The 82,347-nt window shown below is 35.6% G+C and carries 82 protein-coding genes and 3 pseudogenes; 11 read left to right on the top strand and 74 right to left on the bottom strand.

Annotation, left to right across the window (positions count from 1 at the left end):
* From HMPREF1140_RS00410 to HMPREF1140_RS00340, 16 genes and pseudogenes are all read right to left on the bottom strand, one after another.
* Positions 1-236 (bottom strand): annotated as a pseudogene (locus tag HMPREF1140_RS00410) (hypothetical protein); the annotation flags it as partial.
* Between the two features lie 18 nt (positions 237-254).
* Complete coding sequence (locus HMPREF1140_RS00405) at positions 255-719, bottom strand: hypothetical protein (RefSeq protein WP_009662115.1); 465 nt, start codon at positions 717-719, stop codon at positions 255-257.
* Between the two features lie 156 nt (positions 720-875).
* Positions 876-1,418 carry a hypothetical protein gene (locus HMPREF1140_RS00400; protein ID WP_009661915.1) on the bottom strand — a complete coding sequence of 181 codons (543 nt, stop codon included), beginning with the start codon at positions 1,416-1,418 and terminating at the stop codon, positions 876-878.
* Positions 1,402-2,151 (bottom strand): hypothetical protein, encoded by a 750-nt coding sequence (locus HMPREF1140_RS00395; protein ID WP_009661931.1) that lies wholly within the window; start codon positions 2,149-2,151, stop codon positions 1,402-1,404. Before HMPREF1140_RS00395 ends, HMPREF1140_RS00400 begins: the two co-directional genes overlap by 17 nt.
* Positions 2,152-2,226: 75 nt before the next feature.
* Positions 2,227-2,358: a hypothetical protein gene (locus tag HMPREF1140_RS13815; protein ID WP_009661925.1), complete on the bottom strand. Its 132-nt coding sequence runs from the start codon at positions 2,356-2,358 to the stop codon at positions 2,227-2,229.
* Positions 2,348-3,094 carry a hypothetical protein gene (locus HMPREF1140_RS00390; protein WP_009661934.1) on the bottom strand — a complete coding sequence of 249 codons (747 nt, stop codon included), beginning with the start codon at positions 3,092-3,094 and terminating at the stop codon, positions 2,348-2,350. Before HMPREF1140_RS00390 ends, HMPREF1140_RS13815 begins: the two co-directional genes overlap by 11 nt.
* A gap of 95 nt (positions 3,095-3,189) precedes the next feature.
* Complete coding sequence (locus HMPREF1140_RS00385) at positions 3,190-3,702, bottom strand: hypothetical protein (RefSeq protein ID WP_009661912.1); 513 nt, start codon at positions 3,700-3,702, stop codon at positions 3,190-3,192.
* A gap of 94 nt (positions 3,703-3,796) precedes the next feature.
* On the bottom strand, positions 3,797-5,266 hold the full coding sequence (locus HMPREF1140_RS00380; RefSeq protein ID WP_009661940.1) for a Y-family DNA polymerase: 1,470 nt from the start codon (positions 5,264-5,266) through the stop codon (positions 3,797-3,799).
* Positions 5,267-5,268: 2 nt separating this feature from the next.
* Complete coding sequence (locus tag HMPREF1140_RS00375; protein WP_009661937.1) at positions 5,269-5,811, bottom strand: prolyl-tRNA synthetase associated domain-containing protein; 543 nt, start codon at positions 5,809-5,811, stop codon at positions 5,269-5,271.
* 15 nt (positions 5,812-5,826) lie between these two features.
* Positions 5,827-6,570 (bottom strand): peroxide stress protein YaaA, encoded by a 744-nt coding sequence (yaaA, locus tag HMPREF1140_RS00370; protein WP_009661901.1) that lies wholly within the window; start codon positions 6,568-6,570, stop codon positions 5,827-5,829.
* Positions 6,567-7,022, bottom strand: coding sequence for a thioredoxin-dependent thiol peroxidase (gene bcp, locus HMPREF1140_RS00365; RefSeq protein WP_007595709.1), 456 nt, complete (start codon positions 7,020-7,022; stop codon positions 6,567-6,569). The genes yaaA and bcp overlap by 4 nt, the downstream gene beginning before the upstream one ends.
* Before the next feature lie 12 nt (positions 7,023-7,034).
* Positions 7,035-8,501, bottom strand: coding sequence for a xylulokinase (xylB, locus tag HMPREF1140_RS00360; protein WP_009661953.1), 1,467 nt, complete (start codon positions 8,499-8,501; stop codon positions 7,035-7,037).
* Positions 8,502-8,612: 111 nt separating this feature from the next.
* The gene (locus HMPREF1140_RS00355) at positions 8,613-9,053 is read right to left on the bottom strand and encodes a threonine/serine exporter family protein (protein ID WP_035619558.1); all 441 of its coding nucleotides are present in this window, start codon (positions 9,051-9,053) and stop codon (positions 8,613-8,615) included.
* A gap of 7 nt (positions 9,054-9,060) precedes the next feature.
* Positions 9,061-9,834, bottom strand: a complete 774-nt coding sequence (locus tag HMPREF1140_RS00350) for a threonine/serine ThrE exporter family protein (protein ID WP_009661926.1) — start codon at positions 9,832-9,834, stop codon at positions 9,061-9,063.
* Between the two features lie 24 nt (positions 9,835-9,858).
* Entirely contained in the window at positions 9,859-11,826 is a 1,968-nt protein-coding gene (uvrB, locus tag HMPREF1140_RS00345; protein ID WP_035619578.1) for an excinuclease ABC subunit UvrB, read from the bottom strand.
* Positions 11,827-11,959: 133 nt separating this feature from the next.
* On the bottom strand, positions 11,960-12,886 hold the full coding sequence (locus HMPREF1140_RS00340; RefSeq protein ID WP_009661959.1) for a LysR family transcriptional regulator: 927 nt from the start codon (positions 12,884-12,886) through the stop codon (positions 11,960-11,962).
* A gap of 206 nt (positions 12,887-13,092) precedes the next feature.
* On the opposite strand from HMPREF1140_RS00340, the gene HMPREF1140_RS00335 reads away from it, so the two are divergent.
* Both HMPREF1140_RS00335 and HMPREF1140_RS00330 read left to right on the top strand, forming a co-directional pair.
* Positions 13,093-14,373, top strand: a complete 1,281-nt coding sequence (locus HMPREF1140_RS00335) for an L-cysteine desulfidase family protein (RefSeq protein WP_009661955.1) — start codon at positions 13,093-13,095, stop codon at positions 14,371-14,373.
* An 18-nt stretch (positions 14,374-14,391) separates the two neighbouring features.
* On the top strand, positions 14,392-15,618 hold the full coding sequence (locus HMPREF1140_RS00330; RefSeq protein ID WP_009661949.1) for a dicarboxylate/amino acid:cation symporter: 1,227 nt from the start codon (positions 14,392-14,394) through the stop codon (positions 15,616-15,618).
* A gap of 32 nt (positions 15,619-15,650) precedes the next feature.
* Here HMPREF1140_RS00330 and HMPREF1140_RS00325 read toward each other — a convergent pair whose 3' ends face one another.
* The 17 genes from HMPREF1140_RS00325 to HMPREF1140_RS00245 all read right to left on the bottom strand — a co-directional run bounded on the left by HMPREF1140_RS00325 (position 15,651) and on the right by HMPREF1140_RS00245 (position 31,097).
* Positions 15,651-16,511 carry a DMT family transporter gene (locus HMPREF1140_RS00325; protein WP_009661944.1) on the bottom strand — a complete coding sequence of 287 codons (861 nt, stop codon included), beginning with the start codon at positions 16,509-16,511 and terminating at the stop codon, positions 15,651-15,653.
* On the bottom strand, positions 16,504-17,904 hold the full coding sequence (locus tag HMPREF1140_RS00320; protein ID WP_009661898.1) for an MATE family efflux transporter: 1,401 nt from the start codon (positions 17,902-17,904) through the stop codon (positions 16,504-16,506). Before HMPREF1140_RS00320 ends, HMPREF1140_RS00325 begins: the two co-directional genes overlap by 8 nt.
* 19 nt (positions 17,905-17,923) lie before the next feature.
* Complete coding sequence (locus HMPREF1140_RS00315) at positions 17,924-18,649, bottom strand: phosphatase (RefSeq protein WP_009661904.1); 726 nt, start codon at positions 18,647-18,649, stop codon at positions 17,924-17,926.
* Position 18,650: 1 nt separating this feature from the next.
* Positions 18,651-18,875 (bottom strand): hypothetical protein, encoded by a 225-nt coding sequence (locus tag HMPREF1140_RS00310; protein ID WP_009661964.1) that lies wholly within the window; start codon positions 18,873-18,875, stop codon positions 18,651-18,653.
* A 79-nt stretch (positions 18,876-18,954) separates the two neighbouring features.
* Entirely contained in the window at positions 18,955-19,899 is a 945-nt protein-coding gene (gene tsf / locus HMPREF1140_RS00305; RefSeq protein WP_009661928.1) for a translation elongation factor Ts, read from the bottom strand.
* Positions 19,900-19,990: 91 nt separating this feature from the next.
* Positions 19,991-20,767 carry a 30S ribosomal protein S2 gene (gene rpsB / locus HMPREF1140_RS00300; RefSeq protein ID WP_007595680.1) on the bottom strand — a complete coding sequence of 259 codons (777 nt, stop codon included), beginning with the start codon at positions 20,765-20,767 and terminating at the stop codon, positions 19,991-19,993.
* 88 nt (positions 20,768-20,855) lie between these two features.
* Positions 20,856-21,485 carry a rhomboid family intramembrane serine protease gene (locus HMPREF1140_RS00295; protein ID WP_009661962.1) on the bottom strand — a complete coding sequence of 210 codons (630 nt, stop codon included), beginning with the start codon at positions 21,483-21,485 and terminating at the stop codon, positions 20,856-20,858.
* Positions 21,485-21,895: an HIT family protein gene (locus tag HMPREF1140_RS00290; RefSeq protein ID WP_009661952.1), complete on the bottom strand. Its 411-nt coding sequence runs from the start codon at positions 21,893-21,895 to the stop codon at positions 21,485-21,487. Before HMPREF1140_RS00290 ends, HMPREF1140_RS00295 begins: the two co-directional genes overlap by 1 nt.
* A gap of 12 nt (positions 21,896-21,907) precedes the next feature.
* Positions 21,908-23,254, bottom strand: coding sequence for an N-acetylmuramoyl-L-alanine amidase family protein (locus HMPREF1140_RS00285; RefSeq protein WP_009661917.1), 1,347 nt, complete (start codon positions 23,252-23,254; stop codon positions 21,908-21,910).
* A gap of 171 nt (positions 23,255-23,425) precedes the next feature.
* Positions 23,426-23,695 (bottom strand): 30S ribosomal protein S18, encoded by a 270-nt coding sequence (gene rpsR / locus HMPREF1140_RS00280; RefSeq protein ID WP_007595675.1) that lies wholly within the window; start codon positions 23,693-23,695, stop codon positions 23,426-23,428.
* Positions 23,696-23,722: 27 nt separating this feature from the next.
* Positions 23,723-24,169, bottom strand: coding sequence for a single-stranded DNA-binding protein (locus tag HMPREF1140_RS00275; protein ID WP_007595674.1), 447 nt, complete (start codon positions 24,167-24,169; stop codon positions 23,723-23,725).
* Between the two features lie 23 nt (positions 24,170-24,192).
* On the bottom strand, positions 24,193-24,480 hold the full coding sequence (rpsF, locus tag HMPREF1140_RS00270) for a 30S ribosomal protein S6 (RefSeq protein WP_009661951.1): 288 nt from the start codon (positions 24,478-24,480) through the stop codon (positions 24,193-24,195).
* A 111-nt stretch (positions 24,481-24,591) separates the two neighbouring features.
* A complete protein-coding gene (locus HMPREF1140_RS00265; protein ID WP_009661966.1) occupies positions 24,592-25,386 on the bottom strand; it encodes a response regulator transcription factor in 795 nt (264 codons plus the stop codon).
* A 3-nt stretch (positions 25,387-25,389) separates the two neighbouring features.
* A complete protein-coding gene (locus tag HMPREF1140_RS00260; RefSeq protein WP_009661919.1) occupies positions 25,390-27,093 on the bottom strand; it encodes a sensor histidine kinase in 1,704 nt (567 codons plus the stop codon).
* Between the two features lie 34 nt (positions 27,094-27,127).
* On the bottom strand, positions 27,128-28,783 hold the full coding sequence (locus tag HMPREF1140_RS00255) for an ABC transporter permease (protein WP_009661903.1): 1,656 nt from the start codon (positions 28,781-28,783) through the stop codon (positions 27,128-27,130).
* Complete coding sequence (locus HMPREF1140_RS00250; RefSeq protein WP_009661958.1) at positions 28,773-29,894, bottom strand: ABC transporter ATP-binding protein; 1,122 nt, start codon at positions 29,892-29,894, stop codon at positions 28,773-28,775. The genes HMPREF1140_RS00255 and HMPREF1140_RS00250 overlap by 11 nt, the downstream gene beginning before the upstream one ends.
* Before the next feature lie 135 nt (positions 29,895-30,029).
* Positions 30,030-31,097 carry an extracellular solute-binding protein gene (locus HMPREF1140_RS00245; RefSeq protein ID WP_009661900.1) on the bottom strand — a complete coding sequence of 356 codons (1,068 nt, stop codon included), beginning with the start codon at positions 31,095-31,097 and terminating at the stop codon, positions 30,030-30,032.
* Between the two features lie 199 nt (positions 31,098-31,296).
* Between HMPREF1140_RS00245 and HMPREF1140_RS00240 the strand changes: the two genes are divergently transcribed.
* Positions 31,297-32,481, top strand: a complete 1,185-nt coding sequence (locus HMPREF1140_RS00240; protein ID WP_009661908.1) for an AAA family ATPase — start codon at positions 31,297-31,299, stop codon at positions 32,479-32,481.
* On the top strand, positions 32,482-33,147 hold the full coding sequence (locus HMPREF1140_RS00235; protein ID WP_009661927.1) for an RloB family protein: 666 nt from the start codon (positions 32,482-32,484) through the stop codon (positions 33,145-33,147). It abuts the gene before it with no gap.
* Positions 33,148-33,210: 63 nt separating this feature from the next.
* On the opposite strand, the gene prfB is transcribed toward HMPREF1140_RS00235, so the two are convergent.
* The 4 genes from prfB to HMPREF1140_RS00215 form a co-directional block, all read right to left on the bottom strand.
* A protein-coding gene (gene prfB, locus HMPREF1140_RS00230) for a peptide chain release factor 2 (RefSeq protein WP_156789887.1) occupies positions 33,211-34,345 on the bottom strand; the annotation gives its coding sequence in 2 pieces (ribosomal slippage) (positions 33,211-34,269 and positions 34,271-34,345; 1,134 coding nt in all).
* An 82-nt stretch (positions 34,346-34,427) separates the two neighbouring features.
* Positions 34,428-36,239 carry an ATP-dependent zinc metalloprotease FtsH gene (ftsH, locus tag HMPREF1140_RS00225; protein WP_009661910.1) on the bottom strand — a complete coding sequence of 604 codons (1,812 nt, stop codon included), beginning with the start codon at positions 36,237-36,239 and terminating at the stop codon, positions 34,428-34,430.
* 150 nt (positions 36,240-36,389) lie between these two features.
* A complete protein-coding gene (locus tag HMPREF1140_RS00220) occupies positions 36,390-38,672 on the bottom strand; it encodes a sensor histidine kinase (RefSeq protein ID WP_035619571.1) in 2,283 nt (760 codons plus the stop codon).
* A 1-nt stretch (position 38,673) separates the two neighbouring features.
* Positions 38,674-39,369 carry a response regulator transcription factor gene (locus HMPREF1140_RS00215; protein WP_007595650.1) on the bottom strand — a complete coding sequence of 232 codons (696 nt, stop codon included), beginning with the start codon at positions 39,367-39,369 and terminating at the stop codon, positions 38,674-38,676.
* 171 nt (positions 39,370-39,540) lie between these two features.
* On the opposite strand from HMPREF1140_RS00215, the gene tadA reads away from it, so the two are divergent.
* Complete coding sequence (gene tadA / locus HMPREF1140_RS00210; RefSeq protein ID WP_009661969.1) at positions 39,541-40,008, top strand: tRNA adenosine(34) deaminase TadA; 468 nt, start codon at positions 39,541-39,543, stop codon at positions 40,006-40,008.
* A gap of 46 nt (positions 40,009-40,054) precedes the next feature.
* On the opposite strand, the gene HMPREF1140_RS00205 is transcribed toward tadA, so the two are convergent.
* The gene (locus tag HMPREF1140_RS00205; protein ID WP_009661932.1) at positions 40,055-40,552 is read right to left on the bottom strand and encodes a hypothetical protein; all 498 of its coding nucleotides are present in this window, start codon (positions 40,550-40,552) and stop codon (positions 40,055-40,057) included.
* A 322-nt stretch (positions 40,553-40,874) separates the two neighbouring features.
* On the opposite strand from HMPREF1140_RS00205, the gene HMPREF1140_RS00200 reads away from it, so the two are divergent.
* The 6 genes from HMPREF1140_RS00200 to HMPREF1140_RS00175 all read left to right on the top strand — a co-directional run bounded on the left by HMPREF1140_RS00200 (position 40,875) and on the right by HMPREF1140_RS00175 (position 47,879).
* Positions 40,875-41,537, top strand: coding sequence for a helix-turn-helix transcriptional regulator (locus HMPREF1140_RS00200; RefSeq protein WP_009661929.1), 663 nt, complete (start codon positions 40,875-40,877; stop codon positions 41,535-41,537).
* Positions 41,538-41,576: 39 nt separating this feature from the next.
* Positions 41,577-42,770 carry a diaminopropionate ammonia-lyase gene (dpaL, locus tag HMPREF1140_RS00195; protein WP_007595645.1) on the top strand — a complete coding sequence of 398 codons (1,194 nt, stop codon included), beginning with the start codon at positions 41,577-41,579 and terminating at the stop codon, positions 42,768-42,770.
* Between the two features lie 31 nt (positions 42,771-42,801).
* Complete coding sequence (locus tag HMPREF1140_RS00190) at positions 42,802-44,130, top strand: YgeY family selenium metabolism-linked hydrolase (protein ID WP_009661896.1); 1,329 nt, start codon at positions 42,802-42,804, stop codon at positions 44,128-44,130.
* A gap of 119 nt (positions 44,131-44,249) precedes the next feature.
* On the top strand, positions 44,250-45,449 hold the full coding sequence (gene ygeW, locus HMPREF1140_RS00185) for a knotted carbamoyltransferase YgeW (RefSeq protein WP_009661963.1): 1,200 nt from the start codon (positions 44,250-44,252) through the stop codon (positions 45,447-45,449).
* Between the two features lie 125 nt (positions 45,450-45,574).
* Positions 45,575-46,516: a carbamate kinase gene (gene arcC / locus HMPREF1140_RS00180; protein ID WP_009661894.1), complete on the top strand. Its 942-nt coding sequence runs from the start codon at positions 45,575-45,577 to the stop codon at positions 46,514-46,516.
* A 16-nt stretch (positions 46,517-46,532) separates the two neighbouring features.
* Positions 46,533-47,879, top strand: coding sequence for a uracil-xanthine permease family protein (locus tag HMPREF1140_RS00175; protein WP_009661967.1), 1,347 nt, complete (start codon positions 46,533-46,535; stop codon positions 47,877-47,879).
* Between the two features lie 147 nt (positions 47,880-48,026).
* Here HMPREF1140_RS00175 and HMPREF1140_RS00170 read toward each other — a convergent pair whose 3' ends face one another.
* From HMPREF1140_RS00170 to HMPREF1140_RS13460, 36 genes and pseudogenes are all read right to left on the bottom strand, one after another.
* On the bottom strand, positions 48,027-48,596 hold the full coding sequence (locus HMPREF1140_RS00170) for a hypothetical protein (protein ID WP_009661954.1): 570 nt from the start codon (positions 48,594-48,596) through the stop codon (positions 48,027-48,029).
* 14 nt (positions 48,597-48,610) lie between these two features.
* Positions 48,611-49,906, bottom strand: coding sequence for a hypothetical protein (locus HMPREF1140_RS00165; RefSeq protein ID WP_009661899.1), 1,296 nt, complete (start codon positions 49,904-49,906; stop codon positions 48,611-48,613).
* Positions 49,907-49,935: 29 nt separating this feature from the next.
* Positions 49,936-50,469 (bottom strand): hypothetical protein, encoded by a 534-nt coding sequence (locus HMPREF1140_RS00160; protein ID WP_009661939.1) that lies wholly within the window; start codon positions 50,467-50,469, stop codon positions 49,936-49,938.
* Complete coding sequence (locus HMPREF1140_RS00155; protein ID WP_242822848.1) at positions 50,466-50,888, bottom strand: hypothetical protein; 423 nt, start codon at positions 50,886-50,888, stop codon at positions 50,466-50,468. The genes HMPREF1140_RS00160 and HMPREF1140_RS00155 overlap by 4 nt, the downstream gene beginning before the upstream one ends.
* Before the next feature lie 248 nt (positions 50,889-51,136).
* A complete protein-coding gene (locus HMPREF1140_RS00150; protein WP_009661943.1) occupies positions 51,137-51,808 on the bottom strand; it encodes a hypothetical protein in 672 nt (223 codons plus the stop codon).
* Between the two features lie 7 nt (positions 51,809-51,815).
* On the bottom strand, positions 51,816-52,484 hold the full coding sequence (locus HMPREF1140_RS00145; protein WP_009661938.1) for a hypothetical protein: 669 nt from the start codon (positions 52,482-52,484) through the stop codon (positions 51,816-51,818).
* 7 nt (positions 52,485-52,491) lie between these two features.
* Positions 52,492-54,531 (bottom strand): DUF4280 domain-containing protein, encoded by a 2,040-nt coding sequence (locus tag HMPREF1140_RS00140; RefSeq protein ID WP_009661945.1) that lies wholly within the window; start codon positions 54,529-54,531, stop codon positions 52,492-52,494.
* Positions 54,532-54,565: 34 nt separating this feature from the next.
* Positions 54,566-55,924 (bottom strand): contractile injection system protein, VgrG/Pvc8 family, encoded by a 1,359-nt coding sequence (locus HMPREF1140_RS00135; RefSeq protein WP_009661935.1) that lies wholly within the window; start codon positions 55,922-55,924, stop codon positions 54,566-54,568.
* 61 nt (positions 55,925-55,985) lie between these two features.
* A complete protein-coding gene (locus HMPREF1140_RS00130) occupies positions 55,986-56,975 on the bottom strand; it encodes a YARHG domain-containing protein (RefSeq protein ID WP_009661947.1) in 990 nt (329 codons plus the stop codon).
* Positions 56,976-56,986: 11 nt separating this feature from the next.
* Positions 56,987-57,991: a YARHG domain-containing protein gene (locus HMPREF1140_RS00125; protein WP_009661950.1), complete on the bottom strand. Its 1,005-nt coding sequence runs from the start codon at positions 57,989-57,991 to the stop codon at positions 56,987-56,989.
* Complete coding sequence (locus HMPREF1140_RS13035) at positions 57,981-59,468, bottom strand: CHAP domain-containing protein (protein ID WP_009661930.1); 1,488 nt, start codon at positions 59,466-59,468, stop codon at positions 57,981-57,983. The genes HMPREF1140_RS00125 and HMPREF1140_RS13035 overlap by 11 nt, the downstream gene beginning before the upstream one ends.
* Before the next feature lie 83 nt (positions 59,469-59,551).
* Positions 59,552-60,559: a hypothetical protein gene (locus HMPREF1140_RS00115; protein WP_009661923.1), complete on the bottom strand. Its 1,008-nt coding sequence runs from the start codon at positions 60,557-60,559 to the stop codon at positions 59,552-59,554.
* Positions 60,560-60,578: 19 nt separating this feature from the next.
* A complete protein-coding gene (locus HMPREF1140_RS00110) occupies positions 60,579-61,355 on the bottom strand; it encodes a hypothetical protein (protein ID WP_009661913.1) in 777 nt (258 codons plus the stop codon).
* Between the two features lie 19 nt (positions 61,356-61,374).
* Positions 61,375-63,978, bottom strand: a complete 2,604-nt coding sequence (locus HMPREF1140_RS00105) for a molecular chaperone (RefSeq protein WP_009661897.1) — start codon at positions 63,976-63,978, stop codon at positions 61,375-61,377.
* 41 nt (positions 63,979-64,019) lie between these two features.
* Positions 64,020-64,712, bottom strand: coding sequence for a hypothetical protein (locus HMPREF1140_RS00100; RefSeq protein ID WP_009661960.1), 693 nt, complete (start codon positions 64,710-64,712; stop codon positions 64,020-64,022).
* Positions 64,713-64,783: 71 nt separating this feature from the next.
* Positions 64,784-66,067 (bottom strand): hypothetical protein, encoded by a 1,284-nt coding sequence (locus HMPREF1140_RS00095; RefSeq protein WP_009661911.1) that lies wholly within the window; start codon positions 66,065-66,067, stop codon positions 64,784-64,786.
* Between the two features lie 22 nt (positions 66,068-66,089).
* Positions 66,090-67,928: a serine/threonine protein phosphatase gene (locus HMPREF1140_RS00090; RefSeq protein WP_009661942.1), complete on the bottom strand. Its 1,839-nt coding sequence runs from the start codon at positions 67,926-67,928 to the stop codon at positions 66,090-66,092.
* A 9-nt stretch (positions 67,929-67,937) separates the two neighbouring features.
* Complete coding sequence (locus HMPREF1140_RS00085; RefSeq protein WP_009661933.1) at positions 67,938-68,753, bottom strand: hypothetical protein; 816 nt, start codon at positions 68,751-68,753, stop codon at positions 67,938-67,940.
* A gap of 29 nt (positions 68,754-68,782) precedes the next feature.
* A complete protein-coding gene (locus tag HMPREF1140_RS00080; protein WP_035619548.1) occupies positions 68,783-69,274 on the bottom strand; it encodes an FHA domain-containing protein in 492 nt (163 codons plus the stop codon).
* 5 nt (positions 69,275-69,279) lie between these two features.
* Entirely contained in the window at positions 69,280-69,807 is a 528-nt protein-coding gene (locus HMPREF1140_RS00075; protein ID WP_009661922.1) for an FHA domain-containing protein, read from the bottom strand.
* Positions 69,808-69,971: 164 nt separating this feature from the next.
* The gene (locus HMPREF1140_RS00070; protein WP_007595585.1) at positions 69,972-70,400 is read right to left on the bottom strand and encodes a hypothetical protein; all 429 of its coding nucleotides are present in this window, start codon (positions 70,398-70,400) and stop codon (positions 69,972-69,974) included.
* Between the two features lie 19 nt (positions 70,401-70,419).
* Positions 70,420-70,845 (bottom strand): hypothetical protein, encoded by a 426-nt coding sequence (locus HMPREF1140_RS00065; protein WP_007595584.1) that lies wholly within the window; start codon positions 70,843-70,845, stop codon positions 70,420-70,422.
* A 101-nt stretch (positions 70,846-70,946) separates the two neighbouring features.
* Positions 70,947-73,118 carry a hypothetical protein gene (locus tag HMPREF1140_RS00060; RefSeq protein WP_009661946.1) on the bottom strand — a complete coding sequence of 724 codons (2,172 nt, stop codon included), beginning with the start codon at positions 73,116-73,118 and terminating at the stop codon, positions 70,947-70,949.
* A gap of 481 nt (positions 73,119-73,599) precedes the next feature.
* Positions 73,600-73,926 (bottom strand): annotated as a pseudogene (locus HMPREF1140_RS00055) (hypothetical protein); the annotation flags it as partial.
* Positions 73,927-73,936: 10 nt separating this feature from the next.
* Entirely contained in the window at positions 73,937-74,608 is a 672-nt protein-coding gene (locus tag HMPREF1140_RS00050; RefSeq protein WP_009661914.1) for a hypothetical protein, read from the bottom strand.
* 10 nt (positions 74,609-74,618) lie between these two features.
* A complete protein-coding gene (locus HMPREF1140_RS00045; protein WP_035619542.1) occupies positions 74,619-75,290 on the bottom strand; it encodes a hypothetical protein in 672 nt (223 codons plus the stop codon).
* Between the two features lie 10 nt (positions 75,291-75,300).
* Positions 75,301-75,972, bottom strand: a complete 672-nt coding sequence (locus HMPREF1140_RS00040; protein WP_009661921.1) for a hypothetical protein — start codon at positions 75,970-75,972, stop codon at positions 75,301-75,303.
* 10 nt (positions 75,973-75,982) lie between these two features.
* A complete protein-coding gene (locus HMPREF1140_RS00035; protein WP_009661895.1) occupies positions 75,983-78,040 on the bottom strand; it encodes a DUF4280 domain-containing protein in 2,058 nt (685 codons plus the stop codon).
* Positions 78,041-78,074: 34 nt separating this feature from the next.
* Positions 78,075-78,584, bottom strand: a complete 510-nt coding sequence (locus HMPREF1140_RS00030) for a hypothetical protein (protein WP_009661965.1) — start codon at positions 78,582-78,584, stop codon at positions 78,075-78,077.
* A 98-nt stretch (positions 78,585-78,682) separates the two neighbouring features.
* The gene (locus tag HMPREF1140_RS00025) at positions 78,683-79,207 is read right to left on the bottom strand and encodes a hypothetical protein (RefSeq protein WP_009661936.1); all 525 of its coding nucleotides are present in this window, start codon (positions 79,205-79,207) and stop codon (positions 78,683-78,685) included.
* Positions 79,208-79,225: 18 nt separating this feature from the next.
* Positions 79,226-79,351, bottom strand: coding sequence for a hypothetical protein (locus HMPREF1140_RS13875; protein WP_009661920.1), 126 nt, complete (start codon positions 79,349-79,351; stop codon positions 79,226-79,228).
* A pseudogene (locus HMPREF1140_RS13980) lies at positions 79,324-79,398 on the bottom strand (hypothetical protein); the annotation flags it as partial. The pseudogene HMPREF1140_RS13980 and the gene HMPREF1140_RS13875, both read right to left, overlap by 28 nt.
* Before the next feature lie 83 nt (positions 79,399-79,481).
* Positions 79,482-80,156 (bottom strand): hypothetical protein, encoded by a 675-nt coding sequence (locus HMPREF1140_RS00020; RefSeq protein ID WP_009661957.1) that lies wholly within the window; start codon positions 80,154-80,156, stop codon positions 79,482-79,484.
* Between the two features lie 10 nt (positions 80,157-80,166).
* A complete protein-coding gene (locus HMPREF1140_RS00015) occupies positions 80,167-80,838 on the bottom strand; it encodes a hypothetical protein (RefSeq protein WP_009661924.1) in 672 nt (223 codons plus the stop codon).
* Positions 80,839-81,025: 187 nt separating this feature from the next.
* The gene (locus HMPREF1140_RS00010) at positions 81,026-81,700 is read right to left on the bottom strand and encodes a hypothetical protein (RefSeq protein WP_009661961.1); all 675 of its coding nucleotides are present in this window, start codon (positions 81,698-81,700) and stop codon (positions 81,026-81,028) included.
* 49 nt (positions 81,701-81,749) lie between these two features.
* Positions 81,750-82,347, bottom strand: a 598-nt coding sequence (locus tag HMPREF1140_RS13460; protein ID WP_035619535.1) for a hypothetical protein, incomplete at its 5' end; no start/stop codon positions are given.

Raw genomic sequence — 82,347 nt, 5'->3', positions numbered from 1 at the left:
TTTGGATGTACATATATACTATTATCAACTATATACTCACCTTCAAACTTCTCTCCATATTTTTTCTGCATGTAATATTCTACTGCATTCATATAATCTTGCCTTGTAAGCATCAAAATCCTTACTCCTCTTTTTACAAGTATATCCCTGAGGAATACAAGTCCAACTATAAAAACTATTATCAGTAAAATACCCCTTATTGCCTCTTCATTTTGGCTTAGTCTTCTCTTTTTCAACATTTGATTTTTTAACCTCTACTCGATAGAAACTTCTGCTTCAGGAAACATAGCTTCAATGTTTTCATTTATCTTCAAATGATATAAATGTAAATTCTCTAAATGTGCCAATTTTTTTATTATATATATATTATCAAGCACATGCTCATCCTCATAAATACTCTTATCTCCATCATACGCACTTGTGTAACTAAACCATACAGTTTTAGTATTCTTAAAATACTTTATATCTTCAATATTTTTTACTTTATATTCTCTAAAGTTTATTGATACAAACTGAACCTTTTCAAGATCTTTTTTCCAAATTATTCCATCTAATGCCTTTTCTCTTCTATCTACCATTGACACTTTAGATGATATTAAAGTATCTCTTACCGCCCTTTCAAACTCTCTATCTTTAAAAAAGACTATTTGGTTCATAATGTATATACAAATTACCGACATCACAACAATAGCAATTTGTATTCTTCTTTTTTTCATCATATCCCATACCTCCGGCAAATATTTCAAACTTAACACCTTTAGAAAAATTTGTATTAAAATTCTCAATACACGCTTTTGTCATTTCAATTTCCCCGGTATCTACTTTGTAACTTGGATAAATTCTGTATTCACATATATACAAATATCCGTATATATTTACTCTATAACTACCCTCGCATTAGGAAACATTTTCTTTATATTTTCTATAGCTTCATCATCTAACTTTAAGTGATATAATTGCAAGTCATCCAAGTATTTTAAATCTTTTATCTTGTATAAATTATCAAGCACATGCTCGTCATCATATATACTCTTATCTCCGTCATATGCACTTGAATAAGCCAAATGTATTGATTCAACATTCTTAAAATATATCAAGTCGCTTATGTCTCTTATATGATATTCTCGGAAGTTTATATATATTTTTCCTACACATTCAAGATTGCTCTTCCAAATAATACCTTCTAGTGGCTTATGTCTTTTATCTTCATCTGTAGTATACATCCAGTAATTAACCTTGGTTTCTCTTACCAATCTTTCAAACTCCGGGTCATGGAAAAAAGCTATTTTATTTACAGTATATAATGCAAATACGATAATAATTATTATGGTTATACAAATTATCTTCTTATATTGTAGGATATCATATAATGCTTTTTCCTGTAAGTCATCTTCTGTTGGTCTATTCTTGATTGGCATAATCCTCACGTCCTTTCAATATATCTATATCTATAAATCTTTTTTCCACATTATCATATACTGCAACTATCCTGTAGAAGAAGCTTCGTTTATTATTTATCATGTCAATATACTTCTCTTGAAATTTTTTTAAATCCGAATCCGTAATATATGTTGCTAATATTACATTACTCTCAAGTTTATTATCTATAAAAATTTGACATATGCTTTTAAATTCTGTGTCTATATATTCTATACTATTATTTGTAAATATATTTACATTGTAATCTCCCTTACTCGCATATATTCTCATATCTGTATCTTTGCTCCAGCTGTCATCCAATGCAAACCCATGTGGCTCTATATACACTTTACACTCTCCGTATATAGGTTTTACCAGCTCATATATATACTTCTCAAGTTCTTCTTTCTTTAAGTATCCTACATAATTATCATGAAAATATGTCATCCCTCCCTCACTCTCAAAGTCCACTACTACATGCCACTCCGGTTTTGACTTTGGATGTACATACACGCTATCTTCATATACATATTCTCCTTCAAACTTCTCTCCATATTTTTTCTGCATGTAATATTCTGCTGCATTTATATAGTCTAACTCTGTTAACATAGTAATGCTTACTCCCCTTTTTACCAGTATATCTCTAAGGAATACCAGTCCCACTATAAATGCTATTATTATAAGAATACCTCTTATTGCTTCTTCATTTTGACTTAATCTTCTCTTTTTCATCCTATTCCTTTAAATAAAAATTCCTCTGTGTTCATATATTGTAATAAACCATATAATCAAAAAATCTGTATATATTTACTCTATAACTATCCTTGCCTTTGGAAACATTTTCTTTATATTTTCTACATCTTCATTGCCTAACCTTAAGTGATATAATTGCAATGCCTTTTCCTGTAAGTCTTTATCTGTAGGTCTATCACTTGCCATAATCCTTGTCTCCTTCCAATATACGCATATCGTCAAAACCTGTTTTGTACGCCTTATCATAAAAGCTGGAAATTCTATAGTAAAACTTTAATTTATTAAACGTATAGTCTATTATTTCTTCTTCAAACTTATCAAAATCTTTTTTCGTGATATATGTTACCAGTAATCTGTTGGTCTGCAAGTCTTTATCTACAAATATATTACATGACTTTTCAAAATCTTCTTCTCTGTTTTCAACATTTTTATTTGTAAATATAAATGTAATATAGTCACTATTACTTACATATGTCATCAAGTCTGTATCTCTATTAAAGCTATCATCCAGTGAAAAACCATACGGTTGAGTATACACTTTACAATCCCCATATATCGGTTTTACCAGCTCATAGATATACTTCTCAAGTTCTTCTTTCTTTAGATATCCTACATAATTATCACTAAAGTGAGTTAATCCATTTTTACTATAAACTTCTACTACTGCGTGCCACTCAGGTTTTGCCTTAGGATGCACATATATACTACCTTCCAGTATGTAGTCCCCTTCAAACTTCTCCCCATATTTTTGCTGCATATAATATTCTACTGCATTCATATAATCTTGCCTTGTCAGCATCAAAATCCTCACTCCCCTTTTTGCCAGTATATCTCTAAGGAATACCAGTCCCACTATAAATACTATTATTATCAGAATACCTCTTATTGCTTCTTCATTCTGGCTTATTTTTCTCTTTTCCATCCTATCTCTCCAATCAAAAAGTCCACACAATTATATCCTGACAAAGTAATACTTTAACTTATCAGTAACATAAATGCGTGGGCTGTATAAATTTTCTATTCTTCTTTAATAAATCCGTAGTAAGATGCGGTCTTCATATTTGCAATATCAAGTACAGTTTCATCTTTCAAAAGAAATCCCATGTAGGGTATCATGTTCGGTTTAGATATCTGTTCCTTACCCTCTAACATAAATGTCGTATTCTTTGTATAAATGCATATAAAATCTTCAACCGTATATTGATCCGATCTGTTTATAACGTCTATCAACTCATCCTTGGTCACACCATATGAGGAAAGCTTCTTTTCAATAAAATCCATTGCTTTCTCACCTCTGTACAATTTATATGTTCCGCCATAATAATTGTCATCGGTAACCCCCTTCTCCTGATACCAGAAAAAGCTGTGGTCCTCATTGAACACCCAATATGATCCGTCATCATATGAAATCCATGATGTTTTTGTCAGAACATCCGGCTCGTTATTTTCGGCCTTGTCTGAACTAAAACATCCGCTAAGTAGAAATACCGCAAGTAACATTGTCACAAAAATTGTCTTAAGTTTTCTCATAAGATATCTCCTTATTTGATTTTAACGAACTGAAGCAAATAAACTGTTATCTACAGTATATATCATTTTCGATATTTTTCAATGTATTTCCACTTTATTCCCTATGTCCGCCTATTTGCCTGTTTCTGTCAAGTGCAGTTCCCTCTTCTTTGAGATTAAGCCCTTTAAATATGGCATTGTTTCCGAATTTTCTTTTTACTTTAAGTACGGCTTTCATTCTGCTGCTTTCTTTTTCTTCCGAAATGCTGTTTGCTTCCAAGAGATTTCCCGTACAGCCTGCGCTGCTTTTATGACTTATCTCACTCGCAACTATGGTTATCCTTCTAAACAGCAATATGGGATTTGCAAGTTTCTCAAATAGCTCCTCACTTTTCTTGCAGATCTCTTTTGTGGAATTGGTATATGATAAAAGATTTATCGAGCCATGTGCTCCCTCAGGTACGCTCCTTCCGTAAAAGTCTTTTGTAATATTCCCGGTATAATTTTTTGCTGTTTTCGGATCTGCCAAGCTGTCTATATCGTATCCTATACTTAAAGTTATCTGCCTTGTGGCGGTATCTTTTTCCAGCAATGAAAATGAGAGTCTTTCCGCCATCTCTATAACAATCGTTCTTACCTCTTCATAGCTGTATGCTCTAAGCAATACCTGACCTTCGCTTATACTTTTCTTCTCCGGTGTATATGCTTTTATATCTTTGATATCCGTATTGTCAATTCCCCAGGCATGTTCTATCAAAAAGCTTGCATTTTTTCCAAACAGCTTATATAAAAGATTCATTCCCTCATTGGCACGATTCTTTTTTAAGCTCTCCCTTGCAATATCTCCCATTGTATACATTCCGTACTTTGCAAGGTTCTTGCTGTAACCTCTTCCTATTCTCCAAAAATCGGTAATAGGTGTATGACTCCAAAGCTTTTCTCTGTAGGATTTGACACTCAGCTCTCCTATTCTTGCTCCATGCTCATTAGGCTCGGCTCTTTTTGCCATGATATCCATAGCTATTTTTGCCAGATACATATTTTCACCTATACCGGCACTTGCCGTTATTCCTGTGGTATCAAGGACATCTTTTACCATTTTTTCCACAAAACCTGTTGCATCATCGCCTGCATATCCCGTAATATCTATAAAGACCTCATCCACCGAATATACATAGATATCCTCAGGTGAGACATACTTTAGATATACACTGATTATTCTTGCGCTGTACTCCATATATTTTTTCATTCTCGGTACAGCCACCACCAAATCAACTTCCAGCTTTACATTTTTTTTGAGTTCTTCAAGAGAATATGACTTTCCTTCAGCCTTTCCTACAAGTTTTTCTCTTCTGTTATTTACTTCCTGCAGTCTTTTTATTACTTCAAAAAGTCTTGGCCTTCCCGGTATTCCAAAGGTCTTAAGTGCGGGACTTACCGCAAGGCAGATAGTCTTTGAGGTTCTGCTCTCATCAGCCACCACCAGATTTATATCCAAGGGGTCCAATTTTCTTTCTCTGCACTCTACCGAGGCGTAGAAGGATTTTAAGTCTATTGCCGCAAATATCATTTTTTTATTATTCATTTTCAATTATCTATTATTTTAGCTTCTTTTCCCAATGCAGGTATTATCTTATTTAAAAAATCTTCAGTGCTTATCTTCAGTGTTGATGTATTCTCACATGGATGACATCTGATAAAATCCGCCTGTATTACATCTTTGTCTATTACAAGTTCCACTCTGTTGTCTTTGTCATTTAAAAGTCCGAGTACACTTACAGATCCCGGTGTTACATCCAAAAATTCCTTCAAATAGTTTTCTTTTGCAAAGGAGAGTCGGGACATATCCAGTTTCTTTGAGATATCTTTTGTAACATATTTCTTATCTCCGGGCATCATAAAGAGGAAAAACTTTGTTTCCTGCCTGTTGCAAAGAACTATATTTTTGCATATCTTAACTCCAAGCGTACCCTCTATCTCCTTGCACTTTTCCATATCTGAAGCTTCATCATGGTCAACCACCTCATATTCCACTCCCAAGCCGTCCAAAAAATCATAACATCTTTTTTCTTTGTCCTGTCTGTTTTCTATATCAACAGGTCTTCCCTTATAGGGTTTTGAAATATACATAATAACCTTCCGAAATTACTCTAATATAAATACATATTTTTTCTCATTTGAAAGCTCTTTATCAAATTTGAATCCGAGTCTGTCAAACTTTTTTATCTCATCTTCATTTTGGATATTTCCGGATGCAAGGAAGTTTACCATCTCACCTCTTGCCATCTTTGCCATGGTGGCTTTTTGTACTACCTTACCGTCTTTTTTCTCGGCAAACACACATGTGATGAATTTATTTTCTTTTGAAAGATAGCTTTCTATAGTTTTTGAATATTCTTTTGAGGCAAGATTTATTACCACTTCTCCGGTTTCAAAAATCCTTTTATATATTTTATCTCCCCAAAATTCATACAGATTTTTGTGCTCTCCTATTTCCATCTTTGCCTGCATCTCAAGTCTGTACGGACTTACGCCGTCAAATGCTCTAAGTATTCCGAAAAATCCCGAAAGTATATATAAATTCTCTTTTATATACTCTATTGCAGAGGTTTCCATTACATTTACCGCCATATACTGATACTGTATACCTTGATAAGAAAATATTGCAGGGGTAAGACTCCCCTGCAAATTCATGTTTTTAAATCTGTCAAAATTTTCATTTGCAATCTTTTCATTGCATTTCCAGATCTCTTTCAGCTCTTCGTAAGATCTTTGTCTTATCTCTTCTAAAAGGATCTTGCTCTTATCAATATATGTAGGTACACTGCTGCCGATATAACAGTCTGTATTTTCTATCATTGTCTTGGCAGGTGATACTACTGTTTTCATTCCAAAATCTCCAACATCTCAGCCGGATTCTTGGCAGCTTTTACCTTATCCATAGCCTCTATGATAACTCCCTTTTCGTCTATAAGATATGTGGTTCTTACCACTCCCATAGATACTTTTCCATAGAGTTTTTTCTCATGCCATACATCATAAGCCTGTATCACGTCAAGCTCAGGATTTGAAAGCAGTGTAAAAGGTAATGAATACTTATCTTTGAATTTCTTATGTGATGCTACACTGTCTTTACTGATGCCTACAACCTCTACTCCTTTTTCCGTAAACTGCGGATACAACTCTCCGAAGCCGCAAGCCTGCGCACTGCATCCCGGAGTATTATCCTTTGGATAAAAGTATAATATAAGTTTCTTACCTTCATAATCTGAAAGGTTTCTGACGGTTCCGTTCTCATCCGGAAGTGAAAACTCCGGTGCTTTTGTTCCTATCTGTAACATAAATTTCCCTCCTTATAAAATCTCTTTAAATATACCTTTAAGTGCCGGATATATCTTTCTAAACTTTTGGTACTTTTTTTCGTATTTTACCACGAGTTCCGGTTCCGGTTGTATTCTTTCTTTTATTTTTATTATGGACTTTGTAGCCGCTTCAACACTTTCGTATTCATTGCAGCCTACCGCCGCAAGTATGGCAGCTCCAAATCCCGGACCTTCTTCGCTGACAGGTACTTCCACTTCTACATTCATGATATTTGCCACCAGCTTTTTCCAAAGTGCACTCTTTGCGCCTCCGCCGCATATCATGGTCTTCTTTATCTCTATGCCGAGGCTTCTTGCCACTTCCAGAGAATCTCTGAGTCCAAAGGTAACACCCTCCAATATTGCAAGTGTCATATCTTCTCTTCTTGTGTCCATACTCATTCCGATAAATGTACCTCTTGCAGCCGGATCATTGTGAGGTGAGCGCTCTCCCATAAGATATGGTAAAAAGAACACCTTATTTTCTCCAAGATTATCTATATTTTCCTGTTCTTTTGAAAAATCCTTTGTCTTTAAAATATCTTCCATCCACCATTTATTACATGAAGCCGCACTGAGCATACATCCCATAAGGTGGTATTTTCCATCCGAATGATCAAATGAATGAAGCGCATTATACTTATCAACTCCGAAGTTTTGACTGGATATAAATATGGTTCCTGAAGTTCCCAAAGAAATATTGCAGGCTCCTTCTCCCACAGTACCTGTTCCTATGGCTGCAGCCGCATTATCTCCGGCTCCGGCTATTATTTTTATATCTTCATTAAGTCCGAGTTCTTTTGCAAGTTCAGGTTTTATATTTCCTACCACCTCAAAGCTCTCGAAAAGTTTTGGAAGCATATTTTCTGAAATACCGCATATTTCAATCATTTCGGATGACCATTTTTTATTTTTCACATCCAAAAGCAGCATACCGGAAGCATCCGAATAGTCTGTAGCAAAGCTTCCGCTAAGCATATAGCTGATATAATCCTTCGGAAGCATTATTTTTGAAATTTTTGCAAAAATCTCAGGCTCATTATTCTTCACCCAAAGTATCTTAGGTGCGGTAAATCCTGCAAATGCGATATTTGCAGTGAGCTTGGAGAGTTTTTCCTTCCCGATAACATTGTTTAAATAGTCGGTTTCCTCAGTACTTCTGCCGTCATTCCAGAGTATTGCAGGCCTTAATACTTTGTCATCCTTATCAAGGATAACCAGTCCATGCATCTGTCCTCCGAAACTGATACCGCCTATCTTATCGTCTAAGCCTGCAGCTATCTCCTTTAAGCCTTCTTTTACCGCTATAAACCAGTCTTCGGGCTTTTGCTCACTCCATCCGGAATGCGGAAAGTATAGAGGATACTCCTTTGATACAGACTTTACAAGTTCACCCTTACTGTTCATCATTACAAGCTTCAGGGCTGAGGTTCCCAAATCAACACCAATATAATACATACACGTCTCCATAAATTAAAAGTTTATTCTACTATCTATTACATTAAGATTCTACTCTTACCTTGTCAATTGTATTCTTGCTCTTTTTACTGATAAAGTTGCTATCCTGTTTTATATCTGTTTTGATTTTTTAAATCTTTTCGGTAAATGCAACTTAAATACCGAATCCACAAAGAATATGGCAAGGGCTATGGAGCCCGCAATTTTTAATGCTTCGTTCATATAAGTACTCAAGTATGTCGACTCTCTTATAAAGGCGTAAGCACATCTGTATATTGAGCCTCCGGGCACTATCGGCAATATTCCCGGTATAAGGAAATTACTTACCGGTGCTTTTAAAACTCTGGCAAGTATATGTGACATTGTTGCAATACAAAGTGCTGAAACAAGGGCGGCAATCTCCACCCTACTTGCTACCATCTCCATCAAAAGATATACAGCCCAGCCAACCATTCCGGTCATTCCTGCCTGTACCATGTATTTTTTCGGCAGCTCTATCATAATACAAAAAGCCACCACTGCAATAAATGCACCAATTATCTTAAACAACATATCCGCCTCACAAAATCACATATGCAAGTGCCACACCTACGGCAACCGCAAAAGCTACAACTCCGGTTTCAAGCATTCTGCTGACACCTGCGGTATAATCACCGTTTAGAGTATCTCTCATCGCTGTGGTAAAAATAACTCCGGGTACTATCGGCATTATTCCGCCTATTATTACCAGATCTATATTCATATTTGCAAATACAAATCTTTGAAATCCCACCGCTGTCAAAGCCATGGACAGTGTGGAGATCATATTCAGGAAAAATGAGTTAAACCCGAATGGAACCAGCGCCCACTGTGTAATTGCCATTGCAAGTCCGGCAACTCCCGCCACCATGCAGTCGGTAAAATCTCCGCCAAGCATCATGGTGAAAAAAAGTGCCACTCCTACAAAGGAAAGTCCGTATAAAACACCTGTAAACTGTCTTACATCCCTTATCTTTTTTATTTCTGAATACGCCTCATATATATCCATTTTCCCTGCACTCAAGGCTCTTGATACATTGTTTATCAGATATATTCTGTTGATATTTGTAGTTCTTTCAGGTACTCTTTTTGACATAGTAATAAGCCCTTCATCACTGTCCAAAGTCAAGGTAATACCTGTTGCCAGAACAAATGCAGTATGCGATTCACATTTTGAATAGTCAAGTATCCTGTTCATCGTATCTTCCACTCTGCTGATCTCCGCTCCGGCTATGAGCATAGTCTCACCTGCAAGCATGGCTGTCTCCGCAACCACTCTTTCCAGGCTTTTTGACACATTCTTTTTGTCTGCCACTTCCTCTTCTCCAATTTATTATTTTTATAAGTTTGCTCTGAGCTCACTTATCTTATCTCGCAAAAGTGCCGCATTTTCAAAATCCAGCTCCGCAGCGGCTCTAAACATTTTCTTTTCAAGCTCTTTTATAAGCTTGTTTATCTCCGCTTTATCCATGGATTCCACATCCTTATCAATAGTTGATACACTCTCGGCAGCCTTTGATATCGCTATCAGATCTCTTACCGCCTTCTTTATTGTGGTAGGTGTGATACCATGTTCTTTATTGTAGGCTTCCTGTATGCCTCTTCTTCTGTAGGTCTCATCTATTGTCGCCTTCATCGAATCCGTCATATTATCGGCATACATTATTACATGTCCGTCCGCATTTCTTGCAGCTCTTCCTATGGTCTGAATAAGTGAGGTCTCACTTCTTAAAAATCCCTCTTTATCCGCATCAAGTATTGCCACCAAAGTAATCTCCGGTATATCAAGTCCCTCACGCAAAAGATTGATACCTACAAGTACGTCAAACTTATCAAGTCTCATGTCTCTGATAATCTCCGCTCTCTCTAAAGTATCAATATCTGAATGCAGGTATCTTACTCTGATACCGACTTCCTTCATATATTCGGTAAGATCCTCCGCCATTCTCTTTGTGAGAGTAGTGATAAGTATCTTGTTCTTTTTTTCTATTTCTTTGTTTACTTCGGAAATCAAATCATCTATCTGACCTTCTACAGGTCTTACGCTTATAGGCGGATCCAAAAGTCCTGTAGGTCTTATGATCTGCTCCGTTCTAAACATTTCATGCTCTTTTTCATATACACTTGGTGTAGCGGATACAAAAAGCATTTGATCTATCTTTGATTCAAACTCTGAAAACTCCAAAGGTCTGTTATCAAGTGCCGAAGGCAGTCTGAAACCGTAGTTTACCAGGGTGGTCTTTCTGGATCTGTCACCTGCATACATTCCTCTAACCTGCGGAATGGTAATATGAGACTCGTCTACTATTATAAGAAATTCATCCTTAAAATAATCTATCAATGTATAGGGCGGTTCACCGGGTGCCGAACCGGTAAGATGTCTTGAGTAGTTTTCTATCCCCGAGCAAAATCCGGTCTCTCTCATCATCTCCACATCAAAATGAGTTCGTTCATCTATTCTTTGAGCTTCTATAAGCTTATCCTCCGATTTGAAGAACTTTACTCTCTCTTCACACTCTTCCAAAATATTTTGTGTGGCAATCATCATCTTTTCAGGTGCCACTACATAGTGAGATGCCGGGAAGATGACCGCATGTGAAAGTTCGGCTAAGATATTTCCTGTAAGTGTATCTATCTCAAGTATTCTGTCCACCTCATCACCGAAGAACTCAAATCTTAATGCTGTGGATGTGGATGCCGCCGGAAATACTTCAAGCACATCTCCACGTACACGAAAAGTACCACGATGAAAGTCCATATCATTTCTGTCATACTGCATATCTATCAGCTTTCTTATGACATCATCTCTGTCTCTTTCCATTCCCGGTCTTAAGGATACCACCATCTCCTGATAGTCTATGGGGCTACCAAGTCCGTATATACATGACACTGAAGCCACTATTATCACATCTTTTCTTTCTGAAAGTGATGCTGTGGCGGAGTGTCTGAGTTTATCTATCTCGTCATTTATTGCAGAGTCTTTTTCAATATATGTGTCTGTGGAAGGCACATATGCCTCAGGTTGATAATAATCATAATAAGAAACAAAATATTCTACCGCATTTTCAGGAAAGAACTCTTTAAACTCTCCATAAAGCTGGGCTGCCAATGTCTTATTATGTGCTATTATAAGTGTAGGCTTTTGCAATTTTTGAATAACATTTGCCATGGTAAATGTCTTACCGGAACCTGTCGCACCGAGTAAGGTTTGAAACTGGTTTCCCTCTTTAAATCCTTTTACCAGTGCCTCTATTGCTTGAGGCTGATCTCCTGTAGGCAAAAACTCTGAATGTAATTTAAATTCCATTATTTTAACCTTTCTGTCTGTCGGCAACTGCCAACCTACAAAAATTATAGCATGTGACAATACAAAAGTACAGTTAAAAGAACATTTGTTCGAAATATTTTAAACTGATTTTATAACACAAATACATGATAAATCAGTCTTGCGGATTGCTTACCTGTAGTATTCCGGCCTGCTTTTCCAACATATTTATAAAACTTTCCATTTGTCTGTTCACGAACTTATCTTTCTTATGAAGTACCTGATAATTCACCTTTATATGAAAATCCTTTATCGGCAATACCGCCAATGTGTTATCTCTCAGTTTCGGCTCAATCAGAAATCTCGGTAACACCGAATACCCCATATTGTTGCATAAAAGTTTGATAATCAAATTGGTATTCTGTGATTCAATGCTTGGCTTTATGCTAAGACCGAGCTCTGAGAGTTTACTCTCAAGAATATATCTGTAGCTTGCATTTTTCTCAGTAAGTATACAGGGATATTCCAAAATCTCGGAGAGCTCTATTTCATTTTTGTATGCCAAGGGGTGATTTCTTGAAGCACAAAATACAACTTCGGTTTCTATCTGCACATCTGCAACAAAATCCCTTGAAACACTCGGTTTGTCAAGCAGGAGCATTATATCTATATTATTGTGTTTTATCCCTTCAAAAAGCTCCGACGGAGTACATACCCTTACTTCAACATTTACATTCGGATTTTTCTCATAAAACTCCGCCAAAACCTGTGGAAATAATGTGTCGCAAATAGAATCTATAGTTCCTATTCGAAGTTCTCCTGTCAGCATATCATCAGTTCTGATAAGTGACTCTTTTGCCTCTTCATTGAGCATAAGTATCTTCTCGGCATATGGATAAAACTGTTTTCCATGGTCGGTAAGCCGCACCTGTTTGCCGAGTCTGTCAAAAAGTCTCATCCCAAGGTCAAACTCCAACTGTTGTATCTGTATCGATACCGCCGCCGGTGAATACCCAAGCATTATTGAGGCTTTGTAAAAACTCCCCGATTCCGCTATTTTTACAAAGGTATTCAACTTTTTTAAATCTAAAAAATTTTCCATAACTTCCCCTTTATATGGTTGGTAAATGTTTTTGTAGTCCCACAGAATATTAAATACATTTAACTAATTATATTTATTTTTTTTAAATTATATATTTAATTTTTTAAGATTTACAATTTAAACATAGACCTACTATACTATATATATATAATATTTACCATAATAATATTTAATAAAACAGGCTGTTTGGGGGTGTGTTCAGTTTAATGAAAAAGGATGATATCAGGTACAGGACTTATGTCCGGATATTAAAAGATGAGCTTGTACCGGCTATGGGATGTACGGAACCTATAGCATTGGCTTATGCGGCGGCAAAGGCAAGGGAAGTACTTGGCAAATTGCCGAAAAAAGTGCTTGTTGAAGCCAGCGGAAGTATAATAAAAAATGTAAAGAGCGTGATTGTTCCGAATACAGGGCATCTGAAAGGTATACCTGCTGCGATAGCTGCCGGTATAGTTGCAGGCGATGCAAACAGAAAACTTGAAGTTATTTCCGATGTGGATGATAACAAGAAATGTGAAATTGCCGATTTTATGAACAATATTAAAATCGATGTAATTCCGCTTGATATCGGTTATGTATTTGATCTTATCATTACGCTTTTTGTTGGTGATGAGTATGTAAAGATTCGTATTACAAATCAACATACAAATATAGTGCTTATCGAGAAAAATAATGAGATAATTTTTGAATCCGAGATTGAGAACAATGCCGTATCGGGAAGCGCCGATAAAGATCTGCTGACTATGGACGGTATATGGGACTTTATAAACTCGTTGGATGTTTCCGATGTAAAGGATATCTTGGACAGGCAGATATTTTATAATACTTCAATATCTGAAGAAGGTCTTTTAGGAAATTACGGTGCAAACATAGGCTCCGTGCTGCTTGATACCTATGGCAATGATATTAAGGTAAGGGCAAAGGCAAAAGCCGCCGCAGGTTCAGATGCCAGAATGAACGGCTGTGAGCTTCCCGTTGTTATAAATTCCGGAAGCGGTAATCAAGGCATAACCTGTTCTATTCCCGTTATCGAATATGCCAAGGAATTGAAGGCTTCAAAAGAAAAGCTATATCGTGCACTGGCACTTTCAAATCTTACTTCCATACATCAAAAACATGGCATAGGTACACTGTCAGCCTACTGTGGTGCCGTAAGTGCAGGTGCAGGTGCAGGCGCAGGTATCGCCTATCTTACGGAAGGCAGTCTTGAAGCTGTGGAGCATACCGTTGTAAACACTTTGGCTATAGTATCGGGTATTATGTGTGACGGTGCAAAGGCATCCTGTGCGGCTAAGATAGCCTCTTCAGTAGATGCGGCTATTATGGGACTGAGCATGTATAAAGACGGTCAGGCCTTCCATGGCGGTGACGGTATTGTAATGAACAATATTGAGGAAACTATCAAGGGAATTTCAAAGATAGGTAAGGACGGAATGCGTGAAACAAATAATGAAATTATAAAACTTATGGTGGAAAGCCATTAAAATTAGGAGGATTTTGATATGAAAAAGAACGGTATTTTAAACAGCCTTCCTTTCAGGCTATTGCTTGCACTTGTTATAGGTATTGTTGTGGGACTTTTCCTAAACAAAAATGATACAAGTGCCGTTTCTGTAGCACTGCTTAATATAATTGTGACTGTTAAGTACATTGTCGGGCAATTTATAGGATTTTGTATTCCGCTTATTATTATAGGTTTTATTGCCCCGTCTATTACAAGGCTTGGCAGCAATGCGTCAAGAATACTTATAGTTGCTCTTATAATAGCCTATGTTTCTTCAATCGGTGCGGCATTCTTTGCCACCGCCTCAGGCTTTATAATACTGCCACATATGAGTATTACGCCTGAAGTTGAGGGCCTTAAAGAATTACCGGAACTTGTGTTTCAGCTTTCAATACCGGCTATAATGCCTGTTATGAGTGCTCTTTTCTTCTCAATCATGGTTGGCCTTGCGGCTGCATGGAACAGAAGTGAACTTATTACCGGTATTTTGGAAGAATTCCAAAAGGTTGTACTCAGCATAGTAACAAAATTTGTTATTCCTGTACTTCCTGTTCTTATCGGTACTACTTTTGCAACTCTCGCATATGAGGGAAGTATTACAAAACAATTGCCTGTGTTCCTTGTTATTATCATTATGGTAATGATAGGTCACTATATATGGTTGGCACTTCTTTATCTTATCGCAGGGGCTTATGCAGGTGCAAATCCTTTGGATATAATAAGAAACTACGGACCTGCATACATGACTGCGGTAGGTACCATGTCAAGTGCCGCTACACTTTCAGTTGCTCTGGAATGTGCCAAGAAATCAAAACCGCCTCTTCGTGATGATATGGTAAATTTCGGTATTCCGCTGTTTGCAAATATCCACCTTTGCGGCTCTGTTATGACTGAGACATTCTTTGTTATGGTAGTTTCAAAAATGCTTTACGGGGAATTCCCTTCTCCTGCAAAGATGATTTTATTCTGCCTTCTTCTTGGTGTGTTTGCAATAGGTGCACCGGGAGTTCCGGGAGGTACAGTAATGGCTTCCCTGGGTCTTATAACCGGAGTTCTTATGTTTGACGAGACTGGAACCGCTCTCATGCTTACCATTTTTGCCCTACAAGATTCATTTGGTACAGCTTGTAATGTAACCGGAGATGGTGCCTTGACACTTATACTTACCGGATATGCAAAAAAACATAAGATTGAACCGCAAAATCTTGGTAACATACTGGAGTAAACAAAAAAGTCCCTGAAATGGGACTTTTTTGTTTACTCACTTTTATTATTGTATATCCATTTTACTACAGCCATTGATATTATTATTATATATCCTATCACGCTGAATCTGTCGGGTATTTGCTGCATAAATACAAATCCGAGTAATGCCGAATATATGACCTGTGTATAATCATATATCGCTATTTCCTTTGCAGGTGCATAGCTGTAAGCCTTTGTAATGCATATCTGCCCTATCATGGCACCGCATCCTGCAAGTACAAGCATTGTAAGCTGTATAAGGCTTGGACTTACATAGTTCATAGCTATAAACGGTATTCCTGCGATAGTTGAAAAGCATGAAAAGAAAAATACTATAAACATTCCGTTTACACCGTTTCCTGTAAGTTTTCTCACAAGAGTATAGGCAATTCCCGCCATCATTCCTCCTGTAATTCCTATAAGGGCCGGAAAGAATGTAAAGCCGACTCCAGGCTTTGCTACAAATATCATTCCGATAAAGGCTATAACAGTGGCAATGATATCAACCGCTCCGGCCTTTTCCTTCAGTATCAAGAAGCCTGCCAAAATGGCAAAGAAGGGACTCATTTTATTTAAAATTGTGGCATCGGCTATATTCATATGGTCTATAGCATAAAAATTACATATAATACCTGCCATACCGCAAGCCGACCTTAGAACAAGTATACCAAGATTCTTGCCGCTTACAGACTTGGATCCTCCACTCTTCATAAGCATAAAGAATGCAACAAATGCTGCAATTAAATTTCTAAAAAATGCTTTTTCAAATGTAGGCAGATCTCCTGCCAGTCGTACAAAGAGCCCCATTAGTGCAAATCCGAATGCGGCTCCGAGTATATACAATATTCCGATCTTTTTATTGTAATTATTCATATTGAAATTCTTCTCTTGTCTGTTTTTCTCCAAATATCTTACCAAGTTTTTTAAGACAATATAAAAATCCCGGTATAAGGAAGATATCCGCTATAACCCACGCAAGTGGTGAACCCATACATGCCGCAACAAAACCGAAGTACTTAACTCCTGCAAATCCTACTATACCTCTTGCAAACATCTCACATACACCCGAAAGTATTGCAAACATAGGAAATCCCATTCCCTGAATTGAATTTCTCCATACATTTACAAATATAAGTGCAAAGTAAAATCCGGAGTTCCACAAAAGGAATATTCTGGCCTTTTCTATTACATCTGTCTTGGAAGCGTCTATAAAGAGCTTCGGCAACTCTCCGCCGATAAATATAATAAAAACAAATACGATAACCGAATATATTATACCTATTATTGTTGCTACTTTTACGCCTTTTCTAACTCTGTCAAGTTTTCCTGCACCTACATTTTGGCCACAGTATGTAGCCATTGTCGCTCCAAGCGCATCGGTTACGGCCACACAGAAGCTGCTTATCTTACTCCCTGCCGTAACGGCAGCCACAGTCACCGCTCCAAGACCGTTTACCGCCGACTGCAGTATTACCGAACCTATCGCTGTTATAGAGTATTGCAATCCCATAGGTACACCCATTGAGAGCAATACTTTGATATGCCTCATGGAGATTTTTCCCTCTCCCGCTTCCGGCTTTAATATATGAAATCTCTTTACCATGAATACAACGCAAAGTATTCCGGATACCAGCTGTGAAATAACCGTAGCGTAGGCGGGACCTGCCACTCCCAGTCCCATCACCTGTATAGATATTATATCAAGCACTATATTAAGAAGTGCTGCAACTATAAGAAAATACAAAGGTGTCTTTGAATCTCCCAATGCTCTTATAATACTTGCAGTCAGATTATATAAATACATTACAGGAATACCTGCAAATACTATTATTATATAGATATAAGCTTCATCCAGTATTTCATCCGGTGTATTTGTAACTATGAGAATTGCCCTTGTCAATAAACATACTGTCGCCGTCAGTACAACCGAGAAAAAAATCCCCACATATACCGCATTCATAGTGTACTTTCTCAACTCACTATAGTCTTTTGCTCCGAATTTCTGTGCTACAGGTATCGCAAATCCTGCAGTATTTCCTATAACAAATCCGTTTACCATGAAAAATATGGCACCTGTGGAACCCACAGCTGCCAATGAATTAACACCCAAATACTTACCTACCATTACAGTGTCAACCATACTGTAAAATTGTTGAAACAATGTTCCGATAAGCATCGGTATGGCAAATGCCAATATAAGTTTTAACGGATTTCCACGGGTCATGTCCGTAATTCCCTGTGTTTTATTCTGTATATTCTTTTCCATAACTACCTCAAAACAGTATTTACATTTCTTCAATACTCTTGTTTAAAACCAATTTCAGCTTTTCCATACTGTTATTTAATATAAGTTCCTGTGGGAAATCCATTTCTCTCAATAATATATCACAATTTCTGAAATCGCCTACCGAATCGGCATAATGGCTGTCCGTATTACATATGACATTTGTACCGTATTTTTTTGCGGCTTCCAGCATCTTTATGGCATTTTCTCTTCCGTTTTGTCTGGCCGAATCAGGATTAAGTGAGGAATTGTTAAGCTCCAGAACAATTCCTCTTTTATTTGCTTCTTTTGCAAGTTCATCGTGATCTATAGGATATCTTCCGTCATCCGGATGCCCTATAATCTTTACAAAGCGATTTGACATTGCACCGAAGTATGCATCCATATTCTCCTCTAAAGTTCCCGGATTTATGCAAATAGTATGAAGACTGGCTATAACATAGTCAAGTCTTCCCAGAACATTGTTATCTATATCAAGATTGCCCTTAAAATCTATTATATTTGCCTCCACTCCTCTTAAAATCAAGACATCCTTAAACCTTCTCGGAATAACTTTGAAATTCATAAAGTAGATATTTTTGCATGAACCCGGTACAGCCTCACTGTGATCTGAAAAACCATACGCCAAAAGTCCTTTTGCAGACGCTTCTTCCATATTTTCTTTCAATGTGGAATATGCATGACCGCTGGCTATTGTATGTGTATGCAAATCAAATAAAAAATCCATATTAATTCTTGAAAAGATCTCCCAACTTATCCATAGCGTTTGAAATACCGACCTTAGCTATCTGTGTCTTTACACCTTCAACAACTGAATCAAGCTGACCGTCAGGAATATCAATACCTGTAAGTCCTTCTATTGTCTTCTCAGGATCCTTTGCAAGATTTGATAAAAGTGCAGGATCCGCCTTTGCCTTATTTATTATATCTGTTACTATTTTTGTGATATCCATATTTTCTCCTTTTTTGTACAACTAAAGCCAAGACTATATAAAGTATCTTGGCTCCGGTTAAATATATTATTGATTTATATTAGTTTCCTGACATCTGCTTTGCAACTTCTTCTGCAAAGTTCTCGCTCTTCTTCTCAAGGCCTTCACCTGTCTCGAATCTGACAAATCCCTTGATAGAAATGTTTGCATTGTTTGCCTTAGCAACTTCTGCAACATAAGCAGCTACAGACTGCTTGCCGTCTGCCGCCTTAACATACTGCTGGTCAAGAAGACAAATCTCTTTAAGCTCCTTCTTAATTCTACCCTCGATCATTCCCATGATAACCTTCTCAGGCTTTGAAGCCTCCTTAGGATCGTTCTTGATCTGAGCCAAGAGAATCTCTCTCTCCTTTGCAAGGTACTCTGCATCAACTTCCTTATCTGAAGTATACTTCGGATGAAGTGCCGCAACCTGCATTGCAACATTCTTAGCCATCTCCTTGATTTCATCGTTTACAACATCAGTTGTAACATCTACAAGAACACCGATCTTTCCACCGGCATGAATGTATGAAACTACACAACCGGCATTCTCTTCTATCTTCTCAAATCTTCTGATTGACATGTTCTCACCGATGATTGAGATCATGCTTGAAAGCTTCTCACCTACTGTAAGACTTGTATCAAGATCCCACTTCTCATTCAAGAACTCTTCTGTATTGCTTGCAGTTGTCTTTAATGCCTGTGCTGCAACCTCTGCAACATAAGTTCTGAACTTCTCATTCTTTGCAACGAAGTCTGTCTCTGCATTAACCTCAAGTACAACCGCTTTCTTAGCATCATCGCTTACACAAACATCTACGATACCTTCAGCTGCTATACGACCTGCTTTCTTCTGTGCTCCTGCAAGTCCCTTCTCACGAAGGAAGTCAACTGCCGCATCCATATCTCCATCAGTTGCAGCGAGGGCCTTCTTACAGTCCATCATTCCTGCGCCTGTCATCTCTCTTAACTCTTTTACCATTGCTGCTGTTACTGCTGCCATTGTAAAACCTCCTAAACATTTATAAATATGACAAGTTGCAAAGCGGTAAAACCCTCTTTGCAACCCGTCTATAACTCAAATCTCTTTAAAATTAGAACTGTCTGTCGTCCAATTCTTCCTTATCAGGTGCAAATGTCTCACCCTCAAGTGAATCATCGGCAACGTCTTCTGATGTTGAAAGAATCTCACCCTGATTTGCCTCGATAACAGCATCTGCCATCTTAGCTACGATAAGCTTTACGGCACGGATAGCATCATCATTTCCCGGGATAAGGTAATCAAGCTCGTCAGGATCACAGTTTGTATCACAGATACCGATAAGCGGAATACCTAAAGTATGAGCCTCCTGAACACAGATTCTCTCCTTCTTTGGATCTATAATAAATATAGCGTCAGGAATGTTCTTCATATCCTTGATACCGCCGAGGTTCTTCTCAAGCTTCTCCCATTCCTTCTTTAACTGAATAACTTCCTTCTTTGGAAGTAAATCAAATGTACCGTCTTCGCTCATCTCTTCCAACTGACGAAGTCTCTTGATTCTTGACTGGATTGTCTTAAAGTTTGTAAGCATTCCTCCAAGCCATCTCTCGTTAACATAGTACATTCCGCAACGCTCAGCCTCTTCCTTGATAGCGTCCTGTGCCTGCTTCTTTGTTCCTACGAAAAGGATCTTTCCACCATCCTTAGCTATGTCTGACATAGCATTGTATGCTGTATCAACCATACCTACACTCTGCTGAAGATCGATAATGTGAATACCGTTTCTCTCTGTGTAGATATATGGAGCCATCTTAGGGTTCCATCTTCTTGTCTGATGTCCGAAGTGAACACCTGCCTCAAGTAACTGCTTCATTGAAATAACACTCATTGTTTTTCTCCTTTGGTTTTTCTTCCATCAAGCTTAAGAAAAGGACCTATGGCACCTCTTTCCCTATTCACTTGATGTGCTTATTTAGCTATAAAATATTATCATAATATTCATCATATTGCAACTCTTCTTTTTTATTGCCATGATACAAAATAAGACATAATATAAATCCCGCAGCAGCACCTGCCACATGCGCGGCATTGTCCACACCTGTAGTCCTAAATCCTGTATAAAGCATAAGTGCAAGAGAGATTGCTATCTGTTGTACACTTAAATCCTTTATTCTTCCTCTGTTTACAAGTAAAGCATATAAAAGCGCTCCCACTATACCGAATATCGCACCTGAAGCACCGGCACTTACAGCCACATCACCTGTGTAGGTCTGAAACCAATCCGAACCTATATTTGCAATTATACCTGAAAGCATATATATAATGAAGAATCTCACATGGCCAAGTATATCTTCAAGCTTTCCTCCAAGCAGTACCAAAATAAGCATATTGTTGACTATATGTTCTATTCCGAAGTGCATAAACATGGAAGTTACAAGCCTGTAATATTCACCGTTTTTTATATTTTCAGGAAAAGCCGCACCGTATTTGAGCATTACCATGGTACTTTCAGAGCCTCCATGGGTTTCAAGGAAAATAAAATATATAATATTTACAATGATTATGCTGATTGCAACATAATTTTTCTTACCTATTCCAAGTTCCATTATCTTATACACTCTGCTATTTTCTTTGCTGTCTCTTTTTGTAATTCCTTATCCGACTGTCCCGGTACCCAACTTACAATACTTGAAGCATCGTCATATCTCGGTATTACATGTATATGGCAGTGGAAAACCGTCTGACCTGCACTCTCCCCTGTATTTGCGAGTGTGTTAAATCCTGTAGCTCCAAGAGCCGCCATAGATGCCTTACCCAGTTTTGCAGCCAAAACAATTGCCTTTCCGGCTATATCCTCACCAAGTTCCGTAATATCTCTTGCATGTGTCTTCGGTAATATAAGCATATGTCCCTTGCTTGCAGGTGATAAATCAAGTATTACCTTAAAATTGTCGTCTTCAAAAACTGTATCTGAAGGAATCTCTCCGTTTGCTATTTTACAAAAAATACAATCCATATTTACCTCTCTTTAATCATTATCAGTCCACTCAGGTTCCTGCGGTGTTTCAAAAGTTCCCTTTATATTTGTATCACCGTCTATTGCAACAAGCACTCCTGACGAATTGGTCTTATACTCCACCTTGTCTGCATCTTTTACTTTGCCGTTTGATACTATCTTACCTGACGAGTTCACTACATAGTTCGTAGTACCGCTTCCGCTCTCATTCGGCACTGCAAAAACCTGATACTTTAAGGACTCATTTGCTTTTACAAGTCTGCCCTTATAATAAAGCTTGTGATCCTTTGTACCTGTCAGTCCCTTACCTGTTGAAGTCTGGAAAAAATACTCCTCCGACTTGCCGGTTCCGTCCTTTATTGTTTGCTTACCCTTCATTAGATAGCATTGTGACTCATTTCCGAAATAGTATGCCGAATAAGTATTTCCCTGGTAAACCTTTTGAATACCGTATACCGGTGTACCGTTTTTATTAAAGAGATACTGATTTCCCTTTATTTTTTGCAAATCACTCGCATACAATTTTTCATTCTTTGATGCAACAGGCTCCCCTGTAGATGAAAAGTAGAACCATTCAACAGTATGATTGTACTCTCCTAGGAGCTCCTCAGGCGGTTCCGTGGAATACCAGCCTGTTCTTAGAGTTCCGTCCTCATTCATATACTTGAAATTTTTGATAGTAGGATTTGAACCTCCGGAAGTCTGTACCCAACCTGTAACAAGTTCTCCGTTCTCATTGAAAGCATATCTTACACCGTCTATCTTCTTCTCTCCGTATTTTGATCCGTTTGTAAGTACCGGCTTAAACTTCTTTCCTGTATTTGTAAAGTAGAACCACTTTTCATTCGAGGATGAATTCGGTCCTGTTCTTCTTTCTCCCTCATCATTTGGCGGCATAAGTTTGTACCAGCCGGTCACCATAGTTCCGTCACTTTTTATATAGTAGTTGTCATCAAGTATCCACCCGGTAAGCATCTTTCCGTCTTCATCAAAGTAATAGTATTGATTGTTTATGCTCTTCCAATTTCCTTTGACCGCCTTACCTCCGGCCTGAAAATAAGCCCAGTAATCTTCACCTCTGTCCTTTAACTTTCTCCAACCTTCTACTATAAGTCCCTGATTGTCGACATAGTATTTGTCATCGTCCACCCAGCTGTCGGTTGCCATAACACCTGCATCATTTAGATAACGCCATTTGTCATCGGCACCTTTTCTCCACTCATTTGTTATTTTATTATTATTACTGTCCAAGTAAGTCCAGTCTGAACCTGATTTTGCCCAACCTTCTGCATATGCGCTTAAAGGCGTTGCTAAAAGTAAACTGAAAGTAAAAACCGGTAAAAGTATTCTCTTTTTCATATCCTACTCCATATCGTTTATGCTCGTTAAAGTTTATTTAATTCCATGCACTCTTTTGTATCATATATTATACACTACAAGGTTGTATTTTTCATTACATTTACCTTAACTAACGCAAAAAACCCGTCTCTGTCTTCGACAAAAACGGGTTTTGTTATATTTTTGTAAATTTTATTCTACAACGTAAGGAAGAAGAGCTATATGTCTAGCCTTCTTGATAGCTACTGTGATTTCTCTCTGATGCTTAGCACAGCTTCCTGAAATTCTTCTTGGAAGGATTTTTCCTCTCTCTGAAATATATTTTCTAAGAGTTGCCACATCTTTATAATCAATAGCCTTTTCCTTATCACTACAGAATGCACAAACTTTCTTTCTCCTGCGTAATCCGTTAGCAGGTCTTCTTCTAGAGCCTTCTGCTCTGTCAGCCTTGTTAAATGCCATGATAAAGTCCCCTTTCTTAATTTTAACCTAGTTAAATGGTAGACCCTCGTCATCAACTCCGTCCGGAATATTCATAAATCCGTCTGTACTCGCTGATGCCGGTGACGGTCTTGTAGAAGCCTGATAGCTGCTTGAACCATCGCTTGCTCCCTTACTGTCTGCAAATTCCTGAGTATCTATAATGACCTCAGTTGTATAAACTTTTTGACCTTCTTTGTTGGTATAACTTCCTGTCTGAATACGACCTGAAACCAATACTCTCATTCCCTGTCTAAAATATCTCTCTGCAAACTCGCCGGCTTTATCAAATGCAACACATGGTATAAAGTCTGCGTTCTGTTCAGATGAGTCTCCACGTTTGAAACCTCTGTCTACTGCAAGAGTATATCTTGCAATTGCCATAGATCTCTCACCACTTGAATATCTTACTTCCGGGTCTCTTGTTAGTCTGCCCATTAATATGGCTCTGTTCATACAATCTCTCCTTTATATTAAGCTTACTGCTTAACGACTAGGTATCTCACAACTGATTCCATGATACGAACATTTGCCTCTAACTCGTTAGGACAATTGTTATCCTCTGACTGGAACTTAATGAAATAGTAGAATCCTTCTTTTTGTTTGTTAATGTCATAGGCAAATCTCTTCTTACCCCAATCATCGACATTTACAATGCTTCCACCAAATCTTGTGATGTAGTTTTGAACTTTCTCCAGAGCTTCCGCTCTTGCATCATCTTCAAGCTTACCATTAAGCACTAATGCTAATTCATATGTACTTGTCATTTCTTACCTCCTCTTGGTCTCTGGCCTTTGATACTGATATCAAAAGCAAGGATTATGTGTCACAGTACTTAATAATATCATAGTTTATTTTTTATTGCAAGCGATAAATCATTATCTTTTTGCTCTGTTTTTCTGATATTCCGAAGGACTTAAAGAAGTGTATTTTTTAAATACGGTACAAAAATACTTGTAATCACTAAACCCTACTTTACATGATATTTCGTATATCATTAGATCTGTTTTTTCAAGATAGGATATCGCCTTTTTTATTCTGTATTGACTTAACAAATCCACAAAACTTGTACTAAGCTTTGTCTTTAACTTCCTACTGATATAACTGTTGCTTACCTTTAATTCTTCTGCAATATCATTTATACCGAGTCTTTCACTGTATTTATTCTGTATAATTTCATAAACAGATCTTATAATAGAATCCGAGCTTTCTCCGGCTTTTAAAAATATTTTCCAGTCATCTTCTTTTTCTATTATCTTGTCCTTTACACTTTCCTCTATCTTTTTTTGCCTGTTCTTTTTATTTATTTTATCTGTTATTGATTTTAACAATTCTACAAGCTCGTCCTCGTCTACAGGCTTTAATAAATATCCCGATGCCCCGAATTCTATTGCACTTTTGGCATAACCGAATTCCGCATAGCTGGTAAGAATTATACTAAAAAAATCCTTGCCTTGCTTTTTGGCATTTTGTATCATTTCTATTCCTGTCATCTTCGGCATCTTAATATCACTGATCACTATGTCCGGTTCAAGCTCCATTATCATATCAAGCCCTTCCTTGCCGTCCTTTGCCAGTCCCACTATATTGCATCCGTAATCCATCCAATCAAAGGAAATAGCAAGACCGTTTCTTATAATCTCCTCATCTTCAACTATAATAATCTTATGCATATCTCATTCCCCCTGTCTGAAAATTTTCGGCAATACCAAAACAACTTCCGTACCCCTGCATATTTCACTGTTGATTTCAAGTCCATATTCAGTACCGTAGAGAAGCTCTATTCTCTTATGCACATTGTAAAGCCCTATATGATCTGAAAGGTTATACTTCTCCTTCAAATTTACAACCAACTCTTTTAAAAGCTCTTTATCTATACCGACTCCGTCATCTCTTACTGTTATATATACTTTTTCCGATTCTATATAGGCTGATATTTCAACCTTCAGTACTTCCACATTTTCTCCGAATCCATATTTAACTGCATTCTCTACGATTGGCTGTATTATCATCTTCGGCACGCTTACCTCTTTGACTTCATATGAAGTATTATCATTAAACTCAAGTCTGTCTCCAAATCTAACTTTCATGATCTCTATATATCTTTTTGCGAAATCAAATTCCTCCTTGAATTTAACTGTGTCCACAGTATTTTGTATACTGTATCTTAAAAGCTTTGACAGGTTTACAACCGTTTTGTCGGCTACCTTTGGATTAAATTTTACCAAGTATCTTACAGACTCCAGTGTATTAAATAAAAAATGCGGATTGAACTGCGACTCCATCATTTGAACTATCGCCATATTATTTTCCAGAGCCATTTTATCATGTCTTTCTATAAGATGCCTTATACTGCCAAGCATCATATTGAAAGAATGTCCTATAGACTTAAATTCATCATCGGATTCTATATCTAGATTTATATCAAGTTTTCCATCCTCTACCTGCTTTAAAGCATCTATAAGCTGATATATTATAGCGGTCTTTTTTGCCGAGAACTTACCTGCACTTGAAGAAATTGCCGCTGCCATTATAATTGCTACGGCAATTATCAACAGCAACATTATTATGCTTATATTCATATAAGTGCTGCAATCTGTAATCACATATATCCACGTATCTGTATAATCAACCTTATTGCTTGAAATATAGATCAAGTCTCCATCATTAAAGATTATCCCACTTCTGTCTCTGAAATTTTTAATAATTTTATTCCTGTCATCTACAAATCTCCTTGAATTACTGTATACAACTCTATGAAATTTGTTTACAAGTAAAACCGTACTGTTTGCATTGTTAAAAACGACATCAAGATTTTTAAGCTCCAACTCATATATACAAAGTCCTGCAAATTCATTATCTCTTATAATCGGCTTTACTATAAGATATGATGATATCGGTGTATTTTCCACTCCGTTTCCACCATAAATATATATTATATTTGAACCCTCTCCTATAAATTTCATTTCACTTCCGGTTACCTGATATTTTATGAAATTCTTTTTATCTTCACTTCGTTCTGTACTGTAGAGTATATCAAAATCATTATTAAAAATATAAAATTGTGCCTTTATATTCTTTTGATTCAGAAAATTATACACTCCTTCTATTACATCAACTTTGTACTGCTTGTTTCTTTGAAAATTTCCTATATTTATATCCTTTGCAATGTGGCTTGTATTTTCAATATAACTGTTTAATTCCCTTTCAAGCTTTTCTCTTGAATTTAGAGCATATATATTATTATTCCTATAGATATTTACAGATGCAATTAAAATAAATCCAAGTACACATATTATGCACAAAATAAAACAGGGTGTAAGCGCATGAACTATAAGACTTCTTTTTAACTCTTCTTTAAAACTTATCTTTTTATTCATAGCTTACACCCTTTATATCCCATATTATATTTTATTACATTGTAACATCCTTGCTTCCCGATACCTTGAAGAATACCAGAAGTGATATTACTGTTGTCAATGTCAATATACTTGCAAGCGCAGCAGCAGGGCCGTAGCTTGCTCTTATTACTTCATTGTAAATAGCTACAGACATTGTCTTAGTCTTTGAAGTATACAACATCACAGAAGAGCTTAACTCATTTATTATTGTGATCCAACTCAAAATAGCACCTGATGCCACTCCCGGAAGCATCATCTTTGCTGTAACCTTTACAAAAGATTTTGCAGGAGTATCTCCCAAACTTACAGCAGCCTCTTCCATACTTGGGCTTATCTGATAAAGTATAGCAGAGCTTGACCTCAATGTATATGCCAATCTTCTTATTACCAAAGATATAATTATTATAAACGCAGTACCTGCAAGCATCAAAGGCTGATGATTAAATGCTATCAAAAGAGTGATACCCAGAACCGAACCCGGTACTATATACGGGAACATTGCAATACTGTCTATAGCTGATGTGAGTACACTTCTTCTTCTGACTGTAAGATATGCTATCAACATTCCCAAAGTTATAATGATTACAATTGCAAAGAAGCAGAATACATATGTGTTTGTAACTGCCGCCAATGCTTTATCGGCAACTTTTTTGTAGCTTCCCAAAGAGAATCCGTCCACAAACACCTGCATCTTTGTAGCCTTAAATGATGTATATACTACCATAGCCTGTGGAATTATAGAAAGACCTGCAAGCATATATATGTATATGTAAATAAGTACTTTGAAGATTCCCTTCGGTTCCTTCGGCTGTATAGGCCTTATTGAACTCATTGTAAATGATTTTGTGTTTATATACCACTTTTGTAGGAAGAATACTAAAGCGGTTATAATTATCATTATAGTAGCCATACAAGCCGCAAAGTTTGCAGATCCTCCCGACTCACCTACGAACTCTGAATAAACAAGAGTAGGCATAACCCTGTATCCCTCACCTATAAGAGCAGGTGTTCCAAAATCCGCCATACAGTTCATAAAAACCAAAAGTGCCGCTGCAACAAGTGTCGGGGTTATAAGAGGCATAATAACCGTAAATACTTTTTTAAGTCCACCACAGCCTAAACTCTCTGCAGCCTCGGAAAGTGCAACGTCTATCTTTTTTAATGCACCTGATACATAGATATAGATAAACGGATATAGCTTAAGTGAAAACACCAAAAGCATTCCTGCAAAGCCGTATATTGAAGGCATGTTTATTCCAAGTACTTTTTCCAAAAACTTTGTAACACTTCCGTTTCTTCCAAGCAAAAGTATCCATGAATAAGCACCGATAAAGTTCGGGCTCATCATTGATATAATAAACAACACCTCCAAGACTCCCTTTCCCTTTATCTTATAAAAAGACATAAAATATGCCAAAGGAACTCCTATCAAAACAGCTATTACAGTTACACTTATTGTAAGCTTAAAAGAATTCACAAGTGCACTTGTATAATATTTCTTTGAAAAGAACTGAATGTAGTTCATCAAAGACCATACACCGCTTTTACTGTCTTTAAAGCCGTCTAAAAACAGGCTTAGTAAAGGATAAATAAGGAAAATCGCAAAAACTATAATTATTAAAAACGTAACTATATTCCAGAAATCTAATTTAATTTTCTTATTCAGCATACTTTACCACATCCTTTATAAGACTCTTTTCCATATCCTTTGTAAATATATTGATTTTCTTCTTGTTCGGAAGCAGTTTTATACTCTCTCCCTCATCAAATATCCTGTCCGCCTGACCAAGGTCTTGAGAGTATTCAATACTTGGCTGATCATCAAGTACCATTCCCGGTTCAAACTTAAGGAAATAATTGGTATATTTTCCAAGGAAAACTCTGCTTAAAATCTTACAATCAATCCCGTTTTCAGAAATGGAAAATTCTTCAGGTCTTACAGATATTACCACTTCTTCTCCGTCCTTAGCTTCACTTGATATATTATCCATAAATATACTGTATCCGTCATTAAATACTACTTTGTAGCCTCCATCTGCACTCTTTAGAGTTCCGTGGAAAAGATTTGAATGTCCGATAAATGTTGAAACAAATGCATCATAAGGTCTGGCATAGATATCCTGCGGACTGCCTATCTGTCTGATAATACCGTCTTTCATTACAGCTATTCTGTCCGATATCGCAAGCGCCTCTTCCTGATCATGAGTTACATATACTGTAGTTATTCCTATCTGCTTTTGTACATCTCTTATGGCACTTCTCATTTCTATTCTAAGCTTTGCATCAAGATTTGAGAGTGGCTCATCCATTAAGAGCACCTGCGGATGTATAACAATCGCTCTTGCAAGTGCAACTCTTTGTTGCTGTCCGCCTGACAACCTCTCAGGCAGCCTGTCCTGATACTCTTCTATCTTTACTATCTTGAGTATCTCATCCACTCTTTGTTTCATCTCTGCCTTAGGTACTTTTCTTATCTTAAGCCCGTACTCTACATTCTGTCTTACTGTAAGATGCGGGAAGATCGCATAACTTTGGAAAACCATTCCTATGTTTCTGTTTTGTGCCGGTGTATCATTTATAATTTTATCATCAAATGCTATTGTACCGCCCTCTATTGAATTAAATCCTGCTATCATTCTGAGTAATGTTGTCTTTCCGCAGCCTGAAGGTCCAAGCAATGTGAAGAACTCTCCGTTTTTAATGGTAGTGGACAAATCCGGTATTATCGTTATATCACCATATTTTTTTACAACATCTTTTACATTTATACTAACGCTCATATTTTTCTCCCGATATATAATTATTCTTTCCGATTAAAGAAAGAGCTGCCGCCAACACAACTCTTACAAGTTATATCTAAATCACTTTAGCTTTTACTTGTACCGTCCTGTATTATGCGGCAGCTTTTTCATAATTTATTTTGTAAATATTTCTTTGAATTTGTCCAACCACTCCGACTTATGCTCAGCTGTGTTGGTCTCGTCGTCAGTGATAACCTTGATTTCACTCATAGGCTTCATAGCATCGCCTGCTTCAACGTCTTTTCTGATACTTCTACGATACTGTGTATTGTTCATAAATTCCTGCGTCTCTTTATCTGTCAACCAGTCAAGGAAAATCTGAGCGCTTCTCTCATTTGCACAGTTCTTTATTATATATGCACCGTCTCCTCTAAAGATGACTCCTTCGTTCATATATACAACTTTTACAGGTGAACCCGCTCCTACATACTGTGCAGCACCCTGCTCAAATGTAAGACCTACTGTATACTCACCGTCCGCTACTCCCTTATAAACTGCTGATGAACCTCCAAGAAGCTTTCCGTCCAGCTGGTCTACAAGCTTCTCTACATAGTCCCATCCCTTATCAGGATCACCGTTACCCATAGCGTACAGCATATTAACAAGGTGCTCAAATGATGAAGATGACGCTGACGGCTCTGCAAAAGCTATCTTTCCTTTGAGTTCAGGATTTAATAAATCCTCATAGCCTTCAACTTTGATATCTCCTATCAAATCTGTGTTTACCATGATTACAGAAGGTATTGTATCAAATCTTGTAAGATTACCCTCTTTATTCTTGTACTCATCATAGAATGCATCTTCATTTACACATTTGTAATCTGCAAAATACTCACTCTTATTCTTTACTGTACCTATTGTTCCCGACCACAGTACATCAGCCTGTGGGTTATCAGCCTCTGTCTCGATTCTTTTAAGAGCATCTCCGGTTCCCATTGCAAGGCACTCCGCCTCTATTCCGGTTTCCTCTTCAAACTTTGTGATCATCTCATCGATCATAGATTCGGTCAAAGGACTGTATATAACAAGTTTTCCTGTTTCTTTAAGATCCCCGTCCTTTGTATCCTTGCTTTCAACCTTAGCATCGGAACTTGCCGTTCCCTCACTCTTTTGACCTGAACAAGCCATAAGACTTAAAGCTGTCATAGCTGCCAAAGATATTGCAATTACTTGCTTTTTCATAAATATTCCTCCGTCACGTAAAATTTATATAGTGATTATATCTTTATAAAAAAGTAAAATAAACCTAATAATAAGTCGATATATCCAAAATTCTGAACTTCTTATCCACAGATGCTTCTTTTGAAATTTTTCTGCATTGTTTTATCGACTGTTTTTCATTATAATAATTTATACAAATAAAGTTTTTAGGAGCATTACTATGTTAATACAGTTTAGTGTCACCAATTTTCGCTCTATAAAGGATAAAGTCACATTATCCATGCTTGCAGGTAATGTAAAGGAGCACCCTGAACATTTAATCTCATATGCGAATGAAAAATATTTGAAATCCGCTGTTATATATGGTGCTAATGCTTCAGGTAAGTCTAATATAATCAGAGCTTTTTCTTTTATGGTTGATTTTGTATTAAATTCTCATAATTTACAACTACATAAAAAGATACCACGCTATCCGTTTCAGTTTGATAAAGATACCCAACATCTTCCCGGTAAATTCGAAGTTATTTTTATATCAAACGGTATCTGCTATGCCTACGGTTTTTCCATAAACGATGATGAGGTTATAGATGAATATCTTTATCATTATCCAAAAGGAAGACAGGCTATAATATTCGAACGCAGTAATACAAGAGATTTCCGTTTTGTCAAAGATGTATCTAAACAAAATTCATTTAAAGAACGTACATCTGCAAATAAATTATATCTTTCTGTTGCTGCAAATTGGAATTATTCTGAAGTTATTCCTGCTTTTGAATGGTTTGCATCATGTCAATTTTTTACAAAAGACATTAGAACAACTTCTTCAAAATTTGAAAATATCGATTTTAAAAACAGTATTTTATCTATGCTGAAAGTTGCTGATTTTGGTATAAATGACTTGATTTTAAAAAACTCCGGTGATTTGAATTACATCGATTCCGTATTTCCTACAGATAATTTAAAAACTGTTCACCGTGTATATGATAATAACGGGCAACCTTCTTATTATGATTTGAATATAGGTGAAGAATCTGACGGCACAAGAGCATATCTGGAAGTGATTTGTTTTGCCAAAAAGGCTCTGGATGAAGGTACGGTATTTATAGCTGATGAAATAGATGCACATTTGCATCCGCTACTTACAAAGCATCTTATATCGCTTTTTAACAGCAACGAATCTAATGCAAAGAATGCACAGTTGATTTTCACTTCTCACAGTACTATGTTATTAGATTCCGACACTCTAAGAAGAGATCAAATTTGGTTTACAGAAAAAGAAGAAGAAACTGCGGTTACTAATCTCTTTTCGCTGTATGATTTTCCTATAAAAAAGGGAACCGAAATAGAAAAGGGGTATCTATTAGGCAGATATGGTGCCATTCCATTTATAAAAAGAGGTGAATAAATGCCAAGAATAAAACTTGAAAAAAGAGGGCAACAGAAACGCAAAATTAAGCCGGTTATATTGATTATAACAGAGGGTTCAAAAACTGAACCAATGTACTTTGATAACTTTCGTACACGACAAAACAACATAGATGTTCGTATAGTAGGAAATAAATCTGACGGAGCAAAAACTGATTATGATCATCTTCTGGACAAAGCCGTTGCATACAAAAAAGAAGAGCAAATCTCCATTGAATATAGTGACAGTACCTGGATTGTTGCCGACGGTGATATTGATTTTAAAACACAAGGTGCTTTAGATACAAAAAACAAGAAGCTGTTACATGCCAGAGAAAAAGCTCGTTCTAAGGATATTGAAATCATAATTTCAAACCCCTGCTTTGAGTTTTGGTATTTATTACACTTTATGTATAGTACAAAACATTTTAACGACTATAGGTCAGTCCAAGCGGAGCTAAATAAATATATACCAAACTATGAAAAGTCCAAAGATATATATTCTCAGTTATCACCTTATACCGGCAAAGCAACCGAACATGCAAAGCGAATAGAAAAGAGTCATATTAATAATGGGTATAGTCTTCCATTTGGATTAGATGTATCCCCATACACGGATGTATATAAGCTTATAGAAAAGTTCCCTAATATCTATCCAACAACTTAAATACAATATTAAAAAACCGACCATGAAAACTTTTTTTCACAGTCGGTTTCTTTATTTTCTACACTATTCATCCCCCGCATTTCTTGCAGGGCAACCTAGGCTCTGCCATGTAAGGTATGCAATAATAAACTTATCTATATCTCCATCCATAACGGCACTTACATTTCCGCTTTCAGCTCCGGTTCTGTGATCTTTTACCATTGTATACGGCTGCATTACATAGGAACGGATCTGATTTCCCCAGCCTATGTCCTTTACATCACCTCTGATATCTGAAAGTTTTTCAACATTTGCCTGCTGTTTTAACATAAAGAGCTTAGCTTTAAGCATCTGCATAGCCCTGTCCTTGTTTTGGAACTGACTTCTTTCATTCTGACATTGTACTACCACACCTGTAGGTATATGTGTGATTCTTATAGCTGAAGAAGTCTTATTGATATGCTGACCTCCGGCACCTGATGAACGATAGGTATCTATTCTCAAATCATCAGGATTGATATCCACATCAAGGTCTTCTTCAATATCCGGCATGATATCACAGGACACAAATGATGTCTGGCGCTTTCCCGCCGCATTAAAAGGCGAGATACGAACAAGTCTGTGCACACCATGCTCACTTCTAAGATAACCGTAGGCATTTAAACCGTTTATCTGCAATGTGACTGATTTTATACCTGCCTCATCACCTTCAAGCATATCAAGGATCTCAACGCTATATCCCTCTGCGGCGGCCCATCTTGTATACATTCTGTAAAGCATTGAACACCAGTCACAGGACTCGGTTCCGCCTGCACCTGCATTAAGTTTCATGATGGCATTTGAAGAGTCATATTCACCTGTAAGAAGTGTAGCTATCTTCAGTTCGTCTATTTCTTTTGTAAATGCTTCAAGCATACCTTCTATCTCAGGTATAAGGCTCTCATCATTTTCCTCATAGCCCATCTCTATAAGGACTCCGATATCTTCGTATTCGGACTTTAACTTATTATATTTTTCGACAGTATCCTTGAGCTGTTTTGCCTCTCTCACTATCTTGGTACTTTCCTTCGGATCATCCCAAAATGTAGGCTCTTCCATTGCACGATCAAGCTCAATTATCTTTTTTTCCTTACTGTCTAAGTCAAAGTGAATCCCTCACTTCCAGCAATATTTTTTCGTAGGATTGTAGTGTGGTTTTAAAACCGTCTAATTCTACCATTTGCTCACCCACTTTCATTTTTTTCTAAATATCCAATTGAATATCAACGACATTATATTAAAGTTTAGGGATTATGTAAACATTATCTGTTTAATATCTCCATAAACTCATCACCTGTGATCGTTTCCTTCTCATACAGGAAATGAGATATTTCTTCAAGCTTATCTCGGTTTTCCAAAAGTATCTGCGCAGCTTTCTCGTGCTGAGCTTTTACCAAAGCCACGACCTGTTTGTCTATAACCGCCGCAGTCTCAGCCGAAGCCGCCAAAGAAGTATCACCTCCGAGATACCTGTTGTTAACTGTCTCAAGTGCAACCATATCAAAGTCCTTACTCATTCCGTATCTGGTAATCATAGCTCTTGCAAGTTTGGTAGCCTGTTCTATATCATTTGAAGCTCCTGTGGAAACATCTCCGAATACCACTTCCTCTGCTGCTCTTCCGCCTGTAAGAGTGGCAATCTTATTTTCAAGCTCACTCTTTGTCATCAGATAATGATTACCTTCATCCACCTGCATGGTGTATCCGAGTGCTCCTGAAGTTCTCGGAATAATGGTAATCTTTGTAACCGGCGCCGAATTGGTCTGCTTTGCAGCTACAAGTGCATGGCCTACTTCATGATATGACACTCTCCACTTCTCTGCATCAGTCAATATAGAATTTTTCTTTTGATACCCTGCGATAACAACCTCAATACTCTCTTCAAGATCGGACTGATTTGCAAACTTTCTGTTGTCTCTAACCGCTCTTAGTGCAGCCTCATTTATAATATTTGCAAGCTCCGCACCAGAGGCACCGGAAGCCATTCTTGCAATCAGCTTAAAGTCAACATCATCTGCAATCTTTATCTTTTTGGCATGAACCTTGAGTATTTCCTCTCTACCCTTTAAATCAGGGAGTTCTACAGGTACTCTTCTGTCAAATCTTCCCGGTCTTGTAAGCGCCGGGTCAAGTGCGTCAGGTCTGTTTGTAGCCGCCAAAATCATAACACCTGAATTTCCCTCAAAGCCGTCCATCTCTGTTAAAAGCTGGTTGAGAGTCTGCTCTCTCTCATCATTTCCGCCTATTTGACCGTCTCTTTTCTTACCTATAGCATCTATCTCATCAATAAAAACTATACATGGCGCTTTTTCCTTTGCCTGTTTGAAAAGGTCTCTTACCTTTGAAGCCCCCATACCTACAAACATCTCAACAAACTCGGAACCCGACATTGAGAAGAAAGGAACATTTGCCTCACCTGCTACAGCCTTTGCAAGCATAGTCTTACCTGTTCCCGGAGGTCCTACAAGAAGTATTCCTTTAGGCATTGAAGCACCGATATCCCTGTACTTACTCGGATCATGTAAGTAATCCACTATCTCTGTAAGATTTTCCTTAGCTTCATCCTCACCTGCCACATCTTCAAATTTGATTCCTTCGGAAGACTTAACATATACTTTGGCACCGGATTTGCCCATATTTCCAAACATCAAAGAGTTTGCACTGTTTTTATCAAACATTCTCTTTGAAATTCTGTTCCAAAGGAAATAGAATAATACCAGCGGAAGAACCCAACTCAAAAGTGCATCCACAAAGGGTGAATCTTTTCTGACTATTTCACTTGAAAACTGTACTCCTGCATTATGCAGTCTGTCTGTAAGTCCCGGATCATTCATAAGCCCTGTCTTATATACCGTCTTATCATTGGTTCCTGTAAAAAGAATTTGATTTGTCTGTATATCAACTTTTGAAATTTCTTTATTCTCAGTCATGGTCATAAATGTACCATAGTCTACCTGCTTTATCTGCCCTTCCTTTATAAACGGAAGTACCATAAAGTTTATTGCCGTCATTATTATTAATACTATTACATAATAATATATGAAAGGCCTTCTGTTTTTGGGATCATCTATCATATTACCTCCTTTTTTTGATAATATAATCAACCTTATTTACTGTTATCCAACCTTTTTTAAAGGTTGTTGTTAGCACTATATCATCTCGAGTGCCAACTGTCAATGTAAATATATGGTTAGATTGTATTCAATCTAACCATATATCAATCTTTATGCTACCTTTTCAAATTTTATCTCAACCTTGAAAAGATCACCGTCTATAATTATCTCAAACTTTCCGCCTTGCAGTATGGTCAAAGACTTTGCTATAGAAAGCCCAAGTCCGCTGCCTTCAGTGGTTCTTGATACATCACCTCTTACAAATCTTTCTGTAAGCTCATCAGGTCTTATATTTAACGGATTTTCGGATATATTTTTTATAACAAATGTTGCTCCCGTATTTTCCGAAATAACATCAATATAAATTCTCGAGTTCTTTGCGGCATATTTAAATGCATTATTGTAAAGGTTTTCCAAAACTCTCCAAAGATGTCTTCCGTCGGCCTTTATCATTACTCCACTTGAAGGAGTATTTGAAATAATTGAAAGCCCTTTCTCACTGAACTTTTCTTCAAACTCTCCGTTTGTTTGATTTATCATTTCAACCAGATCAATATCTCTTAGATCTACCGATATATTTCCGCTTGAAACCTTACTTGCCTCAACCAGATCCTCAGTCAGGTTCTTTAAATGCTGTGACTTTACGGAGAGTATATCCAGATACTCCTGTATTTTGGCATTTTCAGGTTTTTCTCTCTTTATAAGATCGACATAATTTATTATTGAAGTGAGCGGTGTTTTGATATCATGTGACACATTTGTTATCAAATCGGCTTTTAATCTCTCACTCTTTACCTGATCGTTTATCGCCCCCTGAAATCCCTTACTTATATTGTTGAGATCCTTTACAACACTTGCCTCTCTTCCGGCAAACTCATCCTCATTGAGTCTGTATCTTGTATCTCCGCTTGCAATCTCTTTTATAGCTTCCGCAATACTGTCAAAAGCTATAGCCGTTTTATAAATCTTATTAAATATAATAAAATTTATAACTAAAAATATAATAAAGCAGATAAATATCATCAATCTTCCAAGAAGTCTCTTTTCATTTATAGTTGTTACAAGGAATAATGTAACCGCAATAAAATCCACAAGCATCAAAACAAGAAAGTTTGATCCCCATTTTTTCTTAAAACTTCTTTTTAACATATATACGGAAAAACTTTCCTTAATCACTTTTGTGTATGAGTTTTTCCACAAAAGTCCGGCCTTATACTCTCTTACAATTGAAAATACTATCGGTAATGCAACAATATAAACAGAAGCATAATTCAGCATCTGATTTGCAAAATTCCAATGCTTTTTTTCTATATAAATATGTAATACTTTCTGCCCTATAAAATTGTTTGCGGCAAAAACTAAAACTATTCCAAAGGTCAGTAACAGTATTTTCACTTCAACCGGAATAATATCAAAAAGCTTATTTATTTTTATGCCCTTTTTACCCTCGCTGTGACCGCTGAAGATAAGAAGATAGGCCATACTTAAAGATATCAAAATAAGTCCTACAGTAGCCGCTACCAATCCTATGGAATATGCTCTCCTCTGCCTCAAATAATCCACATTTGCTAAAGCATATGCATCTGTAGCGGTATATACGGTATTCACTGCGATATATACTTTATAAGGTTTCGGCAGTTTATCTGTAAGTTTTTCCGCCTGATACGACAACTCTTTCGGTATCTCACTCAAGTTCGTGTCCACCATCATTCCCTGCGAAGACGTTATGGCGTACTTTCCGTATCCATAAACACTCTTAATATTAAGTGTTCTGTCATTTGTATATACAATATCTCCATACTCAAGTCTGTACCTGAAATTTGAAGGGGTAAGAATAAATCTTTCATAGGCATTGTAATATTTTGAAAGCAAGACAAGACTCTCTGTTATAATTGTCTTCATACTTATATATGCATCACCCGGTTCAACAAGACCTGAAGTATCCGCATATGTTCTGTAATTAACAAAATATGATGTATCTTCTATCTGATTTACCAGACTTTGATCTACAATGCTGACCTGAAAATGCTCATCTATATAAAATCCATGTCTCTTGGCATATTCTATTATTGCACCTACAGTAAAATCCACATCATTGCTTGGGCCCATATTCAGACCGAAAACATCCTTATTTATGTCAAATTTGCCGTCTGTTTCAAAGATATCCTTTAAATTCGCATACGAAAAAAGCAATGAAACATCGGAGTCAAACTGTGTTCTGAATGCAGGAGAATCATCATATTTCTCCGCATTTATCCACAGCAGACCCCTATTGAAATTTTCATTACAATAAATAATTGAAATACCTATAACAAAAACTATGAAAGCCGCTATATGTAATATGGTTACCCATACTTTCATCCTGCTTTTTGATAAAAATGTATTCTTATCCATATCAGCTTTGTTTTTCAATCTTGTATCCTACTCCCCATACAACTTTCAAATATCTTGGTTCCTTAGGATTTAACTCTATTTTTTCTCTTATATGTCTTATATGTACAGCCACTGTATTGTCTGCTCCGATAGCCTCTTCATTCCAAATCTGCTCATATATTTCATCAATTGAGAACACCTTTCCCGCATTCTTTGCAAGAAGCAAGAGTATATTGTACTCTATAGGTGTAAGCTTTATAAGTTCTCCTGCGATTGTAACTTCCTTGGTCTCATCGTCAATTTCAAGGTCACCTACAACAACCTTTTGTGACTCAGGCACAGACATATTTCCAAGTTTTTTATATCTTCTAAGTTGACTCTTTACTCTTGCAACAAGCTCAAGAGGATTAAAAGGCTTTGTAAGATAATCATCCGCACCGATATTCAGTCCTAAAATCTTATCTGCATCCTCAGATTTTGCCGAAAGCATTATAATAGGCACAGTGCTGTTCTCCCTTATCTTCATCGTAGCTCTTATTCCGTCCAGTACAGGCATCATAATATCTATTATAAGCAAATCAACTCTGTGTTTTGCCATCAATTTTACCGCTTCTTCACCATCATAGGCTGTAAGCACTTCAAAGCCCTCCCCTGAAAGATAGATTTTTATTGCATCTACTATCTCTCTGTCGTCATCACATACCAATATTAATTCCATTGTTCCACCTTTATATCTTGATTTGATTTTTATTTTGATTTAGTTTAAATTATAACTGTTTACATTATACCATTTGTTTTAATATAAAAAAATGAATATTTTCTAACAGTTTTGTAGTTTTATAATTATAAACCTAAAGTGTTAATTTTTTGTGTCTTATAAAGGAAATATATGAATAGAGATGAATTTTTTTTAAAAGAAGCCATAAAGCAGGCAAAAAAAGCCGGAGATATAGGTGATGTTCCTATAGGCTGTGTGATTGTTTTTGAAGATAAGATAATAGCAAGAGGATATAATAGAAGAAACAAGGACAAGAGTACACTCTCTCATGCTGAAATTATTGCAATAAAAAAAGCATGTAAAAAGCTTGGAGATTGGAGACTTGAGGATTGTACCATGTATATAACGCTCGAGCCCTGTCCGATGTGTGCAGGTGCAATAGTCCAGTCCAGAATAAAAAAGGTAGTTCTCGGCGCCATGAATCCGAAAGCCGGATGTGCCGGTTCCATTATAAATATTTTACAAACAGACGGCTTCAACCACAAAACGGAAGTAGAGCTTATATCCGGCCCTCTTCATAACGAATGTTCCGGTATGCTTACCTCCTTTTTTAAATCGTTAAGACAGAGCAAGTCATAAAAATGGCCGGGAGAGTCAAACTATATTGACAGTCCCGGTTTTATACTTACTCTTCCACTATCTTCGCATCTTTTATTCTTCCATATGTATTAGGGCCTTCTTCATAAGTCTCAAATACACCTTCCACAGTGACAAGAGCATCTTCTTCAGGACAGTTTTCATGTCTGTTCATTTTTTCATCAGCCCAAAGCAGTTCCAAACCCTGCGCACAACATGCCGCCGCATCCTTTATCATACAGAAATGATAATATACATCCTTATCCTTGCTGTATGAAGAATAATAGTTTCCTCTTATTTTAAAGCTCTTGCCTATATATGACTTGGGATCTATCATCATCTGATATACTGTAGCGTATACCATATCCGCACCCATAACGGTCAAATCGTAGTCTACTTCTCCATCTTTCTTTACAGATTCACTCTCTGCCTCTGTACTGTTCTCATTTGTATTACTCTCATTTGCTATTTTGCTTTCAGCAACTGTCTTTTCATTATCAGCTTTACCTGCACTGCCGCACCCGGCCAGGAAAAGGCAGGAAAGCACTATTATAAACCTCTTCGTAAGTATTTCCTCCTTTGTTTATTATGTCTATTATTATATTTTCTTCATCTAAATATGTACAGTTAAAATTTATATACTGTTTTTTTAAATAATTGTTGCTTATTTTTTATTAATTAATTATCAAACCTATTCCACTGTATAAATTCAACTAAATACTTTGTTTTTTATGTATTCTTACAATGTTTTTGTTGACCTAAATTTTTTTTAGTTTGCTATTGATTTGCTTTGTTAAAGGTGCTATATTATAGATACCTAAAAAAATTTTAGGTATTCAAATAATAAAGGAATGGCAATAGTGAATTTTATGAAAAGAGATGATTTGACTTTAGAATCTTTAGTAATGATTGCTCATGGTATCGCCAGACATTTCGGCAATGACTGTGAAGTCTGTATTCATGATTTACAAGCTGACGATCTGGAACACACTATTTGCTATATCATCAATGGTCATGTAACAGGAAGAAAAATCGGTGACGGTGCTTCAAAGATAGTTCTCGGAACTCTTGAAGCCTTAAAAAAAGGAGAAAACGTAAGTGATCACCTCGGATATAAGACTCATACCACCGACGGCAGGATATTAAAATCTTCCTCCGTATTCTTAAAGGATGAAACCGGTAAATACAGATTTATTCTTGGTATAAACCATGATATGACAAATTTCATAAATGCTCAGGCAACACTCTCAAGTATAGTTGAGAATTTTGAAGCTGCCGAAGAAGACGTTTATGGACAAATCCCACTTAGTGTAAATGATTTGCTTGAAAATCTGATAGAACAAAGCGTAAGGATTGTAGGAAAGACACCTGCCCTTATGACAAAGGATGAAAAGATTAAGGCTATTAAATTTTTACAGGATGCCGGTGCTTTTCTCATCACTAAGTCAGGGGACAAGATTTCTCAATTTTTTGGAATTAGTAAATTCACACTGTATAGCTACATTGAACAGGCTAAGACAGTTAATGAATAATAGCATTTTTGCTAAACAATTTAGGAGGTTTAAAATTTCATGTCACAACTAAAATGGGTCTTAAATAATATGCCCAAAACAGAGGATGCCAATCTTCCGATAATGTCTGTGGAAGAAGTAACAAAAGCGAAAGCATTCCATGAGAGCTTTCCTCAGTATACTCAAACACCATTGGCTGATTTAAAGGAAATGGCTGAATTCCTTGGATTAGGAACAGTAAAGGTAAAGGATGAGTCTTACAGATTCGGTTTGAACGCATTTAAGGTTCTTGGCGGTTCATATGCTATCGCTAAGTACATAGCTGATGAAATGAATGTAGATGTATCTGAACTACCTTATTCAGTCCTTACATCCGACGAGTTTGCAAAGAAATTCAAACCTGCTACATTCTTCTCTGCTACAGATGGTAACCATGGTCGTGGAGTAGCTTGGGCAGCAAATAAGTTGCATCAAAAATCGGTAATTATCATGCCTAAGGGTTCAACTGAGACAAGACTCAATAACATCAAGGCTGAGGGTGCTGATGCTTGGATTTCAGATGTAAACTATGATGAGTGCGTTCGTGAGGCTGCAAAGCTTGCTGCCGGTGTTGAGCACGGTGTTGTGGTTCAGGATACAGCTTGGGAAGGCTATGAGAAGATTCCTGCATGGATCATGCAAGGATACGGTACTATGGCGCTTGAGGCTGATGCTCAGTTTGCCGAGAGACCTACTCATGTATTTGTTCAGGCAGGTGTAGGTTCACTTGCAGGTGCAATGGTCGGTTACTTTGCTAACAAGTACAAAGAGAACCCACCTGTAATGGTAGTTGTTGAGGCTGAGGCTGCAGCTTGTCTTTACAAGGGTGCAAAGGCTGCTGACGGTGATATAAGAATAGTAGATGGAGATATGGATACAATCATGGCAGGTCTTGCTTGCGGTGAGCCGAATATCACATCTTGGGACATATTAAAGAATCATGTGACATGCTTTATAGCTGCTGAGGATATCGTGGCTGCAAGAGGTATGCGTATGCTTAACGCTCCTTTAAAGGGAGATACTCAGGTTCTTTCAGGTGAGTCGGGAGCCGCTCCGTTCGGTGCACTCGCTACTATCATGATGGATGATGAGTACAAGGAGCTTAGAGAGAAACTAAACTTAACCAAGGATTCTAAGGTATTACTCTTCTCAACTGAGGGTGACACTGATCCACAGCGTTGGAGAAATATTATCTGGGAAGCTAAGGAAAGATAAGATAGTTATATATTGAAGGAGGAACAATACAATGGGTAAATTATCAAGTGAAGAGTTAGAGAAGATCAAAGCTTTAGCTGAAGGCTACAAGGCTGATATGACAGCTTTCCTTCGTGCTATAGTTGCCAATCCGGGCGAGTCATCTGACGAGGCTGCTCACGTTGCTACAATTAAGGCTGAGATGGAGAAGGTAGGCTTTGATGAAGTTAAGGTTGATCCACAGGGAAATGTTATGGGATTCATGGGATCAGGTAAGACTCTTATCGCTTTTGACGGACATATTGATACAGTAGGTATCGGAAACATCGACAACTGGAACTTCGATCCTTATGAGGGATTCGAGGATGATGAAGAGATCGGCGGTCGTGGTGTTTCAGATCAGCTTGGTGGAACAGTTTCTGCAGTATATGCTGCAAAGATTATGAAGGATCTCGGTCTTCTTAACGATAAGTATCGTGTAATGGTTGTAGGTACAGTTCAGGAAGAGGACTGTGACGGTCTTTGCTGGGAGTACATCTACCATGAGGATAAGATCAGACCTGAGTTCGTTGTATCTTCAGAGCCTACAGACGGCGGTCTTTACAGAGGACAAAGAGGACGTATGGAGATCAGAATCGATGTTAAGGGTGTTTCTTGCCACGGTTCCGCTCCTGACAGAGGTGACAATGCTCTCTACAAGATGGCTGATATCTTAAGAGACGTTCGTGCACTTAACAACAACGGTGATGCAGAGTCTACAGACATCAGAGGTCTTGTAAAGATGCTTAACCCTAAGTACAATGATCAGTGGAAAGAAGCAAGATTCCTTGGTAGAGGAACTGTTACAGCTTCACAGATCTTCTATACATCTCCTTCTCGTTGTGCAGTTGCTGACTCTTGTGCAGTATCTCTTGACAGAAGAATGACTGTAGGTGAGACTTGGGAGTCATGTCTTGAGGAGATCAGACAGCTTCCTGCAGTTAAGAAGTACGGTGATGATGTAGTTGTAAGCATGTACAACTATGACAGACCTTCATTTACAGGTGTTGTATATCCTATCGAGTGCTACTTCCCTACTTGGGTACTTCCTGAGGATCACAAAGTTTGTACAAGTGCTGTTGCAGCTTACAAGGATCTCTTCGGTGATAAGAGAATCGGTAATGCCAAGACTACACCTGAGCGTGAGGTAAGACCGCTTCTTGACAAGTGGACATTCTCTACAAACGGTGTTTCTATCATGGGTAGAAACGGTATCCCTGTAATCGGATTCGGTCCGGGTGCAGAGGCACAGGCTCATGCTCCAAACGAGATTACATGGAAGAAAGACCTTGTAACTTGTGCGGCATTCTATGCAGCTCTTCCTGCTTACTACTGTGACTAATTAAAATAATATTTATGTTTAACGTTCCGGGCTTTTGCCCGGAGGGTTAAACTTGTGTACAAACGATTAATATATAAACTTTAAGCGCAAAGCGCTTTAAAAATAAGGAGTAATAAAAAATGTCAAATTTCAAGAGTTTAGTTGAAAAGTTAAAGAACCTCAAAACACAGGATATGTTCATGAACGACTTCTTCCTTACATGGGAAAAGACAGATGATGAGCTTAATGCTGTATGGACAGTTGCTGATGCACTTCGTGACCTCAGACAGAGAAACATCTCTACAAAGGTTTTCGATTCAGGACTTGGAATATCACTCTTCCGTGATAACTCAACAAGAACAAGATTCTCTTTCGCTTCAGCTTGTAACCTTTTAGGTCTTGAGGTTCAGGATCTTGATGAAGGTAAGTCACAGATCGCTCACGGTGAGACAGTTCGTGAGACAGCTAACATGATCTCATTCATGGCTGACGTTATCGGTATCAGAGATGATATGTACATCGGTAAGGGTAATGCATATATGCACGAAGTTGCAGATTCTGTTGAGGCAGGATACAAGGACGGCGTTCTTGAGCAGAGACCTACTCTTGTAAACCTTCAGTGCGATATCGATCACCCTACACAGTGTATGGCTGATGCTCTTCATGTAATCCATGAGTTCGGCGGTCTTGAGAACCTTAAGGGTAAGAAGATTGCTATGAGCTGGGCTTACTCACCATCTTACGGTAAGCCTCTTTCAGTTCCACAGGGTGTTATCGGTCTTTTCACAAGACTTGGTATGGATGTTGTTTTAGCTCATCCGGAAGGTTATGAGGTAATGCCTGAGGTTGCTGAGGTTGCTAAGAAGCAGGCAGCTGAGTGCGGCGGTAAGTTCACTATCACAAACGATATGAAGGAAGCATTCAAGGATGCAGATATCGTTTATCCTAAGTCATGGGCACCATTTGCTGCAATGGAGAAGAGAACAAATCTTTATGCAGAGGGTGATTCAGAAGGAATCAAGGCTTTAGAGAAGGAGCTTTTAGCTCAGAATGCTAACCACAAGGATTGGGCATGTACAGAAGAGATGATGAAGCTTACAAAGGACGGTAAGGCTCTTTATCTTCACTGCTTACCAGCTGATATCACAGGCGTTTCTTGCAAGGAAGGCGAGGTTGACGGTTCAGTATTTGACAGATACAGAGATCCGCTTTACAAAGAAGCAAGCTTCAAGCCATATGTTATTGCTGCTATGATCTTACTTGAGAAGTTCAAAGATCCTGCTAAGGTTTTAGAGCAGCTTGAGGCACGTGGACAGGACAGAATCTTTTCAGAAAAATAAAGAGGCCAGTGAGTCTTAGTAAATAAGGTGGTAGATAATCTATCGCCTATACAAAAGGGGGGCGGCTATGTATGGCTGCCCCTTTGTCTTTATAAACTATATCCTAACATTAAGGGGAAATTTATATGAAATTCAAAAGCAAGATTGTTATAGCTCTTGGTGGTAATGCCCTAGGTAATAATTTAAAAGAGCAGATGGTAGCTGTGAAAACTACTGCTAAGGCTATCGTAGATTTAATCGAAGATGGCCATGAGGTTCTTATCGTTCACGGAAACGGTCCACAGGTTGGTGTAATAAACAATGCCATGACAGAGTATGCACATAATACCGACTCTGATTCAACACCACTTTCAGTGTGTGTGGCAATGAGCCAGGCTTATATCGGATATGATATACAGAACGCTCTTCGTGAGGAATTCTTAAACAGAAATCTTGAAGTTCCTCCGATAGCTACAGTTGTTACTCAGATCAGAGTAGATGAGAATGATAAAGCATTTGAAAATCCTACAAAGCCTATCGGAAAGTTCATGGGCAAGGATGAAGCTCTTGAAGCTGCAGGAAACAGAGGCTGGATTGTAAAAGAGGATGCCGGAAGAGGTTACAGAAGAGTTGTTGCTTCTCCTGCTCCACAGGAAATTATTGAGTTGTCCGCTATTAAGTCAATGGCTGACAACGGACAGGTTGTAATCTGCTGCGGTGGTGGCGGAATCCCTGTAGTATCAAACGGAAAGCATCTCTCAGGTGCTCCTGCAGTAATCGATAAGGATGCGGCTGCCGCTCTTCTTGCAAAGAATGTAGGTGCAGATACACTTATCATCCTTACCGCTGTTGAAAAGGTTGCCATCGGATATGGCACAGAAAATGAAAAATGGTTAGATAAGCTCAGCACAGCTGAAGCTTTAAAGTATGCTGATGACGGAGAATTCGCTCCGGGATCAATGCTTCCAAAAGTACTTGCCGCAGTGGATTTCGCTGCTTCAGGTGAAAACAAAACTGCAATGATAACATTGCTTGAAAAAGCCAAAGATGCTATTAACGGTAAGACAGGTACAAGAATTGTAGATTGATCAGGGAGGTATTAATATGAGTAATTCAGCAAATGCAGGCCAGAAGCAGTATGCTTCTATATTTGAAATGGACGGTTTCCCAAAGTTTTCAGATGCTCTTCCACTTGCACTTCAGCACGTTGTGGCAATGATTGTAGGATGTATCACACCTGCTATTATCGTAGCAAATGTTGCAAAGCTTTCAGATCCTGACAGAGTACTTATGGTTCAGGCAGCTTTAGTAGTTGCCGCATTATCTACACTTTTACAGCTGTTTGGTATAGGTACAAAGACATTTAGAATCGGTGCAAAACTTCCTGTTATCATGGGAATAAGCTTTGCATACGTTCCTACTATGCAGGATATTGCAGGAACTTCAGGTGTAGCTTCTATACTTGGTGCCCAGATAGTCGGCGGTGTTGTTGCAATACTGGTAGGTCTCTTTGTTAAGAAAATTCAGAAGCTTTTCCCACCTCTTGTAACAGGTACTGTAGTATTTACTATAGGTCTTTCACTTTACTCTGTTGCTGTAAACTATATGGCAGGCGGTATCGGAAAGGATGACTACGGTTCTGTAAAGAACTGGGCGGTGGCTATTTTTACACTTATTATTGTTATAGTACTTAACAACTTTGCTACAGGTATCTTAAAACTTGCTTCAATATTGGTGGCAATGATTTGCGGTTATATTCTTGCATTGGTGCTTGGTATGGTCAACTTCTCATCAGTAGCAAGTGCAGGTGTATTCTCACTGCCTCAGATATTTCACTTCGGTGTAAAGTTTGACACGGGAGCTTGTATAGCAATCGGACTTTTATTTGCTATAAACTCTATTCAGGCTATCGGAGATTTATCAGCCACAACAAGCGGTTCTATGGACAGACTTCCTACAGGTGATGAGCTTAGAAGCGGTATCATAGGATACGGTATCTCAAATATACTCGGTGCCGCACTTGGTGGACTTCCTACAGCTACATTCTCACAGAACGTGGGTATTGTAACAACAACAAAGGTTATAAACAGAGCGGTTCTCGGACTTGCAGGTATTATAATCCTTATAGCGGGACTTATACCTAAGTTCTCAGCACTCCTTACAACTATTCCGTTATGTGTACTCGGTGGTGCTACAATATCAGTATTTGCTTCAATAGCAATGACAGGTATCAAGCTTATCTTCACAGAGAAGATGGACTTTAGAAACACATCTATTGTCGGACTTTCAGTAGCTCTCGGTGTAGGTATTTCACAGGCACAGGGTTCACTTGCCGCATTCCCACAAATATTTACTACTATCTTCGGAAAGAGCCCTGTAGTTGTTGCAACTATCATGGCTGTACTATTGAATGTAGTCCTTCCAAAAGATAAAACAGATCTTAAAAAATAAATTATAAATCTAAAAAGGAGTTATCCGAAAATATATAACTTCAAAATAGGGAGTGTGAGACTCGTTTTAGTCTCACACTCCCTAAATTTTATTTTACCATCCCTCTACCAATCAATACTACCACGATTCAAGTTATCATTTCTTTCTTTATTCTAACTTTATTGACTTTATTATTTCAAGAGCTGCTCTTTTCCACTCATCCATATCATTATACTTACAGTTAAATGCTCCCTGAATAATATATTTATCTATGCTGACTAGATATATTATGTTATAAGCAGCTTCATCAATTCCATAGCTTTTAAATTGTATTAAACTTATACTGTTCCTTGCAACACTTTCAATTGTTTTATCTTCAAAAAAGACATATGCCGGATTCATGTTTTTTATCATTGTTTTTAACATGTTTATGGCATAACTCATATTCCTTTCGCCAGATGAAGTCACTAATAAATTAAATGAGAAATTTATGCTCCCATCAAGATTTGTATATATAACATCAGGCTTTTTCTCAGATATGTACTTAGTGTCTACAAGTTCAGGTAACATAATTACAAATTCATTCGGCATCATTACAGACAACTTTTCTTCAAACAACAGTTCTTTATGAAATAATGTAAGTGAGTTTTGTATATATAGCCCCTCTTCTATACTTCCGTATTCATCACGTCTTTTTATGTGCTTTGCACTTATTACCTCTTCATCAAAGTATTCCATGCCTATATCCTCTCTTATCTTTTTAACACTGTTATCTCATCATTTGATTCAATAGAAATCATCTGTGCCTCTATTTTTATTTTTCCTTTTGCATTTATATGAAGTTTTTCGATACTTCCAAAGTTTGTTAATGCTGATGAAAGGCTTAACATACTTGACCCTCCGCATTTAACAGAAGTTTCATCCACTGACATTTCCTTTTTATCCTCTGTGACAAGCCCCCTATCGCTCTTTTTAAGATAATCAATTATATCAGAGGCAAAGACAATCTTACTTTCTTCACTGTCTCCAAAATATAACTGCACTCTACTATTTACCTCAGGCATGCAATACATAACATTTCCTGTAATCGGCAACCATACAACCGGAAAAGTACTTTTTGAACAGTCAATATCACTTTTGACATAGATATGCTCTTCTTTCACATCTACAACCTTCCCACCGATTACAAGCCCTGTAATATTCTCATTAAATTTTGGTGTTGATTTTATATATTGTTTATCACAAATTTTATATGTAAAAACCAAATACCCTTCTCGAGTTTCTATTTTTTTCTCTTTTATATAAAAGATTTTGCCCATAAACTCCGTCTTATTTCCAAGTTCATAGTCATTATAGTCTGATATTTTATAGTATCTATCCCTGACAGGCATACTATGGTCTACTTTTGATAAATCATTTTTTTCATAAATATCTATTTCAAACCCTGATTCATAATGATCCGGATGGAAATGTACCATATCTTCACTATATGGCATACCATAATAAAAAGCTGTTACTCCTGATTTATAATCAGCCATAAGCACTTCTCCAAAGTTACTTGCAATTCTCTTTATAAACTCCCAATCCGTTTCCTTATATTGTAAAAACAGCTTTCCAAACTTTTTAATTTCTGTATTATAAATCGCCCTCATTTCAACTTTTGAAGATATATTTTCGATAACGGACTTTATATTATCTTCCTTATTTTGAAACAGCCTGTCATTTCTTTCTTTATCAATCAACAAACTTTTGCTGAATGCTTCTATATGGCATACGCAGACACCTAAATCATTACTAAATCTAAAACTTTCGATTATTCCTTTGAACAAAATCTTAGTTTTGTTATCTGCTACATCGGTATACTCTATGCCGATATCGGAGCCTTTTATCTTATTTATTATGTTTTTAATTTGATTAATAAAACTATAACTGATATTAACCTTCAGTTTTACGCATGCATGACTACATGGCTTTACTGTAAAATATAAATCAGCTAAACTTTCTACTTCCAACAAACTATGTACTTTTACATTTCCTAAGCCAATCATTTTAAAATGCTCCTTTACAAGTATTTTTACTACTCAATCTCCAAAGCCTGTAGGCAAATTCCTTTCATGCCTCGTTTTAATAGGCTTTCCACAAAATCAAGCCTTGCAACAGTAGACATGCCGTCAACATTCGGTATCTTAAATAAAGCTATATCCGGTATATTTTTACCTATAAGTATTCCCTTATCTATATATCGTCCACGCCTGAATGTAGTTCTGCCCGACAGACAATCTATTCTTTTAAGAATCGGGATGATATACTCATATGCTTCATCGCTGCTTTCTCCCATCAAAAGAACCCTTTTTATTACTGTTGACGGCTCATAAAGCTTAAATATCCTGTATGCTTCATCAGACAACATAAATATTCCCTGATCCATTATATCCGGATATTTAGTATGCACGTCAAAGGAGTCCCTTATATTCACCAAAGATATCCCCGCTTGCTTATAACTTTCTCCTTCTTCAAGATATTCTTCTTTTATGCTCTTTCTCACATCAATCATTAAAGGTAAAGGCTCATAACTTTCGTCAGTACCTATAAGAAAATATCTTTCACTCATACAATATTCCCACTAAAAAAGTGTTCTCCCCTCTCCATATACAGGCCATATACTATATTAAAATCATTTAAGGCAGCTCCATCTTTCTTATTAATATGTTCAACAAAGCACTCTATTAGTTCCCTCCATATCAGCCTTCCGGTCATCAAATATCTAAGGCTATATTGATACTTTATATCCTTTTTTTGAAAATCTGTAACTTTTTCAATTTCCATATGATTAAGCATATATTTATCTATTGTAGCAAAGTCCTCTGTTATATACCTTTTCATTAAAGGAAGTTCCCTGTATATACTTTTATCGAGATTGCTCAAGTATAGATCCTTACCATATACCCCCAGTCTATATTCATATGATTGTGTAACAAAGCTGCTGTAGAGCGGCGAAATCACAATATATTTAGAATTTTTTTCTCCCAAAAGTTCCTCCAAGTCCTTAAAAACACATTGTTTATAATCATCTTTTTTCAGATGAAACTCTTTTAAAAACTCTTCACTTCTTTCAATAAATAACTGATTTTGTATACTTTCAATGTCCATTATCACATTACCCCATAAAAATATAGTGTTTAAATTGCCTTATCAAGAAGTCATATTTAAACATTGCTTACTATTATTTTAAATAAACTCTATATTCTAAAGTTTTTGCTTTACTTCTTTATCCATATTTATATGTCTTTAAGATAATTCTCAAATAATATCCCAAGTGATAAAGTACCTGACTCTGTTATAATATTAATCTTTCCATTTCCATAATCATATATTATTTTTGTTGGTTGTTCCGTCCCATCATATCCTATCGTATCTAATGCTCCCATATTAGATACCCCTTCAACCTTTTCATGACTTAAATATTCCCACAATTCATTTATGTTTTTCACATCAGCAAATTCTGCTATTCTTTCAGTTTCAGTTATTTTCTTGTATTCTTCTTCAGCATAATTCCATAACCTTATATGTTTCATATTATCATTAAAGTTATTTATTCTTTCCTGTGTGTATTCTCCTTCTATAAAACGATAACTTCCAAATTTATCCGTTTTCCCGGCAATATATTCTTCCTCCTCTGTATCTATACTTTTCATATCATTTTCATCTTCTATTATAAATACTTCGCCTTTATGATTTGTAAACTCTAATTTTCCACACACAAATTCTGAAAGTCCATATCTCAAAAAACCTTCACTTCTAAAATTATAAGCCTTTTGTTCTCTATCAAATTTTACTTGTTCAATATATGCTTTTAATTTCTGTACTCCCAATATCAAAATACCTGCAAGAATAAAAAATAAATATATAAATATTATATTTCTTAATTTTCTTTTAACTTCTGCATCCATATATCATCTACCTCAAAGAGTTATTTTTAAACAATTCCATTATTCCAATAACATCTTTTTCTGCCAAAATCTTCTCTTCTCCATTTCCATAATCATATACAATCTTTGTCGGCTGATTGGTTCCGTCATAACCAATTATGTCCAGCTTACCCATATTTGATATACCATCAGGAACCTCTGTGATCATATATTCATATAAATCATCTATATTTTTCACTTCATTAAATTCTTCCATTTTCTCATTCTCGGTTATCGTTACATATTTTTTTTCTGAATAATCCCATAACCTAATATGATGCATATTATCATTAAAATTATTTATTCTTTCCTGTGTGTACTCTCCTTCTATAAAACGATAGCTGCCAAATTTATCAGTTTCCCCGGCAATATATTCTTCCTCCTCTACATATATACTTTTCATATCATTTTCATCTTCTATTATAAATACCTCACCTTTATGATTTGTAAACTCTAATTTTGCATACACAAATTCTGAAAGCCTATATCTCAAAAAACCTTCACTTCTAAAATTATAAGCCTTTTGTTCTCTATCAAATTTTACTTGTTCAATATATGCTTTTAATTTCTGTACTCCCAATATCAAAATACCTGCAAGAATAAAAAATAAATATATAAAAATTATATTCCTTAATTTTCTTTTAACTTCTGCATCCATATATCATCTACCTCAAAGAGTTATCTTTAAACAATTCCATTATTCCAATAGCATCGTTTTCTGCCAAAATCTTCTCTTCTCCATTTCCATAATCATATATAATTTTTGTGGGCTGATTTGTTCTATCATACCCTACCACATTTAATTCATTGATATAATCAATACCTACTTGATTTTTTTTCTTCATATAGCTAAACATTTCTTCAATACTTTCTATTTCAGCAAATTCTTCCATTCTTTCATTTTCAGCTATAGATTTATATTTTTTTTCTTCGTAGTTCCAAAGTTTAATATGTTTCATATTTTCATTAAAATTTTTAATTTTTTTCATAGTTAAATAACTGGAAAAATAATCAATACTATATATATGACCTTTACCTAGTATTTTGTATGATGAATCATTCACTATTCTATGTTCATCTTTTGTAAGGTGTCCTGAATTTCTCGCTTTTTGTCCGCTAACAGATGGGTGAGTTTTCTCGTAATCATTCCAAATACTTTCATTATGCTCAAGTAAACTACTAACTCTAAGAGAGAATGTAAAATATAATGATAAGTAATCCTCCATCCTTAACATAAATAAACTTTCATCTACCGAATCTAAGTATAACTCTTTGCTTTTTTTAGATTCATTATTAGCTCTGATGGAATCAAGCCCTCCACCTACCAATCCTGAAGTTGTACATATAAAACCTAGAGGGATTGCAAATGGAGCGGAAGCCACTGCCGGTATCAACAATAGATAAGCTATTGCTGTTGTTCCACATGAAAGTGCCGCAGCTCCCTTCGATGTTTCTCCTCCAATACTCTCTGATAGTATTTCTGAAAAAGCCTTATTACTACTGAAAATATCTCCAGATCCTCTTGAAAATACATAAACCGTCTGTAATGAAATATTTATACCTTTTCTTGTTGTTTCCCCTGAGAATGCTCCTGAATGAACATAATCAAGCTCTCCATCATAATATTTTAATGTATATACTATAAAGTTGATATCCTCTTTAACTTCGAGTTTTTCTATCAAGTACTCATGAGATGCCCTATTATAAAGATTCCCAGCTAATAATATTGTATCTAACAATTTAACATTTAAAAACTGTCTTCTTATTCTTCTTTGCTCTTCTTCATTTTGCGGTAGCTCTTCTGATGCCATTTTTATATTCAAAACAAATTCTTTTATTTTTTGGCATATATCATTAAGTTTCTCCCATGAGCATCTTGATGATGTATATAGCTTATTGGTAAAACTACAAAATTTAGCATATGTTGTTACCCACCCGGATACATAAATAAAATTATCAAGAAGTGTATGTTGATAGAGCGGTAAAGCAGATATATCTTTATTAGCCATTGTAGTTATATATCCACAACAAATAATCTTTTTTATTATATTTACATCTTCACATACACATAAATATATTCCCAACTTAATCAGGGCATCTATCTCATTCTCTTTCATCTGATGAATATTTCTTAGCAACAGCTTTTTTACAATTAATTCATCCACAGTGCCGTCATCATTTAAAAATTTAGGATATTTATTATAGGACTTACTTAGTGTATATTCCTGCCCTGATGTTACAGGTGATATTATTCCTCCATGTTTGCATGGCAAATATGAGTTTGTATCTAAGGCATACTTACCGTTTATGGTGACACTCTTTCTAACATTTCTCCATTCTCCAAGCTTAAAACGGCAAATATGTTTGCTTACAAGCGGTTCATCATTCCATTTTGAACATGCAACAAATCCGTCAAACTTTTTATCATCTGTATTTGCAAGTGCTCCGGTTTCACTGCTGTCGGTATAGACACCATGATCAGCACTATTCAGTGTAGAATAATCACTTCCGCGACTACAACAAAGTATTGCACCGTTAACAAGAAATTCTGTGCTTTCATCATTATGTTCTTTCCAATACTGCAACATTTTATCTTTGATCTTTTTCTCTTCTGCATCTGTAAGCTCCCTTATAGATGCCCCAAAAGCGCCTTTTTTCTTACCTAATACTTCATATATCCATTCAGCCTGATTCTTTTCTGCCATATACACCCCCTATGCAATATAGCTAATTAGTATTTTACCCCAGGTACACTTTGCTTCCCTGATGGGTTATCCCGTCATTCATTTCTATCTGAGTTCCGTTTTGCGTTATTTGTACTGATGTCGGCGATATTAAACTTATACCTGCATTACTGCTTTCTATCAACACTTCAGTTTTTGCAGCTATTGATATCATCCCGCTACTTTTTATACTTATTCCTTTATCATCTTTAAGTTCTATACTTGAACCGTTATTATCTGTAATAAGTACACTTTCAGGACTTAATCTGATTTCCTTTCCCTCTTTATTCTTAAAAAATTTGATTTCAGGATTGTCACGACCGCCTGCACTGCCTACATGAAAAGCATTTTGTACATATACATTTTGTTCATTTGCATTAGGAAATTTCACTATTACCCTATCTCCGACTTCAGGCATACAATACCAACTCCCTCCTTCAGGTGAAGAATATACTGTAGCGTAGTTTAGGAACGCCTTATCATCAGAATCGTTTTCATCATCATCTATACTCACTCTTACAAGTTCATTTTCGACTTGACACACCTTTGCAAATAATGCCGCACCTATAAGTTTTTCATTCTGATACGCCTTAGTCTTTACATCACTTTCTTTCATTAATATGTACTCATTAATCACTTCTCTATGTTCCAGTCTGCTGACTCTTGCTACAACAGCCTGTGTTTCGCCAAAAAATGTTAATCTTTCCCCTATTTCATAATGTTCTCTTACAGCAACCTTATAATATGCCTTGTCTGAATTAAGTAAAGACTCATCACCACTGTCAACTCCAAGCTCATAATATTCCGATCTCAACAGCTTTTCCTGTCTACATGGAAGTCCCACAAAAAACTTAACGCCCTCTACACTATAGTCAGGGTATATCACTGTATTAGCAGAAAATGCCAACCTTTTCAGATACTCCCAATCAGTTTCTTTATACTGGCACATAAACCCCTGAGTTTTCTTATCATCACCTGAAGTCATTATAAATGCGCTGTTATTATAACCTTCTATGATAATATCAATAATATCTCTGTAGCTAACTCCTGCATTTTGAAATGTTCTTATATGCTCTTTTCCATCCATAAGTACACTTTGTGTCATCAAGCCCAGAGTCATATAGTGAACATCTCCGTTACTTTTTATATTACAGGAAGTGATAATTCCACAAAACAGCACTATACTATTACCCTCATATGTTTTAGCAATTATTTGTGTCACCTTTCCTCCGGATGATAAATATTCTTCTTTTTTATCCCCTCTTATAGTACCTCCAATAAATGCCTTCCCATGTTTATTGGGCTTAAGCTCTGAATAAAATTCCTGTATATCAATAAAATCAAAACCGTATATTTCTAAAAGTTCCGCCCTCATAACACACCTCCATGTATTTATCTTTTATTCCATTAAATAACAAGATAGTTTCTAATCTCTGTTAAAAACTTTCAATATAATCAGAGATTATCTTTATATTTTCTTTTTCAATGTCATTTAAATCGCTCTCTTTAAAACTTTCATTTTCCTCATACCAGCTTTTTCTTATAAAATAATTATATTCCGGACTGTTTTTAGTATACATCTTCCCATGTCTGGCATATATCTCTTCACGAGCCATACATGCCGCCAACTTGGAAAGTTTTTTCAGCTTTTCTAAATTTGATTTGCTGCTGATAATATCCGTATCACTTCCCGTAAAAATCTCATCATTATCATCTGTACTTATATACATACTGATTCTATTACCTCTTGAATCATAGCCATATTTTTTCAAAAATTCTTCATACTCAGGTAGTGAACTATATTCCGGATCAAAAAACACCTTCATTTCATTTCCCAAATCATAGTATGCCAAATCATTAAGCCATTGAGAAACTTTAGATATTCTCCATTTATTGTCCTCACACAGTTCCAAATACACCTCGCCGTCACTGATTTCCGGCATATCCTCAGCCAATATTACCTTTTTTACAAATTGAATTTGAACACATATACTCTTTTTACTTCTACTCTTTACACTAAACTCACCATCTGTATAAATTTTATAGTATAAGCAGCTACTTAAACTGCTCCTTGATGTTCTTGACTGTGTACATCTCCCTCTATAAAACCTTATATCATACATTTCACACAGATAATCATAAGCGGCATCTTTAATATAATCTCTGTGGTATATGTACAACTTTTCATCATCATCCTCATTTTTAAAATAGTAATCATTATATCCGTCAGACTCTCTGCAAGATATCTCATCACCAATCTTTTCTCCTGAATCCATAAAATCGGCAATCTCTTTAATAATCTCTATAACTCTTTCATCCGTCATTTCAGGATTGTTATCTTTATTTTCAATGGCAACGGTTTTGACATTGAATAACAGAAGTAATATAAAACTTATGCTAATTACACTTAATAATTTATGTTTCATACTCTTTTCTCCTAAAACTCTTCCAAATGTGACTTTATAATCTCTAAATTATGCCTTTCAATATCACTTAAATCATCCTCACTGAATTCTTTATTCTCTTTATACCAGCTCAATCCATTGAAATAATTATATTCTATAGAATATTTCGGATACATTTTCCCATGCCTGGCATATATCTCTTCATAAGCAATATGGGTTGCAAGTTTAGAAAGATGTTCCAATATATAACTGTCATCTAAATTCTCCAACACATCAAAACTGCTGCTCGCCAAGATCGCGTCCTTTAAAGAATATCTTAACATCTGCATAGATATTCTATTTCCATTTTTGTCATACCCATAATCCCTAATAAAAGTATCATAATCCTCTTTTACATTATTTTGACTGTCAAAAAATTCTTCTATATATTCTTCCAATTCATAAAACACTAAATCATCATACCATTGAGAGATCTTAGAAATTCTCCATTTATTGTCATCACACAAAGTGAGAAATATCTGACCCTTATCTGTATCCGGCATCCCATCTCCAAGACTGCTGTCTTTATAAAAAAAAGCTTCAATACATATTTCATTATTTCTTCTCGACAGAATGTTGTAATCTTCTTCAGCTTCCAATTTATACCTGATGGTTCCACCGTCAAATCCTGTTTTTGCCTTTCCCATGCCGGAATTAAACCTTGTAATTTTATACATTGCAGTCAAATAATTATAAGCACTATCTTTTATATAATTTCTATGATAGATTTCTAATTTATCTTCATCTTCTTTGTTCTTAAAATAGGCAAAGTTTTCCCCGTTAATACCTTCGACAGCTTCACCCGTTTCTATACCTGTATCCATAAAAGATACTATTTCTTTTACAAGCTTTATTGCATCTTCATCTGAAAGATTTTCTACACCATAATTATTATCAATGAATTTTTCTGTTTTTGAATATTTATTTATCCCGCATCCATAAACAAAACACATCAGCAAGAGTATTATTGTGAATATATGTATTTTTTTATCTATCACTTTCCCCTCCTCTCAATAACGGTCTATCCGGAGCTACACCATAATCAGTTCCTCCGTTACTACAAAATCCATCAAAGTATTTATGTCCCTTCGTAGTATAATAAATATGTGTTTTTTTCACAGATACTCTATCATTAGAATTTCCTTCAACCGTATATACAGTTTTATCTGCACTATTATAAGCTATAACAATTCCTGTATGCCCCGTCCCATCTAATTCGCCTTTTTTATTTCTATTTAAATGTATAAATAAATCTCCCTTTTTAGGTTCATAACCACTATCTACATTATGATATTTTTGGGCTTCTTCATATAAACTTTTTCCGGTTTGACAAGATTCAAATTTCGGAACCGGTTTTCCTGCATCTCCTGCAATACCTCTATTATTTAATATTCCTGCCTCATTAGCACACCACGAAACATATATTGCACACCATGGCACGCCATTATCACCATACCATTTTCCATATCTGTTTATATTATCCCCTTCTATTACTTCTACTATCTCTCCATTTTTATTTCTTTTCTTTTTCTTTACTTGATTCTCAACAAACCCGGTATTTTCAACTCTTTCATTAAGTGCAATATTTATAAAATCATCTATCTTTCTACTCAACTCATCCTCTGCTGAGTTAGAATTATTGCTGCAAACCCCATTTTCATCAATATCATAAACCTTCCCGTCTTTCCCTTGTATTTTTTCAGACTTTGCCATATGACCGTCTTCATATAAATAGTACCATTTATCACCTATCTGTTTCCAACCTGTTCTCATAGCTCCGTCTGTATGGAAATAGTACCACTTGCCATCTATCTGTTTCCAGTCTGTTCTCATAGCTCCGTCTGTATGGAAATAGTACCACTTGCCACCTATCTGTTTCCAATTTGTTCTCATGGCTCCGTCTGTATGCAAGTAATACCATTTTCCGGATACCTGTTTCCAGCCTGTTTGCATAACTCCGATAGACTCAAAGTAATACCACTTGCCGTCTATCTGCTTCCAGCCTGTTACAAGTTTTCCATTTTCTTTGTACATCCAGCCCATCTCGGTTTTAACCCACCCGTTACTCTCTGCCTTCTTTATATTACTTGATAAACTATTTCCATTCCTAGCAGTTGCTTTTGCCACTGTACGCACTCCTGTTGTATCATGATACAGCACATAATTTATATCTTTTATTCCCATAGCCTTTTCTCCTGATTTATTTAACTCTGTTTTAATCAGGTTTCCTGCTACTGTAGGAATAGAGCCTTGTCCCATTTTCAAAAAATCCATTTCTACTCTTTGTTCCAAATTTCCATTTATTAAAACTCGGGATGGAATCGAGCCTAATGCGTTTTTTGCCATTTTTTCCATGTTGAATTTTCTGTTACCGGCTCTTTTATTTGGTGTTTTATTCTCTATTTCCTTAGCATTAAATGACACCTTTTTTCCGCTCATATCTACACGGTTATTTATTTTTACAGATGATCCCATATGCCACCTCCCAATATCTCAAATACAAATATATGTACAAAGAAGTATTACCTATATTACTCTAATACTACATCTTCAATTTCTTACTCCACTTCATCATAACCGGATGTTTTAGCTTCCTCTCCTTTTTCTTCCCATCCATAATGATTTCCTGCATAATCAATATACATGAATTTTCCCGTTCCGATTTCTAAAATATCTCCATCTTTCAGCTCTACAGAAGTATATATGGCCGTTTCGTTTAATCTTACAAATCCCATACACTCTTCTCCTAACAGTGTACCCTTAAGTACTCTCATATCAAAAGCTATTACAGCATGTCTATTATCCCTTATATCATCATCGCCAAGAATTTGTATAGTCATAGTATCGTTTCTACCTATATAGTTTTTCCCTTCAATTATGTTATACGAACATCCCTGTCTAACTCCCTCTATACAAACCAGCCATGCACAAATAGGAAACTCTTCTTCAAGTGAAAGTCTTTTCAAAAATCTCTTATCTTTGTACTTTTCCTCGAAAGTAGGCTTTTCCATTTTTAAAGTTCTATATTTCCTGTTTTTTAATAACACATCTTCTTTGGTACCTATTTCTTTATATTTCCATTTATCCAACAGTTCTTCATGTTTTGATAAAAATTCTTTATATAAAAATTTGCTGTTTCCAATCTCTAAAATATTTTTATCTTCCAATACATATTTATCATATTGAGGTTTATCCTTAATGTATACTATCCCGTCCGCTCTTGCAGGTAACAGCACTCCCTTATTTTCATTCTCGTCAAAGCATATAAGGGTATGTTTTTTCTTTATCTTCTCATCCCCAAGTATCTGTATATCATTGTCTCTGTCAGTACCTATAAAGTTTTCTCCGAAGCTTATTACATAACACTTTCCTCTTCTTGCACCCTCTATACATACAAGCCATGCACATACCGGTCTCTCTTCCTTTAGGGAAAGTCCACATTCTTTCCTTAAACTTACATAAACTTTTTCAGGAGTGTCCAGATCAAAACCACAGTGTGGACATATTGTTCCATATCTTGTTTTTGAAAACCTGTGTCCGTAAGGGCAGTCCATTATGTTTGACATCTTTTCCTCCTAACTGCTGCTAATCCACCAAAATCCTTCTTTGCATAAAGCCTGTGTATTTTTGTCCGTCCGGATCTTTTGCACTGTTTAATATATCCAAAAGTCCGGTATAAATTTCTGTATTGCTTAGCCGGCTTCCCTTTAGCTTTCCTCCCTTAAATGCTATATAGTTTTCTATAATATTTCTGTCTATTCCTTCCTTACTGTTTATGACCATATAGCAAAAGATTCTGTCAGTTTCTTCACATTTTTTTGTATTAAGGTATTCTTTAGCATATGCTTTTAATACATTTATATTAAATGACTTATCACCATAACCTGCATAATCTGCATTCATCAGATGTATAGTATCGTACTCAGATCTCATGTCAGCAAAGTCAAGATAAGTATCCCTTAATATAAACCCCGACTTAAGCAAAAAGTCACAAAGTAAAATCTCTCCATCACTACTTTCTTTCTCTTCAGACAGAAAAGCCTCTATTTCACTTATTATAAAGTCTTTATCCCTTACCTCTTTACACTTTAACTTTAAATACTCCCTTTGCTCGGTATTGGTGTATGCTACTTTTATTTCTTTATGTATCTGATATACCTCACCTTTCAGTTTTACAAGTCCCTTTCCGATGATAATATATTTATTCTCATGGTCTGAGCTTAATCTTAATCCTCTTATAACTCCGTCTGTATATCCGTCATAAAGAATTGATAGCAGATCTCTTGGGTAGTCTCTTAGTATTTCAAGTGCTTCTTTTTTTAAGATCCTTCCGGTCTCAAACAAAGGGTATCTATTTTCCATCAGCATCTCCTTTACGTATTTAGTGCTCTCCATCAAAGAAATCACAAATCCATTCGTCGGTTTCAAACTTATACTCCTGCCCCTCTCCTGCATATAATATATCTTTCAACCTATATACCGGTACTATCTGAAATCCCCATTTTTTATAGTCTACAAAGGCAAATATCTTCAGTTCTCCATTTTGTATATCATCCGTGTCTTCCTGCTTAATATATCCGCTATATCTTCCTGCAAGCTCCATTCTGTCAGTCTCTCTTGCTTCATCTTTTTTGAAATGGAAAAGATACTCGAATCGTACGTTTTCAGAAGCGTCATACAAATACATTCTAAGCAATATATCTTCAAGGCTTCTAAGTAAACTTCCGGTCATCTTATTGCTTTCAAAACCGTCAATAAGGACCTCTTGTCTGCCTGAGTATGACAATGCTTTTATTTTATAAGGAATCAGAGCCTCCTCATCTCTTATATCAAATCCCGCATATCCGGTTCTTTTATCATAAAGATACCTCATAAGTCCGTCCACACAGGCAAGTTTTAACTCTTCCTTTTTAACGCTCCCACCGCTTTGCATCATATTGCCGGGTACAAATTCTTTTAGCGCATCCCTAAACAAACCGATCTTGCAGGACTGCCCTGTAAGTCTTATCATGTCAAAGTTATAAAGTTCTCCGTTTGTATACAATCTTTCCATAAATGCTTTCATAACCGCATATATTTCACCGGCAATAAGTTTTTCAACTTCATAACGGTTAAAATTTATCTTTGGCATTTCTTCCAATATATCAAGTTTATCTTCTTTAAATATAGAAAGCTTATAACGATCCGCCTCAAGCCTTAGAAGTCCTGATTTTATATTTTTATCCTCAGGTACTTCTATAACTATGTCATTTCCTGAAAAAAGTCCTTGTTTTATTTCATCTGCAAGAGTAAATAAAAAGAAGTAATTATTTCTTACTCTGTAATACCCTTCCTTGCCGTACGTTTCAAAATGTTTAAACGCAGTAGGTAAAATTTCTTCCACACTTTCATAAGCTTTCTGCAAGCCCTCATAGAAGCTTTCCACACTTTCTTCATCAATATATCTGTAAGGATCACCCGGCAGCTCCTCAATCACTTCACTTCCAAGATCTTTCTCAAGTTTAAGAAGTTTGGATACAATTTTCAGTTTTAGAAGTTGCATTATTCTGTAGGTAATATTGTTTCCCCCAAAATCCGTATTACCGTTTTTGTAGCTGTTTTCCATGATATAGGTCTGTATATCACCCTTTGCATGTACCTTAAACTTACATGCACTAAGATCCGTGGTTCCTCCTCCACAGTCCATTATCAGTGCCTTATAGCTTTCACCGTCTTTTAAGCGATTTTTCTCCCTCATCTTACTTATAAAACTATAAAGTACTGCTGTGCTCTCATCTAAAGTCACCTTTATTTCTAACGAAAGCATTTCTGACAAAATGCCGAGCATTTGCTCATACACATGCTTTTGCTTTACGGGTACTGTAATATACACCTCTTTTATACAGCATTTAAAACTGTCTCTGGTAATGTCCAATACATGCCTTAGGTATGCCCCTATAATCTCTATTCTTTGTACATATCTGTACCTTCCCTTTGAGTCAGTGAGTTCTTCCTTCCTCTCAAAATCTCCTACCCATCTTTTAATATCATAAAAGACTGAAAAACCTTTATCAGTATAGCTTAGATTGGCATACCACAAAGCTTTTCTTCCAAAAGCGTACTCTATACTATCTTCTTTAACCTCTGTTACTGCCACAACTGTGGGGATCATCATCTCCATAAAGTTTTCTCCACCGACAGATTCGAAAAAAACAGTATGACAGATGGTATTCTCCTTTATGCCTCTTTGCTTCGCAGTGTTTATCTGCCTGTAATAGCTGCTGTCAGCATACATAGCAACAGTTGTATTGGTAGAACCCAAATCTACAGCTATCGGCATGTGTAACTCTATAAGTGGAAGTACTTCAAAGTCCATTATAGGAAGTTTATAGGCTTTATATTTTAGAAGTGATGCATTTGCTTCTTTATCTCCTATATATGTATGATATATAAACTCTGAAGCATCCCTTTCCATAAGATAAAGGCTGTAATCCTTTGTTTCGGTAACAATGCATGAAAGATCAGCCTCTTTTACCAAATATAAAGAATCCTTTTTATCTCCCATTGATACAACATTAAATACGGCACACACCTTTTTGTCCCCACTTACAATCAGGGCATTTGTATTTAAGAATTTATCTTTGTACTCAATTTTATAATCATCTAAAAAGTTTAACGCAGCACCTTCATAAATACTGATTTTCCCGGATATTCGAAGTTCTTCTTTCTCAGGCTCTCTTATACTGAACTTATCAAGGATTTGCTCTATACGCTCTCTTCCACCCGGAATCTCTTTTCTTATCAATTCATCTTCAAAGCTTTGGCAATATGAAAGAATCATCTCTATAAGCTCTTCATTTGTCAGGTTCTTATCAAGTCCCTTTACTATATGTTCCCTACGGCAAACTTCCCTCAGTCTGTATTCACTCATTAACTCAAGCTCGCTTCTTGTATATGTCGCCGCCTGCTCTTCTTTAGTTATATTCCTGTTAAGCTTATAGCCCATAGTATTCCTACCGTCCTATACATTTATTTTTTAACACTAGCCTAATATATTGCTGTCTCTCCAATTCTCATGCTTTCATCCACTCCTATAATGCCAAAGTGATGTTTCCAAAAAATTTCCGTTTCATAAGATATCGGCAAAAAAAGTTTTTTCAGCATTTCCATCCTCTCCATATCTTCTTTTGTCTTATCGACCCCTGTAAATATAGTAAATTTCCTTAAATTTTCAGAGTGGTTGTAAAGGTTTGCTTTAGGATAAAGCTCTCTCAGTGCCTTTCTAAAAATTGTGATGTAATCTTTACATTCGTATAAATCAAGCAGACAAAAAACAATTCTTTTAGACTTTTCAAAGCCGAGAGAAAACAAGGTCTTTCTTATACTTTTTAGAAACTTTCCCTCTTCTATCTCTTTTAATATATACATTGCCATAAGCTCCTTTTTATCCGTTCCGCTCCTAAGATCCCATACTGCTATATAATGCATTATTACATCTAAGAATATTTCTCTTACCTTTTCATATCCCTTTACATCCGGAAGGAATACTTCCCCAAGTTCATTGGCAAAACGATATATCGGATTTACCTCCACAATACTGTTTTCAATCATATCGGCATTCAGGAAGTCAAATGTACTTTCAGTATACGGACTTGGATTCTCACTGTTTATAAATCTGAGATCTTCTAAGTTATATCCGCTTTTTTGTGCTTTCAATGCAATTTCCCATATGCAGTTCATACGTTGCTCCTGCTAATTAATATCTTTTTCATATTATCTGACATAGGCTTTTCCCCTCTTATCTATCACTATTATAGACTGTAACTGTTTTCTAAAACTCCTATACAGATATATTCATCGAAGCTTATCTGTAGTTGCGAAACGGCATATCTTACCATTGCTTCACAAAGGTTGCTGTCACCGGTTCTTAAAAACCTTAAAACAAGTCCGGGACACCCATCTTTTATCAAGAATTCTCTACTTGAAAAATTGTTCATATCAGGAAGTATTATACTTTCATCTAAAACTTCACTTCTTACCGGTACTCTTTCGCAGGATTTAAGTGATACATAATCTTCAATATTAAGTTCATCAATAATCCTTTCTATTTCCGCCTCAGTGTGTATTTCTTCTCCATTTTTATTTAAAAGTCGTCCAAGCATTCCCTCTTTTCTTTTGTTGCTTATTAATCCAATCGGCAATTCTTCCTTTGTATATCTTATATCAAAGATATTATAGCCCTCTAAATCGGAATAGCTTTCTTCATAGGATTTTACTATAATCTTTTCTTCTTCATGTCTTATTCCTACCATACCTTCCGTCTTTAGTACCAGTCTTAAGATAATCTCCTTATTACTTTGCTTAACCATTTCACGTTCATAGTATAATCCGTCTTTACTTGGACTTAAAAATGTGCTGCTCTTAAATACATTTCTTTCTATGTTCCATATAGGATAAAGTTCTTCTTTTATCATATCAGCATATTTCCCATATACTACTTCAACATCTATCGCACTTTCGGGAATCTCTGAAAGGTCTATATCAAAAAAACGATCCAGGTACACAGTATTAACGGTATTCCACCTAAGTCCGTTATAAGAAAATGTTTCGTAAAGTTTGCCTAATTCTTTTCTGTACCGAAGAGCTCTTTTCGGTTGTACTAAAATTGTGTGTTTTTCACCGTTATTTGTAAAACTTAATCTTATATTTTCTTGTAAAAAAGCCTTGCACATACTGTCGGTTGCGTCAAGGTAAATAGTTTTTATTGATTTTTTGTCCTCCTTGGAATCTCTTTTAATATCGGATCCTTTATCCTCTATTACATCTAAATCGGATATAGGAAAAAACATCCTTAAAAATTTATTTTCATTTTTTGAAAGTAAAAGTATCGCGATTTCATAGCTTTCCTCTTTTCGCTCAAGCTCCTCGTAAACCTTATTGTGCAAAGCCTTATATCTTTCTTCAAATACTTCACTCATCTTATATAGGCCTTCGTATAAAACACTTTTTGCAAGAGCATATTCATCTTTATCTTTTATCTCGGAAAGTCTGTCCTTAACGTATTTTTTTACGTCAAATTCATCTAAATATCCCATACCCTTATAAACTCCTCCAATATCAGTTTGACGAAGACTCCGACTCGCTTGTTTGCTGTACTGTGGATTCATTAGTTGCTGTAGAAGGTACTGCTTCTTTCTGCTTTATTTCGTCAATCCTTTTTTGTACATCATTAAGCTTTTTATCCATCTGTATTGTATTTATCTCATCATTAAGCTTTACATAAAGTCTTCTTGCATACTCATAATTTTCTCTGGCTGTTTCAAAATCACCCCTTAAAAAGGCTTCATCTCCTGTAATCGCATAGCCGCTTGCAGTATTTTTTTCCTCTTCACTTTCACTGATTTTCTTATCTGCTGTAGAGATTTTCTCCTCTATTTCAGCAAGCCCGGCGCTTTCACCTGATTTTTCCAACAAATCTTTTGCTGTATTATAATTTGCTCTTGCTGACAAAAAATCTCCTTTACTTAATGCCTCGTCTCCTGCACTTAACATATCATTTGCCGATTGAAAGTTTTTTGACTGTTTGTCTGCTTCAGCCTGTTTTCCTTCCTGATCTTTTGCAATAGCTTGATCTACTGCTAAGAGTTTGGCCTCCGCCTTTAACTTTCCCTCTTCATAACCTATCTTTCTTGACTCATTTTTTGCGTCATTGTATCGTTCTCTTGCCCTTTCGTATATTTCAGAGTCAAAAAGTATATCTCCGTTATCCAAACTCAGATTTACGCTTTCATATCCCGAAATAAAATCAAGTTTTCCTTTTACATAAGAAAGCCCGGCATTATCTGCATATGGAATTTCATCCAATACAAGTTTATATAAAGATTTTGCTTCACTGTAACTTTCTGTATTGTATTTTTCATCTGCCTCAAGTATTCCTTCAATAACTTGTTCATAGTGATAAAGCAACTCTTTCATATCCTTATCTCTAAGACCTTCAGCCTTCTTTATTGACTCTTCACATTCTGTATCCGCTTTTTTATAATTTTCCATTTCAATAAATTTAAGCATCTTATCATAATGTGTATCCATATCTTCTTTTAACTCTTTTCTATATCGAGTATAAAAATATATAGCAATAACTGTAGCTAATATTAAAACTACAGCAACAATCGAACCGATTAAAATAAGCCTTCTTCTTTTTTTCTTCTTCGTGTCCGACTCAATAAATACTTTATCAATATAAATCCCTGCAATTGTATAATTGTCAATATATTTTCTGTTTTTATCGAGTAGAGCGGTTTCCACTTCTCCAAGACATTCGCTCGGATCTTTTCCACTGTTTTCAAAAATCTTATCAATTTCTCCCTCGGACACATTCTCCCAAATGCCCTTTGTATAGAGAATTAAAATATCTGTATCAAAAAGTTTTATTTTTCCTGATATTACGGGAGAAAAATCCTTCTGGCCCAAGTATGAATATAAATTGCTTCTTTGTTCATGTCTTGATAAGGCATCTTCACTAAGCAGTTCATTTGACACCATCTCACTGCTTAAAGATGTATCAGTACTTTTATAAAAAACTTTATTATTTCTATATAATCTTATTCTTGCGTTTCCGGCGTATGCTAAACGCAAATTCTCATAATCGGTTACTGCAACCACTATTGATGCCTTTAGTCTCATGTACTTTTCAGCCTTTAAAAGTACTTCATTGGCATATTTTAGATACTTATGTATACTTGCCTTTGACATTGACGGTTTTTCCTGAAATTTTGCAATTATACTTTCAACCGCTTCCTTTGCCGACTCGGTATCTGCTATATCTTCGATACCGTCTGCCAATACATAACAGGCAAAATTATCAAGCTCTGCATAAGCAAAATAATCACTGTTTTTGAGTGCACTGCCTTCTTCTGAAATAAAGTTTGTATTAAATCTGCTGTTTTGCTTACGCATTGTCTCCTCCTACATTCCAATAAGTATAAGTCCAAGATTAGCCGTTTCTTTATCTTTATTCTTGATAACCTCTATAATCTCTCTTGCTTTTTCTTTACATGAGTTCTTTTTTACAAGAACTTCTTCCATTTCCCTAACTGAAATATTGTTTTGTACACTTTCAGTTATCATAACAACTATATCTTTTTTCTTTAATTTTATCTCGCTACCACTTACAAGAGGAGACATATAATCATCTCTTCCTACAAAGTTATATGCCCTGTTTATATCTGAAATTCTAAGTGCCGCCTCTTTACTTAAAAGTCCCTTATTTACTTTTTCTTTTATAAGTTCCTCCATAATCTGTCCCTTACTAAGAAGTATCAGCTCCTTACCACGAAATACATAAACATTCATATGTCCGACAATACCATACTTCAGTATATTTCTATTAAGTATAAGACAACCTGCATATGCTTTTCCCGTCTCCAGTGTATTTAAAACATTTGTATTAGCTAATTTAAATGCCTTTTCAAAGAAATTATCCGAACTTTGTGTACTGTCATATTGATTATATAGTTTAGTAAAAGTCCTGACGGTTGTCAGTGCTGCAACTTTTCCGACATAATCTCTTCCTTCTCCTGCTGTAAGAATCGCCATCATACCTGTATTCATTCTTTTAAGTCCATATGCATTTGCCTGAATCTGTCTTTTTCCTATATCAAGCACAGCCTCTGCATCAAATATCCGTTTTTGTTCTTCCGTAATTTTTATACATATTCTCACGATTAAAATTCCAAAAGCAATTATAATGCAGATCACATCTGCCCAAAAAGCAGTTCCCATATTTATTTACCTCTTATTGTCCTTAGTTTCTACCATGAAAACTGCTTACCACACAAGGCAATATATAAAAACTCACTCTCCCCCATGGTAATTACATCATATGTTTCCAAAACCTGAGGTGTATACACAGCCTTACCATTTAGGTATGTAATTCCTCCTCCTTCTGTACAAATCAAGGTGCCTTCCATATCTCTTTCATCAAATGATAAAATTGCATGATTCTCCTGTTTTATTGCATTATCACCTATAATTTGAATATCCATAGCATCTGTTCTTCCTATATAGTTTTTCCCAAATACTACTCTATAATCCTTTCCATACCTCGGTCCTTTAATGCATACCAACCATGCACACACAGGCTTTGTTTTTATTCTGATTAAGCTTTCTTCAAGTTCCTCGTCATCAAAAGATTCCTCAATTTCTTTTCTTTCAGTCATATCCATGTTACAGTATGGACATATATTTCCATATCTTCTCTTTGAAAACATATGTCCATTTTTGCATCGTATTAAATTCCCCATAACTTTTACCTTATCTGTAATTTATTCAGTCCAATAAAAATATAGTCGTTTTTTACAAGTCTACTTTGTCCGTCTCTTATATTATAAAGTTTATCCTCTAAAAAACCTTTAATCTGTGTTCCGTTTTTACTCTGCATATCTTCTATATACCAGAGCCCCTCCACATAATTAAGTACTGCATGAATATCACTTACCGTTCCACCAAAAGCAGTATCGCACAGGTCTATATCTATATCTTCCTCACTATTTTTCTTTCCTATTACAACCGAATTCTTCCCTAATATACTCCAACTTCTTATAACTGTATTTTCCTCGCTTAAAAGTACAAGTTCTGACAAAAATGTATCTTGTGTCTTTTCTCTTTTTAAAGAAAAGTCCTTTATCAAAAAATAGATCAAAGAACCTGAAACTAAAAAAGAAAACATATAAAATATATATCCGCCATTCCATGCCCTTCCAAAGATCCCTGTAATTATGGCGCACAATATGGCCATAGTTATACCTAAAATATCAATTAAACATTTTTTATTCATATATCTCTCCCCTACTTTTATTCAAGTAGGGGGTGATTTATTCTCCCTACTCGTCAGCATGGCGGTACTTGTCGCAAGGCGATAATTCCCTAACGCCAACACTATAAAAAAACAAGGCTGCATGACAAGTCATACAGCCTACATTTCTAACGGCTGATTATCTGTTATTCGGCTGCATAACCGCCTTCCACTACCAGACCTGCCATTTTATCTTTTTTCTGTTTTATTACAAGAGTAAAGTTTCCAACACCTTCCTCATCTCCATGCCTCTCTGTATAAGCAACTACAAATGCATTAGGAAATACATATTTTCTTTTTGTAATTCCTGCTACAATCTGCTCTACAGTAACCTTTCTGTAGCAATCTTTGCTCTGTGCAGGAACCATTGACCAAAGTGCCATGTTTTTTGTAGAATCAAAAGGATCTCCATCTACCGCAGTCAGAATCTTTCCTGTGATTTCCATGGTAGCACCGGCATCATTGGTACGTGCATTTGAATCAATCGGAATATCAGTAGATAAAAACACACTGTTTACGCATTCCTTTGCCAGTTCAAAACTTTCATTACCCTCAATTTTTACTTTATATGCCATGCTTAAACCCTCCTATTCCTTATTCTCCGGCATATCCGCCTTCTACAGTCACTTTCGCATTATTATCCTTCTTTTGACGGATATGAATGTAAAACTCTCCTGTTCCGTTCACATCATCTGCCCTCTCAGAATACTCTACAACAAAAGCATTTGGAATGACATACTTCCTTACAACAGCTCCTGCTGAAACTACTGTAACCTCTGCCACTCTGTAACAATCTGCATTTTCAGATGGTATTTGAGACCATTTTGCAAGCTTTAATACGTCATCACTGTCAGCTCCGACATTGTACAAAACTCGTCCCCATACCTTGACTCCTAAGCCATAATCTGTCGCCTTAGCATTGGAATCTTTCGGTGACTCTGATAAAAATTCAGCATTTACAATACTTCTCTCATCAAAGTCCGCTACTTCTGAACCGGTTACTCTGAATCTAATTCCCATTGTGCTACCTCCTATAAAAGTATTATTATAGTAAAACCTCTTAAAATATTATAAAAATATTTTTCGACTAACAAAGTTGCAGGTATATTACTTTATGTAATTTATTCTCCTGCACGGTTTAACGGTACTTCAAGTCTCTTTATTGCATTACCGAAGCTTATTTCTATTGTGCATACACCTGCTGTTTCATCCGCTTCATAGGTAATATCATCACCTGCACCAAGTATAGCGTTTATATTTGACCTCTTTGAAAGCCAAACACTCTTTTGACTTGAAGGATTATTAGAGAAAAACTTACCTATATTCTCTGATTTGAAGTCACCTGTTGCATGTCTTAAAATTCTTTCAATATAATTCGCTGTCTGTGTTTTATAAATCGGCTCATAACTTCCACCCGACAGTTTTAAATTTCTTGCTTTATAAACCATTATATGACTGATATTTTCCCCATCCAATACCGCATTCTCAGAAGAAAATACAAATCCGAATCCCCTTTTGTTAATATCATCTTTAACACTATTAGTAAACCCGGTTATCTCTTTAGACATTGTAGTATGCACCTTAAGTGAATTGTTCTTAGCCTCAATATCAAATCTCACTCCCGGTAAATCAGTATCAACATCTTTTTTAAAGTACTCTTTTAAATACTCCGGAGACTGATAACTTGCCACAAATCCGGCCGCCACATAAGCTGCACCTATATATACTCCATCTATCCAGAGTTTCATAATATCTTCTTTTGCCTTAGAAAGTTCTGCCGCCTCGTTTTCATTGATTATCATCTTGCTTTCAAGCTTTACCCCTGACTTATCCTTTGGAATAATAGTAAAGTTAGGCACACATGGAATCAAATATTCTGAATAAGGCTTTCCGCTAAGACCTGAACATCTATCATCAAAAAATCCTACACCGGTCATTGCCATACTGTTAAAAGTTGTCTTATCTCCGGTTTCATATGAATAAAAACACTGTACACCATAGTCCCTTAGTGCATCCGCAATCCTTGCCAATGACTCAACGCTTATATTCTCTGATTTTACACTGTCTTTATTACCTTTAAATCTCTCTCTTGTTACATTCATCTTTGATTTTTCATCTAAAGATACACCTGCAACAATTGCATACCATACAGTATTACTGTAATCATTTTTTTCATTCACTGTATTCAGATATGCACAAAGTTTTGGTACATTTAAACTGTTTGCCATAACTTCATTTTTTACATTTGCAATAAGCAGTGTCGGTTTCATACCTTTTACCTGCTTTGGATACTGCTCAAAAAATGCCCATACACCTAAAATTTTTTCAACCAAAGGTTTTACAACTTTTATAAAATCGTCCTTTGCATTCTTATAAAATTCAAGATATGTATTATAGTTTGCCACTTCTTTTTTGACATCTATCTGACTTTGCATAGTTGAATTTAAAGGACAAAATGTTCTTACTACCAGCTGCTTTACATAGCTGTTTCCTTCAGCATTAAGTGCATCATAATCCTCCTCAAGGGCTTCTATCAAGCCGGCATTTGAGTTATCATCTGCAAGAACAAGTCTGCTCTCTTCCACTTTCGGTGCTTCAATTACTGTAAGTTCTCCCTCAGAAGACATTGTTAGAAGCCCTAATGTTAATGCATCATTACTCTTTGACTCTTCTGACTCCCCCAATAAAAGTCTTGTTTTTATATCGGAAATTGCTAACGGAATCATAGCCATCAAGTTTTGATAATTTGCACTTGCCTCTTCAAACATTGAATTAAGTTTATCCCCGAGATCAAGCTTATGAGGGTCTCCGTCTTCAAGCTTTGCATACTCTGCATATGTATACTGAAGTTCTTTTCTAACCTGCTTGATATCGTCCATTACTTTTGACGGTGAAATCATCTCTGTAAGCTTTTCAAATTTAAAATCCGCATTTATAATTCCCTGACTTCTTTTTGTCTCCACCAAGGTCATAAGCATTTTCAAAAAATCATTATGTGCATTTAGATGAACTATGCTTAGCATATTCTCCGGAACACCTGCAGGTTTCTCTTTTGAATATACAATTTTCCCCGTTGATGCATTAAAAAAAGAGTATACTGTAGGGTCAAACTTTTCTAAAAACTCATCAAAATCTTTAACCAAAAGTGCTTCATTGATTTCCTTTACTTTATCATCACTTAGACTATCCAACCCTCTTACATCACCTACTAAAGTAAGTAAGTTAAGTTTCTCCGGATTAATCTCTTCAATCAATAAAGTACGATTCGTTTGCCTTATAATACTCTCTGCCATCCTTGCGTCTCCTTTAAAAAATATTAAGTTTTTTACTTGCACCTAATACTGCCCTCTTAAAAATGCACAAAAATACCCCTCATTTTCTCCTATAATATCACATCAAGTGCAAGACTTTACGTCCACATTTTCTAATATTTGCATTTTATATATTTTTCTTCACACTTTTTTTCGTGGTTTAATATTATCATATGAAAACGATATTTTCAATACTAATAATATAAAATTTATTTTCCGGAGTTGAAAATATCCTGACAAAGTCACAAAATCAAAACACCTTGTATTGTCGGTTGTATAATTAATGTTGGAGTTTGGTATTTGCCAATCTTAACATTTTTTATTACTATAGATAAAAAACTCCAAGTCCCCGGTTCATGACAATTACACTTGGAGGAGGTGTTCATATGAACGACCCAGCTAAAATTTTAGACATTTATGATGCTTATTATATCTTTAAATTTGATTAAAAAAATATGACCTATATTTGAAAGGAGCCAAGGGTAGATAAATTACCTAAAATATATGGCTTTATAACTTCATCATATATATTCAACAGTACCGGTTCAGTTTCTATTATTCTGATATTTCCTTCACTATCTATATACTCCATATTTGCACCGGCATACAACATCATTCTGTATTTCTTCCAGCCATCTTTCATAAATTCTAATGATTCTTTTTTTCTCATATCTTCCAGTTTTTTAGCTCTTTGCTTAAATAAGTGATTTCCATATATTAATAATGCTAAGGAAAATATTATGAAACATAAAATCCACCTAAACTTTAATCTACTCTTTATTCTAACCATAAGCTTCTCCTTATGACCAATCTTTATACTTGTCCTTAAATAATTCAAATAAAATAATCACATTCTCTGATATTTCTTTACTCTCTCCATTACCATAATCATATATAAACTTTCCGGGTCGACCTGTTCTGTCATGTCCAACTATGTCAAGTTCATTTATATATATAACTCCTTCATCATTTTGCTTATTCATATATTCCCACAGTTCTTCAAAACTATTTATATCTTTAAACTCTTCCAATCCCTCATTCTCAGAAATAGTCATATATCTGCCCTCACGATTATTCCATATCTTTAAGTGCGACATATTATCATTGAAGTTTTGTATCAGTTCTAAAGTTTCTTCTCCCTCAGTTATCCGAAAAGAGCCGAGGGAAGGTGTCTTACCTAAAATATAAGGGTCTATAGCTTCATCAAATATATCTATAAGCACAGGTTCTGTTTCTATTACTTTGATATTTCCTTTACTATCGGTATACTCCATATTTGCACCTGCATACTGCATCATTCTGTATTTCTTCCAGCCATCATCCATAAATTCCAATGCTTCTTTTTTTCTCATATCTTCCAGTTTTTTAGCTCTTTCCCTAAATAAATGATTTCCATATATTAATAATGCTAGGGAAAATATTACGAAGCATAAAATCCACCTAAACTTTAACCCTCTCTTTATTCTAACCATAAGCTTCTCCTTATGACCATTCTTTATACTTGTCTTTAAATAAATCAAATAAACTTATTATATTAATTGATATTTCTTTAATTTCTCCATTTCCGTAATCATATATAAACTTTCCGGGTTGACCTGTTCTGTCATATCCAACTATATCAAGCTCATTCATATATAAAATATTTTCGTCATTTCGCCTATTCATATACTCCCACAGTTCTTCAAAACTATTTATATCCTCAAACTCTTCCAACCCCTCATTCTCAGCAATCGTTATATATCTATTCTCATGTGCACTCCATATCTTTATATGTTTCATATTATCATTAAAATTTTGTATCAGTTCTGATGTTTCTTCACCCTCAGTTATTTGAAAGGAGCCTAAGCTGGGTATCTTACCTAAAATATAAGGTTTTACAACTTCATCATATATATCTAAAAGCACGGGTTCAGTTTCTATTATTCTGATATTTCCTTCACTATCTGTATACTCCATATTTGCACCGGCATACAGCATCATTCTGTATTTCTTCCAGCCATCTTCCATAAATTCCAATGCTTCTTTTTTTCTCATATCTTCCAGTTTTTTAGCTCTTTCCCTAAATAAATGATTTCCATATATTAATAATGCTAGGGAAAATATTACGAAGTATAAAATCCACCTAAACTTTAGTCTACTCTTTATTCTAACCATAAGTTTCTCCTTATGACCAATCTTTGTACTTGTCATTAAACAATTCAAATAAACTAATCACACTCACTGATATTTCTTTACTTTCTCCATTTCCATAATCATATATAAACTTTCCGGACCGACCTGTTCTGTCGTTTCCAACTATATCAAGCTCATTCATATATAAAATATTTTCGTCATTTCGTTTATTCATATATTTCCATAGTTCTTCAAAACCATTTATATCCTCAAATTCTTCCAACCCCTCGTTCTCTGCAATCGTTATATACCTGTTCTTATGTGCACTCCATATCTTTACATGCAACATATTATCATTAAAATTTTTTATCAGTTCTAATGTTTCTTCACCTTCAGTTATCTGAAAGGAGCCAAGGGTGGGTAAATCACCTAAAATATATGGCTTTATAACTTCATCATATATATCTAAAAGCGCGGGTTCAGTTTCTATTATTCTGATATTTCCTTCACTATCTGTATACTCCATATTTGCACCGGCATACAACATCATTCTGTATTTCTTCCAGCCATCTTCCATAAATTCTAATGATTCTTTTTTTCTCATATCTTCCAGTTTTTTAGCTCTTTCCTTAAATAAATGATTTCCATATATCAATAATGCTAAGGAAAATATTATAAAACATAAAACCCATCTAGACTTTAATTTACCCTTTACCCCTATCATAAATGTCTCCTTAAAACTGTTCTTTATATTGTACTTTAAATAAAGATACTAAGCTAATCGTACTAACTGCCATTTTTTTACTTTCTCCATTCCCATAATCATATATAAACTTTCCGGATTGACCCGTTCTATCGTATCCTATTGTTTCAAGTTCATTGATATATAAAATATTTTCATCATTTCTCCTATTCATATACTCAAAAACTTCATATATAGTTTTCAATTCCTGAAACTCTTCCAATCCCTCATTCTCAGAAATAGTCCTGTATCTGCCCTCACGATTATTCCATATCTTTAAGTGCAACATATTATCATTGAAGTTTTTTATCATTTCATTTGTCTCGTAACTGTCAAATACACTGATATAATAACTGTAATTATTTCCTAATGTATTAACCTGCATATCTCCCGCAGTTATATTATCATCAGGTGTTAATTTACCACTACTCTTAGAATTAACTTTTCTATTGTTAAGTTCTCTCTTATACGATAACCACGTGCTTTCGTTCTTTTTCAGTATCGGTGTAGTTCTCAATGTGATAGCTGTATACAATGACATACACTCACTCAACCTTATCACATTTGTATTTTCATAGTTTGCCTCCAGATACAATTGTTTATTTGTCTTACTTTCCTTATTGCTTCTCTTTGCATCAGCCTCACCTACTGCCAGACCTATTACAGTGCAGGCAACTCCCAATGGTGCTGCAAAAGGTGCTGATGCTAAAGCAGGTATTATTGACAATGCTACTGAAATTCCCGAAGTTCCCCATGTTATTACAGTTGTCTCTCCGGATTTTTTAGCATCCACACTCCCTACTACCAAATTTGAAATCTCAGCAATACTGTCGAACTTATTATCCCCTGAGGTTATATAAATATAAGCCTCCTGTAGTATAGGTGTAACTATATATTTATCTACATCCCTCATATGTATTCCGTCTTGTACTGTAACTCTTCTTTTCTCAAGCTCTCCTTCGTAATAGCGTAAATTATATACCATTACTCCTGTATTCGACCCACTATCAAACTTAATATTATAAACTCTATCTATATCCAATACTGTTGTATATATATTCCCTGCCAGCAATATTGTATCCAATAATTTTACGTTTAAAATTTGCATTTTTATAGCATCTACCTCTGTTCTGTCCACATCCGGCTTTGCGTCAGAAAATATTTTCTCATTTACATATCGCTTCAACTTGGCAGCAGTATTACCAAGTTTATCCCATGTTGGAGGAAACTTTATATCTACCCTGTTACGTAGGCTGCAAAATCTTGCATATGCAGTAGCCCAAGATGCTACATATATAAAGTTATCAAGAAGTGTATATTGATAAAACTGCTCTTCAACTTCATTTCTATAAAACTGCTTTAAATATGCACAACAAACAATCTTTTTCAGTTTCTCCACATCTGTACATATACATAAATATATTCCCAACTTAATAAGGGCATCTATCTCATTCTCTTTCATATGTTGTACATTTCTTAACAACAATTTTTTAATAATTAATTCATCCAATGTGCCGTCATCATTTAAAAATCTCGGATACTTATTATAGGATGTACTTAGTGTATACTCCTGTCCCGATGTTACAGGTGATATTATTCCTCCATGCTTGCATGGTAAATATGAGTTTGTATCTAAGGCATATTTACCGTTTATGGTAACACTCTTTCTAACATTTCTCCATTCTCCAAGTTTAAAACGGCACATATGTTTGCTTACAAGCGGTTCTTCATTCCATTTTGAACATGAAACAAATCCGTCAAATTTTTTATCATCGGTATTTGCAAGAGCCCCGATTTCACTGCTGTCGGTATAAACACCATGATCTGCACTATTCAGTGTAGAATAATCACTTCCACGACTACAACAAAGTATTGCACCGTTAACAAGAAATTCTGTGCTTTCATCATTATGTTCTTTCCAATACTGCAACATTTTGTCTTTGATCTTTTTCTCTTCTGCATCTGTAAGCTCCCTTATAGATGCCCCCAAAATCCCTTTTTTCTTACCTAATACTTCATATATCCATTCCGCCTGATTTTTTTCTTTCATACATACCTCCCGCAATGTAGCTCGTATCAATATTCTATCCTAAGTATACTTTACTTCCTTTATTGGCTATCCCGTCATTCATTTCTATCTGAGTTCCGTTTTGTGTTATTTGTACTGATGTCGGCGATATTAAACTTATACCTGCATTACTGCTTTCTATAAACACTTCAGTTTTTGCAACTATTGATATCATTCCGCTACTTTTTATACTTATTCCTTTATCATCTTTAAGTTCTATACTTGAACCGTTATTATCTGTAATAAGTACACTTTCAGGACTCAATCTGATTTCCTTCCCTTCTTTATTTTTGAAAAATTTAATTTCAGGATTGTCACGACCGCCTGCACTGCCTACATGAAAAGCATTTTGTACATATACATTTTGTTCATTTGCATCAGGAAATTTCACTATTACCCTATCTCCGACTTCAGGCATACAATACCAACTCCCTCCTTCAGGTGAAGAATATACTGTAGCGTAGTTTAGGAACGCCTTATCATCAGAATTGTTTTCATCATCATCTATACTCACTTCCAAAGTCATATAGTGAACATCTCCGTTACTTTTTATATTGCATGAAGTAACAATATAATTTCTAATCTCTGTTAAAAACTTTCAATATCAGTTAAACTTTTCTCACCTCACTCACCTGTTGCTTCATTTATCTCCTGTAATGATGTATAAGGTATTTTTATATCTTCTATATTTTTTTTAATAAATTCTCCATTTACAAGCTCATAAATCATGCCATCATAACTAACTGCCTCATCAAATGTTCTGTACATTATATCTAGAGGCCTATTATATGAATAATATATAGGATATGTATAGTATTCTTTTAATGTCGTTACATATATATAACCATCTATAAAATAATATTCTGAAGTCGATTTTTCATTTTCTCCGTAAATTATTACAGTACATCTTGACACCTTATTATTTGCATCAATATATTCTACTACTTCCCCATCCCGGCCTATTATATCTTTATTAACAACTGTTATCTCTTCATCTAAATAATCAGTCGAAAATTTTTTATAAAATCCACTTATATCACTATTTATATTATTGATATTTATTTTTTTGTTAAATGAGGAGTTCTTGCATCCTGTTATTAATATACATAATACAAAAAATAAACTTAGAACTTTAATATTACTCTTCATGCCAATCTCTATCCCTTATTAATTCCAGATTTTTTCAAATTCATCCGGTGTTCCATATTGTTGTTTCAACTCTTTGGTAGTGCTTCCCCAATCAGGTAGTTGAAAATGGTGTTTATCTACGGCGTTTTCCAATCTCCACCCCATTCAAGACCTATAGATTTCCCTATTGCACCAACTTTACTAAAGAATCCATCTTTATCATAATATGGATCATTCCCATCATTTCTACAAAAATCAAATGCTGTTCCCCATTACAATAATACTCCTTATAAAGCTATTCCCTATATTCCTCCTTCAATAAGCCAAATAAATTAACTAAGCTAATCCTATTGATTGATAATTCTTTAATTTTTCCATTCCCATAATCATATATAAACTTTGCATCTTGTCCTGTTCTGTCATATCCAACTATGTCAAGTTCATTAATATATATAACTCCTTCGTCATTTTGTTTATTCATATATTCCCACAGTTCTTCAAAACTATTTATATCTTTAAACTCTTCCAATCCCTCATTTTCAGCAATTGATATATACCTGTTCTTATGTGCACCCCATATCTTTACATGTTTCATATTATCATTAAAGTTTTTTATAAATTCTGATGTTCTTTTACCTTCAGCTATCCGAAAAGAGCCGAGGGAAGGTGTCTTACCTAAAATATATGGCTTTATAACTTCATCATATATATACAACAGTACCGGTTCAGTTTCTATTACTCTGATATTTCCTTTACTATCTGTATACTCCATATTTGCACCGGCATACAGCATCATTCTGTATTTCTTCCAGCCATCTTCCATAAATTCCAATGCTTCTTTTTTTCTCATATCTTCCAATTTTTTAGCTCTTTCCTTAAATAAATGATTTCCATATATCAATAATACAAAGGAAAATATTATGAAGCATAAAATCCACCTAAACTTTAACTTACCCTTTTCCCTTATCATCAATGTCTCCTTAAAGCTTATCTTTATATTTTTTTCTAAATAGATATAATAAACTAATCACATTCTCTGATATTTCTTTACTTTCTCCATTCCCATAATCATATATAAACTTTCCTGGTCGACCTGTTCTGTCATGCCCAACTATGTCAAGTTCATTAATATATATAACTCCTTCATCATTTCGCTTATTCATATAAGCCCACAGTTCTTCAAAACTATTTATATCTTTAAATTCTTCCAATCCCTCATTCTCAGCAATAGTCATATATCTACCCTCCCGATTATTCCATATCTTTAAGTGCAACATATTATCATTGAAGTTTTTTATCCGTTCTGATGTTTCTTCTCCCTCAGTTATCCAAAAAGAGCCGAGGGAAGGTGTCTTGCCTAAAATATATGGATTTATAGCTTCATCAAATACATCTAGAAGCACAGGCTCTGTTTCTATTACTCTGATATTTCCTTCACTATCTGTATACTCCATATTTGCACCGGCATACAGCATCATTCTGTATTTTTTCCAGCCATCATCCATAAATTCTAATGATTCTTTTTTTCTCATATCTTCCAATTTTTTAGCTCTTTCCTTAAATAAATGATTTCCATATATTAATAATACTATGAAAAATATTATAAAACATAAAACCCATCTAGACTTTAATTTACCCTTTACCCCTATCATAGATGTCTCCTTAAATCTTATCTTTATATTTTTTTCTAAATAAATATAATAAACTAATCTACTAATGAGTTTGAAAAGCTATATAATAAGGCACATGTTCTTCCGGCGTCTTAACCGGTAGAACCTCTCATTTTAATTTGCGCTAAATCTTGACATAGGACCATTCACCTCCAACTTTTTCACCTCTCTAATATTCATAAGTTCTATATGTCATAGTAAATAATTCTCTAATACCTATTGTTCCACTCTCATGTATAACATTTTCCGTTCCATCACCCATATCAAATGTTATCCTACCATTTAAGCCTGAACCATCTAATCCTATTACTGAAAGAGCATACAAATAATATTCACCATTTTTTGTTAGTTTGTGCATGTATGCTATGAGTTCCTCCAAATTCTTTATTTCTTCAAACTTCTCCATTCCTTCGCTCTCTGATATAGTCTTTGGTGGAATTGTAATTCCTGCTCCGTTCTCTCCACTTATCCTTATATGTTTCATATTGTCATTAAAATTATCTATATATTTCTGCATATTTTCATTTTCTATGATTTTGTAGTTATAAAGGCTACTTTTCTTCCCTGATATATAGTCTGCAATATCTTGGCTGACTATATCAGTAAAGCTTTCATTCTGATTCGTAATTATCCAACTTTTCCCTTTATTATCACTGCATTCCAAGTCCATTCCCAGTGTATCTGCCAGAATTACTGTAGTAGATATCTCATTATAGTATTTAAGTGCTCTATCTCTTCTTTTTTCATTCAAATACTCTATGCCAACTATCACTATAAACACTAAAGTCAATATACTTGTAATTACTAGGATTACCTTAAGTTTATTCTTCTCAATCGCATTCATATATTCCCCTTAGTTAAAATATTTCCATAATACTTTAATCGAAATTATTTTAATATTTTTCGAATAAATCTCCTAAATACAATACCCCATATTCATATATGATTTTTTCTTCTCCAGTATCTGATTTATATGTTATTCTACCACTAAATCCCGTTCCGTCTAATCCAACCACATAAAGAGCATACAGATAATATTCACCATTTTTTGTTAATTTGTGCATATATGTTGTCAGTTCATCTAAATTCTTTATTTCTTGAAACTCCTCCATTCCCTCTCCCTCAGATATAGTCTTTGGTGGGATAGGAATTCCTGCTCCGTTCTCTCCACTTATTCTTATATGCTTCATATTGTCATTAAAATTATCTATATATTTCTGTATATATTCATTTTTTATAATTTTGTAGTTGTAAAGACTCTGCTTCTCCCCTGATATATAATCTGTAATATCCTTAGTAACTATGTCAAGTAAACTTATATCACTCCCGTTTATAACCCAAGTATTCCCTTTATTATCACTGCATTCCAAGTCCATTCCCAGTGTACCTGCTAAAATTACTGTAGTAGATATTTCATTATAGTATTTAAGTGCTCTATCTCTTCTTTTTTCATTCAAATACTCTATGCCAACTATCACTATAAACACTAAA

The sequence above is a fragment of the Lachnoanaerobaculum sp. ICM7 genome, assembly GCF_000287675.1.
Classification (GTDB): Bacteria; Bacillota; Clostridia; order Lachnospirales; family Lachnospiraceae; genus Lachnoanaerobaculum.
Note: the sequence above shows the minus strand (reverse complement) of the source record. Positions and strands in the feature narration are given on the sequence as shown.

Excerpts from the sequence above, each read along its gene's own strand:
- HMPREF1140_RS00405 (WP_009662115.1), bottom strand. The coding sequence starts at position 719 with ATGATGAAAAAAAGAAGAATACAAATTGCTATTGTTGTGATGTCGGTA.
- HMPREF1140_RS00400 (WP_009661915.1), bottom strand. The coding sequence starts at position 1,418 with ATGCCAATCAAGAATAGACCAACAGAAGATGACTTACAGGAAAAAGCA.
- HMPREF1140_RS00395 (WP_009661931.1), bottom strand. The coding sequence starts at position 2,151 with ATGAAAAAGAGAAGATTAAGTCAAAATGAAGAAGCAATAAGAGGTATT.
- HMPREF1140_RS13815 (WP_009661925.1), bottom strand. The coding sequence starts at position 2,358 with ATGGCAAGTGATAGACCTACAGATAAAGACTTACAGGAAAAGGCATTG.
- HMPREF1140_RS00390 (WP_009661934.1), bottom strand. The coding sequence starts at position 3,094 with ATGGAAAAGAGAAAAATAAGCCAGAATGAAGAAGCAATAAGAGGTATT.
- HMPREF1140_RS00385 (WP_009661912.1), bottom strand. The coding sequence starts at position 3,702 with ATGAGAAAACTTAAGACAATTTTTGTGACAATGTTACTTGCGGTATTT.
- HMPREF1140_RS00380 (WP_009661940.1), bottom strand. The coding sequence starts at position 5,266 with ATGAATAATAAAAAAATGATATTTGCGGCAATAGACTTAAAATCCTTC.
- HMPREF1140_RS00375 (WP_009661937.1), bottom strand. The coding sequence starts at position 5,811 with ATGTATATTTCAAAACCCTATAAGGGAAGACCTGTTGATATAGAAAAC.
- yaaA (WP_009661901.1), bottom strand. The coding sequence starts at position 6,570 with ATGAAAACAGTAGTATCACCTGCCAAGACAATGATAGAAAATACAGAC.
- bcp (WP_007595709.1), bottom strand. The coding sequence starts at position 7,022 with ATGTTACAGATAGGAACAAAAGCACCGGAGTTTTCACTTCCGGATGAG.
- xylB (WP_009661953.1), bottom strand. The coding sequence starts at position 8,501 with ATGTATTATATTGGTGTTGATTTGGGAACCTCAGCCCTGAAGCTTGTA.
- HMPREF1140_RS00355 (WP_035619558.1), bottom strand. The coding sequence starts at position 9,053 with ATGTTGTTTAAGATAATTGGTGCATTTATTGCAGTGGTGGCTTTTTGT.
- uvrB (WP_035619578.1), bottom strand. The coding sequence starts at position 11,826 with ATGGAATTTAAATTACATTCAGAGTTTTTGCCTACAGGAGATCAGCCT.
- HMPREF1140_RS00340 (WP_009661959.1), bottom strand. The coding sequence starts at position 12,886 with ATGGAAAATTTTTTAGATTTAAAAAAGTTGAATACCTTTGTAAAAATA.
- HMPREF1140_RS00335 (WP_009661955.1), top strand. The coding sequence starts at position 13,093 with ATGAAAAAGGATGATATCAGGTACAGGACTTATGTCCGGATATTAAAA.
- HMPREF1140_RS00330 (WP_009661949.1), top strand. The coding sequence starts at position 14,392 with ATGAAAAAGAACGGTATTTTAAACAGCCTTCCTTTCAGGCTATTGCTT.
- HMPREF1140_RS00325 (WP_009661944.1), bottom strand. The coding sequence starts at position 16,511 with ATGAATAATTACAATAAAAAGATCGGAATATTGTATATACTCGGAGCC.
- HMPREF1140_RS00320 (WP_009661898.1), bottom strand. The coding sequence starts at position 17,904 with ATGGAAAAGAATATACAGAATAAAACACAGGGAATTACGGACATGACC.
- HMPREF1140_RS00315 (WP_009661904.1), bottom strand. The coding sequence starts at position 18,649 with ATGGATTTTTTATTTGATTTGCATACACATACAATAGCCAGCGGTCAT.
- HMPREF1140_RS00310 (WP_009661964.1), bottom strand. The coding sequence starts at position 18,875 with ATGGATATCACAAAAATAGTAACAGATATAATAAATAAGGCAAAGGCG.
- tsf (WP_009661928.1), bottom strand. The coding sequence starts at position 19,899 with ATGGCAGCAGTAACAGCAGCAATGGTAAAAGAGTTAAGAGAGATGACA.
- rpsB (WP_007595680.1), bottom strand. The coding sequence starts at position 20,767 with ATGAGTGTTATTTCAATGAAGCAGTTACTTGAGGCAGGTGTTCACTTC.
- HMPREF1140_RS00295 (WP_009661962.1), bottom strand. The coding sequence starts at position 21,485 with ATGGAACTTGGAATAGGTAAGAAAAATTATGTTGCAATCAGCATAATC.
- HMPREF1140_RS00290 (WP_009661952.1), bottom strand. The coding sequence starts at position 21,895 with ATGGATTGTATTTTTTGTAAAATAGCAAACGGAGAGATTCCTTCAGAT.
- HMPREF1140_RS00285 (WP_009661917.1), bottom strand. The coding sequence starts at position 23,254 with ATGAAAAAGAGAATACTTTTACCGGTTTTTACTTTCAGTTTACTTTTA.
- rpsR (WP_007595675.1), bottom strand. The coding sequence starts at position 23,695 with ATGGCATTTAACAAGGCTGACAGAGCAGAAGGCTCTAGAAGAAGACCT.
- HMPREF1140_RS00275 (WP_007595674.1), bottom strand. The coding sequence starts at position 24,169 with ATGAACAGAGCCATATTAATGGGCAGACTAACAAGAGACCCGGAAGTA.
- rpsF (WP_009661951.1), bottom strand. The coding sequence starts at position 24,480 with ATGACAAGTACATATGAATTAGCATTAGTGCTTAATGGTAAGCTTGAA.
- HMPREF1140_RS00265 (WP_009661966.1), bottom strand. The coding sequence starts at position 25,386 with ATGCATAAGATTATTATAGTTGAAGATGAGGAGATTATAAGAAACGGT.
- HMPREF1140_RS00260 (WP_009661919.1), bottom strand. The coding sequence starts at position 27,093 with ATGAATAAAAAGATAAGTTTTAAAGAAGAGTTAAAAAGAAGTCTTATA.
- HMPREF1140_RS00255 (WP_009661903.1), bottom strand. The coding sequence starts at position 28,783 with ATGCTGAATAAGAAAATTAAATTAGATTTCTGGAATATAGTTACGTTT.
- HMPREF1140_RS00250 (WP_009661958.1), bottom strand. The coding sequence starts at position 29,894 with ATGAGCGTTAGTATAAATGTAAAAGATGTTGTAAAAAAATATGGTGAT.
- HMPREF1140_RS00245 (WP_009661900.1), bottom strand. The coding sequence starts at position 31,097 with ATGAAAAAGCAAGTAATTGCAATATCTTTGGCAGCTATGACAGCTTTA.
- HMPREF1140_RS00240 (WP_009661908.1), top strand. The coding sequence starts at position 31,297 with ATGTTAATACAGTTTAGTGTCACCAATTTTCGCTCTATAAAGGATAAA.
- HMPREF1140_RS00235 (WP_009661927.1), top strand. The coding sequence starts at position 32,482 with ATGCCAAGAATAAAACTTGAAAAAAGAGGGCAACAGAAACGCAAAATT.
- ftsH (WP_009661910.1), bottom strand. The coding sequence starts at position 36,239 with ATGATAGATGATCCCAAAAACAGAAGGCCTTTCATATATTATTATGTA.
- HMPREF1140_RS00220 (WP_035619571.1), bottom strand. The coding sequence starts at position 38,672 with ATGGATAAGAATACATTTTTATCAAAAAGCAGGATGAAAGTATGGGTA.
- HMPREF1140_RS00215 (WP_007595650.1), bottom strand. The coding sequence starts at position 39,369 with ATGGAATTAATATTGGTATGTGATGACGACAGAGAGATAGTAGATGCA.
- tadA (WP_009661969.1), top strand. The coding sequence starts at position 39,541 with ATGAATAGAGATGAATTTTTTTTAAAAGAAGCCATAAAGCAGGCAAAA.
- HMPREF1140_RS00200 (WP_009661929.1), top strand. The coding sequence starts at position 40,875 with ATGAAAAGAGATGATTTGACTTTAGAATCTTTAGTAATGATTGCTCAT.
- dpaL (WP_007595645.1), top strand. The coding sequence starts at position 41,577 with ATGTCACAACTAAAATGGGTCTTAAATAATATGCCCAAAACAGAGGAT.
- HMPREF1140_RS00190 (WP_009661896.1), top strand. The coding sequence starts at position 42,802 with ATGGGTAAATTATCAAGTGAAGAGTTAGAGAAGATCAAAGCTTTAGCT.
- ygeW (WP_009661963.1), top strand. The coding sequence starts at position 44,250 with ATGTCAAATTTCAAGAGTTTAGTTGAAAAGTTAAAGAACCTCAAAACA.
- arcC (WP_009661894.1), top strand. The coding sequence starts at position 45,575 with ATGAAATTCAAAAGCAAGATTGTTATAGCTCTTGGTGGTAATGCCCTA.
- HMPREF1140_RS00175 (WP_009661967.1), top strand. The coding sequence starts at position 46,533 with ATGAGTAATTCAGCAAATGCAGGCCAGAAGCAGTATGCTTCTATATTT.
- HMPREF1140_RS00170 (WP_009661954.1), bottom strand. The coding sequence starts at position 48,596 with ATGGAATACTTTGATGAAGAGGTAATAAGTGCAAAGCACATAAAAAGA.
- HMPREF1140_RS00165 (WP_009661899.1), bottom strand. The coding sequence starts at position 49,906 with ATGATTGGCTTAGGAAATGTAAAAGTACATAGTTTGTTGGAAGTAGAA.
- HMPREF1140_RS00160 (WP_009661939.1), bottom strand. The coding sequence starts at position 50,469 with ATGAGTGAAAGATATTTTCTTATAGGTACTGACGAAAGTTATGAGCCT.
- HMPREF1140_RS00150 (WP_009661943.1), bottom strand. The coding sequence starts at position 51,808 with ATGGATGCAGAAGTTAAAAGAAAATTAAGAAATATAATATTTATATAT.
- HMPREF1140_RS00145 (WP_009661938.1), bottom strand. The coding sequence starts at position 52,484 with ATGGATGCAGAAGTTAAAAGAAAATTAAGGAATATAATTTTTATATAT.
- HMPREF1140_RS00140 (WP_009661945.1), bottom strand. The coding sequence starts at position 54,531 with ATGGCAGAAAAGAATCAGGCTGAATGGATATATGAAGTATTAGGTAAG.
- HMPREF1140_RS00135 (WP_009661935.1), bottom strand. The coding sequence starts at position 55,924 with ATGAGGGCGGAACTTTTAGAAATATACGGTTTTGATTTTATTGATATA.
- HMPREF1140_RS00130 (WP_009661947.1), bottom strand. The coding sequence starts at position 56,975 with ATGAAACATAAATTATTAAGTGTAATTAGCATAAGTTTTATATTACTT.
- HMPREF1140_RS13035 (WP_009661930.1), bottom strand. The coding sequence starts at position 59,468 with ATGGGATCATCTGTAAAAATAAATAACCGTGTAGATATGAGCGGAAAA.
- HMPREF1140_RS00115 (WP_009661923.1), bottom strand. The coding sequence starts at position 60,559 with ATGTCAAACATAATGGACTGCCCTTACGGACACAGGTTTTCAAAAACA.
- HMPREF1140_RS00110 (WP_009661913.1), bottom strand. The coding sequence starts at position 61,355 with ATGGAAAATAGATACCCTTTGTTTGAGACCGGAAGGATCTTAAAAAAA.
- HMPREF1140_RS00105 (WP_009661897.1), bottom strand. The coding sequence starts at position 63,978 with ATGGGCTATAAGCTTAACAGGAATATAACTAAAGAAGAGCAGGCGGCG.
- HMPREF1140_RS00100 (WP_009661960.1), bottom strand. The coding sequence starts at position 64,712 with ATGAACTGCATATGGGAAATTGCATTGAAAGCACAAAAAAGCGGATAT.
- HMPREF1140_RS00095 (WP_009661911.1), bottom strand. The coding sequence starts at position 66,067 with ATGGGATATTTAGATGAATTTGACGTAAAAAAATACGTTAAGGACAGA.
- HMPREF1140_RS00090 (WP_009661942.1), bottom strand. The coding sequence starts at position 67,928 with ATGCGTAAGCAAAACAGCAGATTTAATACAAACTTTATTTCAGAAGAA.
- HMPREF1140_RS00085 (WP_009661933.1), bottom strand. The coding sequence starts at position 68,753 with ATGGGAACTGCTTTTTGGGCAGATGTGATCTGCATTATAATTGCTTTT.
- HMPREF1140_RS00080 (WP_035619548.1), bottom strand. The coding sequence starts at position 69,274 with ATGGGGAATTTAATACGATGCAAAAATGGACATATGTTTTCAAAGAGA.
- HMPREF1140_RS00075 (WP_009661922.1), bottom strand. The coding sequence starts at position 69,807 with ATGAATAAAAAATGTTTAATTGATATTTTAGGTATAACTATGGCCATA.
- HMPREF1140_RS00070 (WP_007595585.1), bottom strand. The coding sequence starts at position 70,400 with ATGGCATATAAAGTAAAAATTGAGGGTAATGAAAGTTTTGAACTGGCA.
- HMPREF1140_RS00065 (WP_007595584.1), bottom strand. The coding sequence starts at position 70,845 with ATGGGAATTAGATTCAGAGTAACCGGTTCAGAAGTAGCGGACTTTGAT.
- HMPREF1140_RS00060 (WP_009661946.1), bottom strand. The coding sequence starts at position 73,118 with ATGGCAGAGAGTATTATAAGGCAAACGAATCGTACTTTATTGATTGAA.
- HMPREF1140_RS00050 (WP_009661914.1), bottom strand. The coding sequence starts at position 74,608 with ATGGTTAGAATAAAGAGAGGGTTAAAGTTTAGGTGGATTTTATGCTTC.
- HMPREF1140_RS00045 (WP_035619542.1), bottom strand. The coding sequence starts at position 75,290 with ATGGTTAGAATAAAGAGTAGACTAAAGTTTAGGTGGATTTTATACTTC.
- HMPREF1140_RS00040 (WP_009661921.1), bottom strand. The coding sequence starts at position 75,972 with ATGATAGGGGTAAAGGGTAAATTAAAGTCTAGATGGGTTTTATGTTTT.
- HMPREF1140_RS00035 (WP_009661895.1), bottom strand. The coding sequence starts at position 78,040 with ATGAAAGAAAAAAATCAGGCGGAATGGATATATGAAGTATTAGGTAAG.
- HMPREF1140_RS00030 (WP_009661965.1), bottom strand. The coding sequence starts at position 78,584 with ATGACTTTGGAAGTGAGTATAGATGATGATGAAAACAATTCTGATGAT.
- HMPREF1140_RS00025 (WP_009661936.1), bottom strand. The coding sequence starts at position 79,207 with ATGAAGAGTAATATTAAAGTTCTAAGTTTATTTTTTGTATTATGTATA.
- HMPREF1140_RS13875 (WP_009661920.1), bottom strand. The coding sequence starts at position 79,351 with ATGGGGTGGAGATTGGAAAACGCCGTAGATAAACACCATTTTCAACTA.
- HMPREF1140_RS00020 (WP_009661957.1), bottom strand. The coding sequence starts at position 80,156 with ATGATAAGGGAAAAGGGTAAGTTAAAGTTTAGGTGGATTTTATGCTTC.
- HMPREF1140_RS00015 (WP_009661924.1), bottom strand. The coding sequence starts at position 80,838 with ATGATAGGGGTAAAGGGTAAATTAAAGTCTAGATGGGTTTTATGTTTT.
- HMPREF1140_RS00010 (WP_009661961.1), bottom strand. The coding sequence starts at position 81,700 with ATGAATGCGATTGAGAAGAATAAACTTAAGGTAATCCTAGTAATTACA.